Below are 109,182 nucleotides of genomic sequence, written 5' to 3'. Positions count from 1 at the left end.
GTAATACGGGTAATTAAGGCTGTTGTAGCATTTTGCTTATCCCGAACTCAGGTTATTTATTCTACCAGTCTAAAACATTTTTCATTATTGACCAACGCGGTTGTTTGGCTTCTGGGTTTTCACCTAAAATCCAGTAGTCGTAGACTTTTTCTTGAAAACCATTCTCTTGATTTAAGTTTAACCAAGTATTCATATATTGGGCAAAATCAAGCTGTCCTGATGGTAAAACAAAAGCTACAGGTGCTCTTAACTTCAAGCCTTTAGGTATTACCGCAGCATAGCTAGGATATAGCATAGTCCAGGCAGATCCTGCTTCGGTTGAATAAAGTAAGGCATCTACCTCACTATATTTTCCTTTGAGAAAGTTTCGTACATTATTTATCTCAGTTAATTGCGCATTAGGTAAGTATTCTTTAACCATGTCTTGGTAGTATTGACTACTACCTACGCCTAAGTTTAAGTTTTCCATTGCTTGTACTGTGTCAAGGTTAGCAAACTCATCGCGTTTAGAGTCTTTAACAAGCAAACCTGCAGTATGGTAGATATAAGATTCTGAGAAGGTTACCGTTAAGGCTCTATGTGGGGTAATCAATTGACCACCAATAATCACATCAAGGCTACCATCAGCTAATAATGCTGCTTCGTCAGCATTTACAGCAATACGAATAATAGCCAAATTAATATTAAGATCTTTAGCAAATTTATTTATTAATTCAACATCAAAACCAACAGAGTTACCTTCATTATTACGAAAAGCGAAAGGTAAACTAACGTTGTTATAACCAACACGTATATTTTTACGGTCAATAATTACTTTCAGTCGAGGTTGAAGCTGTTCTTCTGGGGTTAATGGTGTTAGCTCTTCATACTGTACTACTGGCACACTTTTATTCATTGGTGTCATTGACTGGAAAGTTTGTACGCCTTCATATTCGTAAGTAATTAATGATTTTAACATAAAGCCTACAGCAATCATTACCCCAAAGGTTACGGCTAAATGCACACCAATGGCTTGCATTAATTTATGCCATCTTAATTTTTTTAATACCGCTGAGGCAACAAGTAAAGTTACAACAAAACCGTGCAAAGCGGCTAAACCTGTAGCAAAGCGGGCCGTAACTACACTGCCTAATAAATATAATTGAAATTGATCTGCAGGTAAGTCGAAAAAGTTTAATAAGAAAGGAATGGCAACAGCCATACTTCCAAAAGCAGTTAGTGCGCCTAATACTACAAAGGAAATATAATCATCAAGCCCTAAGGGCGAGCCAATATACCAAGCTGAGAATAATATAAAACCTAAGCCGAGTAGTGTACCTGTACTCGGAAAACTATAAGCAGTGGGTACTAATACGTCCACAGTTGAGTCTGTTTCCTCACATTCCATGCCATGTTTAGCTAATAAGGCTTTACTGCGCTCAATTATCATTGGTAGTACTACTAACACTGTACCCGTAGCTATTGCTGTTACTACAGCCTCACCAGCGGTTGATAATATTTCGCGGTATGAAAAAGGGGTTGCCCAATGAATAAGTAGAGGTAGAAACACAAAACCAAGTAGTGCCGCGGCGGTTATATATACCCATAAAAACACCGATAATCGGCCAAGCTCTTCAACTTCTAATGTTCCTGCTGCTGAGGCGGAAATGGCGAATATACCTAAAGGAGCTAACTTAGCAACATAAGAGGCAACCTTCATTAAGCTGTCGCCTATGTTAGAGGTTAACGTAATTAAGGTATCTTTATTCTGAACTTGTATTAATGCTATACCCATCAATAATGAAAACAAAACCACAGCAGGGACTATGGTTTCAGATAACGAGGCAAAAATATTACTTGGAATATACAAGTCGACAAAATTAAATGCTGCCGGCTCGGCAACCATGCTACTACTGAAAAAACCTGCTGTTTGCCAATTTGGGTATGCTAGTGGTAATAATAATAACGTTGCCATTACCGCAGACCACATGATGAAAATTACTTTGACCGCGCGCATACCAATTCGACTTGCCATTGCGCTGTCTAATCGCCCTAAACCGCCAATAATTGAAACCAATACATAAGGTAAAACGGTCATTTGCAATAAACGAATATAAATATCACCAACAACGCCAATTTGTCCTGCTGGCTCACCAACAAAAATACCAGTGAATATACCAAGTATTAAGGCAATAATTACCCGTTGGAAAGGGCTCAGCTTGTTATATAGGTTGATTAAGGGCATTTAAACTCCGAAGAAAGGGAAACTAATGATTAAATTATTAAGAGTAATAAATTAATGTCATAACTGGGCGTTATTATCGCTTTTCTAAAGGGTTATTCAAGCTTGAATTTGAGTATTAGCTTAATTAACCTGAGTTAGGGATAAGCAAAATGCTACAACAGCCTTATTTCAGCGTATTTTTTATATTAACTACTATGCGTTAATTATTAAGGTAACTTTCGCTAGAAAGTTGTGTCATACTTTTTAATCGAATTGGATATATGCCAGTTATCAAGTAAAACCTAGTTAGCATATAGATACCCGTTTAAATTAATGATCTTGTTTTAACCAGTTTAATTGAGAAATAACTTAATGGATTGGTATTAGAACGATCCCTTTTTTTATATTGAATACGGAAGTAAAAGTGCATGCCTGAACAAAAATCCGAAATAAAGCAAGATGAAAAAACTAAGCAAGCGCAGAGCAATAACTCTGTAGCTAAAACTGATGCTACAGCAGCAGAGCCAATTACCGTAGTACAAGACCCAGTTAGAAAAATCACCAAATATATTTTAATTGTCACCATGCTTGTTTTTGTTTGGTACATCATTGCTGACAGACATGCTCCGTGGTCAGATCAAGCTAGAGTTAAAACCTATGTGATCCCTATTGTACCGCAAGTTTCTGGCAGGGTAACCGAAGTGATGGTTGAGCAAGATCAAATTGTTAACCCGGGCGATATTTTATTTACCATAGACCCAAGTGACTATGAACTTGCTATCGAAAATGCAGAAGCCTCATTAGAATTAGCAGGGCAAGAAATTGGTGCGGGCATGGCATCTGTGGTTACTGCACAAGCACAGTTAGTGGTAGCTGAAACAAATGTAGAACATGTTAATGCACAAAGTGCCCGTGTCTTTGAAATGGAGAAAAAGAACGTTCTTTCTCATTCTGATGGTGACAAAGCGCGTGCGGCGATTAAGCAAAGTAAAGCTGAAGTGATTAGCGCAGAAGCTAACCTAGATAAAGCCAAACAAGCATTGGGTAAAGAAGGTAACGAAAACCCTCGAATTCGTGCCGCTATGGCACAACTGAAAAAAGCACAATTAGATTTAAGCCGTACAGTTGTTTTAGCGCCTTCACGAGGTGGCATTACTAACTTACAAATAGATGTTGGTTTTTATGCAAAAGCAGGTGCTGCCGCAATGACCTTCATTGAAGGTGATAATGCTTGGGTACAAGTGAATTTGCGTGAGAATAACTTAGCTAACTTAGCGGTAGGTAATAAAGTTGAAATTGCATTAGACGTGAATCCTGGCACCATCTATAAAGGTACCGTTAGTAGTATAGGTTTTGCTGTTGATACTTCATCAAGTAGTGCTGTAGGTAGTTTAGCTACTGTTGAATCAAAAACAGGATGGCTTAGAGACGCACAGCGTTTTCCTGTAATGATAACTTTTGATGATGATAATACTCAAGGCAAACGTCGTTTAGGCGGTCAGGCTGATGTACAAATATATACGGGCGATAATTGGATTATTAATTCAGTAGGTTGGCTTTGGATAAGAGTATTAAGTCTGCTTTCTTATGTTTATTAAAGCTAATTATGTTTACTAAAGGTAATAGCGTATTGAAACAAGCTAAGCGCAACAATATTTTTGCTGATGTTAAAAATATGCGTATTTTACGTTTTGCTTTTGGTGTTACTTTTGCGTGCGCCATTGCTTACGGTATTACTTGGCCGCTTGCTTTTTTAATGCCTGTATTTACTGCACTTATTTTAGCAATGCCGCTACCTAAACCGTCGGTGCAGGCCAGTTTAAATAATATGCTCAGTACTTTAAAAGCGTTTGCTTTAGGCTTAGCTTTTTCATTGTTTTTTTTACAATATCCAATTGCTTACCTTATGACACTAGGGCTAGTGTTATTTCATTTATATTATTATCTGAACCGTGGTGGTTCTTTTTGGTTCACCTTAATGTCGATGATCGCCATTTTAGTATTACCTATGATAGCGAATAGCCATGAGGGATTAGCAATTGGTTTTTCGGTGGGCTTTGTTTATTCAAGTTGGTTAACTATTGCGGTGATCTGGCTAGCGCATTTTATATTTCCTGATCCTAACTTTACGCAATTTCCTATTAAACCAAAATACTATAATGGTTACTCAAAAAAAGCTGCGCAACTTGCGCTTAAAAGTACTTTAGTGGTTTTTCCTATTGCTGCATTATTTATCACTTATGACATGGTTGACTATATATTGGTTATGGTTTTCTCTGCCATTTTTATTCTAAAACCAGATTTAAGCCAAGGTAAAGAAGCAGGTCGAAATTCGTTATTGTCTACCTTGTTGGGTGGGGTATTTGCCTGGATTTTTTATTGGTTGATTGTCGCTGTACCTCAGTTTAATTTTTATCTTTTACTTTTGTTAGCAACAACACTCTTCTTTGGTCGACACGTCTTTTCTGGTAGTAATATGGCGAAATATTATAGCTCTGGTTTTATTGCTTTGTTGGTGATAATAAATAGTGCGATGGCTGAAAACTCCAATTTTAATGAGATTTTTATACAACGAGTGTTATTAATATCAGCGGCAATACTTTACATTGTTAGCACCTTAAAAATTTTAGAACGGTACTTTTTTAAAGCTAAAGTGTAGAGAGAGTATGATTATTAAGATTGCTTTTTAGCTCTTTTATTTTGATACGTAACCTGTATAAGTGCTAGCTTTTAAGAAACTGACCTCTGCTAACGGTCAGTTACTTTATTCAATAAAGCTATATGAAAGCCTACCCGGGTTATTTTTATTCCAAAAACATGTTAAATCCGTTAACTCAAGTCTAGTTATTGGTAATCATTGGCGAAAGTTTCTTTTACCCAATTAGCAAATAAAGTTAGCTCTTTTTTGTTTTCCATATTTTCATGTTGGATCAAATAATATCTGTCGTTGGTGTTTAACTCTTCATCAAATAATTTAACCAATAGCCGTTCGCTAAACCATGTTTTACTCATAGGTAAAGGTACTAAGGCTATGCCCATACCCTGTTGTGCCGCTCGAGCTACACCAAACATACTATCAAATTGTATTATTTGTTTAGGATCAAAATCTTCTACTCCAGACTTTTCTGCCCATTGATGCCAAGACCAAGGTCGAGATCTGTGTAAAATTAGCGGGGTAGTATTTAAAGCTTTTAGGCCAGAGTTTTTTAATTTTATATACAATTTTTTATTGCATGCAGCAGCGTACCGTACCTGAAATAACTCTTGAATTATGCTTGCATTTGGTTTGCCATTAGCTAAAACAATAGATAAATCAGCGATGGCGGATGGCTCACTACCTGACTTAACCGTTTCAAGCTGTAGGTTAATTGTTGGGTTTTGTTCACACCATTCATTTAAACGCGGAACAAACAATTCACTGGCAAAAAACTCAGGTAAACTAATCACAATGGTTTTATTTTGTTGGCTGTGGGTAAATTCGGTAATAGTAGACTCTAATTGGTGAATGATGGGCTGTACCGATTGATAAAATTGCTTACCAGAGCTAGTTAACTCAATTGAACGTACACTTCTTTTAAACAATGGAAAGCCTAATTGTGCTTCTAACTGTTTGATTTGATGACTGACCGCCGAGGGCGTTAAAAATAATTGCGCCGCGGCGTGTTTGAAGCTCAGACATTTAGATGCAACACAAAATGAACGTAGGCCTCGAATGGGTGTTTGAATAGGCATATTTAAAATTTTATAAATTAATTTTTTAGATAAAGATAATTATTAAAGGCAATACTTGTGCCGTTTGTTAACTATATGATTAATATTGAAATTACACTTGTATTAGTTGTGCTTATAATACATTTTGCACTATTTCGGTTGGTTTGCACTGTTTCGGCCTGATTGCATAGTTTCGGTTTACGTACACACACCTGCGAGTATAAATTTATTTGCAGTTCAGTATGGGTTAACTTCAACTATTGATAAGTTATTCTATTCACTAGTTATACCGTAATCTTGTTACTTTTTTATGAATAAAATCTAGGTAAAAAAAAGGACACCAAACGGTGTCCTAAAAAATGATAAATAAAATAACAATACTTAAGCGTTACAACAAGAATCTGGGGGATTCGAAGAACAAGGCCATAATAAGTTTTTCAGTGCTATGCGGCAAACTAGATAAATTCATTCGATAGGTAAATTTTTTTCACTTATGCATGTAAAAAAAGGACACCAAACGGTGTCCTAAAAAAATGATAAATAAAATAACAATACTTAAGCGTTACAACAAGAATCTGGGAGATTCGAAGAACAAGGCCATAATAAGTTTTTCAGTGCTATGCGGCAAACTAGATAAATTCATTCGATAGGTAAATTTTTTTCACTTATGCATGTAAAAAAAGGACACCAAACGGTGTCCTAAAAAAATGATAAATAAAATAACAATACTTAAGCGTTACAACAAGAATCTGGGAGATTCGAAGAACAAGGCCATAATAAGTTTTTCAGTAATACTCGGCAAACGAGATAAATTCATTCGATAAGTTATTTATTCTCACCTGATTTTTGGTGGTAGGTATTCAGTCCCTATTTAGGGATATTCAGTCTATCTGGTCAGAATTTAGTTCTCAAATAAACCGTTTACTAGTATTTAAGCGGAGTTTCCACACTATACCTTACAATAACAACCTTTTGCTTCTTTAATAACTATATTCGCGCTATAGCCTTTTATGTAATTATTTAACATGGTCTGTGCATAACCTGAGGTTTGTGAGCACGCAATACCTTGGCCGTAAGGCCCGAAGTAAATAACAACACCAGAATCATCAAGCAAGGCAATTGAAGGGGTTGAGGGAATTAACGTATCTTTATGAAGTACAATATTTTTCACGATAAAGCTATGCTCTACTGCTAGCTTATTAATATCTTTAATATGCTTATCACTGTATTTTTGACAATCACAATTGGGAGTAGAGAAGTGCAATACCGTATGATATTTATTGTTACTAGTAGGTAACGCCTCATTTGTGTCTTTTGCTTCGCTATAAGCTGATAAATAACTCGAAAACGCCTCGTAATCAACATTTACTAGTTTTTTGTCTTCATCAAACCTGACCAGTTTTTCCGTTGAAAAATAAGCAAAGGCCACAACAGTAAAGCTTAGCCAAATAAAAATAATTCCAAGTTGAAATTTGGGAATACTACTATTTGAAGTGCGCAATACTTTGAGCCATAGAAGTAGAGGCTTTACTTACCGCATTAGCTTCTTGCGCTAGTGCTTCAACTTTATCTTTATCAGAAATCACCGTATCTCTTAATGTTTCTGCGCTTCTTGCTATATCTTGGGTGGTTACCGATTGTTGCTCAACAGCAGTAGCAACGCTCATTGATATATTACTGGCTTGTTCAACAAGTACAGAAGCTTGTGATATTTGATTTAGATCATTATTTATTTCTTAATTTTTCCATATTTTTTGCACATTTATTTATTACAGTTATTTAAATTATTAAATCTAAATGTTTAGATAGAGAATTATTTATGAAAAAAGTAATAACCTACAGTTTGCCTGCTTTAACTTTGATACTCCTCGTTGGGTGTAATGACGGCGTTTTAACCCCTACATTGGAAACCGAATTAAGTACAGACACTGGAGAAGTATCAAACGCTGCTGAGTCAAATAGTTATGAAGTTGATAGCACTAAGTTTGATTTAGGTACTTCAGGCTCGGTAACTGAAGTGGCATGTACTTTATCTAATGGTGCAACATCTACTTGTTATCAAGTGACGATAAGTGGTTTTCCATCAGACCGAACAGAGCTTGGTCCATTTTGTCCACAAACTACGTCTACAACTGCTGAAAATTCAGGTAAATGGTTTGATGATGGTGTGTTATATGATTTAACCGGTGAGTTTATTCGCAATTTAGATCTTTTCTATGGTGACAGTAGCTGGAGTCTGTATAACAAGGATACAGGTGAAGTTAACATTACCGATACACAAACAGCCTGTGAGGCCGCAGCAAGGCCTGATGTTGATGCTCAATATAATAACTACTGCGTACAATGTGAAATTAGCTATTACAGTGGCAGCAGCGGTGAGGGTATTTCTTCAACTTACTTGATACCTACACAACCTGTACCGCGATCAAGCATAGGATCGGTTGACCGAGGTAGCGTTGGTGTGGCTTTTAACGGTGTAACATTAGATGCAGCAGCGCCTACTGAAGCTATTTTAAGTGCTTATACTATTGCAGCATTTGATGATTGTGTTGGTCATGTTAACCCGTTTGCAGGTTACCATTATCACGGCGCTAATCATGGTGAAGGAACTTGTCCTGCTGTTGCGTTTGAAGTTGATGGACATGGCGGCGCATTTGGTTATGCGATGGACGGTTATGCTATTCACACTATGTTAAATGAAAATGGTGAGGAAGAATCAGACTTAGATACTTGTAGAGGTCATACTGATGATACTCGAGGTTATCATTATCATTCAGCAGGCCCAGGTGAAAACCTTTTTATTGGCTGTTTTGCTGGTGAGACTGCACAATGATCATTTATAAAAAAATAGTTATTCATAAACAATTAGCAGTGATCAGCCTATTTTTACTATCAAGCCTATTTACGGTAAGCGCGCATGATTCACATACACATAGTGCGCCTTGGCAGGCATGTGAAACTAAAGCTAAAGCTGAACAATGCTCATATACTAACGGTGCCGGTGATTTGTTCAAAGGCAGCTGTCAGTTGTTTAGTGAGTCATTAATGTGTGTGAGAAATGAGCCTATTATCTATGCTAAGACTGAAGCAGTAGTAACGACTAAAAGTGGTAGTAGTGCGATAATTAGTAGTCCTAGTAATGATTCTAAAACCTCTACTCATGTGAAAAATAGTGTGAGCAAGGGGGAATAACCTAAAGCTAATGGGGTATGTATTGTTTACTACAAATTCATTTTTTGAATTGAGCTAAATTTAACTAACTATTTTAATACTAAATAGTTAGTACTAAATAGCCATCTACTTATTAAATTAGTAAGTGGCTAAATTAATTATTTGTGCAAAGCTTTATTTATCCTCCTTAAATTTAGTTTGAGAATAAAGCTTGAAACCCGATTTAGATCTCCATCGAGATGATCACTGTGACGTTATTATTATAGGTGCTGGCGTGCAAGGCTCTGGCATTGCTCAAGCCGCTGCGCTTAATGGTTTAAGTACTAGAGTATTTGAATGCAATGCTGACGTAGGTTTAGAAACCTCCAGCAAAAGCTCCAAACTTATACATGGTGGTTTACGTTACTTAGAAACCTTCAGTTTTTCTCTGGTTAGAGAATGCTTAAAAGAGCGTCGCCTGTTATTAAAAAATGCGCCTAGCTTAGTTAAAGTAAATCGTTTTTATATACCAATCTATAAAACATCTAAACGCTCGCGAATAATGGTCTATTTAGGTTTGCGTTTATATGTCTTGTTAGATGGTGATTGGCTAGGGCGTAGTATTGGCAGTATTAATAAAGAAAACTGGCAGACTTTAGATGGCCTCAATACAGATCATTTAAAAGCGGTATTTTATTATCAAGACTCGCAAACGCATGATCAACAGTTAACTAAAGCTATTGCAAAGTCAGCTCAGCAATTAGGCGCAAAATTTAATTTTAACGCACAAGTTCGCTCGATAGATTTTTTAAATGGCGAATACAAAGTCACGGTTGCGAAAAAGAATGTGTCTAAAAGTGATTTTGCTGACGTTGATAACAGTGACGATGAAAATACTAATACTCAAACTAGTACTCAAACTAATCGTCCTGAAACAATACAAACCTTTTATGCTAAAACTTTAGTTAATGCATCAGGTCCTTGGGTTAATCAGTTATCCGCTTTATTAATAACTGATATAACATCAGAGCAAGCACCTTCATCAGTACCTAAACCAAGGCCAACAGCAGAAATGTTAGCGATTGATTTGGTACAAGGTGTTCACATTGTATTGGATTGTCGAATTTCAGACGCCTGTTATTATGGTGAGTCACCTGACGATGGCCGAGCGGTATTTATATTACCTTGGCAAGGAAAGTCACTAATAGGTACCACCGAACGGGTATTAACAGATGGCGCGAGCAGTTGCTGCGCCTCAGAAGATGAAATTAACTATTTACTTCGTTTTGTGCAATTCTACTTCCCTGATAAAAATATAACGCGAAACAGCATAGTTGACATTTTTGCAGGCGTAAGAACACTGTTGCATAGCGATACAAATACCAATAGTCTTTCTCGAGAGACTAAGATTCTTCAACCTTCAGATTATCCCGGATATTTTGTTTTGTATGGCGGTAAACTTACCGTTTACAGAGCAACTGCAGAGCGTTTAACACAGCAAGTATTTCAATATTTAGGTAAGGGCGGGATAACCTATAAAAGTACCGAAAATCTATCATTAGAGCCTTTTATTGAAATATCGCTTGATGAAATTGATGCTTAAATAACTGAATTGTAGAAGTTTAAGATCTACTGATTATAATGTATCGATTTGGTATCACTAAATCGATACATTATGCCGATTCACTCGCTGAATAATATATCGAAATACAATGCTATCCTTATCATCTTTTCAATCTATTAAAGTACTTACGACAATAGATAAATGAAAGGAGTAGGAGTAAATCATTAAATGAACCGCCACTACTATCTGAACTGCTCTCAACTTCTGTAGTTATGGTGGGTGTTGAATCTTGATTGCCGTTCACGGTAAATTCAATTTCGTCAGTTGTTGAAAGTGATGGGCTACCGTTATCGCTAACGGTAATATTAATTATGTGTGAGCTGCCAAGTACCATTGATGCGGGATCAAAACTAATACTGCCATCATTAATTTCAGGTGAAGTAATAGCTCCTCCCATAATCCAAGAATAACTAAGCATGTCGCCAATATTACTGTCTGATGCGACAGCGGTGATTACGACTAATCCATCATTAATATCGATGACGGAAACCGCTACATTATTTTGCTGAATCGATAAAGTAACCGTTGGCGCAATATTATCCTCGTCGACAACTGGACAGCCGACTTGGTCAACAGTTGTACCTACAGGAGTATTGGGACATTCATCAATACTATCTGTAACCCCATCATTATCGTTATCGCCATCGATATGCATACAATCAACCGTAGGGTCATTTGGACAACCATTAGTATCATCATTTGGGCAACCATTTGTATCAATTACCTCACCTACTGCACTGTTTGGGCATTCATCAATATCATTAGCAATACCATCATTATCATCGTCTGCATAGACGGTTGGGGTATCTTCATTACAACGGGTATTATTGTTCTGATTGGTTGCGGTACAGTGGGCTAAATAGTCAACTTCCATTGTAGCTTGGTCAAGGTTAGGGTCAATATTTCCACCTAAAGCGCCGCCAATCGCAACATTTAAGAGGACAAACATTGGCTCTTTATATTGTGGACAATCGGACACATTGTTTGAAGAAACCAAGGTATCATCCATGTAAAATGAAATGTTATTTTCACTCCATTCAATAGCATAGTCGTGCCAAGCAAGTACGTCATTGGCGCCATTAGGATAACTAAACCATAATTCATTACCGCAACCACTACCGGTGTTAAAAAAATTGGTGATGTAGGAAGAAGGCCTATTGGAAAACCATTCCCATACATCAATTTCACCTGCACCTGGGTTTGGCCAATTGGCGACATCATTATCATTTTTTCTTGGGCTTTCGGCGATACGATTCTCTAACATCCAAAAAGCCGGCCACGTACCACCTTCTAAATTATGAAAACGAATACGAGCTTCAATACGCCCGTAAAGAAATTCACGTTTGTCTTTGCCATTGATTCGACCAGAGGTCCAATTTCTAGATTGATTATTTAACCCCGTACAACTCACTTGCTGCTTTCTGGCAATAATTTTTAAGGTACCTGAAGACACATCAAAGTTTTTATTTTCCGAGCTATCATCGTCGGTATAACATTGTACTTCGTTATTAAAGTTGGCATCTGTTTGTGCCGTCCAGTTGTTCCAATCAACACCGGTACCTTCAAATTTGTCAATAAAGTTAACTTCCCAACCTGCAAAAGCAGGGGCGGTAGCAACTAAGCTTGATAGACAAAGTAATAACCCAACTTTACGGTTGATCTTTTGGCTTATTATTGAAATAAGTTTGAGCTTGAGTGTCAGTTTATTTGTTTTTTTCATGTTAATACCTATCTCTATACCCGTTACCATTCAAGATGCATGTTTCAGAGAGCTTGAGCGATTTCAATTCAAGGCGCTGTGATGTAATAATGGTTATCCCTTATAAATCACAGCAACGATGACGTGATATTGCTCAAGCACTTCGTTGATGGGTTTTAAATAACTTTATGCGTCGTTGAAAGAACAAAAATATAGAAGGACTATGTTTGAATTCTTCTCCTTGCCTAAAGTCATTTAAATTCCCACTGAAATCGAGCACTTTGAATGGTAACGGGTATAAAATATTTTAATTACGATTATTAACTTGCTAGCGGTTAATAATCGTTTTAAATAAAAGCGTGTTTATAGCGATTTTAAAAAGCTAAGTAATGCCGTTTTATCTGAATCAGAAAGGGCTTTATACAAGTTGGTAGAATTTTCTGATTCACCACCATGCCATAAAATAGCTTCTTCTATGCTTCTAGCACGACCGTCATGTAAGTATGCATGGTGCGGAGTACAAATTTCGTCACCCTCAGCACCGGTTGGATTAGTTACACCACCGGTTACACAAGCAGATAAACCTAGTCCCCATAAAGGAGTGGTACGCCATTCACTACCATTGGCTAAACCTTCACCTAAATTATCAGCAAGCCCTGGTCCCATGTCATGTAGTAACATATCAGTATATGGATGTATGGTTTGATTACGTACTTCTGCCAATGGATGAAATTCACTGGTTTGAAAGGTTTTAGTATGACAATCAACACAGCCAATTTCTTCAAACTTAGCCGAGCCTGCTAGTACTTGAGTATCTTCAACACCAGACTTCCATACACGTTGTGGTCGTACACCTAATGTAGAAATGTATTTTACTAAGTCATTAAGATTTTTTTCCGGCATGATTGGACTAGCACCGCCACAATTAGCTTGCTCAGAGCCACAATCTAGATCAGGCAATACTGAGGTACGTACACCAATATCAGTATTTAACGCGCCAGCGACTTGATGACGAACACTTGACGTACCCGCTTTCCAACCAAAACGACCTAAGCGTGTTAATTCGCTATTTTCTGGGTCGATATTTTTGTTGGCAACACCTGAAATGCCATTACCATCAGCATCTGTAGGATCTGCTAAGGCAATAATGTCAACTTCAGGAATGGCTTCAAGTAAACCTAAACCAACTAATCTTGGCGCAATTCGCGCAGAGAATGTTGCTGGCGTAGCGCCACTAAATTGATAGTTAGGTCGACGTAAACCATTGCTTAATTCAATCCAAGAAGCAATCGTGACATTTCCTTCACTACCACTACCATTTGGTTGTAAAACACGACCTATAGCCGGATCAGGGTTGCCGTCTGCATCACCTACTTTAAATACCCAGCGGTCGAGCAGTTCACCATTTTCAGCAACGGGAGCACTACCATTTCGTGCATGACAATCAACACAACTTTCGTTGACATAACGCGGACCCGATAAACCGACATTGTCTTCAAAAACACCATTGTCGGCATCTTCATCATGCGTACCATCAACAAAAGACGAGTGGTGCACACGACGACCTAAAAGGAAAGTCTGACCGTTGTCGTAACTCAGGTTAGTGGCCATTTGCATGAAATGGTTATCAGGCTCATCGGTATATTGATAATGCATGCTGGTGTTACCACCTAGCCAATACTCTTCAGGTATTTTTGCACTGTCTTCTGGAAACGGCCCAGAGATTTCTGTATACCATGGCACTATGCCTTCGCCCACAATATATAGAAAGGTTGTACCGTAGTAGTTTGTTTGACCGCGCGGTATACCCGGAGCACTAAATTGACTGATCTCAAATTCCATTTCATCGCCAATGCGAATTTCGCGACCTAGGCGAGTATTTTGATTACCAATTTTTTGATAGTTGTAATAGGTGACACCATCTATCACCTCAGTTCCCATGAAGTCCATAATGCCATTACTAGCATATTGAGCAACAGTGTTAAATCCTTGGTACCACCAACGATTTTCTGCTTCTAAATCACTTAAAGGGAATATAGTACGTACATTCATTTCAATGGTATCGCCACCTTTAGCCACGTAATCAATAATTTCGATATTGCTAGAACGATCCTCGAAATAAAATTTGATGTAGTGATCGTAACTTTGAAATTGGTCTTCTTTTGCATGACGTGTACGCGGGCGATCTGAAAAACGAGTAATTAACGCGTCTTCAGTTTCTACTTGTGTATCGGGTTCTAGTTCCGTTGCGGCATTATAAAGCGAGGTTACATCTCCTAACACGCCGTAAGGGACTAACCACCAAACCTGACCAAGGGCTTCACCATTAATATCACCAGCGGCGTTGTCTTGAGCGTAGAAATATAAAGGGCGCCCATTATGGGCTGCTTGTAAGCTACCATCGTTTCTCGTTATGGTGCTTAAACCATTTACACCTGATGCTTCCGCGTCTTCAACTAATACAGGAGGCCAGTTGGTTGCACATTCATCGTTACAGGCACTTGAATTTGGGGTAGGTAAATCATTATCAAATACATATAAGCTAAAGCCAGGATCCGCAGAGTTTGCGCCTCCAACTAAACGTTCGTTAGCAAAAGATACTTCAGTATTCACCGAGATAATTTCACAGCCAATAGCATTGACTAAAGTACCTTCAGGCGTTGCTGGGCAGCTATCTGACTGGTTGGCAATACCATCATTATCATCATCAATAATGCTGACAACTTGTAACCAATTAAAGTTAAATGAACCCGAATTAATATCAATACGTAAGGTATGTGTACCGCTATCTACAGTAAATGAGCTGACGTTCTGTGTAACAAAAGTTTGCCAACCGCCGGTGCTACTAACAGTATCACTACCAATAGTCTTTCCATTTATCGATAAAGTATATTGACCGCCACCAGAGTCTGACGCTACTCGGGTATTTATCGTATAAGCACCTGTTTCTAATGTTATTGAATATTCTAACCATTCTGTTGCATTGGTATAACCAATGTTAAAACCGCCACCTGCATCGGAGGTAGCTTCGATATCAACTTCATCATTTCTATCACCCGCACCACCTTCATTGGTAGGTGAAGTGTCGTGATAGTTGATGTAATCTTCTGCCTGAATGGTGACACCATTCGATTGAAAAATTATTTCACAACCTGTTTCATCTACTGATTTGCCTGCCACAGTATTAGGGCAGATATCTATAGTATCAACAACACCATCGTTATCGGCATCATTTATCTCATTGATAATACAACCAGTACTATCGACTGTCGCGTTTTCTGGAGTATTAGGGCAGATATCTATAGCATCAACAACACCATCGTTATCGGCATCATTTATCTCATTGATAATACAACCAGTACTATCGACTGTCGCGTTTTCTGGAGTATTAGGGCAGATATCTATAGCATCAACAACACCATCGTTATCGGCATCATTTATCTCATTGATAATACAACCAGTACTATCGACTGTCGCGTTTTCTGGGGTATTAGGGCAGATATCTATAGCGTCAACAACACCATCGTTATCGGCATCATTTATCTCAACAATGGTGTCATTATCTATATCGCTATTCAATATAGGAGCTGTAGTTTCTTCACCACCACAAGCTGATAGCGATGTGAGTAGTATTGCTATTAAGGATCTTTTTTTGGTGGCACTAAATATGTTTTGTATCGTATTAACGTATTTCATCTTGTTGTGTCTCATATTTATTATTATTGAAATATATTTTTAATTATTATCATCATGGATCTTGGTTCCATGTATTTTCATCAATATTATGTAAGTTGGATTAACTTCAAATCAGTAGGTATTACTACTTGATTTGTTTGTGCTGTGGACTCGTTTTTTTGTTCAATAAATAATATTGTGGTGTAGCTAATTAGCAGAATAATTAGTCCTAAGGCTATATTTGCTAAAACATTTGATTTAGTCATATCGGTACCCAAGTCATAAATTTGTTTAATAAAATAGCTATCAGAAGATAAAGAAAAGGGGCTTTACAACATTCATCGTAAATCCCCTTCGAAGGAGCAGCCTATTAAATAAAACTAAGCTTATTCATAATGACCAAAAGTAATGTTATCGAAATAACTCACCGTATCACTGGCTCTTCCATCGGTATTAAAATCCGGAAATACAATGACAGAATCAATATTTATCGTTTCGGCTGAACCAACACGACTAGAGAAATCAAAGGTTAACTCCTCCCACTCATTAATTTTAGTGTTCGCAACTTTAAGCTCTCCTTGCGCTGCTGCGCCGACAGAGAATTTTAATCCAACATCACTGATAACCGACTTATAGACCATAATTTTCACTATGCTATTGCTAGCATCCATCGTAAATGGCGTTGTATTTGCTGCGGTAGTTTCAGTGCCAGCCCAAGCTTGACCGGCTTGTTTTGCCGTAAACATCGCAACAATAGCTGAATCATTTAGTGCAGATGAACCAGGATTAGCAACAAATTCAAGCGGGGCATTTCCATCATTTTCAAAAACAGCCCAAGTAAAGTCACCACCAAAACCCGCAGCCTCAAAATCATAAGGTGTGCCTACTGCAACAAAGCCACTTTCATCAACTTCTTTAGACGTTGGTAATGAAAGGTCGTCGTAGTAGAAGGTCCAGTTACTAGCATCATTTTCAGCATCACCCATTACACCAAGATCAAATATCATAGTTACTGCAGATAATGAACCTGCTGCATCAGTACCAAAATCAAAGGTTAATTCTTCCCAGCCACTGCCTGTATGATTAACTGAAAGTTCTTTATTAATACCTTCAAGTTTAAATAAAACAGGTACTGCGCGATCGGCGTAGACTTTCAACTTGAATGTATTATCAGCAGCATCTAATACCATCGCTGTAGGTAGCGTTAGAGTGCTTCCTCCCCATTGTTGGCCGGCAAATTTTTCCATTTTAACTACTTGTGCACTAACATCGATACCTGTGACTTGTGGGTTTGCTACAACCTCAGACATACCACCGTCAAAGTTATTAAATACGTAAGTATCAGACGCTTCTTCAAAATCAATTACATTACTAACAATAACAGTTTCATCAACTTCGATATTAAAAGTTTGTGTAGTATCTTCAGTTCCATCATTTACCGTTAAAGTAATTGCTGTAGTTGCTATATCACCTGATGCAGGAGTTCCTGACAAAATACCGCTTGTTGCATCAAACGTTAACCACGAAAGTTCATTAGGAATAGTTGCAGACATTGTTAAGGTGTCATTGTCTGCATCTGTAGCTGTTAAAGTATAAGCATATGCTTCACCAACTGTTGCTGTTGTAATGCCTGAGCTTGTAATAACCGCAGGGTTATTATCAGGGGAGGTGTCAGCTGCGGTAACGTTTATTGTAAAAGATTGCGTAATGTCATCAGTGCCGTCGCTTACAGTTAATGTTATTGCATATTCACCAGCATCCGTTTCTGCCGCGGTGCCAGATAAAATTCCTGTAGCACTGTCAAACGTTAGCCAAGCAGGTAAATTGGTTGCAGACATTGTTAAGGTATCGCCATCAACGTCCGCCCCTACTAATAAGTAACTATAAGCAACGCCTGATGCAACCGTAGTTTCTGCATTACTAGTGATAGTTGGCGCTGCATTTATTACTGTATCTGGAATTGTAATAGGTGTTTCTTTGGAATCTGAGCCACAAGCACTTAGTGCTAAACCCAAACTAACGCTGATCATTGTTTTAACTAACTTATTATTATATTTTTTCATTATGTTTCCCCAGTAAATGTCTAATTGCTTTTTCATATTTTTATTAAACTAATTAACCAATAATTATTTGATTTTAATGGTTTTATTTTAATTGTTTGAAATATGAATATGCATCGTTTTTATTCTAATTAATGGTCAAAATTTAAATGCTTTTTACTGTCAAAAACGTATGAAAGTAAGCCAAATTAATTAAGACCTAATCTGACATTACACTAATAAAACGCGTTAACTATTGAGATTCGCTGAAGCGGTATATTTTCAGTCACAAAGAGATAAGGTGGTATATTTATAGGTTGAAAAATAAGCAGAAACTGGTGGTTGTGATTGAAAGCAACGTAGGCGGGGGGAGGAAATCAGCACAAGTGATTAATCATTTATCGGAATTGGGGTAATTATATTTAAAAATACGAGTGATTTTTAAATCGTTGAAAAATGGAAAACAATGATGAAAACCTTTAATATCAGTACCTTGTCTGTGTAAGTGAAATGTGTCTGAGTCATTAAAAGATGACCAATCAACAATGATAATAGGGGAGGCTTACTTGGCCACTAATTTAACGGACATATATTTCTAGAGGTTTCGTCAGGAGCAGGCACTTTCGATAATAACGGCTAAATTATGCAGCATTATTAATATATTCTAAAACCGACTGAATGCTTATTTTGTAATAAGTGGCAATTAAAACAACTCGCTGTAACTCTTCAATTTCTGACGGTGTACTGCCTTGGCACAGTTCTCTTACTTTTTTAATAAATAAAGGATAATTAACGTTATTTACTTCTTGTTGCTTACTTTCAATTTCAATTAAGGCCAATAAAGCCGTAAGTTCATGATTAGCTAAAGGAGCTAAATTATTATTGGTAAACAAATAGCATTCAATAGGCGTTAAGTTTTGTTCATTACGTTGGCACAGGGCGTCACGTAAGGCATTATTGCTGCCGAATAACATCATAGAACGTAAATAGTTAAATGGTGGTTGTTTATTTGCTGAAAGTACTTTGTTGTTAGTAAATAAAAAGTGCAAAACATTACGATGTTGATCATCTGTTACTTTAAAATTATCTTTTATTTGTAAGGCTGGCGTGAAAAAGCTCAAGGTATTGTGTGTTTTTAATTTTGAAATAAGAGACTTTGAAATTCCTTTTACTTTTATAAAACCTGTAGCAAGTTGCTGGTAATAACTAAAATTAGATGGCTTTATTTCTGATTGTTGAAACATAAAGCCTAACTGTTCATTATTTTCTATTTCGCTTGAGTCGATGTAATGCTGAAGCAATAATTTCAAATCATTTTTTGTTAATAAGTTAATCAGTGTTTGTAAGTGCGGTTGCATTATTTAACCTGTATTTTATATGAGTTATATCAACCAAAGTCGAAGTCAACGTTTACGCTTATAATGCCATTAAATGATGAAGGAGTATTATGTTTATTCATCAAGTCAAAATTCAATTATTAATTCCATAACCTCCAGACGAAAAAAAACCTTAACATTGCTGTTAAGGTTTTGTTTCTTCTCCGAGGAGAATAAATGGTGCCGACTGCCGGAATCGAACTGGCGACCTACTGATTACAAGTCAGTTGCTCTACCAACTGAGCTAAGTCGGCACACGAAGAACGTGTGCAGTATTTATAATAAATTAATTATTTAAATACTCTGGCACCAAAGTAATGCTAAATATTTATTATTAGTAATAATAAAAGAGCACCACTTCTTTAAATGGTGCCCCGACCCGGATTTGAACCAGGGACACGAGGATTTTCAATCCTCTGCTCTACCAACTGAGCTATCGGGGCAACTTGCTTAACTAAGTATTAATACTTGGGCGATTTCGCTGCCTCGTTAAGACGGGCGGTATTAAACTGTTTTTCGGCTTACTCGTCAACACTTATTTTTAAACTTTTTAATAAAAAGTGTTTGTTTGCTGTTTTTTACAGCACATCTGTTTATTGTGCAGATTTTATAAGCGTTAACGAGTTATAAAGTAAGCAAGACCTTAGCTCTCAGAAAAGTTACTTAAAGAATTGCTAAGCCATAATAATTATTTACTTGGTGGTACATAACCTTCAATTTCTGGTTCTTTACCTTCAAAAAGAAAATCTACCATGGCTGACTCTAAAAACGCTCGGTCATCAGGGTTCATCATATTCATTTTCTTTTCATTGATGATCATGGTTTGTTTCTTTTGCCAGATAGTCCACGCTTCTTTTGAAATATTATCAAAAATACGCTTACCAATTTCTCCAGGGTAAAGTTGAAAACCTAGACCTTCAGCTTCTTTTTTTAAATTTTGACAAAATACAGTGCGGCTCATAATGTTTTCTCTGTGTTTAAGTTGTTATAAATCTAATGATTATGGGGATTAATTATTTGTTATTGTGCAAGCGGCTGTTAAGTGCTTAGCAAGGTCAGTAGCTTTTGTGTAGAAGCGGCTAAGCCAACACTTTCACCTAAATGTAAATCATACCACTTATGTTGATTTGGTTCGTTTATTTTTGTTGTATCTATTTCTGTATAGTCTAGCTCTCTACAATCAGCAACAACAGGGGTAATGTCTAAATGAAAGTGGCTAAAGGTATGTCTAAATTCTTCATGCTGTTCAAAAGAAAGTGCTTTAAGAGACAAATTAGCCAGTAAGTCATCCATTTCAGTGAGTTCATCAATTTCATGAAAACACCATAATCCTCCCCAAATTCCTGCAGGAGGACGTTTTTCCATTAATACTTTATGGCTACGTTCATTACTAATGCGCGGAATTACCATAATCGTTTTTTTAATCGGTAATGTTTTTTTAGGTTTTTTTTGTGGAAAATTCATTTGTTGATCGCCAGCTTTCGCTAAACAACTTTGCTCAACAGGACATAATTCACAGCTAGGTTTACTACGCGTGCAGACAGTTGCGCCTAAATCCATCATTGCCTGATTAAAATTATCGGTTTCAATTGCGGGCGTTAACTGTTCACTTAATTGCCATAAGGCTTTGTCGAATTTACTTAAACCATTATAACCTTCAACTAAATAGCTACGCGCCAATACACGTTTTACGTTGCCATCTAAAATAGGGTGATGTTGTTTAAGTGATAAACTTAATATTGCCCCTGCGGTTGAGCGCCCAATACCTGGCAGGGCAATTACTTCATCTATATCTATAGGAAAATTACCCGCATAGTTTTCGGTCATTATTTTTGCTGCTTTATGTAAATTACGCGCACGTGCGTAATACCCAAGCCCTGTCCAATGATGCAAAACAACATCTTCATCAGCATTCGCTAAATCAGTAATCGTTGGAAAGCTTTCCATAAAGCGTTGATAGTATGGGATAACAGTCGCAACTTGGGTTTGTTGTAACATGATCTCAGATATCCACACACGGTAAGGTGTTTTATCTTGTTGCCAAGGTAGATGTTTTCTACCTTGTTGGTGGTACCAGCTAACAACTTGCTGACCAAATTTTTCAGCTGATTTAGCTGATATTTCTATAGAATTATTCATAGCGCGCAGTGTAACGAAATTACTGGTTGAGCTCAATTGAGTAAATCTAAGTAATTAGTAAGTAAAATTGAGCTTTGTTTTTCAAAACTACCCTTTAAGCAGGAACAAGTATATAATATCGCCTTTAAAAATCGCTTCATTTCGTTCTTCTTCAAACTAGCAAGAAGTCCTCTTAAAAAAGTAAGGCTTTATCATGAAAATAGATGCAAAAAATCGCAGCACTCGTTTACGTAAAAAATTACGTGTAGCTGAATTTCAAGAACTAGGCTTTGATGTTGCTTGGAAATTAAAAGACGGTATAAATGGTGAAGAGCTTGATGCTTTTATCAGTAAGTTTTTTGCAGAAGTAATTCAGCCAAATAAACTAGGCTTTGGTGGTGAAGGCGATACATTATGGCATGGTATTATTTGTACACAAGCATTAGGATCTTGTACTGAAGAGCACCGCACAGCTGTTGAAAAGTGGTTGACTGACAATGGTGCTACTTCAGTAGCGGTAAGCGACCTTTACGATGTATGGTGGGCTGAATAATTTCTGAAAGTTTTAAATTGCTTTCTACTGCGTTAAGTAAACTCGAAATATGAAGAACTATTCCGTCGTTCACTTGCCTTGTACAAAGCATTTTAAATTCTTTCAGTGAGCTAATTTAGTAACACGAAGCAGATATAGTTAAAGATATTTATTTGAATAAAGAAAATTATGACTGATAAAATTGAAAAAACACATAAAACCATAGAGCAAGCTGAGCAAGAAGGTAAGTACATTCGTAAAGTACGTAGCTTTGTAAAACGCGAAGGTCGCTTAACCAAAAACCAAGAGCGTGCTATTGATAACCATTGGGCTGAAATGGGCTTAATGCATAGCGATGGTTTAATTAATCCTGCAGCATTATTTGCTAATAACAATCCTGTTGTTTTAGAAATTGGTTTTGGGATGGGGAAGTCGTTAGTTGAAATGGCTAAAGCTGCGCCAGAATTAAACTTTATTGGTGTTGAAGTGCACAAACCAGGTGTTGGTGCTTGTATAGCCTCAGCAGTTGAAGCAGAAGTTACTAACTTAAAGGTTTATGAGCACGATGCTATTGAAGTGTTAGCTGATTGTATTCCTGATGGTGTGTTAACCACTGTGCAATTATTTTTTCCTGATCCGTGGCATAAAAAGAAACACCATAAGCGTCGTATTGTTTCAGCTGAATTTGTTGAAACCATTAGACAAAAACTTAAAGTTGATGGTGTTTTTCATATGGCAACGGACTGGGAAAACTATGCGGAATGTATGTTAGAAGATATGCAAAAATCGCCAGGTTACAACAACTTATCAACAACGAATGATTATGTGCCGCGTCCTGATTCTCGTCCGTTAACTAAGTTTGAAAATCGCGGTCAAAACCTTGGTCACGGTGTTTGGGATTTACAATTCGCTAAAAAAGCATAATTCAAGCTTAATATAGGTTGTATTTAAGCTTAACTATAGCGTTAAACTTGTTCTTGATTAACTCTTGCTATCGGTAAATATTGGCGCTCAACAAAAAATAAATGTTGGGCGTTTCGTAAATTACCTGTATCTGTCAACCATTGTTGGTCAATAATTTCTCTGTTTAGAGCCGCATGCAATATGCGGCTTTTATATTGTGTCCAATAAAGTATTGCCGCTTCTTCGTGACAAAGGTTATTAGGAAATATCTCACTTCGGGTGTGCTCTAACTCTTCTTTTATATTTTCAATAACTTTTGCTTTTAAATCTGTTTCAATTTGCTGTTTAAAGCGAGTAAATCTTTTGGCTTTAACAAGTTGCCATATTAACCAAAGTAATGACATTACAGCTAATGCTGCCAATGAGACGATAAGTTCCATGTACTTTTCCTGAATCGAGCTATTTAGTAATCGGCGCTATCATAACACTTTATCTTATATTCGCTATGAACTTGAGCATTCTCTGAGTCAAACAGACAAACTTAATGAAACAACGAACACAGTTAGTTACACTACAGCTAATATTATAAAATACGGATATTTCTATGTTCAAAGCAAAATTATTATCAGCTCAGTTATTTAACGCTATGGTACTTACCAGTATTGTTTTTTTAAGTGGCTGCTCTACATCAACTCAGGCATACCAAGTTAAAGAAAACTCTATTCAAACCTTGTACAAAAAAGTTAACCCTTCAGTGGTTGAGTTACATGTTAAATCGTTAGCCTCACCAACAGCTGGCCAAGTAGTTTATGAAGCTAAAACATCAGGCTCTTTAGGATCTGGAGCGTTAATAAGTAAAGAAGGACGAATTTTAACTGCAGCCCATGTGGTTGATAAAGCAACCTCAATTGAGGTGGTTTACACCGACGGTACTAAAGCTACTGGTCATGTTGTGTGGGTAGAGCCGCTTATTGATTTAGCAATGATCCAAGCATCAAAAGTCGCAGAAACTGCAAAACCATTAACATTAGCTAAAGATAACGATTATCAAATTGGCGAGCAAGTTATTGTTATTGGCGCACCATTTGGTGTAAGTCACAGTTTGTCGGTAGGTTATTTAAGTGGAATTCGTGATAACAAAGCGATACCAGGTCGAGCATTAGAGCCTCGTTTATTGCAAACTGATGCGTCAATTAACCAAGGTAATTCTGGTGGGCCAATGTTTAACCTTAATGGTGAAATTATTGGTATTGTTAGTCATATTTTGTCAAAAAGTGGCGGTAGTAATGGTTTAGGTTTTGTTATTTCTGTTGATACTGTTCGCCATATTATGGAAAGCGATCCAGGTACTTTCGCTGGTTTTATTCCAATGTTACTTAACGAAAAACAATCATATGCCATAAATAATACTGCGGGTCATGGTATGTTATTACAACACGTTATTCCGGGTACTTTGGCAGATAAACTTGGCTTTAAAGGCGGAGATCTTAATGTGCTAATCGGTGGTACCCCAATTTTACTCGGCGGTGATATTTTACTAGAAGTAGACGGTTTTGCTATCACTGATCTGGCCTCTGCGGTGCAAATTAAAAAACGCATGGCGGGCTATAAAAAAGGGGAAAAAATCACCTTTAAATATTTACGTAACGGTCAAACCAAAGAAACGTTTTGGATAGTTGATTAGAGAATATTGAACTTCGTGATGACTTTTACAGCAAGATGTTTAATATTTAGATAAGCTAAATTATGTAAAGTGTAGAGGCTAGATGAACAGGCGATAACACAGTATTAATAGAATAACTATAATACAAGTTTTCGTTGCGATTAAATCCGTTTTAAATTGAATAAATTTTAATCCTGAAAGATCAACAGCCTCTAGTTACTTATTATTAAATCGTACACCCTATAACCTGTGTTCTAAAAGTAAGCGAATATTGACATTTTCGCTTACATTCTATAGTATTCACGCCCCTGAAAACCGCTTAATTAGTTTGTTTTTATGGTTGTTCAGTTTTTGAAATAACAATAAATACATACTCCCCAACCCATATTTTTTGACGATTTAACCAAAGTGTTAGGTCATTATAAATAAAATCAATGAGATAAAAATGTTTGAATTAAACACGAGTAAAACGTCGAATTTGAAAAACGATGTGTTATCCGGGTTAACAGTTGCCTTGGCACTTGTGCCTGAAGCGGTAGCTTTTGCCTTTGTTGCTGGCGTTGAACCGCTAGTCGGTTTATACGCAGCATTTATGGTGGGTTTAATTACCGCTGTATTTGGTGGTCGTCCGGGTATGATTTCTGGTGCAACCGGCGCTATGGCTGTAGTAATGGTGAGTTTAGTCGCTATTTATGGCGTAGAATATCTCTTTGCTACTGTGGTGCTCACCGGCATACTGCAAATACTGGCCGGGGTATTTAAGTTAGGTAAATTCATTCGTTTAGTGCCGCATCCCGTAATGCTTGGTTTTGTAAATGGTTTAGCTATTGTAATTTTCTTAGCGCAATTAGGGCAGTTTAAAGTAACTAATGCCGCGGGTGAGCTTGAATGGATGCAAGGTACCCCTCTGTATACTATGGCAGGGATAATCATTTTAACTATGGCTGTCATTCACTTCTTTCCTAAGTTGACTAAGGCTGTGCCATCTACTCTAGTGGCCATTGTTGGTGTTTCAGTATTAGTTTTTGCACTTGGTTTAGATACTAAATTGGTTGGTGATGTTGCTTCTATTGCAGGTGGTTTACCTACTTTTGCTATTCCAGATGTACCATTTTCATTAGAAACGTTAAAAATAATATTCCCTTTTGCCATCGTCTTGGCGGGTATTGGCCTTATTGAATCGTTATTAACTCTAACCTTAATTGATGAACTTACTGGCACGCGCGGTAAGAGCAATAAAGAATGTATTGCGCAAGGTGCTGCAAATACAGCAACGGGCTTCTTCGGTGGTATGGGCGGTTGTGCGATGATTGGTCAATCTATTATTAACGTTAACTCAGGCGGTCGTGGTCGTGCATCAGGCATTACTGCAGCATTAGCTTTACTCGGTTTTATATTATTCGCTTCAGGTTTAATTGAACAAATTCCTATCGCGGCGTTAATTGGCGTTATGTTTATTGTGGTTATTGGTACCTTTGAATGGTCAAGTTTGCGTATTTTGGGCAAGGTTCCTAAAGCTGATGCGTTTGTTATTGTGCTTGTTTCAGGGGTGACAGTTTATTCAGATTTAGCGGTAGCGGTTTTGGTTGGTGTTATTGTATCTGCTTTAGTTTTTGCTTGGGAACATGCTAAGCATATTACGGTTAAGCGTAGTACTAATGAAAACGGTTCAACGGTATATGTTGTAAACGGCCCAATATTTTTCGGTTCAATTGCTAACTTCCTTGAGCAATTCACTCCTGAAGTTGATAGTGACGATGTGATTGTTGATTTTAAAAACTCCCGCGTAGTAGATCATTCAGCGATTGAAGCTATTGATACCTTGGCTGAGCGTTATTTATCACGTAATAAACAAATGCACTTGAAGCACTTAAACCAGGAATGTAAAGATTTGTTAGAGAAAGCTGATAAACTGGTTGAGTTGAATATAATTGAAGACCCTGACTATCATATTGTTTCTGACAAGTTAGCGTAGTTTTAACATTACTTTGGTGTTAGCTCAGGTATTGTTAAGCTAGTTACAAAGTTTTTCTAGTTATTATAAAAATGTGTTGATAAGTTATACTTAACTTACAGCACATTTTTTTTGCGTTTTTTTATTGTGACTAACGCAATTACTAACTTTACCACTAATTTTTATATTAACTTAGACCACTTGAAGATGACTGATTTATTATTTCAATTGATATTAGGGAGGGATGACAGATGCAATTAGACTTTTTTGATATTCCAAGTCCTTGTATTAGTATTTGTGAGTCTGATGAAAAAGGTAATTGTCGTGGATGCATGCGCTCTAGAGCTGAAAGACAAACGTGGAAAGATCTCAATAACGCAGAAAAACAAAAAGTAATAAAACGTTGTATCCAAAGGCAGAAACGCAAAGATAATCAACAAAACCCTAAGCAGGTCGATGTTATTACGCAGGCGGCACTTGATACACAAATACAGCCATCTTTACTCGACCCACCAAGTAAACCTAAGCCTTTAGCGAAAATTGACACGGATACGCCAATTGACTTTGGTGACTTTGAGCTTTAGAGTTATTCTCTTGATTGTATACCTACTTAATTTCAACTAGGGTTAACGGATTTATTATGGTATTGATTGTTAATTACTCTTTTTACTGTTAATTCACTTTTAACTCAGTATTTAGAGCTATAAATCCTATAAAGGGGTTGCCTCAATAATTGTTTAGCTATATTATACGCGCTCTTTAGGAAGTTGAGCTGTTAAGCTTACCCTTATAAAGTATGCCCCGATAGCTCAGTTGGTAGAGCAGAGGATTGAAAATCCTCGTGTCCCTGGTTCAAATCCGGGTCGGGGCACCATATAATCTCTTAGTAATTAGAGACAAAAAAGCCTCAACAATTAATTTTGTTGAGGCTTTTTTCGTTTTAGCCCTTTCAGTGTTAATGCTTTCAGTGCACTTGGTTGTATCTATTTTTTAATACGATTAGTTTTAATAACTTGAATAACTTGAATAACTTGAATAACTTAATTGAATTAATAGAGACTAGGTATTAAAGCTTAATACCTAGCTTATAGAGCCTAATACCTAATACCCAGATACCAACTCCTAACTCCTAGAGAATAGTGCCCATCCCACTTATAGCTGTTCCTTTAATTTAAACAATAACTCTAATGCTTGTCTCGGGCTTAAATCATTAACATCGGTATCAATCAGTGTTGTTAATGCCGGATGCTCTTGCGTTGCTAAATTTAATTGTTCAAAAGCGTCACTTTGTATGGGGGTCGCGGTAAGAATAGTTGGTGCTTGCTGTTGCTCTAGTTCACTTAAACGCTGTTTAGCACGCTTGATTACCATTTTGGGCACACCCGCTAATTGTGCGACTTGTAAACCAAAACTTTTACTTGCTGCACCTTCTTGTACTGCGTGCATAAATACTATGTTGTCGTCATGTTCAACTGCATCTAAATGCACGTTAGCTAAGTTTTCAATTTGATCAGCCAATAATGTCATTTCAAAATAATGGGTAGCGAATAAGGTAAAAGCTTTGGTTTTAAGAGCAAGCATTTCAGCACACGCCCAAGCCAGTGATAAACCATCATAAGTACTGGTGCCGCGGCCAATTTCATCAAGTAACACTAAACTTTTATCGGTCGCGTTATGTAAAATATTAGCCGTTTCAGTCATTTCAACCATAAAGGTTGAGCGCCCACTGGCTAAATCATCTGACGCGCCAATACGGGTGAATATTCTGTCAACTAGGCCTATTGTTGCGCTGCTTGCTGGTACGTAACAACCAATATGAGCAAGCAATACTATTAACGCGGTTTGACGCATGTAGGTAGATTTACCACCCATGTTTGGCCCCGTAATAATCAACATTTTACGCTGCTCTGTTAATAACACTGGATTGGCAATAAAGGCGTCAGTCGTCATTTGTTCAACCACAACATGGCGACCTGCATTAATGTTTATGCCAGGCTCTTTTACAAGCGTTGGTTTTACGTAATTTAAAGTAAGAGCACGCTCGGCAAAGGTGGTTAACACATCAAGCTCGGCAATGGCTTGGCTTAAGGTTTGTAATTGCTCTAAATCAGGTAAAACTTTATCGAATAATTCTTGGTAAAGAGTTTTCTCTAATGCTAAAAATTTACTTTGTGCACTAAGTACTTTCTCTTCGTGTTGTTTTAATTCTTCAGTAATAAAGCGTTCGTTATTTTTTAATGTTTGGCGACGAATATAATCATCAGGTACATCAACTGCGGCGGTACGGCTCATTTCAATAAAAAAGCCATGCACCTTGTTGTAACCGACTTTTAACGAGTGAATACCAGTACGCTCTTTTTCGCGTTGTTCAAGTTGTGCTAAAAACTCAGTTGCGCCGTCACTTAAATCACGCAGTACATCTAATTCTTGATGATAACCTGGGGCAATTACGCCACCGTCTCTAATTAATACCGGTGGATTTTCAACAATAGCTTGTTCAAGTAAGTGTTGTAACTCAGGCATTGGCAGGCTTTGCTGCGCAAGTGTTTTAAGATAACTGGTAGTAGATTCACTTTGCGGACTTTGTTGCTGCTCACCTTGCAGCTCATTTTGCAAAGAAGGCAATTGTTGCAGGGCAAAACGTAAACGGGCAAAGTCGCGCGGTCTGGCTGAGCCTAAGGCAATACGTGAAATAATACGTTCAATATCACCTAAGCCTTTTAATAACGGCTGAATAGACGAGATCAGATCAGCTTCAATAATATCGCTAATGGTGTTTTGTCTATTATGTAAAACCGTTAAATCACGTAGCGGAAAATGTAACCAACGTTTAAGCAGACGCGATCCCACTGGGGTTGACGATTTATCTAAAATAGCGGCAAGGGTGTTGTCAAAGCCGCCTTGTAAGTTTTGAGTTAACTCTAAATTACGACGTGTTGCAGCGTCTAATACTACACCTGTATTTGCTGACTCGCTAATAATGGCGCGAATATGTGGCAGGGCAGTGCGTTGGGTATCTTTAACATATTGAAATAAACAACCTGCTGCCGCTAAACCTAATGGTTTATCGTCAACGCCAAAACCTGTTAGCTCCTTAGTGCCAAACTGAGTATTTAATAATTTAACAGCGGTATCAAAATCAAATTCCCATTCTGGGCGACGGCGTAAACCTTTGCGTTGTTCTATTAAACTAAAGTTACGCATTGACTCACTGTAAAGTAATTCAGCAGGAGATAAGCGTTGTAACTCGGCTTGTAATTGCTCTTCAGTTTGTGGCTCGGTTAATACAAAACGGCCACTGGCCATGTCTAAATAAGCAAGCCCAAATGCGGGATCAGAGCTTTTCGCTTTAGTTGATTGGTTATCTATTATGGCCACAATCAAGTTGTCTTGTCGGTCGGTAAGTAATGCTTCATCACTTACGGTACCAGGGGTAATAACACGCACAACTTTGCGTTCAACAGGGCCTTTACTGGTTGCTGGATCGCCAATTTGCTCACAAATAGCAACAGACTCACCAAGGCTTACTAATTTTGCTAAGTAGTTTTCAACCGCATGATAAGGCACACCTGCCATTGGGATTGCATTACCACCAGTTTTGCCACGCGCGGTTAATGAAATATCGAGTAAGTCAGATGCTTTTTTAGCATCGTCAAAAAATAATTCGTAAAAATCACCCATGCGATAAAAGATTAAAATATTCGGAAATTCAGCCTTGATGGTTAAATATTGGCGCATCATAGGTGTGTGAGAGCATAAATCGGTCATGTTTTTATTTGTTTCTTTAGTCATTATTATTTGTTGATTTTATATCAGAGGATTACTGAATATGTGTTGTTATTGAGTTCATAAATAAAGTTACACGCTTTATGAGAAGCTGCACCTAAGCAATAACAACAGAATACCAAATCATGGTCTAAACCTCTATCTTCAAGGCTATGATTTTCCTTTTTAGTTATTATTAAAAAATGCTCCATATTTGTTAATACTTGTTAAGTTCTCGATTTGTATAAACGTTTAGATTACCTATACTTTAGCAAGGTTAGATAATAGGACGATAAACCATAAGCATGGATAAAAAATACTACATTGCATTAATGATAGCGCTATTACTTTCTAGCTTGTTTCCTATTTTGTTCTATATATATCTTGATGATAATAAAGTTGAGCATAATTATATCGAAACAGAATATTATTTTGAGCATGTCGAGGGGGCTATTCAACCTATACCTAGAAGTATGACCATAGATAAAGACTGGTTGATATTGGGTAAGGCGTTATTTCATAGTCCGTTACTCTCTAAAGATAATACTATTTCTTGCTCATCGTGCCACATGGTTGATTTTGGTGGCGATGATGGTTTCCCTCTTTCTCTCGGTGTTAATAATGCGCAAGGTGTTCGAAACTCACCTACTGTACTTAATGCGAGTCTTAATTTTAGACAATTTTGGGACGGGCGTGCTAGTTCATTAGCAGAGCAAGCTGCGAGGCCTATTCATAATCCTATTGAAATGGCTACATCATGGGAAGAAGTAATTCCTAAACTAAAAAACAATCCATATTTTAGTAAAACTTTTAATCAATTAAGTCCGTCAGGCATAACGGCTGATAATGTGATCAAAGCGATTACTATTTATGAAGAATCATTGATTACACCTAACTCACCAATAGATAATTATTTATTAGGGGATAAAAATGCACTTACTGAGCAACAAATTAGAGGCTTATCATTGTTTACTGATTATGGTTGTTCCACCTGCCATCAAGGCCGAAATATAGGGGGAAACATTTATCAAAAGCTCGGCAGAATAGATATTATCCCAGAAGTTCTCACCCATGATTTTGGGCGCTTTCAGTTAACCAATCAAAACAATGACAAGTATGTTTTTAAAGTACCTAGTTTACGAAATATTGCTGATACAGCACCTTATTTTCATAATGGAGCGATTTATAACTTATCTGATGCTGTTCGTATCATGGCAAGAACACAATTAGCCCGCGAATTAACAGACAACGAAGTTGAAGATATAGTAGCGTTACTTCAATCGTTTAGCGCTAAAACGATTAAGGTAGAATAATATGAGTAAGCTAAAATTCGCCCCTGAAACACTCTGTATATTGCTATTTATCTTATGCTCTATGATATGGAGTTACGCTACGCGCAAGTATGAAGAATTAAATGTTCAGCTTAACGACTTAACACAGTTACAAACCTTATTAACGGAACATAAAGTACAATTATTAAGTGCTAATTTTAGTGATCAACTACATTACGATAATTTTTCTCAGTTACAATCTCAAATTGAAACTATTAATCATAACGAATCGGTTTCTGAATATCTTCATCTGCTATTAAATGACTACACACAAATATCACTTAGTTATATTCAGCTAGTAACTATGATAAAAACCTCACAACGATTGCTGAGTAATGATCATAAGTTTCAAGAGAACCAAATAAACTTTTTAATAGATGATATGCGTGTACAACTGTTTAATTTCATTATCTCACCTACTTCTACTCATAAAAAATTGGCTTATGATCTTTTGGCTAAAATAGAAGAAAAAAATAAGAAAGAAGAACCCCCTCAATATTTAGAGTTGTTTAAACTTCATTATTTGTTTGTGCTAGATAACTATGAAAGTACTAGGGCTTTTCGTCAGCAATTAATGAATATGCCCGTGCTTGATCAAATCATTACGAGTATTTCTGAACAACACAACCGGATCATTAAGGTTCAAAATTACCGTTATATTGGTGGGTTTGGTAGTTTAATAGCTATATTTTTAATCTTTTTGATTATTTTAAAGCGTCAACAATACGTTTTAAAAGTAACATCAAAGGCTTATCAAAATGCTGCCGAAGTAAAAACTCAATTTTTAGCTAATATGTCTCATGAAATCAGAACTCCCATGACAGGAATTATTGGCTTACTTGATTTGTGCTTACAAACAAAGCTTGATGAAGAACAAGAAAGCTATTTGAAAAAAGTACAATTTTCAGCTCACTCTCTGCTTACCATTATTAATGACATTTTAGACTTTTCTAAAATCGAGTCAGGCCAACTCGCGATTGAGAGTATTCCCTTTGAACACAATAAAGTGATTGATAGCCTTAATGTTATGTTGGGTCATATTGCCGAAGAAAAACACATAGAGTTGATTTTTGATTTAGATCCTAAAATGCCTAAAATCGTTATTGGAGATCCCGTTAGATTAACGCAAATTTTACTTAATTTATTATCGAATGCGGTTAAATTTACAGAAGAAGGCCATGTTATTTTACGAAGTACATTACTTTTTGATAGCGAGGATGAAAATAATCATGATGTTAAAGATAATACAATTAAAAACCCAACCCGAATACTTTATCAAATAGAAGACACAGGCATAGGTTTATCTCAAGATAATCAAACTAAGCTATTTAAACGCTTTTCTCAAGCAGATGAATCTACAACAAGAAAGTACGGTGGTACTGGTTTAGGTTTGGCCATTTCTAAATTACTTATCGACAGTATGTCAGGAGATATCAAAGTTGAAAGTCAGTTAGGTAAGGGATCAACGTTTAGTATTTTTTTACCATTAATTATCGATAGCACTGCTAATATGAGTGATAAAACAATGCTTGTAGAGCCTAATAATATACATAAAGGCTTACGAATGATCTTGTTAGAAGATAATGAAATGACACAATGTGTGCTCTCTAAGATGGCGGATTATTGTGGTGTTGAGCTTGATATTTGCAATACGGTTAAAGAAGCTAGCCGTTTATGTCACAACCATCAATACGATATCGCTTTAATTGATTGGAGTTTACAAGGAGAAACAGGATTAGATTTTGTATTAAGCATTCGTCAAGAGAGTTACTGTCCTCGTTTTTTAGTTATTTGTAGTGCCTTTAGTAAAAGCTATATAGAACAGCATTCAAATTTTAGTTTTAATCTTCATTACCTTGCGAAACCCTTAACGCTAATAAGCTTTATTCAAGTGTTAGATCTTTATTTAATGCCTGAAGATAATACTATTGTTGAAAGTTCAAATAATGACAAAAATATAAATGTTTCAAAGCGCTTAGATAATGAAAATAAAATCCAATTAGGTGATGAAAATGAACAACAAAATATATTATTAGTCGAAGATAATCAGATTAATCAAATCATAGCGACAAAATTACTAGCAAGTTTAGGTTTTAATGTAGATGTTGCTAAAGATGGTCGTGAAGCGATAGATATGATTAGTACAAACACATATCCTGTGGTTTTGATGGATATACAGATGCCGATCATGGGCGGCGTTGAAGCGACCATAGAGCTTCGAAAAACATTTAGTGAAGAACACTTAAAAATTATAGCCTTAACCGCTAATGTTACCGCTGAAGAAGTTGACTATTACGCTAGCATAGGAATGAATGGTCATTTAGGAAAACCCTACGAAGTAGATAAAATTAAAGAAATTTTAATGAGATATTATAGGGTGTGTTGATCTTTAGCGATTATTTTTACAGCAAGATATTTGATATTTAGACAAGGCTGAGCATGAAAAGTGTACTGATACATGAACAGGCGATAACGCATCCCATATCGTAAAAAACATCGTAAAAAAGTATCGTAAAAAATATAGCAAAAAAATGCAGCCCTTGAATAACCCCCTCTGAAGGAGCGACAGTCCTTAACTTAATTAGTTGGATTGGTATTATTAATCAGTAGGTCATACGGAAAGTTATACACGTTCAGTATGTAAATATTTCATTATATTTTTATTTTTTTATACATTCGTATATTCACTGTGTTATTTATATTTAATTATCAATGGCTTAGTGGTTTGTTTTTATTTGGCACGAACACTGCTTTATTAAAGATATAATTAGTTGGATTAGTATAATAAAATAAATGGAGGAGTATATGTTAAGTTGGGCACTAACCTTTTTAGTTATTGCGATTATTGCAGCAATATTCGGTTTTGGCGGAATTGCTGGTGCAGCAGCAGGTATTGCTAAAATAATCTTTTTCATCTTCGTTGTATTGCTAGTTATTTCATTAATTGCCAATGCCGTTCGTGGTAAATCACCAAAAATTTAGGAGAAACATATGACTTTTACAAAAAACCTTTCAATTACTGCTATGGCACTTATCGCTATTTTAGGTGTAACTGCTTGTACCGATAGCGAGCAAGAAGAAGCTATTCAGAAAATGGATAAAGCAATTCAAGATACAGGTAATGCATTTGATTCTGCCGGTGATAAAATATCTGATACTATTGACGATGCTGGTGACTCTGTTAGCGATACAATGGATGATGCAGGCCATAAAATGAGTGATATGACCGATGATGCAGGTAATGCAATTGAAGATGCTTGCGAACACGTAAAAGAAGGCGTGAAAGCTGAAGATCAAGATTGTTAAATATAACTCGTATTAATAATCAACAGCACAAAAAAGGCCGAAAGGCCTTTTTTTGTGTCTGTTGTATTATTAATACCTTAACTTAATATTTTAACTGATTGTTATATTTTAATTAATTGATATGCTTTAACTCATTTAGTATTCGTGTATCTAATCGGTGCATACTTTAGTTAAAAGGTATGCGCATATAATATTAGCCCCAGCTCTAAAACCGCCATAGGATGTGTATGAATAATAAGTTAGCTCCGCTCATTGAAAAAACTCAATCTAGTTTTTGGTTCGTTCCCAGTATCATGATCGTGTTTTCATTTATCATTGCAGTGCTCACCATCTATATGGATGTGAATAGGGCGGATATAACGGGAAGCTCATTAGATTTTCTTTATACAATGAATATTGATGCGGTGCGCTCTTTGCTGGGGACTATTGCAGCGGCGATGATCACAGTAACTAGTATCGCCTTTTCAATTACTATTGTTATTTTAACCTTAGCGTCCTCACAATTTGGCCCAGGTTTAATGCGTAATTTTATGATGGATAAAGGCACTCAAACGGTATTAGGTACTTTTATTTCTACGTTTCTATTTTGTATTGTTATATTTTTTGCGATGAGCTTTAAAGGTGCTAATGCCTTTGAGCCAGGGATAACTGTAGCGGTTGCAATTACTATGACTTGCTGCAGTGTATTTATTTTAGTGTATTTTATTCATCATGTTGCAAAGTCTATTCAGGCTGAAGTTGTGATTGATGATGTTTTTTGTGAGCTACATAAGAATATAGAAAAAATATTTCCTACTGTGTTAAATGAAAAATCTACTAAGCCAGATCACCTGTTTGAAAACTTGGATTCAAATAAGAAAAATGAATCTAGCGATCTCTATGTTTATGCGCCTGTTAGTGGTTATTTGCAACTTGTTGATAAAGAAAGCTTACTTAAATTAGCGGTTAAGTTAGATTGTAAAATAGAACTAAATTTTACAGCGGGAAATTTTATTGTTGAAAAAACGATTATGGCGGCAGTGTATTGTGCCTCGGCATTAATGGAAAAAGAAATTAGCGATGAAGTTAATAACGAAATTATTAAAAATATGGTGATTGGCTCGTGCAGAACCCCAGTACAAGATCCTGAGTTTGCATTACGTCAGTTGGTAGAAATAGCGTTAAGAGCATTATCACCAGGAATTAATGATCCCTATACTGCTATCAATTGTATCGATAAATTGTGTGCGATGCTTTGTAACTTAACAGATAAAGTATTCCCGCAAACGAATATAGTTTCTGACGGTAAGGTTAGATTAGTTTGTAAAGAGTTAACATTTACCGATATTGGTACGGCGGCATTTGATCAAATTAGACAAGATGCAGAAACTAATTTAGCGGTTACCATAAGAATGCTTGATTCATTATATGTATTGGTTACGCAATGTTTATCTGATGAGCAACATAATTTTGTTTTAGCTCAAACAGAGATGATTAGTACTCAACAAGAAAAACAATCAATGGCTGCATATGATAGACGTAACTTATTAGAAAGAATAAAAAAAATAACTGATTATAAAAGAAAAGTGTAAATGATAAGTGCGATAAGTAGCATCACATAGCGCCATAATAAAAATGAGAGCGGATAATCACCTCGTAACCAATAATATACAGGGTCTATACCCTTTACCAATCAAAATGCGTATTTCAGAGCGCATGAGTAATATCAATTCAAAGCAATGCCTTTTGTAAGGGGTGTTCCCTTACAAAAGGCATTAACGACGAAGTGATTTTGCTCAAGCGCTTCTTCGATGGGTCTAAAAAGTTTTTATCCTGCGTTATTACATTTAATAATGGAACAACCATTAACTAAACGTAATGCCTTGCCTAAATACTTTTTAGTTCCCACTGAAAACTGCATTTTGAATGGTAACGGGTATAGTTACCCGCTCAGCTAGTTTATAGTCAACAGAAGCTCAATTGAAATGACTCAAGCTTTAGGCTAAATGTTTGGCTCGCTGTATGAGTTAAGTCAATTTTTGCTAATTATTCCTTAATCGTTTCATTAGCACTTTCTTTATGCTTTGCCGGCTTATCACTTTTGTCTACCTGCGATTTTTCAGCCCACATGCTATTAAGCTTTTCACCACCTTTAGCGCCAAAGTCTAATGTACGGATAGGGAAAGGGATCAGAATATTTTCTTTTTCTAATGTTGATTTTATTACTGTTAATGCTTTATGCCTAGCTTGCATAAAACCGGTTTCTCCTGGGTAGTCTATCCAAAACCAAACTAATAAATTGATACTGCTATCACCAAAGCTCTCAGCGAAAACTGCGGTTTCTGTTTGTTTAATAACAAAGTCACATTGATTTATTTGCTCTACAATTACTTTAGCGGCCTCTTCAGGATCATCAGCATAAGAAATACCTACTGGAATTTCTATGCGTCTAACTCCTTGGGTAGAGTAATTGGTTAAAATATTTCTAAACAATATTTTATTTGGAATAATCTCAATTTGTCCAAAAAAGGTCTCAACAAGGGTATTACGTAAGTTGATGGTTTTTACGGTACCAAAGACTTTATCTGCCTCGATAATATCGCCAATTTGAAACGGTTTTCTTACTCCCATAGCAATACCAGCGATCAGGTTTTCGGTCATGTCTTGAAAAGCAAAGCCTATTGCTAGGCCGATAATACCAGCACCTGCTAAGAGAGAGGTTACCGTACCTTTTAAGCCAACAAAATCTAAGGCCACAAAAATACCAGCAAGTAGTACACATACCTTAATTATTGAGGACAGAATGTCAGCTATTTGTTTCGAGTCTAAAGCTCTGCGTAAGACGTTTTGCATTATATTACCGACAATTTTCGCTATGATGGAAAATATAATTGCGATCAATATTGCCACTACAATATTGGGAACATGTTTAATGCCGGCTTCTAACCAAACTTGAAGTTTCTCATCAATTAAGTTCCAAAATTTTTCTATTGCTATTAACTCCATTTTATCCTCGATTCTAGGTAGTTTACTTTAGGTAGTTTACTGTTTAGGTGCTTTACTTTAGCTAGTTTATTTTTTAGATGATTTAGTTATTAACGCTTACTCATTAACACTTATTCATTAATTAAAACATTTAGTGATTTGGGGAGCATTTCAATGTGTATACTGCTGGCAGAAAAAACTTCACCATCAATTGCATATTCAAGTTCATTATCTGCATCAATAACGATTTTTTTAGCTTTACTGTGTTTACTTTGCAGTGGCGTTACTTGCTCTGATAAACCACATAATGCTAATTCTGCTATGCCAATGATATTGTGCGTCATGTTTTCTTGCGGTGGTATCCAGGTAATATTAAGTAATCCATCTTTAATATCAGGCGCACCACCGCCTTGTGCTAATACTGTTGTAAAGGGAGCGGCGTTAGCAATAACTAAACTTGTAGTTTCAATTTCTTGTACGGCTTCATCATCAATTTGTAGTTGGAGAGTTAACGTTTCATTTAAATTAATGGCTTGCCATAACGCTTGTACGTAAGCGAGTTGACCACCAATATTTTTCTCTTCTCTATTCGCGCTCGTGATCATCTTATTTTCAAAGCCCAAGCCAACTAATAAAAGCATTAGGTTATCATTACAAGTTGCAGTGTCTATTTTTGTGGTTTTCTCGCCGATAATAATATCGCAGGCTGTACTTACTGGGATTAACTTTGAACTAAAACCAAATAACACATGAGCTAAAGCATTAGCAGTACCCATAGGTAAAATTCCCATAACGATATCTGTTTTTACTAATTCACTGGCAACTTCAGTTAAAGTACCATCACCGCCACAGGCAATAATGGTTTTAGCGCCTTGTTTAATGGCTTGTTGTGTTAATTGCACAGCGCTAATATCTTCTGTTGTTTCTAACACATTAATCACAAAATAGGGTGATAAACGCTCAAGTACTTCTGCTTTATTCTCTGGCCATTTACCGCCACCAGATACCGGATTAGCAATAATCCATAAAGGAGCTTTTAACTTAAATAAACCTTCTTTGTGATATTTATTAAGTGCTTTTAGTTGTACTTTATTTAAGCCTGCGGTTGTGCGTACTCCCTGAATTTTTTCTAATACCTGTGATACTGAAAGTGTATTATTTTGACTTAACAAGTAAGCCGCCATTACTAACACTGAACGGCCACGGCCTAATGCACAGTGAATAACCACGGAGTTTTGATTAGATAAATGATTTTTAATCCAATGAATTGCTTTTACAAGTTTTTCAGGATTTGGACTTTTATGATCGAGTACGGGTAAGTTTAAATAATCTAAATTCTCATTCTCAGCGGTCCAATCTAAACCGTCAAATTCAGCTGTTACATCTAATATTGCGGTAATATTTTGTTTTGTTAAAAACGGAATGTCTGAGGGGAATAAGCGACAGGCTAAAAATAAATTGTCATCAATTTTTTGAATTGCGGGAACCTTATCGTTCTTTCTTGCCCAAGCATTATATAGTTGTGCGCTTAATAAAAAGGGAATAAACAACCAGCGGATATAGAATGGAATAGCGCCATTACTATTTTTTCTAAAAACTCCGGGTAAGTCAAAAATATACGCAAAGCTTACGGCAGAAAATGATAAACCTAGCCACGCCCAAATCACTTTGAAATATAATTCGTTACTAAAAAATAGTGCTAAAAATGCTAATGCCGCACCAAGAATATAATATTTCACTATGAACATGAAAAGTCTCCAATTTATAAACAGTTGAGCAGTGCAGGCGTTTAAAAATATACAAGGTAATATCTAAGATTATTTATATTTTTATGTATGAAAAAGTAGGAAAAGAGGAACGTTGTAAATTACTTATACGGTAAAACGCACCTCTTATATCACTGTTGTAGCATTTTGCTTATCCCGATCTCAGGTTAGTTAGCCATTTCAGCTTGATATTGACTAGCAAGCTCTTGTTTTTGTGTTGCATCTAAATACTTACCTGCTTGCTGAAAGAATGACTTTTCCTCTTCTTTTAAATGATGCAGAACTTTGTGTTCTAAATCTTTCATGGTTTTTAACCAAACAGGTGAACTCATATCGGTTTCCTCTAATTTTTCAAGAAGTTCATCTATTTCATGATGTTCAGCTATGCCGTGACGAGATATTTCTATTGTGGCATCAAGTTTCATTAAAGGCGCATAAAAATAGCGCTCTTCAGCGGCAGAGTGCTGGGTCAATTGAGATTTAAGATCCTCGAAAAAATCTCTTCTACTTGAAGAATCACCTGTGGTTGAAACTAATGCTTGAATCAATAAGCGTTGTTTTTCATGGTCACTACGTAGGGCGCTAAAAATATCCATGGGTACTCCTTTATGATTATTACTTTAGGTTTATTAAAAAATATAAATTTAAATAAAATGATGTATTAGGAGTAAAGCGAGATACATGCCAATAATAACACCAACCTAAGTCATTGTTATTTAACTGATAATTTTTTATTGTTGTTTTGAAAGTAAGTAGGCAGTAGTAAGTTGGTAATATTTACACTTGATCGAGTAAATATTTTACACTTGATGAGATGAAACCAACCCGATTAAATATATGATCATTTAAACGAGTGAAAATAGAGCGCGTAATTAGTGGAGTTAAAGTTAAGGTGCAGAAACGTTAAAATTAACACAAATATTATAAAAGACTATTCAGAATTTGAAGATTCACTGGTTTTAATATTGCTCTATTAATACCAGCCTTTTTAAGGTTTTGTTCAGAAACATTTTCACCACTTACAATAATTAACTCTATGTTAGGGTGAGAATGTTGGATGGTAAGTGCTAAGTCTAAACCATTGCTGTCTGGTAAATGTAAATCCAGTAATATTTTAGTCCAATGATTATCAGTTTTGAGTAACTCAAGGCATTGTTGCGCATTTTCGGCTTTTACTGCAGTAGCGCCAATTGACTCTAATAATAACAGTGTAACGTCAGCGGCATCTTCATCATCTTCAACTACCATGATTTTTTGCTTAACGTTACTTGTAATATTTTCTACCGTTGAATCTAGATTAAGGTTGGTTTCAATAGGGGCATTTGGAGGAAATGAGGCGCTATGCGTTAGTTTTTCTGAATTTGATGCTTCTGAGTCGTGCGCTGGTGTTAACGTAAGATGTTCTGTCAAGTTACGGTAAAGTTCATTTTTGTTTATGGGCTTGGCAATAATTTGATTAAAACCTAAACCAAGTAACTCTTGTTTTACGCCTTTCATTGTCGCAGCAGTGATAGCGATAATGGGATTGTCAAAACCCAGTGTTTTTAATACTTTTATCGTTCGCTTGCCATCTAGCTCTGGCATATGAATATCCATTAAAATAAGGTCAAATGGTGTATCATTCAGTTGCGTTTGTTTATATTCTTCAATGGCTTGTAAGCCATTCGCTGCATAATGAACATCTAACCCAAACGATAAACAGATTTGGCCTATTAATTGGCGAATATCGTCCATATCCTCAACTATTAACACGCGTCCTGTTAACTGAGGTTGCGATAACTCTTTGCAGCAGCTACCTAGCTCATCGCTATCGTTTTTAAAGGTAAGTAAGCCGCGTGTTTGTTTACTTATATCGCCAGGATTAATGGTGAAAATAAAGTCACTGCCTTTGCCTAACTCTGATTTTACATAAATAGCACCACCCATTTGTTTCACTAATTCAGAGCAAATAGATAAACCTAAACCAGCACCTTGTTCTTTTCTTGATACGACATCTTCAACTTGTTCAAACGGATTAAATATTGTCTCTAACATAAGCTCTGGAATTCCTTCACCAGTATCTGAGACTTTAAAGTGTAATAGCTCTTGCTCATTAATAACTTCAGTCCACATACTTAACGATACTAGCCCTTTGTCAGTAAACTTTATGGCGTTGTGAATTAAGTTTATTAATACTTGGCGAAGACGTACTGGGTCTGCGTATATTTTTTCAGGGAGCAATGAGTCTCTATCTAAGTGTAAAGGTAATGATTTTTCTGAGGCGTGTACTTTCATTAAACTAACAATATCAGCAATAAAGCTATCTAATGATATTTCTGCACTGTTATATTCAAGCTTACCAACTGCGATTTTAGATAAATCGAGCACATTATTTAGTAGTCCGAGTAAATGTTGACCATTGTTTAATATGATATTAAGTTCAGGCTTTGCGTCAGGCGCTTTATCACCGTTGAGTAATATTTCTGTATAGCCGAGTATTGATGTGAGTGGTGTACGAAGTTCATGACTTAAGTGTGCAAGAAACCTATCTTTTGACTGGTTTCTTGCTTCCGCATTGATACGCTCAACTCTTTCATTTTCAATTTCTTGTCGTGCTAAGGCGTATCTTATCGCGCGAGCAAATCGAGCCGTGGTTATTTCGCTTTTAGCCAAATAATCAACGGCACCTGCTGCTAGTGCTGCTTTATCAATGGTTTCGTCAGATTGGCCCGTTAACATGATTATTGGGGTAGAGCAGCCACTTTGTGAAGCTTTTTCTAGTACGGTTAAACCGTTATATGCTCCGAGTTGATAGTCAAGCAGGCAAATATCGTGTTTGCCTAATTGCAGCTGTTCAAGTGCTTTATCTGGGCTAGTTACCCAATCAATTTCAAAAACGTGCGAGTCTAATTGGCTCAGGTAATCACTGGTAAGAATGTAATCATCTTCATCATCTTCAACAAGAAGTACTCGCGCGTTTTTGTCTAACATATTTACAATCTCTTGAATTTAACGATTCTAACTTGACGGATATTAACTATTTTGTCAGTTTATTTAAGCGTTTTTAAATATTTCTTCGGCGTAACTTTTAGAAACTAATTTTAGAAACAAATTTTAGGAACTCGTTGTAGAAATTAGTTTTAGATGTTATTCATTAGGTAATTCAACAAACTCTATCCAATATTTACCTAACGCTTTCATCAACTCTACTAAGCCTTCAAAATTTACTGGCTTGGTAATGAAAGAGGCGGCACCTAAGTTATAACCTTTGATTTTATCTTCTTCTTGGCCTGAAGTGGTGAGGATCACAACGGGAATATTTTTTAATTCAGGATCGGCTTTAATTTCTTTTAATGCTTCTCTACCATCTTTTCTTGGCATGTTTAAATCAAGCAGTATTAAACCGGGTCTGGGTGAGGTTTTAGGATCGCTAAACTTACCTTCACGTCTAAGGTATTCAAGTAATTCAACCCCGTCTTCTACGCAATGTAAGGTATTTCGTACTCTACTTTCTTGTAAGGCATCTTGGGTGAGTATACGATCGTCTTCATCGTCATCAGCCATTAATATAGTAATAGGCTTGCCTTTATTGCTATGCATTAGTATTTTCTCCAATTAAGTTAATTAAGGTATTTTTTACCGGTATTTCAATCCTAAATAATGCACCTTCACCTATGGCGCTAGTGGCCGATATATTACCGCCATGACGTTCAACTATCCGTCTGCAAATAGCTAAGCCTATGCCTGTTCCTTTATACTCTGTTCTGGCATGTAAGCGCTGAAAAGGCATAAATATTTTATTAGCAAATGCTTGGTCAAACCCAATTCCATTATCTTGCACAGTAAAACAATGCCATTGCTCTTGCGCAATACGTTCTTGGTTATACTGTACATTTATGACAGGACAAACACCCGGCTGGCGGAATTTTATAGCATTGGAAATTAAATTTAAAAACAGGTGATGCATTTGGCTCGGATCAGCATTTATTTTCGGTAAGTCACCTAAAATTATTGTTGCTTTGCTTTCTTTGATACTTATCTCAAGATCTTCAAGTAAACTTTCAATCACTTCCTGTGACGATATGTTTATAAAAGGTTTTCCTCGCGTAGAGATACGAGAAAACTCAAGTAAATCATTTATTAAGGTTGCCATTCTTTCGGCAGCGTTACTCATTCTATTAATGTAGTCTGCGCCTTTTTCATCAAGCGCGGAAGCATAATTGTTCTTTAACCTGTCACCAAATGCACGAATTTTACGTAATGGCTCTTGCAAGTCGTGTGAGGCAACAAATGCGAAGTCTTCTAATTCTCGGTTACTTCGGGCTAATTCATCAGAGTAAATGGTTAACTCTTTGGTTCTCATCGCTACTTTTTCAACGAGTACATCATTTTGATGTTCTAGTTGCTGGCGATGTTTTAGTTCATTTTTGGCATTTAAGCGGGCAAAAAAAGCTAAACCCAGTAAAAGTAAAGTACTGGTAATAGCAGATATAGCAAAGGTGATTTTTGCTTCACGCTCAACCTCTGAGAGTATTAAGAATAGCGAGTTTCTGTAATTTACTTCTAAGTCTTTAATTTCTTCTATTTTTTCTTTGAACTTGATATATATATTTCGGCCAGTACCTTGCATAACAAGCTTTAACGCACTTTTTTCATTATCTGCGAGCGCTAATTCAACTGTCGTCTTTAATTCACTGATTTTGTCTTCTACTTGAACGATTAAAGAAGCTATACGTATTGTTTGCCCTGGTACTTCAGAGCGTAATTCTTTGGTGTCTTCAAGTTGATCATGTAATCGACTCAGTGCATTTTCGTAAGGGGCTAAGTATTCAGATTGCTCTGTGAGCAAATAACCTCGCTGGCCTGTTTCAGCCATTAAAACCAGGTTATGCAAATCGTCTAACTCAACAATAACATCGCCGGTGTTGTATAAACTATTTTGGGTGTAAGATAAATCTTCAATAGTTTTCATGGCTAAAAAGCCATTGGTAACAATCATTACAACAATAATTGAGGTGATTAATATCCAATTGAATACCATATTGTCGAATAGTTTTTTAATAGGCATTTTAACTCGCTTTTGGCTAAAGGCTGTTTTACTGATCTTTATTGCTTGTGTATAAAGTCAGTAACGTCTTGTAAGTTATGGCTACAATCTTGACAGGCAGCAATAATTTTATCGAGTGCTGCTAAGGCTTTTTCTTTGGGCATATCATTTTCTAGCACCATTTTTATCAGCTCAGCTTGCATCGATATTCTATTTAGGGAACCGCGAGAATCATGTATTAACTGATTAATATCGTTACTTCCTGTTGTCATGCATTACCTTTTTATAGTTAGCTGTTTTCATTATGTATATGTAATTGACTTTACGTTCTTATATGCATTTTTTATACAACAAAGTCTGTATAAGCATTGAGTCTGTTATATAACGTTTTTGTGCTAATCCCCAGCATTTCAGCGGCTTGTGTTTTGTTACCGTCTACTTTATCTAAAGTCACGCGAATAAGTTCTTTTTCAAGCTCTTCAATGGTTTGTCCTGCCGATATTGCGGATTCGGTATTTGCTGTTGAAAAAGGAGAAATAAAAGAGCTTGGTAGTTGAATTTTCTGCGTAGCAGGATCACTCATGATAAATGCACGATGTATAGCGTGTCGTAATTCTCTAACATTACCCGGCCAATTATTATTTTGTAATATGGCTAATTGTTCACTTTGCCAATTGAATTCAGTGCCATTTTCTTGATTAAGCTGTTGTAAAAATACTTCAGCTAATAATGGAATATCTTCTTTACGTTCACTTAATGATGGGATGCTAATAGGAAATACCGCTAAACGATAATAGATATCTTCTCGGATAATATCGCCTTGTGCTAATTCAGTCATTTTTCTATTGGTGGCAGATACAACGCGACAATTAACTTCAACTTCTTGCGTGCCGCCAACAGGTGTTACTCGTTGGTTTTCTAACACACGCAATAAGTTTGGTTGCATATCTAATGGCATTTCAGTGACTTCGTCAAGAAAGAGGGTCCCGTTACCTGCTCTGACAAATACACCGTCTTTACGAGAAATTGCGCCTGTAAATGCCCCTTTTTCGTGACCAAAAAGTTCACTGCTAATTAACTCTCTTGATAAAGCGCCACAGTTAGTTGCAACCATAGGAGCAGATTTATTAGTTGAGCTATGAATTGCATTCGCAACAACTTCTTTACCAACACCACTTTCACCCATTAACATGACATTCGCGGAGGTTTTAGCAACACGCTCTATCATACTATAGAGTTCTAACATGGGTTTAGATTCACCAACAAGACAGCCAAAATGCAACGTGGGCATACACTTTTGTGTTGGTTTGGGAGTTATATCCTTTCTGCTTAAGGTTGCTTCAATATCTTCACGTTGTAGTGGTTTTACAATGTAATTTACTTTTGGTCCGCATAATCCCGCAAGCATACCTTTGACCGAAGGGTGACCTGTTATTAAGGTGACGTATGGCTTGAGATCGTTTTGTTTTAGAAAGTCTATTAAGTGTAAGCCGCTACCGTCGGGTAACATGAAATCAAGTAAAACATGGTCGAATGGTTGACTTAACAACCATTCTTTTGCTTCTTCAAGGTTTGCTGCTACATAAATATCATAACCAAGAAACTCTATGATTTGGCATGCAACTTCTGTGAACTCAGAGTCATCATCAACTAATAGAACCTGTAACATATTTTTTCCTTTAAGGAGCATGAGTTAAACGTAATAGTAAACAACCATAATACTGGTTATAAACTAATGATAACTATTGATTAAAGATATATTTAATCTAAAAAGATTATTTGAATAATAAGCCGTGTGCGCACAACTTATTTACAATGTTTAAATTAACATAAAAAGCCTTAAGTTTATAACCTATATTTCTCGCGAGGCAGAAGGAAATGTTACGAAATAAAATATAGATTTCAATTATATAAACAGATATTAGTTTTAGATATCTTAGTTGCTAACATATTTTAATGACCAAGATGAACTTAAAAAACTAAAAGCTTTTCTGATCATTATATCTATGTTGTATTAAGGTGCTTTTATTCGACTAAAATCTTCTCCTTATAAGTGACCAATATAGTATCGAAAAAATTGTACAGTAAACAGGATAAATCTAAAGCTTATTTAATATTAAAAACCTCATAGTAACTTTTTGAATATAAAATTACAAAAGTTACTAACTGTATTTTAATCTTTATTTATCAATTAATTAAAAGTACCGGTATTTTAAATTTAAAACTAAATTAAAAATAATTTATAAATAACTTGATACTGTACGCACTTACAGTATACTTGTCTCATCAAAACGAAGTTAGGCAACATTTAAAAATGTTTAACAAAGAAACATGTTAAACAAATTGTAGGCAGCTGAACTTAGCAAGTTTAATTGAATTACTAACAACCTAACTTTAACTACACAAAATAATCTAACTGCTCTTGGAGTAATGAATGAAAGACGATAAAGAAAAAGCATTATCAGCGGCCTTAAGCCAAATAGAACGTCAATTCGGTAAAGGTTCAATAATGAAGCTTGGTGATAACAACACCATGGATGTAGAAACTATTTCTACTGGCTCATTAGGCTTAGATATCGCCTTAGGAGCAGGTGGGTTGCCACTTGGTCGTGTTGTTGAAATTTACGGCCCTGAATCAAGTGGTAAAACAACCTTAACGTTAGAAGTAATCGCAGAAGCACAACGTAACGGTAAAGTTTGTGCCTTTATTGATGCTGAGCATGCACTTGACCCAATTTATGCTGAAAAGTTGGGTGTAAATATTGATGAGTTATTGATATCTCAACCAGATACTGGCGAGCAAGCTCTTGAGATTGTTGATATGTTAACACGCTCTGGTGCTATTGATGTTATCGTAGTTGACTCGGTAGCTGCACTGACCCCTAAAGCCGAAATTGAAGGTGATATGGGTGACTCACATATGGGGTTACAAGCACGTATGTTATCGCAAGCGATGCGTAAACTTACCAGTAACTTGAAAAAATCAAACACCATGCTAATTTTCATTAACCAAATTCGTATGAAAATTGGTGTTATGTTTGGTAGTCCTGAAACTACTACGGGTGGTAATGCATTAAAATTCTATGCTTCAGTACGCTTAGATATTCGCCGTATCGGCGCAGTTAAAACCGGTGATGAAATTGTTGGTAACGAAACCCGAGTTAAAGTCGTTAAAAACAAAATTGCACCACCATTTAAACAAGCTGAATTTCAAATTCTTTACGGACAAGGTATTAATAGCTTAGGCGAGTTAATTGAACTGGGTGTTAAGTATGAGTTTGTAGAAAAAGCCGGTGCTTGGTATAGCTGTAACGGCGAACGTATTGGACAAGGTAAAGCTAATGCAGCGAAATACTTAGAAGAAAATCCTGAAATGGCTAAAGATATCGATACTAAATTACGTGACTTATTATTAGCAAAAAAAGTAAAAGCTGATAAAAATGCTATTGATAGTTCGGCAGGTAAAGAGGAAGAGGCGCTAGTTGATTAAGCCAATTTAATTGTGAGTTTATTTACGTTATTTTTACTTAACTGATTGTTTACTTAAGTTATTATTTGATAAGTAATTATTAGATTTAGATTAGTTATTCCTCAGCAACTGAACTAAATATCATCGAGCGCAATCTACGCTACAGATTGAAGCTCATTAATAAAAAAACGCAACCTTAGACGTAAGGTTGCGTTTTTTTATATGCAAATATAATTTCTTTAATGGATTCTTTCTTTAGCTGATTACTTCTTTAGCTGATTACTTCTTTAGCTGTTTGAGTAGGGCATCAATCCCAGCTTGAGCTATTTCAGCATCTTGAGTTGGTTTAACACCACTCACGCCAATAGCTCCAACTAATTGACCGTCTATAATAATAGGTAAACCACCTGCAAAAGGAAGAACGTCAGGTAACATGGTAATAGGTGTGTCGCCAGCTCTTGCGCGCTCTTCGAAAACTTGACTCGGTCGACGGTAAAGTACCGCTGTTTTTGCTTTTTCTATGGCAACTTCTAAACCAGATAATTGCACATCTTCCATACGCTCTAAGTATTTAACATTACCTGCAGCATCACTAATGACAATGACGACATTCCAGTTTTCGGTTTGAGCTTTTTTAGCCGCGGCAGCGGCAATAACTTTAGCGCCGTCTAAGGTCAATACTGGTGCATTGGTTAGTAGATTACTGGCATATAAAGCGCTATTTACTAGTAAAAGTGATAATACGGTAAGCGTTGTGATAATTTTTTTCATAGGGTTCTTCATGTTGCGGTGCTCCTTAATTAAGGTAATTATTTTAAGGGAATATATTAAGATACATAGAAAAGCTTAGTATCAAAATGTTACGAATTAGTAGTTAAGCTGATTTCGGGATAAGCAAAGTGCTAGAACGACCTTAATTATCCGTATTTTCTTTATAGTTAGCTTTGCTTTTCGCCTTGTACTGCGAATAATTAAAACTATTGTAGAGAATACTTCTAAGTGATTTATAGCATTTACTCACTTTTATTATTCAGAACTAAGGTTAGTCATAATTCATTGGTATTTGTTCAATGGGTATTTATTCAGTAGGTATTTGATGAATAGGGCTTGGTTATTTTTGTTATAAAAAAGCCACCGTAATATTCTATATACGATGGCTTTAAAACAGTCTTAACGAATATATATAGCTAAGATGAGTTATTAAGTGTGTAGTTTACAGCACTAACTCGAATTAGTGATCGTGACCACAGCCACCAGGTGCATGGACATGTCCATGAGAAAGCTCTTCTTCAGTAGCTTCACGCACTTCAAGTATTTCAACATCAAAGTTTAAGTCTAAACCTGAAAGCGGGTGGTTACCGTCAACCGTAATCACATCATCTTGAACATCAATAACAATAACAGTTTGTTCGCCATCATCTGTGGTAGCACGTAATTGTGTACCTAATGATAAATCTTCAACACCAGCAAGAACTTCACGCGGTACTGTTTGTACGTAATCATCATGACGTTCGCCATAGGCGTCTGCACAGGCTACTGCAACTTCAAATTTGTCGCCAACAGCGCGATCAACTAACGCGTCATCTAAACCAGGAATTAAATAACCAGTACCTTGGATAATAGCCATAGGCTTATCTTCGTATGAACTATCGATTAATGTGCCTTCGCTGTCTGATACGGCATAGTGCATAACAACAACGTTATTTTTAGCTACTTTCATGTTTTCTCCTACTAGAATTATTTGTTTGCGTAAGTGTAAATTAAGTAAAGTTTATTTAGCCTCTAGCGAATAAGGCAGAGTTTGAACCTCAACAACCGAACATGCTTGCGCAGCAACACGCATTTCAGGTACTTCATCATCTTTCACCAAAACGGCCTGAATGAGACAACTGCCATCATCTGCTTGATAATAAGCTAGTATATCACCGGCTTTACGCCAGTTATCGCCTAATTTCTTTTCAATAATGTCATCGGCTTGAAAATCTTGCTTAAGTTGAGCTGATAACGAAAATAAGGCGCGTTTGTTTTTGCCTAAATATTGCATTCTCGCCACTGTTTCTTGGCCAAGGTAACAACCTTTAGTAAAGCTGATGCCATTTATAGCCTGCAAGTTAAGCATTTGCGGAACATATTGACCACTGGTGTCAGCTGTTAAAATAGGGAAACCTTGATTTATTTCGAATAAATTCCAAACTGCTTGCGAATAAATCGGCAAAGCTAATTCTTCTTTTAAGGAAGAAATAACAGCTTGTTCGTCAATAATGATATAACGAGATTGCTCTCCGCCCAGATATACTATATTGGTAGTACCTATTTGTGCTACAGGCGTTAAACTATCTGGTACTTGTGAGAATTTTTGTTGTAACAAGCTACTTGCTTGCTCGCCAACTAGTGCGACAAAACTTAAGTTTGTAGTTTCTTCAATAGTAACTTTGGCGAATACGCCAAATTTTTTCAGCTCTTTGAGTGAATTTTCAATACTGGCTTTAGGTTGTAATAATAAATATGCGGTCGAGCGGTTGATTAATCTAAAAACAGAGAATACTTTACCTTTAGCATCACAGTGAGCACCAACAAGTAAGTTTGATTCAGTGCTGCTGTTCACATCACAGGTTACTTGCCCTTGTAAATACTTAGTTTGCTCTTCACCTGATAATGAAATAGCGCCAAAATCACTCAATTCAATAAGGTAAGTATCAGGTAATTGCGGTAAAGAAGGTAGTTGTGTATTGGTGGTCATGATGAGCTCAGTGAAAAGTGAAGGATAAGTTATAACTCTATTGGATTATAACTAACTAGGCTTATATATTAACAGTAACTAATAGAATAAGGGCTAAAATAACAAAAACAACTCAACCGATGATTTTTTAATGATTGAGGCTGGTTTTAATAGCTGTGTTATGGAAGTTGTTGTTACAATATATGTTATAAATTATCTGTTTTAATCAGCAATGCTTATTCAAGAAGGGTGCTATGTCAGTAAATAATTCTGTAAACGAAAACTCACACAATCCAGTGACAAAAAAAGAAAACTCAACTACTCTTTCAAAAGTGAATAAAGCCCGTTTAAGATGGGCGTGTCGTCGCGGTATGTTAGAGTTAGATGTGTTGTTTACCCCATTTGTTGATGAGGCATACGATAGTCTATCAAACCAAGATCAGTTTACGTTTGAGCGCTTACTAACTTGCCAAGATCCTGAATTATTTGCTTGGTTTATGGGGCATGAAACTTGTAAAGATGAAGAACTTAACGCAATGGTCCAACATATACTTAAGCGCGTCAAAGTATAATATTAATGTTAAATACTCGCGCTATAAATTAGCAGCCTATAGTTTATTATTAATGCTTGTGCTGTTAACTAGCATTGTTATTTTTAGTTATAACTATATGTTGGCGTTGTCTATTGCTGTGGTAGGTTTAGTTAGCTGTGGGCTATGGTTATCAAGCGATAATACACGTAGCATCAGTGGTTGTTTATTGGTAGATAATACCGGTGATATTCAGCTATTTGATAAACCATTACTTGCTAAGTGCACGACTACCGATTTAACTTGTTTGGCGGTTAATCATTACCAATTATTAGCGCATAGTCGATTTAGCTTTTTCGGTTGTTGGTTGGTTATGGTACCGAAAAATAATGATGCTAGCTCTCAAACACAACTATTTGACTTAACCCAGCATCAAAAAAGAATTGCAAAACAGCGCCCTAAGCAAGTATTTCTATTTAGAGACAGTGTTAGCGGGCAAGATTTTTCTCGCCTAGCAAGGGTCGTAAGACAACTCTGAACCTTAAACCTAAACCTAAACCTTAAATATTGAACAAAGTGCAGTTTTCTTTTTGCAAGGGTATTACTCGCTTATTACTAATTATTTATTAACTCATTCTTCACTAAAGTTTCAAATAATGAGTTAGCTCAAACTTTAGTTTAGATTTTAGATTTTAGGTTTTAAGATCGTTGGTACTGCTTCAGGCAATAAGTCAGGGAAATCTAAGGTGTAATGTAAGCCTCTACTTTCTTTTCTTTCCATTGCACATTTTATAATAAGTTCAGCAACTTGTACTAAGTTTCGTAACTCGAGTAAGTTATTGCTTACTTTAAAGTTTTGATAATAATCGTCGATCTCTCTTTGTAATAACTCTACACGATGTAGTGCCCGCTCTAATCGTTTAGTGGTTCTTACAATGCCTACATAATCCCACATAAACAATCTCAGTTCATGCCAATTATGTTGAATCACAACCTCTTCATCAGAGTTGGTTACACGACTTTCATCCCAGTGAGGTAAAGTTATATGTCGATTATCTGCTGCTAAAGTTTTACTAATCTCTAAAGCCGCCGCACGCGCAAAAACAATACATTCTAGTAATGAATTACTAGCTAATCGATTTGCGCCATGTAAACCTGTGTAAGACATTTCGCCAATAGCATAAAGTTGATCAATGTCAGTTTTACCTTGTGTATCGACCATTACGCCGCCACAAGTGTAATGTGCAGCAGGTACAATAGGAATAGGCTGTTGAGTGATATCAATACCTAACGATATTGTTTTTTCATAAATAGTTGGGAAATGCTGCTTGATAAACTCGCTTGGTTTATGGCTAATATCAAGATACATACAGTCAGCGCCCAAACGCTTCATTTCATAATCAATAGCACGGGCAACAATATCACGCGGTGCTAGTTCTGCACGCTCGTCAAAGTCAGGCATAAAACGGCTACCGTCGGGGCGTCGTAGTTTAGCGCCTTCACCACGTAATGCTTCAGTCAGTAGAAATGTACCAGCAGAAGGATGAAATAAACAAGTAGGATGAAATTGATTAAATTCCATATTTGCTACACGACAACCTGCGCGCCAAGCCATGGCGATACCGTCGCCACTAGCAACGTCAGGATTTGAGGTGTATTGATAAACTTTACTCGCACCGCCAGTTGCTAAAATTACTTTTTGCGCATAAATACTTTCTACTTTCTCTGTATTTCTATTCCAAATATAGGCACCGATACATTTTTTAACTTTGCTGCCCGTACTGTTTTGTTGGCAAATTAAATCTATAGCGTTAAATCGTTCGAAAATACGAATACGAGAATGTTTTTTGACTTGTTCAGATAAAGTCATTTGAATTGCTTGGCCGGTGGCATCGGCAGAATGTAAAATTCTACGGTGACTATGCCCGCCTTCTCGAGTTAAGTGATAACGTTTTTCACCGTCATCAATTTGCTCTTTATCAAACTCAACACCTTGATTTATTAGCCACTCTAAACATGATTTTGCATTTTCAGTGGTAAACTTTACCGCCTCTTCATCACATAAACCTGCGCCAGCAATAAGAGTGTCTTCAATATGTGCAGAAATACTATCATTCTCATCAAATACAGCGGCAATCCCACCTTGAGCATAAAAAGTAGAACCTTCATTTAAAGGGCCTTTACTTAAAATAACTACATCGGCATTTTTAGCTAAATGTAGGGCTAGTGTTAGGCCTGCTGCGCCGCTGCCAACGATTAAAACATCACAATTGTTTTGTTGAGTCATACTTTTCTGATTATGTTCGTCTGTAAAAGCGAATAGTTTCGAAACGGATTTTCAGGTATTCTATAATACATAGATAAAAGCCGCCAGAAATCACGATAGTTAATATTGTTTAATTAATCGTGTTTAATAAATTAAGTTTAATTAAGTCTGGTAGATAATAACGGTATTGTTTTATAACGCATTCAGTCATTATTTTAAGTTTTTTATAAAAAACTTAAAATTAAAAAGAACTTTTTATACATTAGTTAGTCTTACTTAATGTGTTTGTTATGAGCCAATAAAAAAATATGAGTACAAATCCCTTGTCAGTGTTAAAAGATGTGGCTCAAAAGAGCGAACCTAATATCGATCAACAATTAGTTGAGCGGGTTCAGCGTGGTGATAAAAATGCATTCAATTTACTTGTAACTAAATATCAGCACAAAGTGGCGAGTTTAGTCAGTCGTTATGTTAAAAATAATAGTGACGTACCTGACATTGTTCAAGAAGCATTTATTAAAGCGTACCGAGCATTACCTAATTTTAGAGGTGACAGTGCTTTTTATACCTGGTTATATCGTATTGCAGTAAATTGTGCCAAAAACCATAGTGTAGCTTTAGGTAGAAAACCACCAAGTAACGATATTGAAGTCGATGATGCTGAAAATTATGATGCAGGTGGCGCTTTACGTGAAAATGCATCACCTGAAAAATTATTGCTCACCGCAGAAATTAAAAAACTAATCTTCAGTACTATGGAGTCGTTACCTGAAGATCTCCGATTAGCAATAAATTTTCGAGAAATTGAAGGTTTAAGCTATGAAGAAATAGCAACGATTATGGAATGTCCAGTTGGAACCGTTCGTTCACGTATTTTTAGAGCACGTGATACGATTGATAAGAAAATTAGACCTTTATTAGAAAAAAACAACTAAGCCAGCAGTAATGTAAATTTAAGCAGCGAAGTAATGTGTAAAGCAAAATTTAACCAAGTTTTTTAAGGTAAGTATGAGCGAAATTAAATCAGAGTCTATCTCATCATTAGTCGATAATTACTCTCCGTCAACAGACGAGAGTGTTAGCAGTCATTTAGTGGATAGTATGTTAAAGGATGATGAGTTATCAAATACTTGGCAAAATTATCATTTAATTGGTGATGTGTTACGTGATGAAGTGCCTGAAACTTTACAGTTAGATTTAAGTGAAAGTATTGCTGCCGCTATCGCCCAAGAAGCAACGATTCTTTCGCCTAAGTTATCAGCTAACACTCAGTCTCAAAGTGACGCACAAATAACGCTAGATAACGATGATTTATTAACTGAAACGCTTGAAGAAGACGTTGTTAACGTTATTCAAGATAACGTGCCAAGCAATAATATTGTTGATGCAACTAATCGCTTTAAAGCTAAAATAGTAAACTTTGCTAAACCTATTGGCCAGGTAGCTATTGCCGCGTCTGCTGCCGCTTTAATGATTGTGGGTGTGCAATATAACGTAGCAGATAATTCTGTTATGCCAAACCAAGTAGTACAAACGGTACCATTAACGGGATTTGCTAATCCTGTTAGCTTTTCAGTTCAATCGCCTCAAGTAGAGCAGAGTTTACAAAACCAGCAACAATCACAGCAAGTAACGAATGAGCAGCTTGCCGCTGAAAGAGTGGCTCAACAGCGTCGTTTACATTCATTATTAAAAGATCATAATCAACAAGTTAAATTAGGCACTAATTAATACAAACACTGCTGCACTAAAAATTTTGGTATAAAGTTTTACTGTGTGGCAAGTTAATTTAATGCTTTAAATTAGCAACTTATATTTAAAGCATTAAATGAACTACATAACATTCATATGTCATCAGGTAATATAAAATAGCTTGATTGGCTGAATTAGTTGATAATATCATTCTGCAACGGATTGAATTAATACTAAGCCCATTATGTTATTTCCTGCTCAGCGAGTGTTAAAAGTAATTAATATAAAACTATTTAATATATAAATTGATTAAGGTAATGATTATTCAGGAGTATATGCACCTGCATTGTCTAATAATAAGCTACACCCATCTAGCGCCCTTAGCAAAATCAATAACAATGTAGTAAATATTTTAAATTCGCTTTTAGGAATAAATTTAATGGAATTGGTATGATTAACTATCAGCCATTATTTACGAGAATTTATGAAATTATCGGTATTCTTTTTATTACTTTTATGCATTAACCTACCTACAAAAGCTGCAGAAACTGAATCTGCAAAACTTTGGCTCGAACGATTCTCTCAATCACTGCGTCAACTCAATTTTACAGCCTCTTTCGTCGTGGTTAAAAACAACCAAGCTGAACCTTATCATTGGTTTCACGGTATTGCTGATAACGGTCAAGAATTAGAAGTTATAACTCGCCTTAATGGCTCTCGTCATGACGTATTACGTCAAGGTGAGATCGTTAGTTATATTGAACCGGATCAAGATCCATATTCAGTGATTTCTGATGATATTCGCGGACCAATCCCAAGTGTTTTACGTGGCGATATAAGTGAAATAGCAGAAAGTTATCGTTTCATTTCTGTAGGTAGAAGTCGAATATTAGGCCGTGTAGCGCAGTTAGTTCGTATTGTTGCTAAGGATAAATATCGTTACAGTTATTGGTTATGGCTTGATCAAAATACGGGTTTATTACTTAAAATGGCTGTAGTAACACGCCAAGGAAAACTACTTGAGCAAGTACAAGTAACTCACCTTGATGTTACCGATAAATTATCTGAAAATTTAGTGCAGTTACAATTAGCAGAATTACCCAAAGCCATTAACTTATCAGACCAACAACAGAGCAAGCAATTAGCTTGGCAAGTTGATTGGTTACCACGTGGTTTTAATGCAGTGAAATCAAATCAGCATAACTTAAATAGTTATAATCGTGGTGATGATCGTATGGTTGATTTTATGTTGTTTTCAGACGGTTTAGTTGAAATATCTGTATATGTTAACCCTAGTAATGAAAAGTTTAGAGCTCCTGAATACGCCAGTGATGGTGCTACCTTGGTATTTAATGCCATTTCTCAAGGTATAGAAGTTGGCGTTGTTGGCGATATCCCTCTAGTTACAGCGCAAAAAATAGCGGAATCACTTGCTCCTGCGAAAGCAGCAATAAATAAAGACCAACAGCAAAAAACTGTACCCGTTAGTAATAATTTTGAGAGTGAACAGCATACTCCAAATAATTCTACTACTAATCAGCAAGCTCAAACGAGTGAACAAATTCATTCGAATGAAGCTGAAAGTTTCATTGAAGACGATCACTTGATAAGTGAGTATAGTAATGATTAAAGAACTAACTAATGTTGTAGCTATTAATGCAAAAAGTATTACAGTCACTAGTCAAATAAAATCAACCTGTAGCAGTTGTGCACAAGTTGATAGTTGCGGTAGCGGTCAAGTTGCTAAAGCATTGCCGCAAGGTAAACTTACCTTAACCTTGCCTTACGATATTAACAAAACAGACGCGTCAGGTAATAAATTACAATTAGGTGATTGTGTAGTATTAGCGTTACCTGAGCAGGATATTTTATCAAGTGCAGGTCAAGTGTATTTATTACCACTGCTTGGTTTAATTAGTTTTTCTGCTTTAGGTCAATGGTTGCTAAATCAACAGTTTTTTAGTCATGAACTATTTGCCGTAGGTTTTGGCATTGGCGGGGCATATTTAGGCTATCGTATTGCTAAATATCAACAGCAAAGTGGTAAACAAAGTGCAAAGCTACAACCGAAAATTATTGAAATAATCCCCGCAGCGAATAACACATCAGTGCTCCTAAGTAAGTGATATTATTTAGCGCAAGGTAATGGGTCTGTTGATTTTTCAGGGTTAAAATGAAGCCTAAAGGGCAGCAATTGTTTGAAATTTATACTAGGTTATCGTATGCTCGAGTAGCTAGCTACAGGTCACATACTCTGTCTTCTCTTCTCTTAATACAAATAATACAAAGAAATCCAAACAAGTTGCTGTAAAAGTAATCTCGAAAGTTCAACAGACCCTAGTTAAAAGCATTATCAAAAACCTAATAGATATTTCTCTTGGTCAGTAAACGCCAACAACAAAAGATATCTGAACAAAAGATAGCCCCAAGGCGCTAAATTCGTTAAAATCACGCCATTATTTTATTCTAACACTTGTTATTTAATTGTCATTTATGAAAAATATTCGAAACTTCTCAATTATCGCCCATATCGATCATGGTAAATCTACACTTTCTGACCGCCTTATCCAGCATTGTGGCGGTTTACAAGAACGTGAAATGTCTGCCCAAGTACTTGATTCAATGGATATTGAACGAGAACGTGGGATCACCATTAAAGCACAAAGTGTTACTTTAGATTATAAAGCCAGAGATGGTGAAGTTTACCAATTAAACTTTATCGACACACCAGGACACGTAGATTTTTCTTATGAAGTATCACGTTCTTTAGCTTCATGTGAAGGTGCATTACTCGTTGTTGATGCGGGTCAAGGCGTTGAAGCGCAAACGGTTGCTAACTGTTATACCGCCATAGAAATGGATTTAGAAGTCATCCCAATTCTCAATAAAATTGATTTACCACAAGCAGATCCAGACCGCGTATGTGAAGAAATTGAACATATCATTGGTATAGATGCTACAGATGCCGTTCAATGTTCAGCTAAAACAGGTTTGGGTATCGAAGATGTTTTAGAAACAATCGTAAAAAATATTCCACCACCAGTGGGTAATGTTGATGAACCTTTACAAGCGCTAATTGTTGACTCATGGTTTGATAATTATCAAGGTGTTGTTTCACTTGTTCGAATCATGAATGGTGAAGTGAAAAAAGGCGATAAAATGTTGGTGATGTCAACTGGCCAAGTACATCAAATAGATAAAGTTGGTATTTTTACACCTAAACCACTTGATACCGGTGTGCTAAGAGCCGGTGAAGTGGGTTTCATTATTGCTGGTATTAAAGAGATTCATGGTGCGCCAGTAGGTGATACCATTACTATCAGTAAGAAAGAAACCGCTAAAGCATTACCCGGTTTTAAAAAAGCGCAACCACAAGTTTACGCGGGTATTTTCCCAATCAGCTCTGATGACTATGAAAACTTCAGAGATGCGCTGAACAAATTAAGTTTAAATGACGCTTCGTTATTTTTTGAGCCTGAAAACTCATCAGCACTAGGTTTTGGCTTCCGTATCGGTTTCCTTGGTATGTTACACATGGAAATTATTCAAGAGCGTTTAGCTCGTGAATATGATCTTGATTTAATTACTACTGCGCCAACGGTAAACTATGAAATTGAACAAACTAACGGTAATGTGATATCTATCGATAATCCGGCTGATTTACCGGCAATTAATAGTATTCATGAAATACGCGAGCCTATTGTTCAAGCGAATATCTTAGTACCACAAGAATATTTAGGTAGCGTTATTACTTTATGTATCGAAAAGCGTGGTGTGCAAAAAGATATTATTTATCATGGTAATCAAGTTGCCGTTACTTACGAATTGCCAATGGCAGAAGTAGTAATGGACTTCTTTGATAAACTTAAATCAACGAGTCGTGGCTATGCTTCACTTGATTATAACTTTATTCGTTTTGAAGCTGCAGACATGGTACGTGTTGATGTGATGATAAATGGCGATAGAGTTGACGCGTTAGCGATGATCACTCACCGCTCTAACTCTGTTGGTCGTGGCCGTTTATTAGTAGATAAGCTGAGAGAATTAATCCATCGTCAAATGTTTGATATTGCAATCCAAGCGGCTATCGGCAATAACGTTATTGCTCGTACTACCGTTAAACAACTTCGTAAAAACGTAACCGCTAAGTGTTATGGTGGTGATATCAGCCGTAAGAAAAAGCTTCTACAAAAGCAGAAAGATGGTAAAAAACGCATGAAACAAGTGGGTAATGTTGAAGTTCCACAAGAAGCGTTTTTAGCTGTACTTAAGCTTGATGGCTAAATAATTCGGTTGATTAATAGCGACAATTGCGAACCTTTATCAATATTGTCGCTTGATTATATTTTTTAAGCGTTAACCGAGTAGATTTTAAATTAGTAATAGTTAGGAATAATATGGCAGTTTATTTTTCGATTATCTTAGTGGTAATCACTGTGTTAACAGGGATAGTATGGTTTGCTAATAAATTTTATTTAGCGCCACAGCGTCAATTAAAAGCTGATGAAGCTCAAGCTGCAGCCAAAGAATTACATGCAGCAGAAATTACACCTGAAGCCTTAGCGACATTAACCGAGCCGTCGCCATTAGTTGATACCGCAATACAAATATTCCCCGTTATTGCTTTTGTTTTAATTTTACGCTCTTTTTTATATGAACCATTTCAAATACCGTCAGGCTCAATGATGCCAACCTTACTTGATGGTGATTTCATTCTTGTTAATAAATTCAATTACGGTTTAAAAGATCCCGTTGCACGAATAAAGTTCATTGAAAATGGCTTACCAGAGCGTGGTGATATTGCGGTATTTAAATACCCAGAAGATCCTCGAATTGATTACATAAAACGTGTTATCGGTTTACCAGGAGATCGCATTATTTACCGTAATAAATCGTTATATATTAAACCAGCATGTTTAGATTCTGATGAAACTTGTCCTGATTTTGAGCAAGTGCCACAAAAACTATTAGGTGACTATGACGGCCCTGATGCGAAATATGGTATGAAAGAATTTGAATCTCAAATGATGAACAAAACGCATCATGTGTTAAATGATAGCCATATTCCATCGCGTACCTCTATGTACTTCCAACAGGCGGGCACTGCAGCCGATGAGTTTTTAGTACCTGCTAATCATTATTTTGTAATGGGTGACAACAGAGATAATTCAGCCGATGGTCGTTTTTGGGGCTTTGTGCCTGAAGAAAATCTAGTAGGAGAAGCGGTTGCTATTTGGATGAGCTTTGATTTTGATCGTAGCGAAGATAGCTTTTTACCGCAGTGGGTTCCAACTGGCATACGTTTTTCACGTATTGGAGCAATTCATTAAAATGGTTGTTTTTAAAAGCATGCCTGGTAACCCTTATTTTAGAAAATTTTATAGTAAGTCTTTTAGTATGGTAAATAGTGATCTATCGTGAAAATTAATCCGCATAATTTAGCAAGATTAACCAAGAAGTTGGGTTATGACTTTAATGATCCTACATTGTTAGTGCAAGCACTTACTCACCGTAGTGCCAAGGGCGAACATAACGAAAGACTTGAATTCTTAGGGGATTCAATTTTAGGTTTTGTTATTGCTGAAGCACTTTATGATAAATTTCCAAAACATGATGAGGGTGACTTAACCCGTATGCGATCTAGTTTAGTTAAAGGTGTTACTTTAGCTAAAGTGGCGCGTGATTTTGAGTTAGGTGAATGTTTAATTCTCGGACCAGGTGAATTGAAAAGTGGTGGGCATCGCCGTGAATCAATTTTAGAAGATGCTATTGAAGCCATTATTGGTGCGGTATATTTAGATTCGTGCATTGATCGTTGTAAAGAGCTTATTTTGAGTTGGTTCGAGCAACGTTTAAAAGCAATTAAGCCAGGAAATGAGCAAAAAGATCCTAAAACGCGATTACAAGAATACTTACAAGGTAGAAAAATAGAACTGCCTAGTTATGAAGTTATTGATACTAGTGGACAGTCTCACAACCAAGAATTTACTGTTCGTTGTCAAACATCTATTATCAAAGATGTTGTTATTGCTAAAGGTACTAGTCGTCGTAAAGCAGAGCAAGAAGCCGCAATGCAAATACTTGCTTTAATTGAGCAAGAAAAAGCGGGGAAAGTTAAAGCCGCTAAGTTTTCTAAATCAACCAAACCTGCGATTTCGAAGAAACTGAAGTTAACAAAACCTGCACAAAGTAAAACTAATTCAAGTAAAAAAACCAGCACGAGAAATTAAATTATGCACACCGATACCTCAGATACCTATGCTGGCTTAATCGCTATTGTTGGTCGCCCAAATGTTGGCAAATCAACATTATTAAATGCCTTGTTAGGGCAAAAAATTAGTATTACGTCTAAAAAACCGCAAACGACTCGTCATCGTATCCTCGGTATATTAACTGAAGAAAACAGACAAGCCATTTTAGTTGATACTCCAGGTTTACATACCGAAGAAAAGCGCGCCATTAACCGTTTAATGAATCGCGCCGCCAGTAGTTCAATTGCCGAAGTTGAATTAATTATGTTTTTGGTTGAAGGTACTAACTGGACACAAGATGACGAGTTAGTGTTGAGCAAAGTTAAACAAAGCGGCATGCCGTGTATATTAGTAGTAAATAAAACCGATAATATTGCAGATAAAGACGACTTATTACCTCACCTACAAAAGTTAGGTGCAATGCATGACTTTAGAGATATAGTGCCTATTTGTGCAACTAAAGGACAAGGCGTAGATACTATTCGTCAATTATGTTTATCGTCGCTACCTGAAGGTGGCTTTTGGTTCCCTGAAGATCACATTACTGATCGCTCTAGTCGTTTCATGGCCTCAGAAATCATTCGTGAAAAATTAATTCGTTTTACTGGTGATGAATTACCTTATTCTATTACTGTAGAAATAGAGCAGTTTAAGATGGATGAGAAAGGCATTATTCATATTAATGCACTGGTTTTAGTTGAGCGAGAAAGCCAAAAACGTATGGTTATTGGTAATCGAGGTGAACGTTTAAAAACAATCGGGCAGGAAGCTCGACGCGATATGGAAAACTTATTTGAAAGTAAAGTCTTTCTCGAAACTTGGGTTAAAGTCAAATCAGGTTGGGCAGATGACGAACGTGCATTACGTAGCTTAGGTTACGGTGATGATTACTCAGGTTAACTAAATTAGTAACCATCATTGGCAAATAATAAATGATTGAACAAAACGCATTTATTTTACATCGACGTCCTTATCGTGAAAATCAGCTATTGGTTGATTTATTAACAGAGGACGAAGGCAAAGTAACCGCTTTAGTGTATGTAGGGCAGTCGAAGCGCTCTATTAAAAAAGGCTTAATTCAGCCTTTCTTACCGCTGAGAGTAAGTATTAAAGGTGAGGGGACTTTTAAACAAATAACGCAAGTAGACTCGACAGCTAAATCATTTTCGTTAATAAAACATAGCTTGTTTAGCGCATTTTATATTAACGAATTGATGATACGTTTACTTACCGAGCACATCGCCTGTACCGATTTATTTATTCAGTATCGAAATACTTTAACAGCGTTAGCGCAAGGCAAAGAAATAGCGTCACAATTACGATTTTTTGAATTAGCTCTATTAGAAGAGTTAGGCTTGTCATTTGACTTTTCGCCAGTATTTGAATTCGAAGCAAATTACTTTCACTATATAACTGAGCAAGGGTTTGTCCCTGTTTATGAAGCTCTACCCAAAAATAGCCAGCAATGTTTTGCTCAAGCTCATTTACAAGTTATTGCACAACGACAACCTATTAACCAAAGCTCTGTATTGTTAAACGGTTTATCAGAGCAAGAGCCCGAAACTTATCAATTCACTAATGAAGTGAATCATACTTTTAAGTTACTTATGCGACAGGTTATTAACCAATTATTAGGTAATAAGCCGTTAAATAGTCGTAAGTTATTTACTCAAAAGGCATAACCACATACTGCGCTAAGTCAATGATGACAGTAAGACGACAGTAAAAAGTTAGGCTTAACAACTTTAGCAAGTAAGTATTTTATAAAGACCGAATTAAACGACAAGTACAACAAAAAATCAAAGAAGAGATTTCAATATGACTGAATTATTATTAGGTGTAAATGTTGACCATATAGCCACATTAAGACAAGCGCGTGGTACCACTTATCCTGATCCTGTTCATGCGGCAAGTGTTGCTGAACATGCCGGCGCTGATGGCATTACCGTACATTTACGAGAAGACCGACGCCATATTCAAGACCGTGATATATATATATTAAAACAAACCTTACAAACGCGCATGAACTTTGAAATGGCAGTTACCGATGAAATGGTCGCTATTGCCTGTGATGTTAAACCTGTATTTTGTTGTTTAGTACCAGAAAAACGCGAAGAGCTTACCACTGAAGGTGGTTTAGACGTTGTTGCTCAATTTGACAAGGTAGCCAAGGCGACTGAAAAACTTAGTACGGCGGGTATTGCCGTGAGTTTATTTATTGATGCAGACAAAGCGCAAATTGATGCGGCATTCGCCACTAAAGCACCTTATATAGAGATTCATACCGGCCACTATGCAGACTTAACTTGTGAAGTAGCGCAACAAGTAGAGTTAGAGCGATTAACTGTTGGTATTAAATACGCGCACAGTTTAGGTTTAAAAGTTAATGCTGGGCATGGTTTGAATTACTTCAACGTAAAGCCTATTGCGGCAATTAAAGAAATTATTGAACTAAATATTGGTCACGCAATTATTGCCCGTGCAGTGATTGACGGTTTAGATACCGCTGTGCGAGATATGAAAAAATTGATGTTAGAAGCAAGAGCCTAGGTTCAGCAAAGGCTCGGTTGTTGCTTCTGACTTCACAGTAGTAGTTAGAAATATAGAGTGAATTTTGAATCATTACTTAAATTATTATTTAGTAATAGAGTAAAAAACCATCATTTTCACTTTATTTGTTTTTATTTTAGTCTACACTTGATTTTAGTAGGGTGGAATGGACTCATTAGAGACAAGCGAGAGTAAATGATGCAAGCACAAATGAAACCCATGTTAGAGCGTAGAAAGGAAACTCCTGAGCAATCAGCGTGGTGGAATAAGTTATCGTTAGCACAGAAATTTTCCGCGAGTAGCCTTGGAAAATTTGGCTATGAATTAACGTTTGTTCGTAAAGATGAAAATGATCGCTTGGCTGTACTACAATGTAGTGGCGGTGTAGCGGTTATTACCGAAGATGGGGAAATAAATACATCCCCTGATATTGTACTTCGTTAAAATAAAACTACCGAAGCAATTTATTTATTCAATCATCTAAGCAATACGAACCATAATGGTGAGTATTGCTTAATAGTCTGTTTTTTAATAAATATCCTTTTATTCAATTATTATCCCTACGTATAACAATCACATCAGGTTACTTACCATTTATTTCTTGCAAAGCACTGGGGGCGGCAAGTAGTAGCTGTTCAATATGTTCAAAAAACTCAAGAAACTCTGGTTCAAGTTCATCAAGACTCAGACCTATTTTTAATTGTGTTTCTAGGTGATTAGTGATCTTAGCTAAGTTTGGAGTACCTGTATAACAGCAAGCGCCATTAAGCTTATGCACCAGACGTTTAATTAGAGCTATATCATGTGTGTTAATGGCTTCCCGGATACCTTGCTCAGTTGCGGGTAAACTTTCAATCAAGCCTAAGAACATTTCTTTGGCTAGGTCTGTTTTATTGGCGCTGCGATTTAATGCTAAGGGCCAATCAAAGACCTGCGATGAATCATTCAAAGCGAGGTTCTCTTCATTCACAATGATTTCAGTTGATGAATTATTGAGATGATTAAAATCACAATATTCATAAATTATATGACGTAACATAGTCTCATCAATAGGCTTAGTCATGTAAGCATTGAAACCTTGTTGCTGCATCTTCTCTCTTTCACCATTTAATGCATGCGCCGTAACAGCAATAATTGGTGTATTCATATTAGAGGGTATTTGTTTTATTTTCTTCAGTGCGCTAATGCCATCTAATATAGGCATTTGAATATCCATAAAAATTAATGCGAAGCTTTCAGTTTCACAACGTTCGAGAGCAATCAAGCCATTTTCAGCGGTAACAACTTCTTCTACTTGCTCTAATAACAAAGCATTAATCAATTTTAGGTTAGCTTCATTATCGTCAACAGCTAATACTTTTATAGGGAGTCGTTTGCCTTGAGGTGAGCTTAAGGTCAGTCTTTGTGGCTCATTAATAGCTGAAGCTTGAAATACTCTACTTAAATTATTAGCAGTCAGTGGTTTACTTAAGCAGCTAGTAGCACCAATAGCTACAAGGGCGTCATGTAAATTAGGCGAGTTACTATTTAAAGCTAAATATATATTATTAGAAATTGGTTTTAACTGGGTAATCGTTTTTTTCAGCTCACTAAGTGCGGTAGCAGTTTGATTATGACCAATAAGTGCATAATCAAAGCTTTGTTGTGTTTGGCTCGCGCGGGATAATACCTGCGATAATTGGTGCTGATTTATAACCGAGGTAACTTGCATACGCCAATGTTTGAGTATGTGTTTAATTGCTTCTCTGCCGTGTGCACTTTCTTCGTAATAAAGTATTGTTTTATCGGCTAAATGTTGGTTGTTTAACTCCCATAACAATGGCGTTGAATTAACTTCACATTGAAAAGTAAACCAAAAGCTAGAGCCATGATTTTTTTCACTGGTGAAGCCAATATCACCTTTCATCTCTTGCGCTAGTCGTTGACAAATAACCAAACCTAATCCAGTGCCACCATATAAGCGGGTAATACTTTGATCTGCTTGGGTAAAGGCATCAAAAATAGTTTTTTGTTGCTCTGCCGTCATACCAATACCAGTGTCTTCAACTATCACTTTGAATTTGATACTTTTCTGATTGACTGCTTCACTTGATATATCAACAGCAACAGTACCTTGTGGTGTGAACTTTATAGCGTTACTGATTAAATTAGTGATTATTTGCTTAATTCGCATGGTGTCGCCGATCAAAGAGTCAGGCACCTCTTCTGGCAAATTAATTGATAATTCAATATTCTTTTTATGTGCAGAAGGCGCTAATAATTTTAAGGTTTCTTCAATTGATTCCCTAAAAGAGAAAGGTATATTTTCGATAACCATTCTTCCTGCATCTAACTTAGAAAAATCAAGAATATCGTTAATAATGGTTAATAAGTTATTGGCTGAGCGATCAATTGTTTGTAAATAATCACGTTGATTCTCGGTGAGTGGTGTTTTTAGTACTTGTCGAGTAAAGCCAATTACACCGTTAAGTGGGGTACGTAATTCATGACTCATATTAGCTAAAAATTCAGACTTCACTCTGTTGGCTTCTTGTGCTTTACGTTTGGCTAAGCTTAATTCAACGTTTTGAATTTCAAATTGCTCTAAGCTTTCGCGTAAATCGATAGTTGCCTGATCGATACTCGCACTCATCTCATTTTGATAACCATCAAGAGACTGTGCCATTGCATTGATGCCATTTTTGAGGAAATTAAGTTCACCAAGTAACTGCCCACTCACTCTACTTTCCAGTTTTCCTTCTCTAATTCGCTCTATTGCGAGAACCATAGAGTTAATAGGTTTAGTTACTTTCGTGATTAGTCTAAGTGCAAAAATTCCGCTAAGCAATGTACCTAATAAAGCAAAAGCAAAAGCAATTAAATACTGGCTTTGTTGTTTAAACTTCAATTGATTTTTGTCTACCTGCATAGCTATATAACCAATAATGTTAGGTTTTTCATCATTTGTGGTGTTGGTAAATTTCAGATTGTCATTGCTAACAAAATTAGAAGTGTTTTTGCTGATTGGACTTTGAATGTGAGTATTGTGAACCTTGTTATATTCATCAATAATAGGTGCTCTGAAAATAATGTAATCCGCTATATTCTCAATAGTAGTGTGCTCTGGTGGCGGAGTGTCTGAATTTAATCTCATCAAATTAATGTCACCATGATAAGAGCTAGTAACAAATACTTGATTATCATCAGTAAAAACAACAATACTTTTCACTATGCTTGACTGATTACGATGCGTAAAACTAATTAGTTGACGCAATTTGTCACGGTTTTGGTTGAGTAAAGGATCTTTACTGGCAATGGCAATGGGCTCAATAATACTTTGAGCACGTTGCTCAAGAAAGTCATTAAGTTCAACAGAGCGACTATACGAAAAATAACTCGCTAAACTAAAACCTATAAGTGTAGTTGGTACAATAGTGAGTATGATAACCCAGTCTTTTAAGCTGATCTTTTGCATGTTTTTGTTGAACTTTTATGATGAATTTAAGGTAAAATACTTACTTATGTTTTTAGCTAATTTTCTATAAGAGAATTAATTCTATTATTAACTTTATAATTAAGAATTAAACTTAACATAAATACTCTCATATACATTGTTAAATTTACAGTTTAGCTAGCGATGAGGTATATAAATATAGAGGCTATTAATAACAATCATTGTTAGTTTTAAGGTCATCATGGCAAACTTTTTTAAACCTGTAGTTAAATCCCAAAAAATCAATGAACAATTAACCGTTCATATTGATAAACTTGATATTAATGGTGTGGGCGTGGCTCGTTGGCAGGGTAAACCTATTTTTATTGCTGGCGCCTTACCTAATGAGGTGGCTGAGGTAAAAGTAATTGAGCAAAAAAGTAAATATGCTCGTGCAAAAATTATCGCCATCAACAAACAAAATGAGCACCGAGTTACTCCAAAGTGCCAGCATTTCGGGCAATGTGGCGGTTGTGATTTACAAATGCTGGCATTATCAGCACAGCTTACCTTTAAGCAACAAAAAGTTACCGAGCTTTTTGTTCGCAGCTTAACGGCAGAAGATGGGATCGTAAAAAAGCGACCTAACGCCAAGCTAACTACGCAAAAAACAGCCATCAAAACAAAAAAAATAGATTTACCTTGGCAGGCACCTATTCAAAGTGAGCCATGGCATTACCGCCGTAAAGCACGAATTGGTGTACAATTTGATAAAAATGATCTGCCAATTATTGGCTTTAGGCAGAAATCAACTAATCAGTTAACAGTTATTAAATCATGTCCTGTTTTAGTTGAGCCCGTGAATAACATTTTTCCAATACTTAAACAGTTATTAGCACAACTTACAGTTAAGGCTGCTATTGGCCATATTGAAGTGATTCATGCCGATATTACACATGTTGAATTAGAGAACAATACAGCACCTAGTGTATCCCAAGACGATAATTCACTTGTCGGTGAGTCAATAGTACTTGTTGTTCGCCAACTTAAAGTGATGAATGCAATTGATACACAACTTTGGCAACAGTTTGCAAAAAAACATGCGTGGCATGTCATTATCGATAATGGCGCAGAGCAGCAAGCACTCGAACATTCGAAACAAAATGTAGCACCTAAACTTTCCTATACATTAGACGACGGTAACCAAATTTATTTTGCCAGTAGTGATTTTATTCAAATTAATTATCAAGTAAATAATGCCATGATAAGCCAAGCACTTGCTTGGATGAATCTTGGTGAAAACGACAAAGTGTTGGATCTGTTTTGTGGTTTGGGTAATTTCAGTTTAGCTATCGCTAAAAAATCTAAACAGGTTGTTGGTGTTGAAGGTGTGCAAGTGATGGTAGACAAAGCCATACATAACGCACAGGTCAATGGATTAAATAATTGTCAGTTTTATCAGGCCGACTTAAACAGTGAATGGCTAACTGCATCATGGGCAACGGCACAGGTTTTTGATAAAGTATTACTTGACCCTGCAAGAGCAGGAGCTGAACAAGCCGTTAAGCAAATAGCGACGTTAAAAATACCGAGCGTTTTATATGTAAGTTGTGACCCTGCAACTTTAGCTAGAGATAGCGCAATACTGGTAGCACAAGGCTATAAAATTGAAAAAATATCACTAATGGATATGTTTTCACAAACAAAGCATGTTGAGACTATGGTATTGTTTACACAATAGTATTTCAGTTATTAAGATAATTTTTTAAGGATAAAGGCCTACTCATGGTGTCTGTGCGTAAATCACATAAAATAACAGAGCAAAGCTTTGAACAATGGCTAAGTAACTTAGCTTTGAGTGAGAATAAAGCAGATGCTTTATCGGCTGCATGGTTGAAAGTATCAGACTGTTATCAAAAAGAAATTAACGCCAAAGATAAGTCGGCTTTATTACTTAAAAAAAGTATGGAAATGGTAGAAATTTTAAGCGGTTTAAATCTTGATGCTGACTCGCTAGTTTCTGCCTTTATCGCTCCTTTAATCGACAATGAAATTATCACTATTAGTTTTGTTAAAGAACATTTTTCGAAAGATATTCTTTTGTTGTGCAAAGGTGTTGAGCAGATGGCGGCAATCAAAGCATTGCGTCAAGGAGGTAACCAATCATCAAACCAGTCAAGCGATCAAGAACCACAAAATATTGATAATGTGCGCCGTATGTTACTTGCTATGGTTGATGATGTTCGCGCGGTTGTTATTAAGCTTGCAGAGCGCTTATGTGATTTACGTGAAAAGAAAAAAAGTGATGAAGAAACGCGTGTTTTAGCAGCTAAAGAAAGTGCAAATATTTATGCTCCACTTGCCAACCGGTTAGGTATTGGTCAATTAAAGTGGGAACTTGAAGACATTTCATTTCGTTATTTGCATCCGCAAGTGTATAAAAAAATTGCCCAATTGTTAGATGAAACTCGCCTTGAACGTGAAGAGTACATGAGCAATTTTGTTGGTCATTTAAGCGATGAATTAAAAGAGCTAGGTATTAATGGCGAAGTGTATGGTCGACCTAAACACATTTATAGTATTTGGAAAAAAATGCAACAGAAGTCTCTTGATTTTGAAGAGCTTTTTGACGTGCGCGCAGTACGTGTTGTGGTTGAAAGAGTGCAAGATTGTTATTCTGCGTTAGGTGTTGTTCATACGCAATGGCAACACATTGCAAAAGAATTTTCAGATTATGTTGCTACCCCTAAATCTAATGGCTATCAATCTATTCATACGGTGGTTTTAGGTCCTAATGGTAAGTCTGTTGAAGTACAAATTAGAACCAAACAAATGGACGATGATGCCGAACTTGGTGTTGCCGCGCATTGGCGTTACAAGGAAGGTAATGCGCAGGGTAAAAGCAACAGCTTTGATGACAAAATTGGTTGGTTAAGAAAAATTCTACAATGGCAAGATGACGTAGCTGAAAGCGGTGAAATTCTTGATGAATTACGCAGCCAGGTGTTTGAAGACCGAATTTATGTATTCACCCCAGGTGGTGATGTTATTGACTTACCTATGGGCTCAACGCCGTTAGACTTTGCGTATTATATTCATTCGAATGTAGGGCATTGTTGTATTGGTGCGAAAGTATTTGGCAAAATTGTGCCTTTTACTCATAAATTACATACGGGTGATCAAGTAGAAATACTTACCAGTAAGAAACCAAACCCTAGTCGAGATTGGTTAAACCCTAACTTAAGTTATATATATTCTTCACGTGCGCGCGCCAAAGTTCAGCACTTTTTCAAGTTACTCGACCGAGATAAATATATTGTTCAAGGTAAAGAGTTATTTGATCATGAAATTGTAAAGTACCCTTTAGATAACATTGATTTATTAACGGCTGCTAAGCACTTTAATATGAAAACAGTCGATGATCTTTATGCGGGTATTGGTACTAATAACGTAAGATTACAGCATGTAATCAATTACTTTACTCAACTCGATAGCAAGTTTAAGCCTGAGCCTGAAATAGATCCGCAAAGTTTAGTTAAACAAAGCTCTGCCAGTAAAGCATCAACACCAGATGATAACGGTATTACTGTATCGGGTGTGGGTAACTTACTTACTCACATGGCTAAATGTTGCCAACCTGTACCGGGCGACACTATAACCGGATTTATTACTCAAGGTCGCGGAATTTCTGTACATAGGGAAGATTGCGAACAAGTTCATAACTTACTTAACATGCACCCTGAGCGCTTAGTAGAAGTGCAATGGGGCAATAAGCATAATCAAAGTTATGAAGCCTCGGTGCAAATAATTTGTAGTGACAGACAAGGCTTGTTACGTGATATTTCTACCATTATTTCGAATGAAAGAATGAGTATTGTCGGTATGGAAAGTAATACTGACCATGCGAAGCAAACCGTTATCATGAACGTTAAAGTGGAAGTAGAAAGCAGTGAGCTATTAAAGCGCGTTTTAGAAAAGTTAAATCAGTTAGATGATGTTATGAAAGTCAGACGACTGTAAGCTAACTTGCCTTTATCTGCTTATAAAACATTACAATAGCGCTAATAAATTTCTATAAAGTGTTATCGAAGCAATAGCTAAGTATTAGCTTAAGAATTACTAAAGAAGAAATAAATAACCATGTTAAATGAACAAGCATCAATAGAAAAACTACGTTGGATTATGGCGCAATTGCGCGATCCTGCAACTGGCTGTCCGTGGGATCTCAAACAAGATTTTACCACTATAACCAGTCACACCATAGAAGAAGCTTATGAAGTCGTTGATGCTATTGAACAAGGTGATTTTGTTGAGCTTGAGAAAGAGCTAGGCGATTTACTATTCCAAGTGATTTTTTACAGCCAGTTAGGACAAGAGCAAAAACTGTTTAATTTTGACAGTGTTATTGCTGCTGTTTGTGAAAAGCTTATTCGTCGTCATCCACACGTTTTTGGTGATGCTAGTTTAACTACAGACGCCGAAATAAAAGCTAATTGGGAAAATGAAAAAGCGCAGGAGAGACAGCAAAGAACCAATACTGATAATTTAAGTATTTTAGCCGATATTCCAAAAAACTTGCCAGCGTTATCACAAGCAGCCAAAATTCAAAAACGTTGCTCTCATGTTGGTTTTGATTGGGATAATAAGTACGACGTATTTGCTAAAATTGAAGAAGAAGTACAAGAAGTTAAAGATGAACTTTATGCTGAAACGCTCGATAAAAAAGCTTTAGGTGAAGAGTTAGGTGATTTAATGTTTGCCGTAGTTAACTTATGTCGACATGCCAAAGAAGATCCTGAAACCTTGCTTCGACAAGCTAATCAAAAATTTACTAAACGTTTTTATGGCGTTGAAGAACAAGTTAATAAATCAGGAAAAAGCTTTACTGAACATCACTTGAGTGAGTTAGAAGGTTATTGGCAACAAGTTAAAATTAACGAAAAAAAGTTAAGTAAGAGTTAAGTAGAATTATGAGTACGCTAACCCAAGCAGTAAACAAACAAAAGCTAGCGAATGTGACTATCGCGCTAACCAACCCCAAAACGCCAACTAATGTCGGCGCAGTCATGCGCGCAGCAGGTTGTTATCAAGCAGACCAAATTATATATAATGGCAACCGTTTTGCTAAAGCGGCGCAATATCATAAAAATATATTACAAACTGATACTTTTAACATGGCGGAAAAAATTCCGTTAATGCAGGTAGAAAGCTTTCTTAATCTGAAAGAGTCGTTAGATAATATTCCAGCAACCACTAAAATTATTTGTGTCGATTTAGTGGAAGGTGCAACCCCGTTACCGCATTTTGTTCATCCAGAAGAAGCGGTTTATATTTTTGGCCCAGAAGATAGCTCGATTAAACAAGATGTGATTGATATAGCCGATGACGTTGTTTATGTGCCAACCATAGGCTGTATGAACTTAGCGGCAACAGTTAATGTATTACTCTATGATAGATTGGCCAAATCAGTGATTGCGCAAGAAAACTCAACTAGCGCGGATAATGACCTTATTCGTAAAAGTCGTGATACCAACAATACCTCGATATTTAACAAGTGGAAGCAAGAGATATAAAACAGGCTAAAGGCTTTTACTGTATTTCGAGGTTAATTTAGCGTGGTTCGTTAATGTTATTACTAAAAATAATAGGATTATTGTTTGTCGGTTTAGGACTTTTAGGGGTAGTGTTGCCTATTCTACCAACCACGCCATTTTTATTAGTTGCGGCGGCATGTTTTGCTAAATCCTCACCAAGGCTACAGCGTAAACTACTAGCCAATAAAACCTTTGGGCCAATGATTCGTGATTGGCAAGAATCGCGCAGTATTTCACTTAAATCAAAAAGAATAGCCTTATTAACTATGGTGTTGTCGATTTGTTGGTCGGCTTACCTGTTAAAAAGCGTAATATTAACTGCGCTGGTATTTGCGTTAATGATAGGTCCGTTTATCTTCGTGGCACGTTTACCGTTAAGTAAAGATACTTAGCGGTAAACGTGTAGATAGCGCCTTAATTAAGCTAAAGCTTTACCTACAAGAGCTGCTAAATGATCTGGTAAGGTTAAACTCAAGGCAATATCATGAGCTTTGTCTGACATTTTCCCCCAAGTTAATTGCACAATTCGGATAATTTTAGCTTCGTTATCTTGCTCAGTATATTGCGCAGCAAAGTCATTAAAGTAATGCATTAAAAATACTAAACAAGCGACATCTTCTAGTGTTTGTGTATCAGGGTTTGATTTTAAGTTTTCTTTTCGTAAAATCGAAGCGCACTTTTCTGACTCTTCATTACTGTAACCTTGCTCAAGCATAATACTTGCGGTTAATTCAGCATGAAACTTACCTTGGGCAATACGCCATTGGTAATATCCTGCTTTACCTTCAGCAAACTCAGTACGCTTTAACTGCCAGCGTTTAATGTGTTGTGCGCGAACGGCAATTTGTAATAACTCATTTGCGTCAGGCCAGTATTGCGTTAAACAATCAGTCATCTGTTGACCGTAAAGCAATTCTTTGGCTTGGCTTTCGCCGTTTACGGTAACCGTATTAGGATCTTGACTGTTTATCTCGTCAATAGCCGCTAAAGTATTGTTTAGTTTTTCTAAAGTCATGTAATTCAACCTCTATATTCTGATAATAAGTATTAAAAATCAGTTAAAAAATAGTCTTTGGTAAATTGTTCCAGTTACAAACAATTTAATGTAATTTTAAACGTGGTCGAATAACTTTATTAATACGACCTGATATAGCAATTAAAACCATTTTAAAAAAACCAAACAGTGCTAATTGGTGCATGCGATATAAACTAACATACATTATTCGGGCAAGCCTACCTTCGATCATCATAGAGCCCTTAGATAGCCCACCCATCAAACTACCTACGGTTGAGTAATGACTTAAACTAACAAGTGAGCCGTAGTCTTTATATTTAAAAGATTTTAGTGAATCACTTGAGGGCTGGTTGGTGTTCATTATCTGAGTTAAGTTTTTAAACGCTAAACTTGCCATTTGATGCGCTGCTTGTGCCGTTGGTGGTACCATGCGTTGACGACTATTGGTCGGAATTATCTCATTAGGCTCTAACGGCAAGCTAGCACAATCACCAATGGCAAAAATATGTTCATCAGTTAAGGTTTGTAATGTAGGTTTAACTAATAATTGATTTACTCTATTGGTTTCTAAGCCGCCAATATTACTCATAAAATCAGGTGCCTTTACACCTGCAGCCCAAACCATCATATTACTGGCAATTAACTCGCCATCATCTTTTACAAAACCATCAGCTTGGCCTTTAACAACGCGAGTGTTTGTTAAAACACTGACACCAAGGGCAGATAGTTCAAAATTTGCATTTGCACTAATTCTTTCTGGTAGAGCTGGTAAAATTCTAGGTCCAGCTTCAATTAAGTTAACTTTTAAATGCACATCAGTTAAACGGCTTAAACCATAAACTTTTAAAACCTCTACCGCATGAAAAAGCTCAGCACTTAACTCTACACCAGTAGCTCCGGCGCCAACAATTGAGATGGTAAGTGATGCATCAGGCTCTGTTTTTAAGGTTTCATCAAGGGTTAAAAGCGATTCAAGCAACTCTTTATGAAAACGCATCGCTTGTGATGGTTTATCTAAGAAAATACAGTTTTCGCTAATACCTTCCACATTAAAGTCATTAGTAATACTGCCTAATGCAAAAACCACATAATCGTATGGTACGTAACGGGTTTTAAGTACAACTTCGTTATCACTGTTAATTAATGGTGCTAATTCTACTTGTTGAGTATCACGGTCAATATTAATGACTTTACCTAATTGAAAGTCAAAACCGCAGTTATGTGCTTGGGCACGATAACTTACCGCATCTACACCATCGTCAAGCGCACCGGTTGCTACTTCGTGTAATAAAGGCTTCCATAAATGCGTGTCATTTTGATCAATCAAGGTAACTTGTACTTGGTCGCGCAATTTTTTATTGCTTCTTTTTTTACCTAATTTACTTGCTAACTCAAGACCACCAGCACCACCACCAATGATTACAATGTGCATACCTTGACTCCAATAAGTTAATGAAAGGTAATAATAACATAAGTTATTACATCTAAGGAGCTGTTGATTCTGCAGAGTTAATATATATTTAATTTCACTTGGATTTAATCGCAGAGGAGCTTTCAAAACGCAGTAATACGGGTAATTAAGGCTGTGGTAACATTTTGCTTATCCAGAACTCAGGTTAGTCAGTTGATATGCAAATAATTAAGAAAATTATTCTTTGTTGTTCACGGCTATTTTAAGTATAATACTTTCCCGTCTTGCTTAGTTGGCTAAAGTCCTTTTTTAACCAATTATTTTTAATCAATAAATAACTACAAAACTACTCAAAATTACTGGTTAACGAAAGTAATCTTTGTCAGTAGCAGTACAACTTTAATTAAAAAGTATTTGTTAAAGGCTAAAGTTATTAGCTCTTATAAGCACAAAATTCTGTTTTTTTACATCGGTGAAATATGACAACTAGATATATTTTTGTTACTGGCGGTGTTGTATCGTCTCTTGGTAAAGGTATTGCCGCTGCATCCTTAGCTGCAATTCTTGAAGCACGTGGTTTAAAAGTAACCATGCTAAAACTTGATCCGTATATTAACGTTGATCCTGGTACCATGAGCCCAATACAACATGGTGAAGTTTTTGTTACCGAAGACGGCGCAGAAACAGATCTTGATTTAGGTCATTATGAGCGTTTTATTCGCACCAAGATGACTAAACGTAATAACTTTACCTCAGGTCGAATTTACCAAGATATTCTAGCGCGTGAGCGTAAAGGTGAATTTTTAGGCGCAACCATTCAAGTTATTCCTCATATCACTAATGATATCAAACGTCGTGTTGTTGAAGGCGCTGAAGGTTATGATATTGCTATGGTTGAAATTGGCGGTACGGTTGGTGATATGGAATCACAGCCTTTCCTTGAAGCTATTCGTCAATTAGCGCTTGAAGTAGGCCGAGATCGCGCTATGTTTATGCACCTTACCTTAGTGCCATATCTAGCTGCTGCCGGCGAAATAAAAACTAAGCCAACACAGCATTCTGTAAAAGATTTACGCTCTATTGGTATTTTACCAGACATTTTAGTATGTCGTTCAGACCGTGTTATTCCTAATTCAGAGCGTGCGAAAATAGCTTTATTCACTAACGTGGAAGAAAAAGCTGTTGTTTCAATGCGTGATGTTGACAGTATTTACAAAATTCCAGCCATGTTAAAAGCACAAGGTACGGATGAAATTGTTGCTAAACGTTTTGGTTTAGATTTACCTGAAGCAGATTTATCTGAATGGGAAGAAGTGCTTTATCATGAAGCTAACCCTAAAGGTGAAATCACTGTCGGTATGGTTGGTAAATACATTGAATTACCAGACGCATACAAATCAGTTAACGAAGCATTAAAGCATGCGGGCTTGAAAAAACAAGTAACCGTTAATATAAAGTATATAGACTCACAAGATGTTGAAGTTAAAGGTGTAGGTATATTAGCTGAGCTTGATGCTATATTAGTTCCTGGTGGCTTCGGTGAGCGTGGCGTTGAAGGTAAAATTTTAACTGCGCAATACGCGCGTGAAAATAAAGTGCCTTATTTAGGTATTTGTTTAGGTATGCAAGTTGCGTTAATAGAATTTGCCCGTAATGTTGCAGGTTTAGCTGGCGCACACAGTACTGAATTTAATAAAGATACAGAATATCCAGTAGTTGGCTTAATCAACGAATGGTTAGATGAAGAAGGCCAGGTTGAGTACCGTAGTGAAAAATCAGACCTAGGCGGTACCATGCGTTTAGGTTCACAATTGTGTCATTTAGTAAAAGATACCAAAGTTTGTGAAATATACGGTAGTGAGACCATCTATGAAAGACACCGTCATCGTTATGAAGTAAATAACAAGTACCGTGAACAATTAAGCCAAGCTGGTTTAATATTCTCAGGGCTATCAACCGATAAAAGTTTAGTTGAAGTAATTGAAATTGCCGACCACCCGTGGTTTGTTGCGGGCCAATTCCACCCAGAGTTTAATTCTACTCCGCGTGATGGTCATTTGTTATTCGAAAGCTTTGTGGCAACAAGTTTTGCCTTACAACAAGGTAAGTAGTAATACACTATAAAAACGGAGTGAGAGCTTCGTTTTTGGTTTTAAGTTTTATATTTAAGCAAATTAACTTTATAGCTCAGCACGTCGCTTGAGCGTCATAAATAATAGGAATAGTAATGTCAAATATTAGTAAGATTATTGCACGTGAAATCATGGATTCTCGTGGTAACCCAACTGTTGAAGCGGAAGTTCATCTTGCTGACGGTTCTATTGGTTTAGCTGCTGCCCCATCTGGTGCATCTACAGGTTCACGTGAAGCTTTAGAATTACGTGACGGTGACAAAGCTCGTTATTTAGGTAAAGGTGTTCTTAAAGCTGTTGCAGCTATTAATGGTCCAATTGCTGAAGCACTAAACGGTAAAGACTCATTAGCACAAGCTGAAATTGACCAAATCATGATCGACTTAGACGGCACTGAAAACAAAGCTAAATTTGGCGCTAATGCTATCTTAGCTGTTTCTTTAGCAAATGCTAAAGCTGCTGCAATTTCTAAAAAAACACCTTTATACGCTCACATTGCTGACTTAAATGGTACTTCAGGTGTTTATTCTATGCCTCTTCCAATGATGAACATCATCAACGGCGGTGAGCATGCTGATAACTCGGTAGATATCCAAGAATTCATGATCCAACCTGTTGGCGCTCCTAACTTCCGTGAAGGTTTACGTATGGGTGCTGAAGTATTCCATAGCCTTGCTAAAGTACTTAAAGCTGACGGTCACTCAACTGCAGTTGGTGATGAAGGTGGTTTCGCGCCTAACCTTGAGTCTAACGAAGCTGCTCTTGCTGCAATCGAAAAAGCTGTTGCAAACGCAGGTTATGAACTAGGTAAAGACATCACATTAGCGATGGACTGTGCAGCATCTGAGTTTTACGACAAAGAAGCAAACATCTATGACCTTAAAGGTGAAGGTAAAAAATTCACTTCAGAAGAGTTTAACTACTTCTTACAAGATCTTACTAACAAATACCCAATCGTTTCTATCGAAGATGGTCTTGACGAGTCTGACTGGGATGGTTTTGCACACCAAACTAAACTAATGGGTGACAAAATCCAATTAGTTGGTGATGATTTATTCGTTACAAACACTAAAATCCTTAAGCGTGGTATCGACAACGGTATTGCTAACTCAATCTTAATCAAGTTTAACCAAATCGGTTCTTTAACTGAAACGTTAGCGGCTATTAAAATGGCTAAAGACGCTGGTTTCACAGTTGTTATTTCTCATCGTTCAGGCGAAACTGAAGATGCAACAATTGCTGATCTAGCTGTTGGTACAGCTGCTGGTCAAATCAAAACGGGTTCTTTAAGCCGTTCTGACCGTGTTGCTAAGTACAACCAACTTCTACGTATCGAAGAAGCTCTAGGTGACAAAGCACCGTACAACGGTCTTAAAGAAGTTAAAGGTCAGTAATTCTTTAATTAGAAACTGATTTTTAAACCTTAAGATCATAAATCCTCACCTTTATTAAAAAGGGTGGGGATTTTTTTTGCTTATTGTTTAGTGAAGAACATTTAGGCTATTTGAAGGTGATTGATTCATTATTTCAATTAGTATTAATAATAAGTAATAAGCCCATTAAATACGTGCACATTAATTAGAACAAAATTTCCTCTTTAATTTAATTTTTAACTATAGTTATTACTTGTTTGCCTTAAAGAGAATATATATGAAGGATGTTACCAAAGTTCAATTTGTTGCAAGACAAGCGATTTTGGATCGTAATGAAAATGTATTTGCTTATGAATTATTATATCGAAACTCAAGTGCAAATTATTTCCCTACAGAAGTAAGTGATGAAATCGCCACCGCTCGGTTATTTTTTGATAGCTTGTTATTTTATGGAATAGAGAATTTAGCAGGTAATAAGAAGTTATTTATTAACTTATCAACAAGTGCCATTCTTTCAGAATTACCTAAATTGATCATGCCAGATGATGTTGTTCTGGAAATTATTGAAAGAACTCAGCAACTTGATGAGGTGCTTCCTGCTGTAGAGCAGTTAATACAAAGTAATTATGTATTTGCTTTAGATGATTACGATGGTGATAAAAAATGGAATAAATTACTTCAGAAAGTTCAGTATATTAAAATTGAAGCTGATAAAAACATTGAAACTACCCTTGTGCGAATTAAATCACTCAAAAGTGAATTCCCTGAAAAACTGCTTATTGTAGAACGGATAGAAGATTATGATTCGTTTAATTTAATCAAAGAAGCAGGAGCCGATCTTTTTCAAGGGTACTATTTTTCTAAACCTCAGTTACTTAATTATAAAAATGCTAATCCATCGCAAATGACAATTTTAGGGTTACTAAAATTGATACTGCAGACGCCTTTTGATTTTCACTTATTAATCAAAAAAATAGAAAAAGATGCTGCTTTAGTTGCTAGGTTGTTAAGGCTTGCTAACCTAAGGTGTAAGACATCTAAACGAGAAATCAGTTCTATTTCTCAGGCTGCAATTTATCTTGGTGAGGATACTTTAAAGCAGTTTTTAACTGTATTAGCGCTTGGTGATTTAGCGGAAAATAAGCCGTCAGAATTATTAAAAATAGGCTTGATTAGAGCGAAGTTTATCGAATTATTATTAGCTAAAGATAAGGAGTTAAGTGATAAAGGATATTTATTAGGTTTGGTTTCCATATTTAATTCGTTAATAGATGTTGAGCTACCATTTATTTTTAAAGAATTATCATTAAGTAATGATTTACAAGATGCTTTAGGAAGTTACTCAGGAAAAGTAGGTGAATGTTATGAACTGTGTTTAAAAATAGAGGCTAGTAATTTTATTGGAATAAAGGAAAGTCAAAAAAAATTAAAAGTAGAGGAAGATTTTGTTATGCATTGTTACGCTGGCGCACTGACTTTTGCTGATGAGTTTATTATTTAAATATATTTAAACTATACAAAAAAGAAAAGACGACTATATTTATTCAGTCGTCTTTTTTAGTAAATTATTAACTGAGTAGTATCATATCGAAAAGCATATATTATTTAGCGGTAGGGTAAATAACTTTCCACTCATTTTTCATATTAACTAGTGTCCAACCTTGTTTAGGTGCTTCATCTAAGCCTAGGTCGAGTTTACCAATTTTTGAATCTCGATCGTATGCCCATTCACGCACTGCGTCAGTATGATGGACTAGTAGACCAAAACGAAGGCTTTTGTCATCAGGTCCACGACTAATAGTAGTGTATTCAAGCATTGCTAAATCACCGTCAGAATTACCTGCAGCGAAAATTGGCCGACGACCGATATGACGATAAATACCAATTGGTTTGCCCGCTTTGTCATCAACAAATAGTAACTTCGGCTCTCTTAATATGGTTGGAATGCCATCAATCAATTTAAACTGTGAGTCAATTTCACTACCAACCACCTGCTCTGGAGGAATACCATAAATTTGTTCGGTAAATACCCGCATAAAATCAACGCCACCACCTGATACAATAAAGGTTTTAAAGTCATTAGCACGTAAGTATTGTAGTAACTCCAACATAGGCTGGTATACCATTGACGTGAATAATTTTCCTGTGGTTGGGTGAGTTGCCGTAGTACTCCAATCATAAACCGATTTTTCAAATTCCTCAGCTGTCATACCTGAATGTGTAGCGCTTACTATTTGCAGTAAACCTTTTTCACCACTTGCCATAACACCTTTCATGTCATCAGCTAACACACTTTTAAAAGGCTCGGTAGTTTTCCACTCAGGGTGTTTGTCGGCCATTAATTTTACCTGATGAAAGGCAAAAGCTAGTTGGAAATAATAAGGTTGTTCGCTCCATAAGGTGCCGTCGTTATCAAAGGTTGCTATGCGCTCTTCTTTGGGTACAAAATCGACTGAGTTTTTATCGGTAATTTTTGTTACAAAAGTTATAATATTGGTTTTTGTCTGGCCATCATTCCATGAAGGAAGTGGGTCGCTGGTTGTCACACACGCTGTCATAGCAAATGCTGACAATATAACAATTAATCGACTAAATAATTGCATTGAACTGATCTCCACTGTTTAATTTTTGCTTAAGTAAAATAGGAATATACAAAGTATTGTAACACTCTCATTCCTACTCTAGATTAGCATGATAATATAATAAGTCGCTATTATTAAAATGACTTCATAATTAAGCAAGCTAATGATAAATATATTAATTAAACAGTTAGTTTTGTTAAGCAGGTTATTAATCAATAATATAAGGGTCTGTTGATCTTTCAAGGTTAAAATTTATTCAATTTAAAACGAATTTAATCGCGGCGCGAGCTTTGTATCATAGTCATTCTATTAAAAAAGCGGGTAACAATGAGTAAATTCGTTTTAAATGAACCCTAAATGGCAGCACTTGTTTGAAAATTATACTAGGTTATCGTATCTTCGAGTAGCCAGCTACACGTCACATACTCTGCCTTGTCTTCTCTTAATACAAAGAAACCCAAACAAGTTGCTGTAAAAGTAATCTCGAAAGATCAACAGACCCTAGTCATTGGGAAAATATTTAATGGCGTTAATAATTAATTTAGCGGTCTCTTCAGGACTTTCTAATGGAAACATGTGTCCGCCTGGGGTTGTTTGCAGCGCTATATTTTTGTTTAACTTGGCAAACTTATGGAACATTTTATGTGGGAATACATCAGTGTTTTCACCGTGTATTAAAACAGCAGGTATAGTTAATTTATTTTTATAACGAGATAAATTTGACGGTAAGTTCCTAAATATTTCCGCTTCAATTTGTGCGTCAAATACTAACTCTAATTGATTATTACGATGACAAATTCCATGTTGGATATAATCAGTTAAACAACGGCTATCAAAGTTTTTAAATAAAGTTCTACGAGCAAAGCTAGCGCTGATTTTTTTTAGGGTGGAGCTTATATCTATATCTGAGCTTATATTTGAGCTAATAGCTGAGTTTATATCTGTAGTTAATGGCCAGTGTGTTCTGCGATTTTTAGCTTTACCTGCGGGGCTAAATTTGTCTATCCATTTAGTTTTTTTTAACATTCCTACCACCATTGCACTAGCGCCACTTAATACTGGAGGATCGAGCATGATCAAGCCTTTAAATAAATCAGGTCGCTGACAACAAGCAATAAAAGAGATAACGCCACCTAATGAATGTCCAAGGCAGATGACTTTACTGTAATCGTTAGACTCAATTTGTTGTGCTTCTACATAAGCAATAAGCTCTTCTACTTGTGCTTGCCAGTTATGATTTACTGGTTTTTTAGGATCGTGACCGTATTTATCTAAGGCAATAACTTTTATATCTGACGGTAGGTAACTGAAAAAAGTTTGATAACAATCCGCAGGAAAACCATTAGCATGTGCAAAATTGATGATGTATTTCGCCATATTGTTTCACAACCAACATAATTATTTATCAGGAACTTAAACTAAACGGGTGTTTTAATTTTGTCAACTAGTAACCCTTGCTAAGCTAGTTATATAAGTTAGTTATCAAGACATTCAATCGAATTTATATAAAATATTCGTGTTCACCAATAACGATTAAAATGGACATGATTAAAGGCTATTGAATAGGGTAAAGCTTATGATATATTAACTTTAATTACGTAATTTTAATCATCGGCACTAAATATGTTACTTGTTGTTTCTCCCGCTAAAAAATTAGATTTTGAATCTCCACTTACAACAGAAAAATTTACTCAACCAACCTTACTTGAGCAAAGTCAGTTATTAATTGATGAATGCGTTAAATTAACGCCAAGTGATATTGCTAGCTTAATGAAGCTGAGTGACAAATTGGCTGGTTTAAACGCAGCACGCTTTGGCCAGTGGTCAACTCCTTTTACCCAAGACAATGCAAGACAAGCTATTTTAAGTTTCAACGGTGATGTATACACAGGTCTTGATGCGCAATCTTTTAGTAATGAAGATTTTGACTTTGCACAAAAGCATTTCAGAATATTGTCAGGTTTATATGGTTTATTAAAGCCACTTGATTTAATGCAAGCTTATCGTTTAGAAATGGGCTGTAAACTAGGTAATAGTCGAGGTGAAAATTTATATCACTTTTGGGGTGACATAATCACTAACGAATTGAATAAAGTGATTGCGGAGCAAAATGAAGAGGTGTTGATTAACCTAGCTTCTACAGAGTACTTTAAATCAGTTAAACCTAAATTACTCAATGCAAGTATTATTACACCAACCTTTAAAGATTGGAAAAGCGGTCAATACAAAATAATCAGCTTCTTTGCCAAAAAGGCGCGTGGTTTAATGGCGCGTTATATTATACAAAATAAGTTAACTAATATTGAAGACATCAAAGGTTTCGATTTAGCGGGTTACCAATATAATGCTGAAATGTCTAAAGGCAGTGATTGGGTTTTTACCCGTAAAGAAGCTTAATAAACCATTAACTACTGACATAATTGATTGTCAGTCAATTTAAACATTTTAACAGGAGGTTACATGTTAACTTTACTTGCAAAGCTATTAAGTGCTTTAAATGGTGATAGCTCAATCAGACAAATTGCTCTCGCCATCGCGTTGGGGTTTTTAGTAGGTTTATCACCAATATTCACCTTACATAATATTGTTATTATCTTCTTTGTGTTACTTGTTCGAGTACACTTAGGTAGCTTTATTTTAGCTGTTGGTTTTTTCTCAGGGGTAAGCTATTTGCTTTCACCTTATATTGTTCAAGTGGGTGAGTTCATATTAACTAAACCTGAATTGAATGACTTTTTCACCATGCTTTACCAGTTTGGTATTTTCAAGTTAGCACATTGGCATCATACCTATGTATTAGGTGCATTTGTGTTAGGCACTTTACTTTGCATTCCTGTCTATTTCATCAGTAAGATTATCATTGAAAAGTACCGCGTACATATTATGACGTTCTTTGCCAAATTCAGAATTGTACAAGCGCTTAAAGCATCAAAATTTTATAGTTTATATAACACATTTTCAGGTGACTCTAGCTTAACTAAAGGAGCGTTATAATGGCACGTTTTATCCGTTGGCAGGGCATGGCTGCTTTTTTTATAATAAGTGCGTTAATCATAGTATTCTGTTATTTGTTTGCAGAGAGTTTAGCTAAGTCAGCCATTGTTAGTGCTAGTGAAAGTGCCTTTGGTGCTGAAGTGAATATAGCTGATGTTGAGCTAGGTTTTTCTCCTTTACAAATTAGTGTTATTGGCATGCAAGTTACTGATAAAGAAATGCCTGCACATAACTTGTTTAGTTTTCAACGTGCTACTGCAGGCGTTGATGTATGGGAATACCTGTTCGGTAAAGTCATAATTGATGAGTTAACCGTGAGTCAATTGGCGTTATCAACAGTTAGAGAAAAGCCTGGTGAAGTTTATATTGACGATGAAACGGTAGAGGAGGGCGAAAGCTTTTCTGATAAAGCTAAGGGGATGTTGCCAGAAGTTGACATGGAGTTACCTGATGTTAAAACCTTACTTAACGACAGCAACTTACTGACAGTAAAAGCGGCAACGCAATTACAAGAAAGCTATAAAACCGAGCAAGTAAAAATTAAAGCCCTTAAAGAAAAGTTACCATCTAAAGATAAACTGAAATCTTATCAAGATAAAGTTAAAGCCTTAGGTAAAATGGAAGTTAAAACATTAGCGGATATTGAAAAAATTAAAACAGCGTTTGATGATATCAAAGCTGAATTTAAAGCTGATCAAGCATTAGTGAAAAGTGCTAAACAACAAGTAATAGACAGTAAAAACTTGTTAGCTCAACAAGCCTTAGATTTAAAATCTGCACCAGGTAAAGACTGGCAAGTAATAGAAGATAAGTATCAATTAGACAGTCTTGATACCGAAGATTTTGCGCATATTCTTTTTGGTGAAGCAGCACGTGGCTACACGCAAAAAGCATTATGGGCTTATGAGCAAGTATCACCTTTCTTAGGAGGCTCAGACAGCGAAGAAGAGATTGTAGATGTAAAAACTCATGCAGAAGGTCGTTTTATTTATTTTGATGAAGAAAACCCACTACCTTCAGTGTTAGTAAAAAAATTGTTTTTCTCTATCTTATCAGCAGAAGGTGATATTGAAGTTACGGGTAGTGAGTTAACGCATCAACATTGGTATAGAGGCAAAAACAGCCTTATTAATGTTAGCTCTGTATCGAATGGCGAGTTTACGCTAACCAGCCAGTTTAACTTAACTGAATCTGGTGATTTTAACGCTGACGGTGAATGGTTAATCAACGACCGCACATTAGAAGATGCAGAGCTAACCAGTAATAACACTTTATCGTTAACATTAAGTGAAGCGCAATTTGATGGTAAAGGAATTTTTAACTTTAAAAATACTAACGTTGAGTCGATGAATAACATATCACTTTCGCAAGCCAGCTATCAAGGTGAAGCAAGCTCTAAAGTGACCGAGTTATTACTGGATACAGTTAAGTCACTAGATAAATTAACACTTGATGTGGGTATTACAGGTGAGCTTGATAAGCCAAACTTTAGTATTGCCTCTTCATTAAATGATGCCTTAACAGGCGCCTTTACTCAACAGGTTGCTGGGAAGTTAGGTGAATTCAAAGAGAAAGTGAATAAAGGATTGAATGAAAAGTTAGCTAGCGCTTTAAAACTTGGTGATAGCCAAACCGCAGAGCTGCTTGACTTAGAAGCTTTATTAACAGATACCGATAAAGCATTTGAAGACTTGCAAAATTCTGACATTGTTAAACAACAACAGCAAAAGTTAGAAGATAAAGTAAAAGACAAAGCCAAAGATAAGCTGAAAGGTAAACTTGGGGATTTGTTTGGTTAGGCTCAGCTCATCGCAATTGATAAAAATATGTATCTAACATGAGTTAGGGGTAAAAATGCTACAACAGCTTTAATGATCTGTATTTTTCTATGTTTAGCTTAGCTACGTTATGAAAGCTCCCGATAACATGTTATTGGGAGCTTTCTCGCTTTGAACTACGAATAATTAAAACTATTGAATATGCGTGAGTACAAATGGTTGATATCGCTATACCCGAACTCAGCTTATCTATAGGTCTATAGGCCTATAGGAAAAAATATCAAACAGGTATAAGTGATTTTTAATAACGTCTTAATATTACCAAAAAGTACGCAATGCTAGGGTAAGGTCCCAGCCATCATAAGCGCCGCCATCATTGGCATCATCAATCATTTTTGAATGCTTTAATCCCGCTTGAAGTTTAAGTTTTTGTCCATTTAAGAACCAGTTTACCCCGCCAAAATACTCTTGATATTGATTACCTTTACCGGCAACAACTCTGTTTTCGTATCGTTCCAAAAATAAACCGTTATCTTCATTACTATGAAGATAGGTGTAGCGTGCCACCCATTGAATGACTTCGTTAGTTTGGTAAGTTGGCATTAGCACAAGTCCAAATACATCACTTTGCGGAATACCGCCTTGAGTTAAAGCGTTTTGTCCAGCATCTCCTTTACCCCACGAAAGATCGGTCTGCAACCCCCACTTGTTTCTATTAAACTTATTTGAGTTGCTAATAATTTGAGAAAAGTTTGTAGTATAAGAGCCAACTTTGTTGTCGTTATATACATAATCAAAACTAATTTCAGCACTATCCCATAAATCATTACTTGTTAATGATTTGGCTGTTGACAATAATAAGAATGAACCGCCATTTTGAATCGATATCTCAGCGTCACCATCACCAGAGAATATACCTGTATTATATGACCAGCTTTCAGTAAGGGCTCCTTTTAGGGTAATACCAGTAAAGTATTCTTCAGAAAACCATAAATTAGCACTTAGATTATTACGTTGTGGAGTAAGTAAAAGTTTTGATGAGGTTTTACCATCTAAAGTGAAGCCAGCTGATTGTTTTAATATTTTCAGTTCTGTTCTTGGGCTCATTAACCAACTTATATTGGCGTCGGTTAAGCGCGTATACATATCGCCTATTGGATTGTTTAAATTGATATCGGCTTTCAATGTAGCTTCAAAGTTACCATGCCCAGCTTTTACCCCAAAGCGAAATCGTCGCCATACAATTTCATTATAATCGCCTTGATCACTCTCTAACCATGTAGAATCAAGTTGTAGTCGACCTGATAATCTTAAGTAAGTACCTTGGTCATTGTGATATAAATCAGCAAAATCGAAAGGATTATAAATACTGATCTCTGGCTGGGTATTATCATTACTCATATTTTGTTCATTTGCTTGCGCATTAATGAAAGCTGAGCTGATAAGTGAGATACTGAGTGATGCGACAACGGCAATAGATTTTTTTAAATTAGTTGCGCGTTGTAATGTTCTATTTGATTTTAAGGATTTATTTATCATGTAGTTACTATTATAAAGTTGATGGCTTTATTTTATCGTGTTATTACATATAGTAAGTTATACGTAAAATCGTAACAGTTGTTAAAACTACATAAGTGAACTGTTATTTAACACATTAAGTTAAAATTAAATGCTTATTTACTATAACAAGTCAATGTGAAGAAAACATTCAATTTTTATGACGCTTAAGATTTAACTCGTTTTGCTTTTTTCTTCACTTGTTTTTTAGCTTTGGCCTTTTTCTGGGCTGTTGTTAATTTAATTTTTGCTTTTTTATTAACAACTCGAGATTCTTTGTTATTAGGACGTAGCTCTTGAATAACCCGGCGTTGTAAGCGCTCTTTAGTGTAACGTTCAATTTTACCAACAACCGCCATATCATGTGCTTCAACCAAAGAGATAGCAGTACCTTTATTACCAGCACGTCCTGTACGGCCAATGCGATGAATATAGATATCTACCTTACGCGGCATATCAAAGTTAATTACGTGAGTAATATCGTCTATGTCTAAACCACGAGCGGCAACATCAGTTGCTACCAATACCTTTATCTCGCCACTTTTAAAACGCTCTATTGCTTTATTACGCTTGTCTTGAGGCATCTTACCTTCTAACCAAACACATGGTAATTCTTCAGCGTAAAGCTTACCTGATAGGGTTTGTACCGTTTCACGCTTGTTTGCAAACACAACAGTACGATTAACACCTTCTTGTTTTAGAGTCTTAACCAGTAAGGCTAGTTTATGGTTCGTGTTATCAGCTAAATGAAGCCATTGGTGAATAACCGCTTTTTCTTTACGTGACGGTGAAGACTCTAAAAATACAGGATCATTGAGTACTTCTTTAGCAAAACGTAAAACACCTGCGCCTTCTAATGTTGCAGAAAACAACATGGTTTGTTTACGCCAGCGCGCTTCAGCAACAATGCGATTGATGGTTTCGCTAAAGCCTAAGTCTAGCATGCGATCGGCTTCATCTAAAATGAGAATTTCAATTTCGCGAGCATCAAACTGCTCGTTTTCAATGTACTCCATTAATCGGCCAGGTGTTGCCACTAAAATATCGGTAGTTGAGGTTAATATGTCTGCATGGCTACCGTAATTTACACCACCTGTGATCACCCCTGTTTTAATTTTAGTCAACTCGGTGAGTTGCTTACTATCTTCACCTATTTGAATCGCTAATTCACGTGTAGGAGTTAAAATCAGTACACGAGGAAAGCCCGGTTGAGTGCGTGGGTAATCTAATAAATGCTGCGCAACGGGTAATAAAAAAGCGGCTGTTTTACCTGTGCCTGTTGGTGCTGATGCCATAACATCTTTACCAGCCATAGCTTCAGGAATAACAAGTTCTTGAATTGAGGTAGGCTTGGTGTAACCAATTTTTTGTATACTGGCTAGTAATTCTGAGTCTAGATCAAATTTCTCAAACATAGGGGAATAATTCATTAAGGATAAATATGGTGGCAATTATAGTGGTTTTAGCCTTTGCTGTAACCCTTTATTGTATATGAGTTATAATTCTGTATAGAAACCTTTAGTCTATAAAATTTACAACAATATTTTTATTAAAGTAACGCGCTGTATTCTACCAATATTTGTTCACACCAAGTATCTAAACGCTCATCAGTTAAGCTGTATTGACTATCTTCATCTAAGGCTAAACCAACAAATTGGTTACCATCGCTGCTTAATGCTTTTGAGGCGGTAAATTCATACCCCTGAGTTGGCCAATAACCTATCACCTTAGCGTCTTGCATGACGACTTGGTCATGCAGCATACCTAAAGCATCTTGAAACCAATCAGCATAACCAACTTGATCGCCCATACCGTATAATGCAACGATTTTATCGGTCAAATCTAGTTGATTAATATCACCCCAAATAGACTCCCAGTCTTCTTGGATTTCACCGTAATCCCAAGTGGAAATACCAAAAATGATAAAATCATAATCAAGGCATAACGCCAAAGGTTGATCTTTAATATTGAATATATCAACTAAATCAGAGCCTATAATTTCCTGAATTTTTTCAGCAACTATCTCAGTGTAACAAGTGGTTGAACCATAAAATAAACCAATTTTCATTATTCAATTTCCAAAATTTAGGTAAGTTGCAGGAATTTAAACGAGATTTTAGCAAAAACATTCATCTTTGTTTACAAGTTAATTCAATATAAAGGCTATTTTAAGTTGCAATAAATGCCCTAGGGCTGTAATTTCTTTGCGTATAACTAGGTCTATTTTAAGTAATGTACGTTTTTACTAGATCTATTACTTTTATTGTTTGTCGTTGTTAGGAACTATTATGTACAAAAATTTATTGTTAACGGCTATATTTGCCACATTAACGTTACCGCTTTTATTGACCAAGGCAATTGCAGCTCCCTCTTCAGGTGCTCCTGCAACTATAGCTAAATCAACTAGCGCAACAGTGCTTGATGTTGATTTATTAAAAGAAAAATTCGCTCAAAGCCTAGGGATGAGCGTTATTGAAGTTGCCAAAACGCCAATGCCAGGTATTGCCTCTGTGTTAACTGAACAAGGTTTATTCTACGCAACTTTTGATGGTGACTTTTTAATTCATGGTAAAGTTTATGGCTTAGCAAATGGCGTAGTCGATTTAACCGAAAGTCGTCTAGCTGAAATTAGACTTAACGGTTTAAATGCTTTTAAAGATGACATGATTGTTTATAAAGCTAAAGACGAAAAATATGTAGTAACCGTTTTTACTGATATTACCTGTGGTTATTGCCGTAAGATGCATGGTGAAATTGACGGCTATAATGAACGTGGCATTACTGTTAGGTATTTAGCGTTTCCTCGAGGTGGGATCACAGATAAAAGTGGTAACTTAAGCCAAGGTTATAAAGATTTACGCTCTGTGTGGTGTAGTGATGATGCGCCTAAAGCGTTAACCGACGCTAAATTAGGTAAAGGTGTTACCTATAAAGTTTGTGAAACGGCGGTTGAGGCTGAGTATGAATTTGGCCGTCAAATAGGTGTTAGTGGTACGCCCGCTATTATTTTGTCTGATGGCACTATGATCCCTGGCTACCAACCACCAGCACAATTAGAACAAGCGTTAAAAACTATTTAAATCAATATATTTTGTGACTTGGATTACCATCACAAGTTAACGTGATAAATAGCTTATACCCAAGCCACTTCAAAATACAGAAACGAGCACTTTGAAGTGGCTTGAGTATATATATAAGTACTTGCTGATTTTCATCAAGTACTTTTTTTATATTTAAATCCACCCAAAAATACTAGTGCAACCGACTCAACCGAGAATACACAATGAGTAAAAAAATTATTCGTCGAGCTCAAGTTTCAACGAGCTATTTACCTGATAGCTTACCTGAAATTATCAAACAAATTTATGCAAGCCGTGGTATGCAATCAGCAGATGAATTAGAGCTTAACGTGGCTCATTTACAGGGTATGGTTGCAGAAACAGCTTTGATGGGAATGGACAATGCTTGTCAGTTATTACATCAAGCCTTGTTAAATAAAACACGTATTATTATTGTTGGTGACTTTGACGCTGATGGCGCAACAAGTACGGCGTTAATGATTACGGCGTTAAACCTATTTGGTAGTAACAACCATGATTTTATTGTGCCAAATCGTTTCGAATATGGTTATGGCTTAACTCCTGAAATTGTTGATATTGCAGCAGAGCAAAAAGCCGAAATGCTCATTACTGTTGATAACGGCATTAGTTGTATTGCGGGTGTTAAGCGCGCCAAAGATTTGAATATGCAGGTTATTGTTACAGATCACCATCTTCCAGGGCATGTATTACCTATTGCCGATGCTATTGTTAACCCTAATCAACATGGTTGTAATTTTCCCAGTAAATCACTTGCAGGAGTAGGCGTTGCTTTTTATTTAATGCTTGCTTTGCGTAAATATTGCCGTGAGCAAAATTACTTTGCCGAGCAAGGTGTTGCTGAGCCTAATATTGCGCAGTTATTAGATTTAGTTGCGTTAGGCACAGTTGCCGATGTAGTGTCACTTGATGCGAATAATCGTATATTAGTGGAACAAGGTTTAAAACGTATTCGAGCCGGAAAAACTCGCCCAGGTATTCAAGCGCTAATAGAAATAGCTAATAAAAACCAACAACGATTAGTTGCTAGTGATTTTGGTTTTGCCTTAGGACCAAGAATTAACGCAGCTGGGCGTTTAGATGACATGGCATACGGCATTAATTGTTTGTTAGCTCCAGATTTATCGAGTGCGCGAGTCATGGCAGCAGAGCTTGATGATTTAAATAAAACTCGTCGAGAAATTGAACAAGGTATGCAGCAAGAGGCAGAGCGAGTGCTTACTTCACTTAACTTTGATGAGGAAAATTTACCGAATGCCATTTCACTTTTTCAGGCTGACTGGCATCAAGGCGTTATTGGTATTGTTGCAGGGCGATTAAAAGAAAAGTTTCATCGACCTTGTATCGTATTTGCCAAATCGAAGGAAGATGATACTGATTTTAATACAGCTGAGATAAAAGGTTCAGCACGCTCTATTCCTGGTTTACATATTCGTGATTTATTGGAGCATATTGACAGTCAAAATCCAGGGCTCATTAGTAAATTTGGTGGTCATGCTATGGCGGCAGGTTTGACTATTAAACAACAAGACTTTGAAAAATTTCAACAAGAGTTTGATCGCTTGGCAGGTAAATGGTTAAAGCCAGAAGATTTAGACAGTATTATTCTGTCTGATGGCGAATTAAGTGTTAACTTATTAACGCTTGAATTTGCTGAAAAAATACGTGACTCGGGTCCTTGGGGACAAAATTTTCCAGAGCCGTTATTTGACGATACTTTTAGTTTAGTACAACAACGTATTGTCGGGGAAAAGCATTTAAAATTAGTCGTAGAGAAAAACGGCAAAGTGTTTGACGGAATCGCTTTTAATGTTGATGTAAAAGCCTGGCCAAATACTCAAGCGAAACAAGTGCATTTAGCTTATCGTATAGATGTGAATGAATTTCGTGGGAAACGCACGGTGCAATTGATGATTGAAGATCTTCGCACTGCTTAGTAATACTAATTACCATTACATATGTGGTCATTTTTTTAGAGGATAAAATAGACCACCACCTTAGCGGAATTGGTATAAAAAGAATCAATTAACGTTAGTAATTATTTTGTTACCGTTGAACGATGAATTAGTTTTATTGTTATTATTATTGTTGAATGATCATGAATTAGCTACAACAGCTAAAGGAGTTTACTATCAAAATAATCTTTCAAATTTGCTCATTTATAATGTTGCTAGTTATAAGTTCTATTTACGGATTTATGTCGCTTGCCGCTGAAATGGGTCTTGCTATTGTAGCTGGCGCTATTGGCTTAGCATTTGCCAATATCGACAAAATGTCGAAGTTCAAAGGCGCAGGGTTTGAGGCAGAAATGAAAATGGTGCACACCATGTTAGAAAGCCAAACAGAGCCAACAATAGAACAAAAAGCAGAAGCCAAAGCACAACAAAATTTAAACCATGACGAAAATTGCATACTAGCTTGTTTACTTAAACAAGGTTACACATGGCGCTATGCCAATACTATTGCGAGTGAAACAGGTATTCATAAAAGTGAAATTATCGATTATCTACACAGCTTAATGGCTAAAGGTCTCACTAAAAATGCCGATGGCACCAATGGAGAGATTTGGTCAATTACCGCTTTAGGCAAAAGTGTACAGCAGCAATACCAGCTTAATAAATTATAAAGTTTCCCTAATCTAAAAATAAAGACGCACTATTTAACCGTTTAGTAACAGACATAACGCAGAGAAAATTAGATGTACAGTGATAAAGATTTAAATCAAGCGGTAGAAAATGGCATATTCACTTCGCAAGCGGTTGATGAATTTAAAGCATCGGTAGTATCATTAAAAAATAGACAAAGTGTCGACGAAGAAAACTTTAGATTGGTTGGTGGCTTTAATGATATTTTTGTTTTAATTGCCTGTTTATTATTGTTATTCTCGTCCATTTTTGTTTTGAAACCGTTTAACGAAACTTTTGGTTTGGTTACTTTTATTGCTTTATCTTGGGGATTATCTGAGTTTTTTGTGTTAAAACGAAAAATGTCATTACCCGCTATTTTATTATTAGTTTCATTTGTTGGCGGCGTATTTGTATTAGCAGGAACTTTCTTTGCCACAACATCTCAAGCATCCCTTATAGCTTCGGCTGCGGCATCAACTATAGCAGCTTATCTTCACTGGTTACGCTTTAAAGTACCTATTACCGTTGCTGCAGGCACTGTTGCTGCGATTGCTTTAATTATTTCAAGCTTATTGAAACTATTCCCAAGCACGCAACAATGGTTGCTTGTTATTTTATTTAGTTGTGGAGTTGCTGCCTTTGTGTTGGCTATGTATTGGGATTGTGCTGATACAAAACGAGTAACACGAAAATCAGATGTAGCTTTTTGGTTACACTTGGCGGCAGCGCCATTAATTATTCACCCTATATTTTCTAGTTTAGGTGTACTTAGTGGTAACGAAAGTCTATTTAACATGGCCTTAGTGATCATCTTGTATATATTAATGACGGTGATATCACTAGTGATTGACCGTCGTGCTTTTATGGTTTCTTCACTGGTATATGTTATTTACGCGCTGACTTCGTTAGTTAATACTTATGGTGGTATTGGTTATGGCTTTGCATTAACGGGCGTTTTAATGGGCGCGCTATTATTGTTATTATCAGCCTTTTGGCAAACTGCTCGTAAGCGCTTAGTGTTAAAGCTTCCTGTAAAAATTAGCAATTATGTGCCTGATGTTATTCTTAAATAAAGCTTATGAAATCAGAGCGAGTATATAGCAATAAACTGAAGTAGTTACTTTAAGTGTCAGCTTATTTTACAGTTTTATTTTATGGTAGATATAAAATCCTTACAATACAATATTGTACATATGTGGCATGAAATGTGCTCTTTATATAACAATCGTATTATGGTCGTAGTAAGACTAAGGATGAATAAATGAAAGTTATAAATAAATTAATTGGTGTATTTGCGTTAACTGTAGCCTTAACTGGCGTAGCACAAGCAAATTTAATTCAAAACGGTAGTTTTGAAGATGTAGGTAATAATACATTGCCTACTACTTGGAAGTATTACGCTTCAATTCCTAATTGGGATGATACTCAAAATGTTGAGATTTGGAAAAGTGGTTTTAACAGTGTAATTGCCGATGATTTAAATTACTTTTTAGAGCTTAACGCTCATGGTGGTGATGGTACAAGTTCTTATGCAATTTCTCAGGACTTTGCAACAGTTGCTGGTACAACTTATGAACTAAACTTTGCTGCTCAAAAGCGTAGCGGTGGTGGTAATCAAGCGTTTGCAGTTTCAGTTGGTAATGTAACTGATAACGTAAGTAGTCATGTTACAGGTAGTTGGACTGATTATAGCTATATATTTACAGCTTCATCAGCTTTGTCTACGTTAAGTTTTACATCTTTAGATGATATAAATGACACTACAGGTAATTTCTTTGACGATGTTAGTATCAACGCTATTCCTGAGCCAAGTGCAATTGCATTAATGTTATTTGGTTTAGCTGGTCTTGTTGTCGCTAGAAAAAGAACTAACTCATAACGTTTACTATAAGATTATTGAAAATAATCTTATAGTTACAGTTTACTAACATTGAAAGCCGCTATTTTAGCGGCTTTTTTGGTTCCAGTGTTCAGGTAGTGTTCAGGTTAAATAGCCATTTAATCTTATTCGTTAACCCCAATCATCTACTATCAATATACTGCGCTTAGTTTCCTGAAGTGCTTACCTCGTTATAGGCTTAATTTGGATCATAAAATTAACTGTTTTCTCTGTTTTATAGTCGTTTATTTACCCTGTAAATTACGGTACAATGCGCGACTATTTGTCTTTGTCGTTCCTGTGATTCTTTGCTGTGCCAGTTTCAATACTAAATAACCGCAAACGATATTACTCGTAAACGCTCATAGACAGCTCATTAAATGAATTATTTGAAGCGATATGTTCGAAACAAATCCGATATTAAGTAAATTAAAAGAAATCCGTGAGCGTGCTAACTTGCTTAGGGGGTACCTTTGACTACGACGTTAAAGCTGAACGCTTAGTTGAAGTATCACGTGAATTAGAATCTCCTGAAATTTGGAATGACCCTGAGCGTGCTCAAGCTTTAGGCAAAGAGCGAAGTGCTTTAGAAGAAGTAGTTAAAACCATTGTCGAACTTGAAAATTGTTGTACCGACATTGCAGATTTAGTTGAACTTGCGGTTGAAGAAGAAGATCAAGAAACTTTCGATGACGCAGGAAATGAAGCCGCTGCATTAGACGCCGTATTAGAAAAACTTGAGTTTCGTCGCATGTTTTCGGGTGAGCAAGATGCAAGTAACTGTTACTTAGATATTCAATCTGGCTCAGGCGGTACTGAAGCTCAAGATTGGGCAGAAATGTTAATGCGCATGTATTTACGTTGGGGCGAAGCGCACGGTTATAAAACCGAAGCGCTTGAAGTAACCGACGGTGATGTAGCAGGAATTAAAGGCTGTACTATAAAGTATACGGGCGAATTTGCTTTTGGCTGGTTACGCACTGAAACGGGTGTCCATCGTTTAGTGCGAAAATCGCCATTTGACTCATCAGGTCGTCGTCATACTTCATTTGCTTCAGCATTTATTTATCCTGAAATTGATGACAATATCGAAATTGACATTAACCCTGCTGATTTACGTACTGATACATTCCGTGCATCAGGTGCCGGTGGTCAGCATGTTAATAAAACCGATTCTGCAATTCGTATTACTCATATTCCAACAGGGGCTGTAGTTGCTTGTCAGGCTGACAGATCGCAACACAAAAACCGCGCAACTGCGATGAAGTTGTTAAAAGCCAAACTGTATGAAATGGAAATACAAAAGAAAAATGAAGGCAAACAAGAATTAGAAGACGGCAAATCAGATATAGGGTGGGGCAGTCAAATCCGCTCTTATGTACTCGATGATAGTCGCATAAAAGATTTAAGAACGGGTGTTGAAAACAGAAATACCCAGGCCGTATTAGACGGGGATTTAGATAAATTTTTAGAAGCCAGTTTGAAGTCGGGCTTATAAAACTATTGAAACGTCTCTGAAACTATTGAATAAATTAAAGACAACTTTGGAAGTAAAATGACAGATAAAGCCACTAAAGCCAATAATGCACCCATAGCACAAGATGAAAATAAACTGATTGCAGAGCGCCGCGTAAAGCTTGAAAAAATTCGCTCAAACTCTACTGCAAATGGTTTCCCAAACGATTTTAATCGTGAACATTTAGCTGCAGACATTGAAGCTGAACATGGTGAAAAAACTAAAGAAGAGCTTGAAGCGCTTCAAGTAACTTATGCTATTGCTGGTCGCATCATGGCTAAGCGTGGTCCATTTTTAGTTATTCAAGATTCATCTGGTCGCATCCAAGGTTACGCTGAAAAAACAGTACAAAAAGAAATCCGTGAAAAATGGGGCTCTTTAGATATTGGCGATATCGTAGGTATTAGAGGTATTTTACATAAATCAGGTAAAGGTGACCTTTACGTGAACATGGATGAGTATTCGTTATTAACTAAGTCTTTACGTCCATTACCAGAAAAATTCCACGGTTTATCAGATCAAGAAATGAAATACCGTCAGCGTTATGTTGATTTAATTATTAACGAAGACACGCGTAACACCTTTAAAATCCGTTCAAAAATTGTTGCTGGTATTCGTAACTTTTTAACACAACGTGACTTTATGGAAGTTGAAACGCCAATGTTGCAAATCATTCCTGGTGGCGCTACAGCTAAACCATTTATGACGCATCACAACACGTTTGACTTAGATATGTACTTACGTATTGCACCAGAGCTTAACCTAAAGCGTTTAGTGGTTGGTGGCTTTGATCGCGTATTTGAAATTAACAGAAGTTTTCGTAACGAAGGTATTTCAACGCGCCATAACCCAGAATTCACCATGATTGAATTCTACCAAGCATACGCTGATTACCATGACTTAATGAACACTACCGAAGAAATGTTACGTACTATTGCGCAAGATGTTTTAGGTACTACGACTATTCGTAATACGGTTAAAAATAGCGATGGCGAAGTTGTAGAAGAGAAGTTCTATGACCTTGGTAAGCCGTTTGCTCGTTTATCAATGGTTGATGCTATTTTAACTTACGGTAAAGATCATCGTGGTGCTGAAAGTTTTGATGAAGCGGCATTACGTGACCCAGAAAATAACTTCGACGCAATTAAAGCCATGGCTAAAGCTGTAGGCGTTAAAGAAAATGAAGCGTCTAAAGTATGGGGTCCAGGTAAATACATTTGTGAAATATTTGAAGAAGTAGCTGAGCATTTATTAGACCAGCCAACATTCATCACAGAATACCCATGGGAAGTTTCTCCACTTGCGCGTCGTAACGATGAAAATCCATTCATCACCGACCGTTTTGAATTCTTCGTTGGTGGTCGTGAATTAGCGAATGGTTTCTCTGAGCTTAACGATGCAGAAGATCAAGCTGAACGTTTCCAAAAACAAGTAACAGAAAAAGATGCCGGTGATGATGAAGCAATGCACTATGATGCAGACTACATCAACGCACTTGAATACGGTTTACCACCAACAGCTGGTGAAGGTATTGGTATTGACCGTTTAGTGATGTTATTTACTGACTCGCCATCAATTAAAGACGTTATTTTGTTCCCGCACATGCGTCCTGAAGCGGAATAATAACTACAACTAACAACTGTTAACTATTAAACACTAGCGCGAATAAACTCCTGTCTACAAAAAATTAATGTAGGTGTGAGTTTATTTGCGTTAACAGTTTAAGGTACTTATACCAATCTCATTAAATACGCTTGTGAGTGACTTTAAATCTTAAATAGAGTGCTAGTTACAAAATCGTTACAACGAAGAACGTTTCATCACGTTAAAATATGTTAGTTTCTTAGCATAAACAAACAGGTTTGATGGCCAATTAACTTGTATGAGTCAGATTGAACGTTAAGAGTTATTTGCTTTATCTTATATAATATAAAAAGGAATTTTATGAAAAACTTGTCATCACTAAGAATGTGTTTAGTGCCATTTTTCGCTTTATCCATGAGTCTGTTAACAGCTTGTAGCGGTAGTGACTCTTCAACACCAATAGATACCACAACCCCTACAGTCACCTACACAGAATTGCCTTCATTTATGGCTGTTGATGAAGGGGATACAGTCACTCTAAGCTTAAATACATCAGGTGATGGGGCCGAAGATATTAGCTTTATTTGGCAAGTTTCAGATGATATTGACTTTACCGGTCAAGGCAGCGATACGATTACCTTTACAGCGCCAGCAACTGATAATTTTACGTCAATATCAGTTCAGGTAGATGTTGATAGTTCAGTGAGTAAAACCTTTGGCTTTAGCAGGGAATTGACCTCTGTAAATGTGAGTAGCATTGAAAACATCACTGAAAATAAAGGTATTTCCCCTGATATAAACTTACCTACAGTACCTGCTTTAAATTTCGAGGCTATTACTGAAGGAAGTACTTGGTATAGCGAATTGGAATTAGCTATTGAGAAACAGCCGATAGCTCTGGAACGATTTTAATTAAGAGCCAAGCACAAAGTGTGACAACGATTATAGAGACAAACGCATCTACTAATGAAATGACTATTTCACAATGTGGAAGTAGCATTGAAGAGGTGATAAATATTGCAGATTTCCAACCAAACTTTGGTTGTGATGATGCTGAGAGCACTCTGAATATTAGACAAGATGAGAATACTTTTAGATTCGAGCGCATGTGTGGTGATGAAATTGTTGCAACAAACGTCTATAGAAAAAAGAGCGATGATCGTCAGCAATATAATGCCGAACTTAATATTAAATTTGATAGTTATGATGAGCTTGAAACAACAACACAAGCTTGCGGAACTGTAATCACCGCAGAAGTAAAATTGTTTGATACTACCGACACCTTAGTTGAGCAAAATACGGCCTCCACTATCTACTTAGCAACAGAATATCAAGGTAATCCTTTATTGTTATCATTCCTGATAGATAAGCTTCCCACGTCAGGTTTTTCCTCGTTAAGCACTAATATTTTTAGAGAAAACTATGCTGCTGTTTCTACAAGTGTATTACCTGAGATAAGTGACCTCAAGGAAAGTCATTTTGGCACTCTAAATTTTGACTTTGATAATACGATGCAAAACATTCAAGCGGATTATAATTTTTCTGTTACCTCAACAATAGGCCATAATGAAGATATAGAAGGGGAGTTTACTTTAACTTTTGAGTAAGTAATTTTATAACGTAAATAAGATGAGTCACCAAATTTAAAGCCCTGTTGATGCAAGTTGTAATATGCACCAACAGGGCTTTTACATTTTTGCCAATTTTGTTGATTATTAGATACTCTATATAGGGAGTTATACCAATTACACTAATTAACCTGAGTTCGGGATAAGCAAAATGCTACAACAGCCTTAATTACCCGTATTACTTCGTTATGAAAGCTCCCAATAACCCGTTATTGGCTTCGCTTTCCTGCCTTGTACTACGAATAATTAAAACTATTGTAAAGGTAAAATCCTAAGTGATTGATATTATTATTCTACTCACTTTCATTATCCCGAACTCAGGTTAATTAAGTGATCATTTTAAAACAGTCTACATATCCAATCACATCGTTGCTTTCAATCACACAAGTCGGCTATTACTTATTCAAGCGCCTTACCGAACAACGAGAAAGTTTTATACCAATTGAAATAATGAATCAATCATCTTCATTTGGTATTATTTGTTTTCAAATAAAAATAATACTAGGAAAATCATGAGTGTTTCAAGAGGCGGCTTTAGCTCGCGTTTAGGTTTTATTATGGCGGCGGCAGGATCGGCCGTTGGTTTAGGTAATATCTGGGGTTTTCCTACCCAAACCGCGAGTAATGGTGGTGCAGCCTTTGTGCTGGTTTACCTCGTTCTCGCATTTTTCTTGGCGTATCCCGCTTTTATGGCTGAGCTATTAATTGGTCGTTATGGGCAAGCAAACGCCGTAACAAGTATGCAAAAAATTGCGCGTAATCCTTGGCAAAAGCGCTTTGGTTTTGCAGTTGGTTTTGGCGGTATTATCTGTGCGGCACTTATTTTAAGCTTTTATGCAATAATTGCTGGTTGGATGATGTCTTACGCGGTTGAACCGTTAGCACGATTAGTTGGACTTGCAAATCAAGCTGATTGGATGGTCATGCACTCCATACCGCGAAATATATTTTTTACTGCCACGTTTGTTGGCTTAACTATTATTATTATTCGCCGTGGTGTTGAGCAGGGCATAGAAAAATGGTCGAAACGATTAATGCCTATGCTAATTGCTTTATTGGTGTTATTAATTTTATATGTATTCACCTTAGATGGTGCACAAGCCGGTTTTGCTGCCTATTTAAATCCTGATATTTCACGAGTGCTCGATCCAGAATTATTAATAAGCGCATTGGGGCAAGCCTTTTTTTCATTATCATTGGGTACCAGTGTGATGATTATTTACGGCTCTTACATCGCGAAAAAAGAAAACTTAGTCAGCCTTGGCGCACAAGTGACTTTAATTGATGTTTCCATTGCCTTTCTTGCTGGGCTATTAATTATTCCAGCCATGTATGTTGCTCAAGCGCAAGGGGTGAGTATTTTTGCTGAAGATGGCAGTTTAATTTCTGGTTCAAGCTTAGTGTTTACGGTATTACCTGCGCTGTTTGCTAACATGGGGGCGGCTGGTTTATTTGTTGCCTTTGGATTTTTTGTTTTAATGTCTATTGCAGCGCTAACTTCGTCAATTTCTATGCTTGAGGGACCCGTTTCATTTGCGGTTGAGCGCCATAAGCTAGCACGAAAAAAAGCGACCACTTATATTGGCTTGGTTATTTTAATGTTGAGTATTGTTATTGTGCTTAATTTGAGCTGGATGTTAGATTTTGTTGCAATATTATCAACTCAATATGGACAGCCGTTGATCGCCATGTTCTGTTGTATTTTTGTTGGTTGGATCTGGCATAGAAATGATATTTTAGCTGAAATAAAACAAGGCCACTTGAATGTTGAAAACTCATTTTTTTGGAAAATATGGCCTTGGTATGTAAAGTTTGTTTGTCCTACGGCTATCGCGTTAGTGTTTATTCACTCACTGTAACTATCTTATTTTTCGGTGTTATTTTTCTATTATTTTTATGTTGTTTTACTTTGCTCTACCATCTTTATACAGAAGAACTCAAGAGTGTAAAATTAAAAATTTAAAGTGCAAAAAGCGGTGGAGATCATTCTGATTAAAGCTTTGGCCACTTTACTAACCAAGGCTTTTTTATTTCAGCTAGTTGCACCGAAACACTTTCCTCTAGAAAATATTCCCCACTCGCTGGTGGGCAAATAAATTCGAACGAATCACCTAAATAATCAAACCGCAACGCATAGGCATGTAAATAACCTCTGTCTGCTACCGATTGACTGTAATATAAAGGATCGCCAATTATAGGTGCGCCAATGCTGGCAAGAGCTACGCGTAATTGGTGAGTTTTTCCTGAATGAGGTTTTAACAAATATAAACGTTGTTTATTTATGGTTGAATATGAGAAAAACTGGGTGATTGCAGGATTTACCATGGAGCGTAATAACTTCAACATACCTCGTCGACTTTTCGCCATATCGCCCTTGATCAACCCTTGCTTTTTAACGGGTTTTTTATCTGCGATAGCCAAGTAGTATTTTTCTATTAGGTGTTCGCTAAAAAGTATACCAAAGGCTTGGGCTGCAGCTAAATTTTTGGCAAATATCACCAAACCAGAAGTCATTTTGTCTAAGCGATGTACTGGAAACAGCTCTACTGCTTCAGTTGTTAAGCTTTGAGTCTTTAACTGTGCTTTAACTAAAGAATGCAGTCCTGTCCCTATCTCCCCTTCATCGTGAAAATTAACTCCAGCCTCTTTATTAACCACAATAAAGTCAGGGTGTTGTGCAATAATTTTAAACATTTAATTTAACCTTTAAGCTCGCTTGTTTGTTATGATAATTGAAACTTGAACTCTTTACTCTTTTTACAGGATGTTATTTTGCGAACATATTTTCAAACCCGTTTGTGTGCACAACTTTTAAATACCCTTAAAGTCACAACAATTGCCGTAACTAGTACTTTTCTATTTGCCTGTACAAGTCAAGAGTCAATGTCTTTACCAAAAGGCGTAACCTTAGTTGAAACGGTTAAAGCTAATCCTAATACGATTAATATTCCTTTTAAAAAGTATAAATTGGCAAATGGTTTGACGGTGATTTTACACCAAGATAACTCTGATCCTTTAGTGCATATTGACGTAACTTATCATGTTGGCTCTGCCCGTGAGCAATTAGGTAAATCAGGTTTTGCCCACTTCTTTGAACACATGATGTTTCAAGGCTCACAAAATGTTGCTGATGAAGAGCATTTTAAAGTAGTAACCCAAAGCGGTGGTAACCTAAACGGTACAACTAACTCAGACCGTACTAATTACTTTGAAACCGTGCCGAAAAACCAATTAGAAAAAATGTTGTGGCTTGAGTCTGATCGCATGGGCTTTTTACTTGACGCTATTACCGCGGAAACCTTTGAAGTTCAGCGTGCGACGGTAAAAAATGAACGTGGCCAAAATGTTGATAATCGTCCTTATGGTCGATTAAATGAAACCGTTAATCAGATGATTTTCCCACGTGAACATCCTTATTCTTGGCCAACTATTGGTTATATGAGTGATCTTGATAATGGTAGTGTAACCGATTTAAAAGAATTCTTTTCTCGTTGGTATGGCCCTAATAATGCGGTATTAACTATTGGTGGAGATATTGATGAAGCACAAACTTTGGCTTGGGTTAATAAATACTTTGGTAATCTTAATACCGGCCCTGAAGTAGAAAGTATTGAAAAAACTGTAGTAACGCTTGATGAAAACCGTTACTACTCGATGACTGATAATGTCTCGTTACCGTTATTGTATATCAGTTTCCCAACGGTTTATGGTATGCATCAAGACGAAGCCGCATTAGATGTGTTAGCGAATATTCTAGGTAATGGACCAACCTCATTACTTTATAAAAATCTGGTAAAAACAGGTATAGCTGTACAAGCTGGCGCAAGCCATCCATGCCGTGAACTCGCCTGTCAAATGAGTTTTTATGCTTTACCAAACCCACAACAGGGCTTAGGTTTGGCAAATATTGAAAAAGTAATTAATGACACTTTAGTTGAATTTGAACAGCGTGGCGTTAATGATGATGATTTAATTAAAACTAAAGTAAGTATCGAAACCGGTACTATTTATGGTTTGCAAAGTGTTTCTGGTAAGGTTTCTAAACTAGCAGGTTTTGAAACATTGTTGGGCAATGCCAACTTCACCGAACAAGAGCTAGCGCGCTATAATAATGTTACTAAAGCCGATGTTATGCGTGTTTTCAAGCAATATATTCAAGGTAAAGGTGCTGCGGTATTATCAATAGTGCCTGTAGGGCAAGAAACATTAGTAACGCGCGCCGACAACTTTGTACTACCCGATGTGAGCAACCCTCCAACCCTTGCCGAGCTTGATACTCCAATAATGCATAATGTTAGCGACTTTGACCGCTCGATAATGCCAACCTCAGGAGGTAACCCACAAGTGATTGTGCCAAGCTTATGGCGTGAAAATTTTGCTAATGGCATTGAAATAATTGCCTCCAAAAACAGTGAAACGCCAACTGTAAGTTTGTTACTTAGTTTAGATGGTGGTGTGTTACTCGATCCTGTTGATAAAGCTGGTTTAGCGAGTTTAACTGCAGCCTTAATGAATGAAGGCACAACAGTGCACTCTAAAGAGCAATTGTCGAATGAATTAGCATTACTTGGTAGCGATATTTCTATTGGTGCAGGTGGCCGTAATACTTATGTTAGAGTAAATAGTTTGGTTAAAAACCTTGATCAAACCTTAGCATTAATGAATGAAATGATGTTCAAACCTGAATTTTCTCAAGCAGATTTTGACCGAGTAAAAAATCAATTATTGCAAAGTTTAGAGCAAGGTAATAAAGATGCTAAAACATTATCAAACCGTGCTTTAAAACAAGTAACTTACGGTGAAAGTAATCGTTTTGGTTTGCCTGATAGTGGTACTATTGGCACAGTTAGCAACATAAACCTTGATGATGTTAAAGATTTTTATAAAAATTACTTCTCACCATCTAAAGCCAGTTTAGTGATGGTTGGCGATATTGATAAAGCTGATTTTATGAAAAAACTGTGGCCACTAAAAGCGTGGCAAGGTAAAGATTACGCTATTGAGTCAGATTTTAATTTTCCACCAGTAACACCTAAAAAATTATATTTTGTTGATTTACCGAGCGCTAGCCAAGCGGTGATCAGTTTGTCTCGTCCAGCAATGCTTTACGATGCAACCGGTGAATACTTTAAAGCGACGTTAATGAATTATCCGTTAGGTAGTGCTTTTAATAGCCGAATTAACTTAAATTTACGAGAAGAAAAGGGCTACACTTACGGCGCATCAAGCTATTATACTGGCGGCAAAACACTGGGTCGATTTAGTGTTGGTACTAGCGTAAAACAAGAGCATACTTTTGATTCTATTATTGAAATTGAAAAAGAGCTAAAAAATTATCAATTAGAAGGTTTAACAGACACTGAAGCGACTTTTATGCGCCAAGCTATTTCACAAAGTGAAGCGTTAAGCTTTGAAACGCCAAGCCAAAAAAGTGGGTTTTTAAGGCACATACTTCAGTTTGAGTTAGACACTAATTACGGTGAGCAACAAAGTGAAATTATCTCAACTATTAGCCTTGAAGAGCTCAACCAAATAGCAGCAAAAGAATTAGCGAAACCTATGCAATGGATTGTTGTTGGCAACGGTCAAGTAGTTAAGCAACAATTAGAGGCGCTTAATTTGCAAGTGATTGACTTAGAATTAGCTAAATAAGTCATAGCGAATTAACTTTCATGCATTGAAAATTACAAAAAGAGCCCTTATTTATAGCGATCTAATAAGGACTTTCTCTTTATACCATTTACTCGCTACTCAAGAGGCTCTTCATTCGAGTGTCTCTTGAGTAGATAGGAACTATTTTGACAATATCATTAACTGATTATATTGGCGCTTTTAGCCAAAATGAAAATTTGGCAGCAGTAGCTGGCATTGGCCGAGGCATAGAGCGAGAAGCTTTGCGTATATTACCTGAGGGTAAACTCTCGGAGCATGGTCACTATCAACAGCTTGGCGCAGCATTGACTCACGATCAGATAACCACAGATTATTCAGAAACCTTACTTGAGTTTATCACGCCTGTAAGTCACTCTCCTGAGCAAGCCATTGCGCAATTACAAGACATTCAAAAATACACTTTTGATAATATCAACGGTGAGTTGTTGTGGCCAATGAGCATGCCTTGTTTTGTTGACGATGCAGCTAAAATACAGCTAGCGCAATTTGGCAGTTCTAATATTGGGCGAATGAAAACCGCTTATCGCCAAGGTTTGAAAAATCGTTACGGCTCTATGATGCAAGTGATCTCAGGTATTCATTTTAACTTCTCATTCTCAGAAGATTTCTGGAAGATAAATAAAACACTACACGATGATGCTAAACAGCAAACCATAGAAGTTAAGCCACTATCATTAGATGATTTTATTTCAGAGCGTTACTTTTCTATCTTAAGAAACTACACTCGCTTTTGTTGGTTAATTCCTTATTTATATGGTAGTTCTCCAGCAATCTGTGGCTCATTTTTACAAGGCAAAGAGAATAAGTTACCTTTTAAAAAATCACCTACCGGTGCGCTTTATCTTGAGCATGCTACATCATTGCGAATGAGTGATCTAGGTTATACCAGTAAAGAGCAAGCCTCATTAAAGATCTGTTATAACAATTTAAACGATTATGTTGATGGCGTTCAACAAGCCATTAAACTGAAATCAACACAGTTTGCTGATATTGGCATTAAAGTTGATGGAAAATATCAACAACTAAATGACAACGTACTGCAAATTGAAAATGAACTCTATGCCCCTATTCGTCCTAAACGTGTAGCTAAACCAGGTGAAAAACCATCAGCTGCGTTGCGTGATCGTGGTGTTGAATATATTGAGGTAAGAGCCCTTGATGTTAATCCATTTAGCGACACTGGTATTACTGTTGAACAAATATACTTTTTAGATATTTTTCTTAATTACTGCGCCTTTATCGAAAATGGTGATTTAGACTGTAAAGCCCAAGGTATTCATAAATCGAATATGAATGAGGTAGTGCTACGTGGTCGTGATCCAACGTTATTATTGTCAGATCGTGATAATGAAGGGCAAGTTAACCTTAAATCTATTCGTACCTGGGGTAATGAACTCTTTAATGAGATGAAGCAAGTGGCGGATTTGTTAGATAAAGCCTATGGCACCACAAAATACAATGAAGCAATAGTTCGCGAGCAAGCTAAGATCAATGATTCTAGTTTAACACCGTCAGCTCAGCTAATTTCTATTATTCAAGAGAACTGTTTAACTGAGTATGCGTTAGATAAAGCAAAAGTCTATCAACAAGGGGCAAAAGTGCGTGATTATCAATTCTATACACAAGAATATTTTGAGCAAAGTGTACCTATTTCACACCAAGCCCAAGCTGATATAGAAGCGAGTGATGTACTTAACTTTGACGATTTCCTCAAAGATTATTTCTCATAAACCTTTAGTCCTTAGTTTCATCCATGATAATGTATAAATAACCTGAATTCGGGATAAATAGAAGGCAAAAAAAACGCGTCAAATTGACGCGTTAAATATTTAAGAAAACTTAAACCTAATGAAAACTATCCAGGGAAGATTGTTTCAATAGATAAGACTAGTCATTTCACAATAAGTTCATTATTTTTATAAAAAACATCATTTATATTTAATGCTACTAATTTCCTCTTAGCGTTCTCTGAGACTTGCTAAATTTAAGACAAAAAAAAGCGCTCAACTAAAAATAGAGAGCGCATAACAAACAACATATAAAAACATAAAACATTCAGGGAATAACTTTACTATTAAGTAAGAGTACTGTTATGAGATTTAGTTCAATTTTTATTTTATTTTATTTAATTAAATTATATAAAAGTTTAAAAGTGCTTAGGTAGTCCACTAATAAACTATCAGGTAAGGCGTTACGAGTATTACGAAGGCATGAATAAAGTATAAAGCGAAGTATGAGGTCATATGGCTATAAATATTACGCGCCAAGTAATGCTAAGTGTTTTATTTTTTTATATCGCAATGACATAGAAATACAGTGTGCTAATTCTATTATCGGCAGATCTTGCTCAACGTTAAATACGATGGCTCGATTACCTTCATAGATAAAAGTATCACCATAAACTTCTTTAAAAGTCTCAATAAGGGATGTTTTACAGTTAAAATATACGCAGTATTGCTGTGGTTTTGTAGCTTTCCAATCAAACCGGATAGTACTTCCTATGGGAGAAAGATAACTTGGCTCACCCCACTTTAACGTTTCGTTTATATTTGAAATCCCGTCCTGCTTAGCGGTAATAAAAATCAATTCACGTATTTTACTGAGTAAAGCAGAGATGTTTTTAGGGTAACTTTCAAATTTTTGTTTAACTAATAAGTCCATTTGATAACCTTGTTTTTGAAAATAATGTAATGCTTAAGTTGCACAACATATTGATCTACGTAGTTAAGGTAACAAAAGTTATTGTGTGAAGAAAGTAGCGATGAGTCACTCTGAATTGTAAAACAAAAAATTTAAGGCAAAAAAAAGCGCTCAACTAATAAATAGAGAGCGCAATAAACAACATAAAATTTATAACATCAGGGAATAATATTACTATTAAGTAAGAGTGTGCTTTTCCTATTTAGTTCATTTTAATTTTATACATATTTTCTATATAAATGGCTAAATGGCTAAATGACTTAATGGTTAAATGGCATTTAATTTTTGAGCAAAAAAAAACGCTCAACTAAAAATAGAGAGCGCAATAAACAACATAAAACTTATAA

The 109,182-nt window shown here is 36.4% G+C and carries 86 protein-coding genes and 3 tRNA genes; 53 read left to right on the top strand and 36 right to left on the bottom strand.

Features of this window, described 5'->3' with window-relative positions; translation table 11 throughout:
• Positions 1-61: 61 nt before the first annotated feature.
• The gene (locus tag CWS31_RS12575) at positions 62-2,224 is read right to left on the bottom strand and encodes a cation:dicarboxylate symporter family transporter (RefSeq protein ID WP_101343546.1); all 2,163 of its coding nucleotides are present in this window, start codon (positions 2,222-2,224) and stop codon (positions 62-64) included.
• A gap of 407 nt (positions 2,225-2,631) precedes the next feature.
• On the opposite strand from CWS31_RS12575, the gene CWS31_RS12570 reads away from it, so the two are divergent.
• Positions 2,632-3,801, top strand: a complete 1,170-nt coding sequence (locus CWS31_RS12570; RefSeq protein ID WP_101343547.1) for an HlyD family secretion protein — start codon at positions 2,632-2,634, stop codon at positions 3,799-3,801.
• 32 nt (positions 3,802-3,833) lie between these two features.
• Positions 3,834-4,862 carry a DUF2955 domain-containing protein gene (locus CWS31_RS12565; RefSeq protein ID WP_246143508.1) on the top strand — a complete coding sequence of 343 codons (1,029 nt, stop codon included), beginning with the start codon at positions 3,834-3,836 and terminating at the stop codon, positions 4,860-4,862.
• Between the two features lie 185 nt (positions 4,863-5,047).
• On the opposite strand, the gene CWS31_RS12560 is transcribed toward CWS31_RS12565, so the two are convergent.
• From CWS31_RS12560 to CWS31_RS12550, 3 genes are all read right to left on the bottom strand, one after another.
• Positions 5,048-5,929: a LysR family transcriptional regulator gene (locus CWS31_RS12560; RefSeq protein ID WP_246143512.1), complete on the bottom strand. Its 882-nt coding sequence runs from the start codon at positions 5,927-5,929 to the stop codon at positions 5,048-5,050.
• Between the two features lie 934 nt (positions 5,930-6,863).
• Positions 6,864-7,415, bottom strand: coding sequence for a DUF6436 domain-containing protein (locus CWS31_RS12555; protein ID WP_101343549.1), 552 nt, complete (start codon positions 7,413-7,415; stop codon positions 6,864-6,866).
• Positions 7,399-7,581, bottom strand: coding sequence for a hypothetical protein (locus tag CWS31_RS12550; protein WP_101343550.1), 183 nt, complete (start codon positions 7,579-7,581; stop codon positions 7,399-7,401). Before CWS31_RS12550 ends, CWS31_RS12555 begins: the two co-directional genes overlap by 17 nt.
• 152 nt (positions 7,582-7,733) lie before the next feature.
• On the opposite strand from CWS31_RS12550, the gene CWS31_RS12545 reads away from it, so the two are divergent.
• The 3 genes from CWS31_RS12545 (at position 7,734) to CWS31_RS12535 (ending at position 10,667) form a co-directional block, all read left to right on the top strand.
• Entirely contained in the window at positions 7,734-8,747 is a 1,014-nt protein-coding gene (locus tag CWS31_RS12545; protein ID WP_101343551.1) for a YHYH protein, read from the top strand.
• Complete coding sequence (locus tag CWS31_RS12540; RefSeq protein ID WP_101343552.1) at positions 8,744-9,106, top strand: hypothetical protein; 363 nt, start codon at positions 8,744-8,746, stop codon at positions 9,104-9,106. Before CWS31_RS12545 ends, CWS31_RS12540 begins: the two co-directional genes overlap by 4 nt.
• 190 nt (positions 9,107-9,296) lie before the next feature.
• Positions 9,297-10,667: an FAD-dependent oxidoreductase gene (locus tag CWS31_RS12535; RefSeq protein WP_101343553.1), complete on the top strand. Its 1,371-nt coding sequence runs from the start codon at positions 9,297-9,299 to the stop codon at positions 10,665-10,667.
• 121 nt (positions 10,668-10,788) lie between these two features.
• On the opposite strand, the gene CWS31_RS17950 is transcribed toward CWS31_RS12535, so the two are convergent.
• From CWS31_RS17950 to mutY, 8 genes are all read right to left on the bottom strand, one after another.
• On the bottom strand, positions 10,789-12,408 hold the full coding sequence (locus CWS31_RS17950; RefSeq protein ID WP_101343554.1) for a glycoside hydrolase family 16 protein: 1,620 nt from the start codon (positions 12,406-12,408) through the stop codon (positions 10,789-10,791).
• A 342-nt stretch (positions 12,409-12,750) separates the two neighbouring features.
• Positions 12,751-16,083, bottom strand: coding sequence for a di-heme oxidoredictase family protein (locus CWS31_RS12525; protein WP_148747762.1), 3,333 nt, complete (start codon positions 16,081-16,083; stop codon positions 12,751-12,753).
• Between the two features lie 365 nt (positions 16,084-16,448).
• Positions 16,449-18,125, bottom strand: a complete 1,677-nt coding sequence (locus CWS31_RS12520) for a putative Ig domain-containing protein (protein WP_170252867.1) — start codon at positions 18,123-18,125, stop codon at positions 16,449-16,451.
• 617 nt (positions 18,126-18,742) lie between these two features.
• The gene (locus CWS31_RS12515) at positions 18,743-19,459 is read right to left on the bottom strand and encodes a hypothetical protein (RefSeq protein WP_101343557.1); all 717 of its coding nucleotides are present in this window, start codon (positions 19,457-19,459) and stop codon (positions 18,743-18,745) included.
• Positions 19,460-19,655: 196 nt separating this feature from the next.
• Positions 19,656-19,731 (bottom strand) — tRNA-Thr (locus CWS31_RS12510).
• Positions 19,732-19,844: 113 nt separating this feature from the next.
• Positions 19,845-19,920: transfer RNA gene (locus CWS31_RS12505), tRNA-Phe, on the bottom strand.
• 245 nt (positions 19,921-20,165) lie between these two features.
• A complete protein-coding gene (locus CWS31_RS12500; protein ID WP_101343558.1) occupies positions 20,166-20,438 on the bottom strand; it encodes an oxidative damage protection protein in 273 nt (90 codons plus the stop codon).
• 77 nt (positions 20,439-20,515) lie between these two features.
• Positions 20,516-21,616, bottom strand: coding sequence for an A/G-specific adenine glycosylase (mutY, locus tag CWS31_RS12495; RefSeq protein ID WP_101343742.1), 1,101 nt, complete (start codon positions 21,614-21,616; stop codon positions 20,516-20,518).
• Positions 21,617-21,809: 193 nt separating this feature from the next.
• On the opposite strand from mutY, the gene CWS31_RS12490 reads away from it, so the two are divergent.
• Together CWS31_RS12490 and trmB are read left to right on the top strand one after the other, a co-directional pair.
• Entirely contained in the window at positions 21,810-22,148 is a 339-nt protein-coding gene (locus CWS31_RS12490) for a YggL family protein (protein ID WP_101343559.1), read from the top strand.
• Between the two features lie 168 nt (positions 22,149-22,316).
• Complete coding sequence (gene trmB, locus CWS31_RS12485) at positions 22,317-23,051, top strand: tRNA (guanosine(46)-N7)-methyltransferase TrmB (RefSeq protein WP_101343560.1); 735 nt, start codon at positions 22,317-22,319, stop codon at positions 23,049-23,051.
• Between the two features lie 41 nt (positions 23,052-23,092).
• Here trmB and CWS31_RS12480 read toward each other — a convergent pair whose 3' ends face one another.
• A complete protein-coding gene (locus CWS31_RS12480; protein ID WP_101343561.1) occupies positions 23,093-23,470 on the bottom strand; it encodes a hypothetical protein in 378 nt (125 codons plus the stop codon).
• A 164-nt stretch (positions 23,471-23,634) separates the two neighbouring features.
• Here CWS31_RS12480 and CWS31_RS12475 point away from each other — a divergent pair, with 164 nt between their 5' ends.
• The 4 genes from CWS31_RS12475 (at position 23,635) to CWS31_RS12460 (ending at position 27,521) form a co-directional block, all read left to right on the top strand.
• Positions 23,635-24,714: a S1C family serine protease gene (locus CWS31_RS12475; RefSeq protein ID WP_101343562.1), complete on the top strand. Its 1,080-nt coding sequence runs from the start codon at positions 23,635-23,637 to the stop codon at positions 24,712-24,714.
• 424 nt (positions 24,715-25,138) lie between these two features.
• The gene (locus tag CWS31_RS12470) at positions 25,139-26,668 is read left to right on the top strand and encodes a SulP family inorganic anion transporter (RefSeq protein WP_101343563.1); all 1,530 of its coding nucleotides are present in this window, start codon (positions 25,139-25,141) and stop codon (positions 26,666-26,668) included.
• 230 nt (positions 26,669-26,898) lie between these two features.
• Positions 26,899-27,231, top strand: a complete 333-nt coding sequence (locus tag CWS31_RS17945) for a DUF1289 domain-containing protein (protein WP_101343564.1) — start codon at positions 26,899-26,901, stop codon at positions 27,229-27,231.
• Between the two features lie 214 nt (positions 27,232-27,445).
• Positions 27,446-27,521, top strand: a tRNA-Phe gene (locus tag CWS31_RS12460).
• A 278-nt stretch (positions 27,522-27,799) separates the two neighbouring features.
• Here the strand turns inward: CWS31_RS12460 and mutS are convergent.
• Positions 27,800-30,439: a DNA mismatch repair protein MutS gene (mutS, locus tag CWS31_RS12455; RefSeq protein ID WP_211355832.1), complete on the bottom strand. Its 2,640-nt coding sequence runs from the start codon at positions 30,437-30,439 to the stop codon at positions 27,800-27,802.
• Positions 30,440-30,717: 278 nt separating this feature from the next.
• Between mutS and CWS31_RS12450 the strand changes: the two genes are divergently transcribed.
• From CWS31_RS12450 to CWS31_RS12430, 5 genes are all read left to right on the top strand, one after another.
• Complete coding sequence (locus CWS31_RS12450) at positions 30,718-31,725, top strand: cytochrome-c peroxidase (RefSeq protein WP_101343566.1); 1,008 nt, start codon at positions 30,718-30,720, stop codon at positions 31,723-31,725.
• A gap of 1 nt (position 31,726) precedes the next feature.
• On the top strand, positions 31,727-34,129 hold the full coding sequence (locus CWS31_RS12445) for a hybrid sensor histidine kinase/response regulator (protein WP_101343567.1): 2,403 nt from the start codon (positions 31,727-31,729) through the stop codon (positions 34,127-34,129).
• Between the two features lie 419 nt (positions 34,130-34,548).
• The gene (locus CWS31_RS12440) at positions 34,549-34,725 is read left to right on the top strand and encodes a DUF1328 family protein (RefSeq protein WP_101343568.1); all 177 of its coding nucleotides are present in this window, start codon (positions 34,549-34,551) and stop codon (positions 34,723-34,725) included.
• Between the two features lie 9 nt (positions 34,726-34,734).
• Positions 34,735-35,049, top strand: a complete 315-nt coding sequence (locus CWS31_RS12435; RefSeq protein WP_101343569.1) for a hypothetical protein — start codon at positions 34,735-34,737, stop codon at positions 35,047-35,049.
• Between the two features lie 227 nt (positions 35,050-35,276).
• Positions 35,277-36,620 (top strand): DUF2254 domain-containing protein, encoded by a 1,344-nt coding sequence (locus CWS31_RS12430; protein WP_170252865.1) that lies wholly within the window; start codon positions 35,277-35,279, stop codon positions 36,618-36,620.
• A 454-nt stretch (positions 36,621-37,074) separates the two neighbouring features.
• Here the strand turns inward: CWS31_RS12430 and CWS31_RS12425 are convergent, their stop codons facing one another.
• The 8 genes from CWS31_RS12425 to CWS31_RS12390 form a co-directional block, all read right to left on the bottom strand.
• Positions 37,075-38,034, bottom strand: coding sequence for a mechanosensitive ion channel family protein (locus CWS31_RS12425; protein ID WP_101343571.1), 960 nt, complete (start codon positions 38,032-38,034; stop codon positions 37,075-37,077).
• Positions 38,035-38,144: 110 nt separating this feature from the next.
• Positions 38,145-39,761, bottom strand: a complete 1,617-nt coding sequence (locus tag CWS31_RS12420) for a diacylglycerol kinase family protein (RefSeq protein ID WP_101343572.1) — start codon at positions 39,759-39,761, stop codon at positions 38,145-38,147.
• A 185-nt stretch (positions 39,762-39,946) separates the two neighbouring features.
• On the bottom strand, positions 39,947-40,375 hold the full coding sequence (locus tag CWS31_RS12415) for a hemerythrin domain-containing protein (RefSeq protein WP_101343573.1): 429 nt from the start codon (positions 40,373-40,375) through the stop codon (positions 39,947-39,949).
• A gap of 325 nt (positions 40,376-40,700) precedes the next feature.
• On the bottom strand, positions 40,701-42,749 hold the full coding sequence (locus CWS31_RS12410) for a response regulator (RefSeq protein ID WP_101343574.1): 2,049 nt from the start codon (positions 42,747-42,749) through the stop codon (positions 40,701-40,703).
• Between the two features lie 156 nt (positions 42,750-42,905).
• On the bottom strand, positions 42,906-43,358 hold the full coding sequence (locus CWS31_RS12405; RefSeq protein WP_101343575.1) for a response regulator: 453 nt from the start codon (positions 43,356-43,358) through the stop codon (positions 42,906-42,908).
• Positions 43,351-44,826 carry a sensor histidine kinase gene (locus CWS31_RS12400; protein ID WP_101343576.1) on the bottom strand — a complete coding sequence of 492 codons (1,476 nt, stop codon included), beginning with the start codon at positions 44,824-44,826 and terminating at the stop codon, positions 43,351-43,353. The genes CWS31_RS12405 and CWS31_RS12400 overlap by 8 nt, the downstream gene beginning before the upstream one ends.
• Positions 44,827-44,864: 38 nt before the next feature.
• Entirely contained in the window at positions 44,865-45,077 is a 213-nt protein-coding gene (locus tag CWS31_RS12395; protein ID WP_101343577.1) for a histidine kinase, read from the bottom strand.
• Between the two features lie 71 nt (positions 45,078-45,148).
• The gene (locus CWS31_RS12390; protein ID WP_101343578.1) at positions 45,149-46,474 is read right to left on the bottom strand and encodes a sigma-54-dependent transcriptional regulator; all 1,326 of its coding nucleotides are present in this window, start codon (positions 46,472-46,474) and stop codon (positions 45,149-45,151) included.
• A 765-nt stretch (positions 46,475-47,239) separates the two neighbouring features.
• Here CWS31_RS12390 and recA point away from each other — a divergent pair.
• Positions 47,240-48,295: a recombinase RecA gene (recA, locus tag CWS31_RS12385; RefSeq protein WP_101343579.1), complete on the top strand. Its 1,056-nt coding sequence runs from the start codon at positions 47,240-47,242 to the stop codon at positions 48,293-48,295.
• A gap of 258 nt (positions 48,296-48,553) precedes the next feature.
• Here recA and CWS31_RS12380 read toward each other — a convergent pair whose 3' ends face one another.
• The 3 genes from CWS31_RS12380 to ygfZ all read right to left on the bottom strand — a co-directional run bounded on the left by CWS31_RS12380 (position 48,554) and on the right by ygfZ (position 51,014).
• Positions 48,554-49,057, bottom strand: coding sequence for a GlcG/HbpS family heme-binding protein (locus CWS31_RS12380; protein ID WP_211355831.1), 504 nt, complete (start codon positions 49,055-49,057; stop codon positions 48,554-48,556).
• A gap of 448 nt (positions 49,058-49,505) precedes the next feature.
• Positions 49,506-49,994 (bottom strand): FKBP-type peptidyl-prolyl cis-trans isomerase, encoded by a 489-nt coding sequence (locus CWS31_RS12375; protein WP_101343580.1) that lies wholly within the window; start codon positions 49,992-49,994, stop codon positions 49,506-49,508.
• A 51-nt stretch (positions 49,995-50,045) separates the two neighbouring features.
• Positions 50,046-51,014, bottom strand: a complete 969-nt coding sequence (gene ygfZ / locus CWS31_RS12370) for a tRNA-modifying protein YgfZ (protein WP_101343581.1) — start codon at positions 51,012-51,014, stop codon at positions 50,046-50,048.
• A 275-nt stretch (positions 51,015-51,289) separates the two neighbouring features.
• Here ygfZ and CWS31_RS12365 point away from each other — a divergent pair, with 275 nt between their 5' ends.
• Positions 51,290-51,565 (top strand): FAD assembly factor SdhE, encoded by a 276-nt coding sequence (locus tag CWS31_RS12365; RefSeq protein WP_246143510.1) that lies wholly within the window; start codon positions 51,290-51,292, stop codon positions 51,563-51,565.
• 52 nt (positions 51,566-51,617) lie between these two features.
• Entirely contained in the window at positions 51,618-52,061 is a 444-nt protein-coding gene (locus CWS31_RS12360) for a hypothetical protein (RefSeq protein ID WP_101343583.1), read from the top strand.
• Positions 52,062-52,208: 147 nt separating this feature from the next.
• Here the strand turns inward: CWS31_RS12360 and nadB are convergent, their stop codons facing one another.
• Positions 52,209-53,810 carry an L-aspartate oxidase gene (gene nadB, locus CWS31_RS12355; protein ID WP_101343584.1) on the bottom strand — a complete coding sequence of 534 codons (1,602 nt, stop codon included), beginning with the start codon at positions 53,808-53,810 and terminating at the stop codon, positions 52,209-52,211.
• Between the two features lie 287 nt (positions 53,811-54,097).
• Here nadB and rpoE point away from each other — a divergent pair, with 287 nt between their 5' ends.
• The 11 genes from rpoE (at position 54,098) to CWS31_RS12300 (ending at position 64,726) form a co-directional block, all read left to right on the top strand.
• Positions 54,098-54,724: an RNA polymerase sigma factor RpoE gene (gene rpoE, locus CWS31_RS12350; RefSeq protein WP_101343585.1), complete on the top strand. Its 627-nt coding sequence runs from the start codon at positions 54,098-54,100 to the stop codon at positions 54,722-54,724.
• 73 nt (positions 54,725-54,797) lie between these two features.
• The gene (locus CWS31_RS12345) at positions 54,798-55,520 is read left to right on the top strand and encodes a sigma-E factor negative regulatory protein (protein ID WP_101343586.1); all 723 of its coding nucleotides are present in this window, start codon (positions 54,798-54,800) and stop codon (positions 55,518-55,520) included.
• Between the two features lie 445 nt (positions 55,521-55,965).
• Positions 55,966-57,111, top strand: a complete 1,146-nt coding sequence (locus tag CWS31_RS12340) for a MucB/RseB C-terminal domain-containing protein (RefSeq protein ID WP_101343587.1) — start codon at positions 55,966-55,968, stop codon at positions 57,109-57,111.
• Entirely contained in the window at positions 57,104-57,607 is a 504-nt protein-coding gene (locus tag CWS31_RS12335) for a SoxR reducing system RseC family protein (RefSeq protein ID WP_101343588.1), read from the top strand. The genes CWS31_RS12340 and CWS31_RS12335 overlap by 8 nt, the downstream gene beginning before the upstream one ends.
• A 367-nt stretch (positions 57,608-57,974) precedes the next feature.
• The gene (lepA, locus tag CWS31_RS12330; RefSeq protein WP_101343589.1) at positions 57,975-59,765 is read left to right on the top strand and encodes a translation elongation factor 4; all 1,791 of its coding nucleotides are present in this window, start codon (positions 57,975-57,977) and stop codon (positions 59,763-59,765) included.
• A 113-nt stretch (positions 59,766-59,878) separates the two neighbouring features.
• Positions 59,879-60,811, top strand: a complete 933-nt coding sequence (gene lepB, locus CWS31_RS12325; protein ID WP_101343590.1) for a signal peptidase I — start codon at positions 59,879-59,881, stop codon at positions 60,809-60,811.
• A gap of 93 nt (positions 60,812-60,904) precedes the next feature.
• Entirely contained in the window at positions 60,905-61,711 is an 807-nt protein-coding gene (gene rnc / locus CWS31_RS12320) for a ribonuclease III (protein ID WP_106426976.1), read from the top strand.
• A gap of 3 nt (positions 61,712-61,714) precedes the next feature.
• The gene (era, locus tag CWS31_RS12315; RefSeq protein WP_101343592.1) at positions 61,715-62,632 is read left to right on the top strand and encodes a GTPase Era; all 918 of its coding nucleotides are present in this window, start codon (positions 61,715-61,717) and stop codon (positions 62,630-62,632) included.
• A 32-nt stretch (positions 62,633-62,664) separates the two neighbouring features.
• Positions 62,665-63,414 (top strand): DNA repair protein RecO, encoded by a 750-nt coding sequence (recO, locus tag CWS31_RS12310; protein WP_101343593.1) that lies wholly within the window; start codon positions 62,665-62,667, stop codon positions 63,412-63,414.
• A gap of 136 nt (positions 63,415-63,550) precedes the next feature.
• The gene (pdxJ, locus tag CWS31_RS12305) at positions 63,551-64,282 is read left to right on the top strand and encodes a pyridoxine 5'-phosphate synthase (RefSeq protein ID WP_101343594.1); all 732 of its coding nucleotides are present in this window, start codon (positions 63,551-63,553) and stop codon (positions 64,280-64,282) included.
• A gap of 195 nt (positions 64,283-64,477) precedes the next feature.
• A complete protein-coding gene (locus CWS31_RS12300) occupies positions 64,478-64,726 on the top strand; it encodes a hypothetical protein (protein ID WP_101343595.1) in 249 nt (82 codons plus the stop codon).
• A 139-nt stretch (positions 64,727-64,865) separates the two neighbouring features.
• On the opposite strand, the gene barA is transcribed toward CWS31_RS12300, so the two are convergent.
• Positions 64,866-67,736 carry a two-component sensor histidine kinase BarA gene (gene barA / locus CWS31_RS12295; protein WP_101343596.1) on the bottom strand — a complete coding sequence of 957 codons (2,871 nt, stop codon included), beginning with the start codon at positions 67,734-67,736 and terminating at the stop codon, positions 64,866-64,868.
• A gap of 220 nt (positions 67,737-67,956) precedes the next feature.
• On the opposite strand from barA, the gene rlmD reads away from it, so the two are divergent.
• From rlmD to CWS31_RS12270, 5 genes are all read left to right on the top strand, one after another.
• Positions 67,957-69,435 (top strand): 23S rRNA (uracil(1939)-C(5))-methyltransferase RlmD, encoded by a 1,479-nt coding sequence (gene rlmD, locus CWS31_RS12290; protein ID WP_101343597.1) that lies wholly within the window; start codon positions 67,957-67,959, stop codon positions 69,433-69,435.
• Between the two features lie 44 nt (positions 69,436-69,479).
• Complete coding sequence (gene relA, locus CWS31_RS12285; protein WP_101343598.1) at positions 69,480-71,714, top strand: GTP diphosphokinase; 2,235 nt, start codon at positions 69,480-69,482, stop codon at positions 71,712-71,714.
• Positions 71,715-71,834: 120 nt separating this feature from the next.
• Entirely contained in the window at positions 71,835-72,656 is an 822-nt protein-coding gene (gene mazG, locus CWS31_RS12280; RefSeq protein ID WP_101343599.1) for a nucleoside triphosphate pyrophosphohydrolase, read from the top strand.
• A gap of 8 nt (positions 72,657-72,664) precedes the next feature.
• Positions 72,665-73,267, top strand: a complete 603-nt coding sequence (locus CWS31_RS12275; protein ID WP_101343600.1) for an RNA methyltransferase — start codon at positions 72,665-72,667, stop codon at positions 73,265-73,267.
• Between the two features lie 53 nt (positions 73,268-73,320).
• A complete protein-coding gene (locus CWS31_RS12270; protein WP_101343601.1) occupies positions 73,321-73,680 on the top strand; it encodes a YbaN family protein in 360 nt (119 codons plus the stop codon).
• 26 nt (positions 73,681-73,706) lie between these two features.
• Here CWS31_RS12270 and CWS31_RS12265 read toward each other — a convergent pair whose 3' ends face one another.
• On the bottom strand, positions 73,707-74,303 hold the full coding sequence (locus CWS31_RS12265; protein ID WP_101343602.1) for a DUF4202 domain-containing protein: 597 nt from the start codon (positions 74,301-74,303) through the stop codon (positions 73,707-73,709).
• A gap of 85 nt (positions 74,304-74,388) precedes the next feature.
• A complete protein-coding gene (locus CWS31_RS12260) occupies positions 74,389-75,735 on the bottom strand; it encodes an NAD(P)/FAD-dependent oxidoreductase (RefSeq protein ID WP_101343603.1) in 1,347 nt (448 codons plus the stop codon).
• A gap of 458 nt (positions 75,736-76,193) precedes the next feature.
• Here CWS31_RS12260 and CWS31_RS12255 point away from each other — a divergent pair, with 458 nt between their 5' ends.
• From CWS31_RS12255 to CWS31_RS12245, 3 genes are all read left to right on the top strand, one after another.
• Complete coding sequence (locus tag CWS31_RS12255; protein ID WP_101343604.1) at positions 76,194-77,825, top strand: CTP synthase; 1,632 nt, start codon at positions 76,194-76,196, stop codon at positions 77,823-77,825.
• Between the two features lie 116 nt (positions 77,826-77,941).
• Positions 77,942-79,240, top strand: coding sequence for a phosphopyruvate hydratase (gene eno / locus CWS31_RS12250; protein WP_101343605.1), 1,299 nt, complete (start codon positions 77,942-77,944; stop codon positions 79,238-79,240).
• A gap of 256 nt (positions 79,241-79,496) precedes the next feature.
• Entirely contained in the window at positions 79,497-80,720 is a 1,224-nt protein-coding gene (locus CWS31_RS12245; RefSeq protein ID WP_101343606.1) for an EAL and HDOD domain-containing protein, read from the top strand.
• 100 nt (positions 80,721-80,820) lie between these two features.
• On the opposite strand, the gene CWS31_RS12240 is transcribed toward CWS31_RS12245, so the two are convergent.
• A complete protein-coding gene (locus tag CWS31_RS12240; RefSeq protein ID WP_211355830.1) occupies positions 80,821-81,822 on the bottom strand; it encodes an HAD family hydrolase in 1,002 nt (333 codons plus the stop codon).
• A 480-nt stretch (positions 81,823-82,302) separates the two neighbouring features.
• The gene (locus tag CWS31_RS12235; protein WP_101343608.1) at positions 82,303-83,178 is read right to left on the bottom strand and encodes an alpha/beta fold hydrolase; all 876 of its coding nucleotides are present in this window, start codon (positions 83,176-83,178) and stop codon (positions 82,303-82,305) included.
• A 246-nt stretch (positions 83,179-83,424) separates the two neighbouring features.
• On the opposite strand from CWS31_RS12235, the gene yaaA reads away from it, so the two are divergent.
• The 3 genes from yaaA to CWS31_RS12220 all read left to right on the top strand — a co-directional run bounded on the left by yaaA (position 83,425) and on the right by CWS31_RS12220 (position 86,594).
• The gene (yaaA, locus tag CWS31_RS12230; RefSeq protein WP_101343609.1) at positions 83,425-84,198 is read left to right on the top strand and encodes a peroxide stress protein YaaA; all 774 of its coding nucleotides are present in this window, start codon (positions 83,425-83,427) and stop codon (positions 84,196-84,198) included.
• A gap of 63 nt (positions 84,199-84,261) precedes the next feature.
• Entirely contained in the window at positions 84,262-84,795 is a 534-nt protein-coding gene (locus tag CWS31_RS12225) for a TIGR03546 family protein (protein WP_101343610.1), read from the top strand.
• A complete protein-coding gene (locus CWS31_RS12220; RefSeq protein ID WP_101343611.1) occupies positions 84,795-86,594 on the top strand; it encodes a TIGR03545 family protein in 1,800 nt (599 codons plus the stop codon). The genes CWS31_RS12225 and CWS31_RS12220 overlap by 1 nt, the downstream gene beginning before the upstream one ends.
• Positions 86,595-86,891: 297 nt before the next feature.
• Here CWS31_RS12220 and CWS31_RS12215 read toward each other — a convergent pair whose 3' ends face one another.
• From CWS31_RS12215 to fldB, 3 genes are all read right to left on the bottom strand, one after another.
• On the bottom strand, positions 86,892-88,112 hold the full coding sequence (locus CWS31_RS12215; protein WP_101343612.1) for a hypothetical protein: 1,221 nt from the start codon (positions 88,110-88,112) through the stop codon (positions 86,892-86,894).
• A gap of 185 nt (positions 88,113-88,297) precedes the next feature.
• Positions 88,298-89,545, bottom strand: coding sequence for an ATP-dependent RNA helicase SrmB (gene srmB, locus CWS31_RS12210; RefSeq protein WP_101343744.1), 1,248 nt, complete (start codon positions 89,543-89,545; stop codon positions 88,298-88,300).
• 134 nt (positions 89,546-89,679) lie between these two features.
• A complete protein-coding gene (fldB, locus tag CWS31_RS12205; RefSeq protein WP_101343613.1) occupies positions 89,680-90,198 on the bottom strand; it encodes a flavodoxin FldB in 519 nt (172 codons plus the stop codon).
• A gap of 220 nt (positions 90,199-90,418) precedes the next feature.
• Here fldB and dsbC point away from each other — a divergent pair, with 220 nt between their 5' ends.
• From dsbC to CWS31_RS12155, 10 genes are all read left to right on the top strand, one after another.
• Entirely contained in the window at positions 90,419-91,210 is a 792-nt protein-coding gene (dsbC, locus tag CWS31_RS12200; RefSeq protein WP_101343614.1) for a bifunctional protein-disulfide isomerase/oxidoreductase DsbC, read from the top strand.
• A 203-nt stretch (positions 91,211-91,413) separates the two neighbouring features.
• The gene (recJ, locus tag CWS31_RS12195) at positions 91,414-93,165 is read left to right on the top strand and encodes a single-stranded-DNA-specific exonuclease RecJ (protein WP_101343615.1); all 1,752 of its coding nucleotides are present in this window, start codon (positions 91,414-91,416) and stop codon (positions 93,163-93,165) included.
• Between the two features lie 260 nt (positions 93,166-93,425).
• A complete protein-coding gene (locus CWS31_RS12190; RefSeq protein ID WP_101343616.1) occupies positions 93,426-93,854 on the top strand; it encodes a hypothetical protein in 429 nt (142 codons plus the stop codon).
• A gap of 72 nt (positions 93,855-93,926) precedes the next feature.
• The gene (locus tag CWS31_RS12185; protein WP_101343617.1) at positions 93,927-94,928 is read left to right on the top strand and encodes a hypothetical protein; all 1,002 of its coding nucleotides are present in this window, start codon (positions 93,927-93,929) and stop codon (positions 94,926-94,928) included.
• 188 nt (positions 94,929-95,116) lie between these two features.
• Complete coding sequence (locus tag CWS31_RS12180) at positions 95,117-95,734, top strand: DUF642 domain-containing protein (RefSeq protein WP_101343618.1); 618 nt, start codon at positions 95,117-95,119, stop codon at positions 95,732-95,734.
• Between the two features lie 399 nt (positions 95,735-96,133).
• Positions 96,134-97,232 (top strand): peptide chain release factor 2 gene (gene prfB / locus CWS31_RS12175; protein ID WP_101343619.1). Its coding sequence is split into 2 segments (ribosomal slippage): positions 96,134-96,208 and positions 96,210-97,232, totalling 1,098 coding nucleotides; the frame shifts between segments, so codons are not numbered across the junction.
• Positions 97,233-97,289: 57 nt separating this feature from the next.
• Positions 97,290-98,873, top strand: a complete 1,584-nt coding sequence (lysS, locus tag CWS31_RS12170) for a lysine--tRNA ligase (RefSeq protein WP_101343620.1) — start codon at positions 97,290-97,292, stop codon at positions 98,871-98,873.
• A gap of 321 nt (positions 98,874-99,194) precedes the next feature.
• Positions 99,195-99,746, top strand: coding sequence for a hypothetical protein (locus CWS31_RS12165; protein ID WP_101343621.1), 552 nt, complete (start codon positions 99,195-99,197; stop codon positions 99,744-99,746).
• A gap of 20 nt (positions 99,747-99,766) precedes the next feature.
• Positions 99,767-100,441 (top strand): hypothetical protein, encoded by a 675-nt coding sequence (locus CWS31_RS12160; protein WP_101343622.1) that lies wholly within the window; start codon positions 99,767-99,769, stop codon positions 100,439-100,441.
• Positions 100,442-100,974: 533 nt separating this feature from the next.
• The gene (locus CWS31_RS12155; RefSeq protein ID WP_101343623.1) at positions 100,975-102,321 is read left to right on the top strand and encodes a sodium-dependent transporter; all 1,347 of its coding nucleotides are present in this window, start codon (positions 100,975-100,977) and stop codon (positions 102,319-102,321) included.
• A 133-nt stretch (positions 102,322-102,454) separates the two neighbouring features.
• Here CWS31_RS12155 and CWS31_RS12150 read toward each other — a convergent pair whose 3' ends face one another.
• On the bottom strand, positions 102,455-103,156 hold the full coding sequence (locus CWS31_RS12150) for a TIGR01621 family pseudouridine synthase (RefSeq protein WP_101343624.1): 702 nt from the start codon (positions 103,154-103,156) through the stop codon (positions 102,455-102,457).
• Positions 103,157-103,345: 189 nt separating this feature from the next.
• Between CWS31_RS12150 and CWS31_RS12145 the strand changes: the two genes are divergently transcribed.
• Together CWS31_RS12145 and gshA are read left to right on the top strand one after the other, a co-directional pair.
• Positions 103,346-106,114 (top strand): M16 family metallopeptidase, encoded by a 2,769-nt coding sequence (locus CWS31_RS12145; protein ID WP_425457530.1) that lies wholly within the window; start codon positions 103,346-103,348, stop codon positions 106,112-106,114.
• A 146-nt stretch (positions 106,115-106,260) separates the two neighbouring features.
• Complete coding sequence (gene gshA, locus CWS31_RS12140; protein WP_101343625.1) at positions 106,261-107,865, top strand: glutamate--cysteine ligase; 1,605 nt, start codon at positions 106,261-106,263, stop codon at positions 107,863-107,865.
• A 526-nt stretch (positions 107,866-108,391) separates the two neighbouring features.
• Here the strand turns inward: gshA and CWS31_RS12135 are convergent.
• Positions 108,392-108,796, bottom strand: coding sequence for a DUF1801 domain-containing protein (locus tag CWS31_RS12135; protein WP_101343626.1), 405 nt, complete (start codon positions 108,794-108,796; stop codon positions 108,392-108,394).
• Positions 108,797-109,182 lie beyond the last annotated feature (386 nt).

Origin of the sequence: Colwellia echini (assembly GCF_002843355.2) — a bacterium.
In the GTDB taxonomy this organism is placed as follows: Bacteria; Pseudomonadota; Gammaproteobacteria; order Enterobacterales; family Alteromonadaceae; genus Colwellia; species Colwellia echini.
The sequence above is the reverse complement of the archived record's forward strand: the minus strand, read 5'-3'. Positions and strand labels throughout refer to the sequence as shown.

What these genes read in the sequence shown, in the direction of transcription:
- CWS31_RS12575 (WP_101343546.1), bottom strand. Translation starts at nt 2,224, where the DNA reads ATGCCCTTAATCAACCTATATAACAAGCTGAGCCCTTTCCAACGGGTA.
- CWS31_RS12570 (WP_101343547.1), top strand. Translation starts at nt 2,632, where the DNA reads ATGCCTGAACAAAAATCCGAAATAAAGCAAGATGAAAAAACTAAGCAA.
- CWS31_RS12550 (WP_101343550.1), bottom strand. Translation starts at nt 7,581, where the DNA reads ATGAGCGTTGCTACTGCTGTTGAGCAACAATCGGTAACCACCCAAGAT.
- CWS31_RS12545 (WP_101343551.1), top strand. Translation starts at nt 7,734, where the DNA reads ATGAAAAAAGTAATAACCTACAGTTTGCCTGCTTTAACTTTGATACTC.
- CWS31_RS12540 (WP_101343552.1), top strand. Translation starts at nt 8,744, where the DNA reads ATGATCATTTATAAAAAAATAGTTATTCATAAACAATTAGCAGTGATC.
- CWS31_RS17950 (WP_101343554.1), bottom strand. Translation starts at nt 12,408, where the DNA reads ATGAAAAAAACAAATAAACTGACACTCAAGCTCAAACTTATTTCAATA.
- CWS31_RS12525 (WP_148747762.1), bottom strand. Translation starts at nt 16,083, where the DNA reads ATGAAATACGTTAATACGATACAAAACATATTTAGTGCCACCAAAAAA.
- CWS31_RS12520 (WP_170252867.1), bottom strand. Translation starts at nt 18,125, where the DNA reads ATGAAAAAATATAATAATAAGTTAGTTAAAACAATGATCAGCGTTAGT.
- CWS31_RS12515 (WP_101343557.1), bottom strand. Translation starts at nt 19,459, where the DNA reads ATGCAACCGCACTTACAAACACTGATTAACTTATTAACAAAAAATGAT.
- CWS31_RS12500 (WP_101343558.1), bottom strand. Translation starts at nt 20,438, where the DNA reads ATGAGCCGCACTGTATTTTGTCAAAATTTAAAAAAAGAAGCTGAAGGT.
- mutY (WP_101343742.1), bottom strand. Translation starts at nt 21,616, where the DNA reads ATGAATAATTCTATAGAAATATCAGCTAAATCAGCTGAAAAATTTGGT.
- CWS31_RS12490 (WP_101343559.1), top strand. Translation starts at nt 21,810, where the DNA reads ATGAAAATAGATGCAAAAAATCGCAGCACTCGTTTACGTAAAAAATTA.
- trmB (WP_101343560.1), top strand. Translation starts at nt 22,317, where the DNA reads ATGACTGATAAAATTGAAAAAACACATAAAACCATAGAGCAAGCTGAG.
- CWS31_RS12480 (WP_101343561.1), bottom strand. Translation starts at nt 23,470, where the DNA reads ATGGAACTTATCGTCTCATTGGCAGCATTAGCTGTAATGTCATTACTT.
- CWS31_RS12475 (WP_101343562.1), top strand. Translation starts at nt 23,635, where the DNA reads ATGTTCAAAGCAAAATTATTATCAGCTCAGTTATTTAACGCTATGGTA.
- CWS31_RS12470 (WP_101343563.1), top strand. Translation starts at nt 25,139, where the DNA reads ATGTTTGAATTAAACACGAGTAAAACGTCGAATTTGAAAAACGATGTG.
- CWS31_RS17945 (WP_101343564.1), top strand. Translation starts at nt 26,899, where the DNA reads ATGCAATTAGACTTTTTTGATATTCCAAGTCCTTGTATTAGTATTTGT.
- mutS (WP_211355832.1), bottom strand. Translation starts at nt 30,439, where the DNA reads ATGACTAAAGAAACAAATAAAAACATGACCGATTTATGCTCTCACACA.
- CWS31_RS12450 (WP_101343566.1), top strand. Translation starts at nt 30,718, where the DNA reads ATGGATAAAAAATACTACATTGCATTAATGATAGCGCTATTACTTTCT.
- CWS31_RS12445 (WP_101343567.1), top strand. Translation starts at nt 31,727, where the DNA reads ATGAGTAAGCTAAAATTCGCCCCTGAAACACTCTGTATATTGCTATTT.
- CWS31_RS12440 (WP_101343568.1), top strand. Translation starts at nt 34,549, where the DNA reads ATGTTAAGTTGGGCACTAACCTTTTTAGTTATTGCGATTATTGCAGCA.
- CWS31_RS12435 (WP_101343569.1), top strand. Translation starts at nt 34,735, where the DNA reads ATGACTTTTACAAAAAACCTTTCAATTACTGCTATGGCACTTATCGCT.
- CWS31_RS12430 (WP_170252865.1), top strand. Translation starts at nt 35,277, where the DNA reads ATGAATAATAAGTTAGCTCCGCTCATTGAAAAAACTCAATCTAGTTTT.
- CWS31_RS12425 (WP_101343571.1), bottom strand. Translation starts at nt 38,034, where the DNA reads ATGGAGTTAATAGCAATAGAAAAATTTTGGAACTTAATTGATGAGAAA.
- CWS31_RS12420 (WP_101343572.1), bottom strand. Translation starts at nt 39,761, where the DNA reads ATGTTCATAGTGAAATATTATATTCTTGGTGCGGCATTAGCATTTTTA.
- CWS31_RS12415 (WP_101343573.1), bottom strand. Translation starts at nt 40,375, where the DNA reads ATGGATATTTTTAGCGCCCTACGTAGTGACCATGAAAAACAACGCTTA.
- CWS31_RS12410 (WP_101343574.1), bottom strand. Translation starts at nt 42,749, where the DNA reads ATGTTAGACAAAAACGCGCGAGTACTTCTTGTTGAAGATGATGAAGAT.
- CWS31_RS12405 (WP_101343575.1), bottom strand. Translation starts at nt 43,358, where the DNA reads ATGCATAGCAATAAAGGCAAGCCTATTACTATATTAATGGCTGATGAC.
- CWS31_RS12400 (WP_101343576.1), bottom strand. Translation starts at nt 44,826, where the DNA reads ATGCCTATTAAAAAACTATTCGACAATATGGTATTCAATTGGATATTA.
- CWS31_RS12395 (WP_101343577.1), bottom strand. Translation starts at nt 45,077, where the DNA reads ATGACAACAGGAAGTAACGATATTAATCAGTTAATACATGATTCTCGC.
- CWS31_RS12390 (WP_101343578.1), bottom strand. Translation starts at nt 46,474, where the DNA reads ATGTTACAGGTTCTATTAGTTGATGATGACTCTGAGTTCACAGAAGTT.
- recA (WP_101343579.1), top strand. Translation starts at nt 47,240, where the DNA reads ATGAAAGACGATAAAGAAAAAGCATTATCAGCGGCCTTAAGCCAAATA.
- CWS31_RS12380 (WP_211355831.1), bottom strand. Translation starts at nt 49,057, where the DNA reads ATGAAGAACCCTATGAAAAAAATTATCACAACGCTTACCGTATTATCA.
- CWS31_RS12375 (WP_101343580.1), bottom strand. Translation starts at nt 49,994, where the DNA reads ATGAAAGTAGCTAAAAATAACGTTGTTGTTATGCACTATGCCGTATCA.
- ygfZ (WP_101343581.1), bottom strand. Translation starts at nt 51,014, where the DNA reads ATGACCACCAATACACAACTACCTTCTTTACCGCAATTACCTGATACT.
- CWS31_RS12360 (WP_101343583.1), top strand. Translation starts at nt 51,618, where the DNA reads ATGCTTGTGCTGTTAACTAGCATTGTTATTTTTAGTTATAACTATATG.
- nadB (WP_101343584.1), bottom strand. Translation starts at nt 53,810, where the DNA reads ATGACTCAACAAAACAATTGTGATGTTTTAATCGTTGGCAGCGGCGCA.
- rpoE (WP_101343585.1), top strand. Translation starts at nt 54,098, where the DNA reads ATGAGTACAAATCCCTTGTCAGTGTTAAAAGATGTGGCTCAAAAGAGC.
- CWS31_RS12345 (WP_101343586.1), top strand. Translation starts at nt 54,798, where the DNA reads ATGAGCGAAATTAAATCAGAGTCTATCTCATCATTAGTCGATAATTAC.
- CWS31_RS12340 (WP_101343587.1), top strand. Translation starts at nt 55,966, where the DNA reads ATGAAATTATCGGTATTCTTTTTATTACTTTTATGCATTAACCTACCT.
- CWS31_RS12335 (WP_101343588.1), top strand. Translation starts at nt 57,104, where the DNA reads ATGATTAAAGAACTAACTAATGTTGTAGCTATTAATGCAAAAAGTATT.
- lepA (WP_101343589.1), top strand. Translation starts at nt 57,975, where the DNA reads ATGAAAAATATTCGAAACTTCTCAATTATCGCCCATATCGATCATGGT.
- lepB (WP_101343590.1), top strand. Translation starts at nt 59,879, where the DNA reads ATGGCAGTTTATTTTTCGATTATCTTAGTGGTAATCACTGTGTTAACA.
- era (WP_101343592.1), top strand. Translation starts at nt 61,715, where the DNA reads ATGCACACCGATACCTCAGATACCTATGCTGGCTTAATCGCTATTGTT.
- recO (WP_101343593.1), top strand. Translation starts at nt 62,665, where the DNA reads ATGATTGAACAAAACGCATTTATTTTACATCGACGTCCTTATCGTGAA.
- pdxJ (WP_101343594.1), top strand. Translation starts at nt 63,551, where the DNA reads ATGACTGAATTATTATTAGGTGTAAATGTTGACCATATAGCCACATTA.
- CWS31_RS12300 (WP_101343595.1), top strand. Translation starts at nt 64,478, where the DNA reads ATGATGCAAGCACAAATGAAACCCATGTTAGAGCGTAGAAAGGAAACT.
- barA (WP_101343596.1), bottom strand. Translation starts at nt 67,736, where the DNA reads ATGCAAAAGATCAGCTTAAAAGACTGGGTTATCATACTCACTATTGTA.
- rlmD (WP_101343597.1), top strand. Translation starts at nt 67,957, where the DNA reads ATGGCAAACTTTTTTAAACCTGTAGTTAAATCCCAAAAAATCAATGAA.
- relA (WP_101343598.1), top strand. Translation starts at nt 69,480, where the DNA reads ATGGTGTCTGTGCGTAAATCACATAAAATAACAGAGCAAAGCTTTGAA.
- mazG (WP_101343599.1), top strand. Translation starts at nt 71,835, where the DNA reads ATGTTAAATGAACAAGCATCAATAGAAAAACTACGTTGGATTATGGCG.
- CWS31_RS12275 (WP_101343600.1), top strand. Translation starts at nt 72,665, where the DNA reads ATGAGTACGCTAACCCAAGCAGTAAACAAACAAAAGCTAGCGAATGTG.
- CWS31_RS12270 (WP_101343601.1), top strand. Translation starts at nt 73,321, where the DNA reads ATGTTATTACTAAAAATAATAGGATTATTGTTTGTCGGTTTAGGACTT.
- CWS31_RS12265 (WP_101343602.1), bottom strand. Translation starts at nt 74,303, where the DNA reads ATGACTTTAGAAAAACTAAACAATACTTTAGCGGCTATTGACGAGATA.
- CWS31_RS12260 (WP_101343603.1), bottom strand. Translation starts at nt 75,735, where the DNA reads ATGCACATTGTAATCATTGGTGGTGGTGCTGGTGGTCTTGAGTTAGCA.
- CWS31_RS12255 (WP_101343604.1), top strand. Translation starts at nt 76,194, where the DNA reads ATGACAACTAGATATATTTTTGTTACTGGCGGTGTTGTATCGTCTCTT.
- eno (WP_101343605.1), top strand. Translation starts at nt 77,942, where the DNA reads ATGTCAAATATTAGTAAGATTATTGCACGTGAAATCATGGATTCTCGT.
- CWS31_RS12245 (WP_101343606.1), top strand. Translation starts at nt 79,497, where the DNA reads ATGAAGGATGTTACCAAAGTTCAATTTGTTGCAAGACAAGCGATTTTG.
- CWS31_RS12240 (WP_211355830.1), bottom strand. Translation starts at nt 81,822, where the DNA reads ATGCAATTATTTAGTCGATTAATTGTTATATTGTCAGCATTTGCTATG.
- CWS31_RS12235 (WP_101343608.1), bottom strand. Translation starts at nt 83,178, where the DNA reads ATGGCGAAATACATCATCAATTTTGCACATGCTAATGGTTTTCCTGCG.
- yaaA (WP_101343609.1), top strand. Translation starts at nt 83,425, where the DNA reads ATGTTACTTGTTGTTTCTCCCGCTAAAAAATTAGATTTTGAATCTCCA.
- CWS31_RS12225 (WP_101343610.1), top strand. Translation starts at nt 84,262, where the DNA reads ATGTTAACTTTACTTGCAAAGCTATTAAGTGCTTTAAATGGTGATAGC.
- CWS31_RS12220 (WP_101343611.1), top strand. Translation starts at nt 84,795, where the DNA reads ATGGCACGTTTTATCCGTTGGCAGGGCATGGCTGCTTTTTTTATAATA.
- CWS31_RS12215 (WP_101343612.1), bottom strand. Translation starts at nt 88,112, where the DNA reads ATGATAAATAAATCCTTAAAATCAAATAGAACATTACAACGCGCAACT.
- srmB (WP_101343744.1), bottom strand. Translation starts at nt 89,545, where the DNA reads ATGTTTGAGAAATTTGATCTAGACTCAGAATTACTAGCCAGTATACAA.
- fldB (WP_101343613.1), bottom strand. Translation starts at nt 90,198, where the DNA reads ATGAAAATTGGTTTATTTTATGGTTCAACCACTTGTTACACTGAGATA.
- dsbC (WP_101343614.1), top strand. Translation starts at nt 90,419, where the DNA reads ATGTACAAAAATTTATTGTTAACGGCTATATTTGCCACATTAACGTTA.
- recJ (WP_101343615.1), top strand. Translation starts at nt 91,414, where the DNA reads ATGAGTAAAAAAATTATTCGTCGAGCTCAAGTTTCAACGAGCTATTTA.
- CWS31_RS12190 (WP_101343616.1), top strand. Translation starts at nt 93,426, where the DNA reads ATGTCGCTTGCCGCTGAAATGGGTCTTGCTATTGTAGCTGGCGCTATT.
- CWS31_RS12185 (WP_101343617.1), top strand. Translation starts at nt 93,927, where the DNA reads ATGTACAGTGATAAAGATTTAAATCAAGCGGTAGAAAATGGCATATTC.
- CWS31_RS12180 (WP_101343618.1), top strand. Translation starts at nt 95,117, where the DNA reads ATGAAAGTTATAAATAAATTAATTGGTGTATTTGCGTTAACTGTAGCC.
- lysS (WP_101343620.1), top strand. Translation starts at nt 97,290, where the DNA reads ATGACAGATAAAGCCACTAAAGCCAATAATGCACCCATAGCACAAGAT.
- CWS31_RS12165 (WP_101343621.1), top strand. Translation starts at nt 99,195, where the DNA reads ATGAAAAACTTGTCATCACTAAGAATGTGTTTAGTGCCATTTTTCGCT.
- CWS31_RS12155 (WP_101343623.1), top strand. Translation starts at nt 100,975, where the DNA reads ATGAGTGTTTCAAGAGGCGGCTTTAGCTCGCGTTTAGGTTTTATTATG.
- CWS31_RS12150 (WP_101343624.1), bottom strand. Translation starts at nt 103,156, where the DNA reads ATGTTTAAAATTATTGCACAACACCCTGACTTTATTGTGGTTAATAAA.
- CWS31_RS12145 (WP_425457530.1), top strand. Translation starts at nt 103,346, where the DNA reads ATGTCTTTACCAAAAGGCGTAACCTTAGTTGAAACGGTTAAAGCTAAT.
- CWS31_RS12135 (WP_101343626.1), bottom strand. Translation starts at nt 108,796, where the DNA reads ATGGACTTATTAGTTAAACAAAAATTTGAAAGTTACCCTAAAAACATC.